Raw genomic sequence first — 106779 nt, forward strand, 5'->3', positions numbered from 1 at the left:
TGGCCGCCGCCACGCCGGCCTGGGCCGACACCACCTGGGCGCGGGCGGCGGCCAGGCCGGCTTCGGCACTGTGCAGCCGGGCCTGGTCGTCGTCCAGCTCCTGCTGCGAGGCGGCGCCGCGCTTGACCAGCGAGCTGGAGCGGTTCAGGCGCTGCCGGGCGGCGAACAGGTCGCTCTCGCGCTGCCTGACGACGGCCTGCGCGGTGGCGACGTCGCTTTCCCGCAGGGCGACCTGGGCCTGGGCCGCGACCACGGCATGGCCGGCCTGCCGCTGGCGCGCCTGGGCTTCCTCGAACTGGGCCTGCAGGGAATCCGGGTTCATGAGGGCCAGGGTCTGGCCGGCCTGGACGAAGTCGCCCTCGTCGACCAGGATCCGCTCGACCCGGCCGGGCAGCTTGGTGGCGATGTCGATCTCGGTGGCCTCGATGCGGCCGTTGCCCTGCATGAAGCCGGGGCCGGGGCCGCGGTCCTGGGACCAGAGCCAGGCGCCGTAGGCGCCGGCGGCCACGGCGGCGAGCAGGACCAGCGGCAGGGATTTCTTGATTGTGTCGGTGAGGTTCATGTGGCTCAGGGATCGGGATGGGGGATGGAGGCGGGGCGGCCCGCGGCCGGCGCGGCGGCGTCCGGCGCCTGGCCGGCGCCGCCGCCCAGGGCGGCGTACAGGGCCACCTGGCTCGACAGCCAGGCGCGGCGGACCTGCACCAGCTGCTGCTGGGCCGTCAGCAGGTCGCGCTTGGCGTCCAGGACTTCCAGGTAGGGCGCGGCGCCGCTGTCGTAGCGCAGCTGGGCTAGGTCGGCGCGTTCGGCCTGGGTGCGCGCCATGCGGGCCTGGATCTCCATCTGCCCGGCCAGGCCCTGGCGGGCCGACAGGGCGTCGGCCACCTCGCGGAAGGCGGTCTGGATGCTTTTCTCGTAGGTGGCCACCGCCATGTCGCGGCGCACCTCGGCCACGTCCAGGTTGGCCCGCAGGCGGCCGGCCGTGAAGATCGGGACTTCGATGACCGGCGCGAAGGTCCAGGCCTTGCTGCCGCCGCCGAACAGCCCGTCGAGCTCGGCGCTGGCCGTGCCGAAGCCCGAGGTCAGCGCGATGCGCGGCAGGAAGGCGGCGCGCGCGGCGCCGATGCGGGCGTGCGCGGATCGCAGCTGATGCTCGGCGGCGCGGATGTCCGGCCGGGCCAGCAGGACCTCGGAGGGCAGGCCGGGTTCCAGCCGGGCCAGCCGGGTGGCTGCCAGGTCGATGCCGCGGGTCGGCGCGATGCCGGGGTCGGTGCCCGCCAGCAGCGTCAGTGCGTGCGCGGCGGCGGCCCGCTCCTGCTTGAGCTGGGCCTGCAGGGATTCGGCCTGGATCAGCAGGGTGCGCACCTGGGTCAGTTCCAGCTCCGAGGACGAGCCGACCGCCTTGCGCTGCTGGAAGATGTCCAGGGACTGGCGCCGGTTGCGCACGGCCTCGTCGGCCAGGAAGGCGCGCTGGTCCAGTTCCCGTAGGGCCAGCACCGAATCGGCCACCTGGCGCACCAGCGCCACCTGCACGGCCTGCCGGGCCGCGTCGGTCGCCAGCCAGTCGTCCAGCGCGGCGTCCTTCAGGTTGCGGATCCGGCCCCAGAGGTCGATTTCCCAGCCGGTCAGGCCGATGCTCGCCTGGTGCTGCGACTGGATCTGCGGCTGGCCGGTGAGGGTGAGGTCGCCGGGCACGCGGCTGCGTTCGATGCTGCCCTGGGCGCCGACCGACGGCGCCAGGTCGGCGCGCTGGATGCGGTAGGCGGCCTCGGCCTCGCGCACGCGCAGCACGGCCAGCCGCAGGTCGCGGTTGTGCTCCAGCGCCAGGCCGATCAGCCGGCGCATGTCGGGATCCTGGAAGTAGTGCGCCCAGTCCAGGTCGTGCAGCGCGCGGACGGTGGCCGTGTCCGTGTCGGCGGGCCAGGCGTCGGCGACCGGCGGGGGCGGCAGGCGGGTCTCGGGCGCCAGGCTGACGCAGGCCGACAGGGCCAGCAGGCCGGCGGCGCCCAGGGCGCGCAGCAGGAGCCGGCCGCCGGCGATGCCGGCCCCGGAGGTGCGCGCGCCGCGCGGGGAGGGGCGGTGCGGAGTCTGCCGGGACATGGCTCAGGTCTCCCGCACGTAGCGCCCGGGGGCGTCTTCCAGGGCCGGCCGGCCGGGGATGCCCAGGGGCGGCGGGGCCTCGGGCTCGCCCGAGCGCTCCGCCAGCCACTGCGACCAGGCGGTCCACCAGGACCCGTCGTTGACCGGGGTGGAGGCCATCCATTCGTCGGGCGGCAGGAAGGGGTCGCCGGGCTGGCGGACGCGGATGCGGTACTGGCGGCGGGGATGGCCGGGCTCGTTGACGATGCCGGCGTTGTGGCCGCCGCTGGTGAGCACGAAGCTCAGCTCGCCCGGGAAGAACTGGTGCAGCTTGTAGACCGAGCGCCAGGGGGCGACGTGGTCGGTGACGGTACCCACGGCGAACATCGGCAGCCGGATGTCGCCCACGGACACGGGCCGCCCGCCCACCGGGTAGCGGCCGGCGCTCAGGTCGTTGTTCAGGTACAGCCGCCGCAGGTACTGCGAATGCATGCGGGCGGGCATGCGGGTGGCGTCGGCGTTCCAGGCCATCAGGTCGTTCATGGGCCGGCGCTCGCCCAGCAGGTATTCGTGGATGGCGCGCGACCAGAGCAGGTCGTAGGACCGCAGCATCTGGAAGGCGCCCGCCATCTGCTCGGCGCTGAAGTAGCCGCGCCGCCCCATCTGGGCTTCCAGCATGTGGACCTGGGCTTCGTCGATGAACAGGCCGATTTCCCCCGGTTCGCTGAAATCGACCTGGGCCGTGAACAGGCTGATGCTGGCGAGCCGCTTGTCGCCGTCGCGCGCCATGGCGGCGGCCGCGACCGCCAGCAGCGTGCCGCCCAGGCAATAGCCGGTGGCGTGGACGCGGTGCTTCGGCTGGATGCGCCCGATGGCGTCCAGGGCGGCGAAGAAACCGTCGCGCAGATAGTCGTCCATGCCCAGGTTGGCGTCCTCGTCGGTGGGATTCTTCCAGGAGATGCAGTAGACGGTGTAGCCCTGGTCGCGCAGGAAGCGGACCAGCGAATTGTGCGGCGACAGGTCCAGGATGTAGTACTTCATGATCCAGGCGGGCACCAGCAGGACCGGTTCCGGGCGCACGGTTTCCGTCGTGGGGGCGTACTGGATCAGCTCGATCAGCCGGTTGCGCAGGACCACCTTGCCCGGGGTGACGGCCACGTCGCGCCCGACGCGGAACTTGTCCGCCCCGGCGACCGGCATCTCGGCCTGGTGGCGGACGATGTCCTCCAGCAGATAGCCGCCGCCGCGCAGCAGGTTCATCCCGCCTTCCCGGACCGTGCGGTCGAGGGCGACCGGATTGGTCCAGAGCTGGTTGCCGGGCGACATCATGTCCAGCCACTGCCGCGCCCAGAACGAGACCTGCTGCAGGTGATGCGGATCGGTGCCGTGCAGGTCGGACGTGGCTTCCTCCCACCAGGCCTGGGTCAGCAGGAAGCCCTGGTGCAGCAGGTTGTACGGCCAGCGGCACCAGGCCGGATCGCTGAAGCGGCGGTCGGTCTCGGGCGGCGTGACGCAGACCCGCGACGGATCGCCGGACGCCCGCAGGCAGTCGTACAGATAGTGCGCCAGTTCGCCCTGGTGGCTGGCGGCCAGGCGCAGCAGTTCGGTCTGCTTGCCGGGCGAGGCCGCCAGGTGCAGGGCCCAGTCCAGCCACGCCAGGCTGAGCGAGGCGGGCGAGAGCGACGCGAAGGCGCGCGCCTGGCTGGCGTGGAAATATTGATCGGTGGCCCGGGCGGCGGCCCGGGAATCGATGGTGCGGCCGTTGGAAGATGGTGGCATGGCGGTCCCCCTTAACGACTTTTTAGTCGATAATTCACCAGCCAGTCCTGATGCAGATCAATGGCGCCGCCGAACTTTTCTTCCAGAATCAATCGCCATGCCGAACACGCCGCCCTCGAATCCGCCCGCCGCCGGCCAGCCGCCGGGCGCCGCGCCGCCTCCCGCCGGCCGCCAGCCTCGGAACCGGCGCCTGCCCGCCCACGAGCGCCGCGACCAGATCCTGGACGCGGCCCTGCACGAATTCTCGGAGCGCGGCTTCGGCGCGGCGCGGATGGACGACATCGCCGCCCGGGCCGGCCTGTCCAAGGGCGGCCTGTATGCGCATTTCGAAAGCAAGAACGCCGTGTTCCAGGCGCTGATGCAGCGCATGCTGATGCCCGACCTGCTGTTCGGGGAACGTCCGCCCCTGGCGGGGGCGCCGGCCCCCGAAGACGCGCTGGCGGCCCGGGTGGATGGTTTCCTGGATCGCGCCTATGAAAGGCTGGAAGACGATCGCTTCATCCGCACGCTGCATCTGCTGGTCGCCGAAGGGCCGCGCCTGCCCGATGCCATCGCGGGCTGGCGCGAAAGCCATCTGCGCCTGCTTCGCAGGCAGCAGGCCATGATGCGGCGCGGGGTCGAGGATGGCGCCCTGCGCGACAGCGCACTGACCGACGCGGTGCAACTGGTCCATGCCCCCATCCTGCTGGCGGCCATCCTGAAGCTGCTGCAGGACGAAGCGCATGCGCGCAGCGTTCTGCCGCGGCTGAGAGCGGCCCACCGCCGCCTGCTGCTGGACCAGCTGCGGGAGCCTGGCCCGGACTGATCCTGTGCGCGGGCTATGCGGTGCGGCTCAGCGCTGGCCGCGCAGCTTGGCGAACGCTTCGGCCATCGCCCCCTGGGGAGCGTGGGCCGGCTTGTCGAGTCGTCCGCCGTGCCGGCCCGGGCGCCCGCCCGGTCGTGCCGCGCCGGCCCCTGCACCCTGGGAACGCGGTTCCGGATCGTCCTTGCGCATGCTCAGGGCGATGCGTTTGCGTGCCACGTCGACCTCGATCACGCGCACCTGCACCGTCTGGCCCACGCGCACCACGTCGCGCGGGTCCTTGACGAACCTGTCGGCCAGGGCCGAAACGTGCACCAGGCCATCCTGGTGCACACCGATGTCCACGAAGGCGCCGAAATTGGCGACATTGCTGACCACGCCTTCCAGGATCATGCCGGGCGCCAGGTCCTTGATGTCGTGGACGCCTTCCTTGAACCGGGCGGTCTTGAATTCGGGGCGGGGATCGCGGCCCGGCTTCTCCAGTTCCAGGAAGATGTCGCGCACCGTGGGCAGGCCGAATCGTTCGTCGGTGAAGTCCGCCGGCGACAGACCCTTGAGGGCCTGGGCGTTGCCCATCACCGCTGCGGCCGGCTGGCCGGCCTTTTGCAGGATGCGCTCGACCACGGGGTAGGCCTCGGGGTGCACGGCCGAGGCATCCAGGGGGTTGTCCGACCCCGGGATGCGCAGGAAGCCGGCTGCCTGCTCGAAGGCCTTGTCGCCGAAGCGGGGCACGTCGCGCAGCGCCTGGCGGTTGCGGAAAGCGCCGTGCGTCTCGCGCCACTGGACGATGTTGCGAGCCAGGGATTGGTTCAGGCCGGATACGCGGGTCAGCAGCGGCGCCGAAGCCGTGTTGACGTCCACGCCCACGGCGTTCACGCAGTCCTCGACCACGGCGTCCAGGGAACGGGCCAGCTCGCGCTGGTTGACGTCGTGCTGGTACTGGCCCACGCCGATGGCCTTGGGTTCGATCTTCACCAGTTCGGCCAGCGGATCCTGCAGGCGGCGGGCGATCGAGACCGCGCCGCGCAGGCTGACGTCCAGCTCGGGAAATTCCTGAGCCGCCAGTTCGGAAGCGGAATAGACCGAAGCGCCTGCTTCGGACACGACCACACGTTCGAAGGACAGCTCGGGGTGGCGTTCGCGCAGTTCGGCCACCAGGCGCTCGGTTTCGCGCGAGGCGGTGCCGTTGCCGATGGCGATCAGGTCGATGCGGTGGCGTGCGACCAGGGCGGCCAGGGTCCGCAGGCTGCCTTCCACGTCGCGGCGCGGCTCGAAGGGGTAGATCGTGGTGGTTTCCAGCAGCTTGCCGGTGGCATCGATGGCCGCGACCTTGACGCCCGTGCGGATGCCGGGGTCCAGGCCCAGCACCGTCTTCGGCCCGGCGGGTGCGGCCAGCAGCAGGTCTTTCAGGTTGGCGGCGAACACGCGGATGGCTTCGGCCTCGGCCGTTTCGCGCAACCGCCCGATCAGTTCGGTCTCGAACCCGGTCAGCAGCTTGACGCGCCAGGTCCAGCGGCAGACCTCGGCCAGCCAGTGCTGGCGTGGGGTGGCGCGGGCGTCGAAGCGTGCGTCCAGCCCGAGAATGCCGGCCACGCGTGCCACGAAGGGATGCGGGGTCTCGGCCTCGCGTTCGGGGTCCAGCCCCAGGCGCAGGTCCAGGATGCCCTGCTGGCGACCGCGCAGCAGCGCCAGCGTGCGGTGCGAGGGCAGGGTGCGCAGGGCTTCGCTGAAGTCGAACCAGTCGCGGAAGTTCGCGCCCTCCGTTTCCTTGCCCGGCACGACCTGGGCGTAGATCCGGCCGGTGTTCCAGAGCTCGGTGCGCAGCGTATCCAGCAGCGTGGCGTTTTCCGCAAAGCGTTCGGCCAGGATGTCGCGCGCGCCGTTCAGGACGGCGCGTGCATCCTCGAAACCGGCCTCGGCATTCAGGTAGGCGGCTGCCAGGGCCTCCGGTTCGGCGGCGGGATCGCCCAGCAGGGCGTCGGCCAGGGGTTCCAGGCCGGCCTCGCGGGCAATCTGGGCGCGCGTGCGCCGTTTCGGCTTGTAGGGGGCGTACAGATCTTCCAGCCGCTGCTTGCTGTCGGCCTCCAGGATCTGCGCACGCAGGGCATTGTCGAGCTTGCCCTGGCCCGCGATGGAGTCCAGGATCGCCACGCGGCGGCTTTCCAGTTCGCGGATGTAGAGCAGGCGCACTTCCAGCTGGCGCAGGACCGTGTCGTCCAGTCCGCCGGTGGCCTCCTTGCGGTAGCGGGCGATGAAAGGCACGGTGGCGCCGGAGTCCAGCAGATCCACGGCCGCCGCAACCTGGGCGGGGCGGGCGTCGAGTTCCGCCGTCAGCAGCCGCAGGACGCGGGCGGGATCGACGGCATGAGTCTGGGATTCGGAACTGGTCATGGTCATGTGTGTCGCGTAGAACCGGAACAAGCGGCGCATTTTGCCATACCCATGCCGTTGCGTCGGAATCCCTGGCGTATCATCCTGGGGTTGACCCGTATCCACGCCGCGCCCCGCATCATGTTTTCCGACGATCTCGCCGAACTCTTCGGCCCCGACGGCCCGCTGGCCCGCCAGCTGCCGGGCTACGTGCCGCGCGCGGCCCAGCTGGCGCTGTCCGAGGCCATCCGCGACACCCTGGAAGAAGGCGGCGTGCTGATTGCCGAAGCCGGCACCGGCACGGGCAAGACCTGGGCCTACCTGGCCCCGGCCTTCCTGTCGGGCGGCAAAGTGCTGGTATCCACAGGGACCCGGACCTTGCAGGACCAGCTGTTCCGCCGCGACATTCCGCGCCTGCGCGAAGCGCTGGCCCTGCCGGTCGACGTGGCGCTGCTCAAGGGGCGCGGCAACTACGTCTGCCACTACCACCTCGAACGCCTGGAACAGGACGAGCGCGCCCTGAAGTCGCGCGATGAAATGCCCCAGCTGCGCGCCATCCGCCGTTTCGTCCGGGAAAGCGACACGGGCGATCGCGCGGATCTGCCCGAGGTGCCGGAAACCGCCGACATCTGGAATCGCGTGACCTCCACCCGGGAAAACTGTCTGGGCCAGGATTGCCCGTATGTGCGCGACTGCTTTTTGCTGAAGGCGCGCCGGCATGCGCAGGAGGCCGATGTGGTGGTGGTCAACCACGCCCTGTTCATGGCGGATCTGGCGCTGCGGGAAGAAGGCGTCACCGACCTGCTGCCCGAGACGCAGCTCGTGGTCTTCGACGAGGCGCACCAGTTGCCCGACACCGCCACCCGTTTCCTGGGCCAGAGCCTGTCCCTGCACCAGGCGCTGGACTGCGCCCGCCAGGCCGAGGCGGCGGGCCTGGCGCATGCGCGCGAGGCCGTCCGCTGGAGCGACCTGTGCCAGGCCCTGGATGCGGCGGCCCGCGACCTGCGCCTCGTCAGCGCCCCTGTGGGCCGGCTGCCGGGCGGGCGGGCAACCTTCGAGCAGATTCCCGAACCCGAGGCTTTCGACCAGTCCCTGGAACGGCTGGCCCAGGCGCTGGACGGATTGACCGAGTCACTGGGCACCCAGGAGGAGCGCCATCCCGATCTGGCTGCCGCCGCCCGCACGGCCCGCACGCTGCGCGCCCGGTTGTGGCAATGGGCGCATCCTGCCCGGGGCGAACCGGAAGCCGGCGACCAGGCCGCCGTGCGCTGGATCGAGCACAGCACGCATTCCGTGCGGCTGCAGCGGGCACCCCTGTCGGTGGCGCGGATTTTTTCTGGCTTTCGGCGGCCGGGGCAGTCCTGGGTCCTGGCTTCTGCCACCCTGTCGGTCCGGGGGGATTTCCAGCATTTCCAGCGCCAGCTGGGGCTGGGGAATGCCGCGACGCGCAGCTGGGCCTCGCCCTTCGATTATCCGGCGCAGGGGCTGCTGTACGTGCCCAAGGCCTTGCCGTGGCCGAGCGACCCGGGATTCACGGATGCCTTTGCCCAGGCTTTGCTGCCGCTGGTGGATGCGTGCGCGGGCGGGGTGCTGGTGCTGTGCACCACGCTGCGGGCGGTGGATCGGGTGGCCGACGTGCTGCTGCGCGGCATGCTGTCCTCGGATCGGCCGGTGATGCGCCAGGGCGAGGCCACGCGCGGTGTGCTGCTGGAACGTTTCCGCGCGGCCGGCAATGCCGTGCTGGTGGGCAGCACCAGTTTCTGGGAAGGCATCGATGTGCCGGGCGATGCCCTGACCCTGGTGGCGATCGACAAGCTGCCGTTCGCCCCGCCCGACGATCCGGTGCTGGAGGCGCGTCTGAACGCCTGCCGGGCCGAGGGCGGCAATCCCTTCATGGAATACCAGTTGCCGCAGGCGGCGCTGCTGCTCAAGCAGGGCGCGGGGCGCCTGATCCGCTCGGAGACCGATTGGGGGGTTCTGGTGGTGGGCGACGGGCGCCTGGTGGACAAGCCCTACGGGCGGCTGCTGTGGCAGGGACTGCCGCCTTTTGCCCGTACCCGGGATGTCGATGTGGCCCTGGATTTCCTGGGCCACCCGCCCGGCCGGGCCGAGCCGGCCGCGCAGGATGCCGCGAGGGCCTGACCGGAGATCGGGCCGGCCTCAGAACCAGTTGACGGGGTTCCAGTAGTTGACCGGTTCGTCCAGGCCCTGCTCGTAGTACTTGCTGTTGGGGAAGTTCTTGTCGAGCACCCGCTTGGCGTCGTCGCGCAGTTCGGGCAGGTTCAGCTTGTCGTAGCTGAGCATCATCAGGTAGAGCGCCTTTTCCGCGCTGGGCACGCCTGCAAAATCGGTGACCACGGTCTGGGCGCGGTTGGCCGCCGCCACGTAGGCGCCACGCTCGTAGTAATACTGGGCGATGTGGACTTCGTTGTCGGCGATGGTGTTGACCAGCCAGGCGGCGCGCTTGCGGGCGTCGGGGGTGTAGCGGCTGTCGGGATAGCGCCGGATCAGCTCATTGAAGGCTTCGTAGGATTCGCGCAGACCCTTGGGATCGCGTTCGCTGGGATCCTGGCGCGTGAAGTTCGACAGGATGGCGCTGGGGGGCGTGAAGGTGATCATGCCCTTCAGGTACAGCATGTAGTCCGTGCCGGGATGGTTCGGATACTGCTGCATGAAGCGGTCGATCGCGGCCTTGGCCTGCTCGGGTTCTTCGTCCTTCCAGTTCACATAGGCCTGGTCGATCAGGGATTGCTGCGCGTAGATGCCGAAGGGATAGCGGGCTTCCAGGGCTTCCAGGTTCTTGCGGGCGTCGGACCAGTTGCCCGAGCTGATGTCGGAACGCGCCTGGCTGTAGAGGCGCTCCGCGCTCCAGCCGGCGGTCGGGTCGACGTTGCCCTTGGTCGAGCTGCAGCCTGCCGCCAGGGCCATGCACAGGCATGCCAGGACCAGCCGGATGCGGGTTGACAGGACTTTCGGGGAAACAGGGGCATGCGCGGCCACGGGGCATCCTTGGTCAAGGTGTTAGCATTGTCGGCAGATTATATGATTTGTCGCCATGCCGTACACGGATATCGCCACCGAAGACACCGGCCCCGATGCGCCCGAGGTTTTCCATCTGCCCCTGGACATCCTGCCGGACCGGCTGGACAAGACCCTGGCCCGCCTGATGCCGCGGCATTCGCGCAGCCGCCTGCAGTCCTGGATCGAGGATGGGCACGTCGAAGTCGACGGCGCCATCGCCAAGGTGCGCACCCGGGTGGGACCGGGGGCGCTCATCCGGGTGTGGCCCCAGCAGGCGCCTGAAGACCTGGCCTTCGTGCCCGAGGACGTCGACTTTCGCGTCGTGGCCGATGCGCCGGAATGGATCGTGGTGGACAAGCCCGCCGGCCTGGTGACGCATCCGGGGGCGGGCAACTGGCACGGCACGCTGCTCAACGGCCTGTTGTTCCGCTACCCCGAACTGGCCCGCGTGGCCCGCGCCGGCATCGTCCACAGGCTGGACAAGGATACTTCCGGCCTGCTGGTCGTGGCCCGCACGGAGACCGCCCAGACCCAGCTCGTGCGCCAGCTGCAGGCCCGCACGGTCAAGCGCGAATACTGCGCGCTGGTGCATGGCGCATTGTCGGGGCGGGGCACGGTGGACGCGCCCATCGGCCGCGACGCCCGGGTGCCGGTGCGCATGAGCGCCGACCGTCCGGTGGCGTCCAAGCCGGCCGTCACGCACTATGAGTCCCTGGGAGTGGGGCATTGCGGCGGAATCACCGTGTCCCGCGTGCTGTGCCGCCTGGAAACGGGCCGCACGCATCAGATCCGTGTCCACATGGCCCGCCTGAGGCACCCCCTGCTGGGCGACACCCTGTATGGCGGACGGCTCGAGGCCGGCGCAGGCCGCCAGATGCTGCATGCGCGCGCCCTGGGCTTCGATGATCCCGTCAGCGGCCGGCCTTGTGCCTTCACGGCAGAGCCGCCGGACGATTTCCGCCGTGTGCTCGACGGCATTCTCTGGGAAGACGATGGCGGCGATCGAGCTTGAACCGGCCCCGGGGCTGCATGGCGTGACAGGCGAGCCCTGGCCCGGCGTGCGTTATTTCTCGACCTGGCGTCAGGGGGGCGTCAGCCAGGCGCCCATGGACAGCCTGAACCTGGGGACGCACGTCGGTGACGATCCGGCGGCCGTGCGGGAAAACCGCATGCGCCTGAGGCGCGCCTTGCCGGACGAGCCGGTCTGGCTCGAGCAGGTGCATGGCACGGCCGTCTTCGATGCCGATACCATCATCGGCGGCGCTGTGCCGCCGGCCCGCGACGCGGCGCAGACCGCGTTCCCGCCGGCGCCCCGTGCCGACGCCGCCGTCACGACCCGGCGCGGCCGGCCGCTGGCGATCATGACCGCCGACTGCCTGCCTGTCGTGCTGTCCGACGAATCCGGCACCGTGCTGGGCGTGGCCCACGCGGGCTGGCGCGGCCTGGCGGCCGGCGTGCTGGAAAATACACTGGACGAATTGCGCCGCCGGGCGCCGGATGCGCACGGCTGGCGTGCCTGGATCGGTCCCGGCATCGGGCCGCGGGCCTTCCAGGTCGGCGCCGAAGTGCGCGAGGCCTTCCTGGATCGGGATGCGGCGTTGGCGGAATGCTTCCTTTTCCAGCCCGGCAGCGGCCGCTGGCTGGCCGACCTGGCGGGCCTGGCGCGTGCCCGGCTGAGCCGGGCCGGGATCGGCCGGGTGGAAGAGAGCGGGGAATGCACCTGGACTCGGGCGGACCGGTATTTTTCCCATCGGCGAGATCCCGGGTCGGGGCGCCAGGCGACTCTGGCATGGCTGGAATGACCGCGCCCGCGTGTCGCACCGGTCCCCGTCCCGGCCCGCTTGGGCTGCATGCGGGCTTTGGTATGTTTCGCCGGCATGCGCTTTATTCAAGCTAGCGACTTACCCGAATTGACGCAATTTGCCACTATGACAGAATAGTCGAGCAAAAGATGCCGGGTCGTTTCGGGGTCTTGGCGGCACAAGGGATGGTGGAATGACTGATCGGAATTCTTCGCAAAGATGGGCGCCGCCCGGAGTCGCGCCCGCCCGTCTGGCGACCATTCAGTCCGATTTCATCCAGGCCTGGCAGTCGCTTCTGCAGCAGTCCCGGCAGGGCACGCTCACGCCGCCAGCCGATCGCCGCTTCTCGTCCGAAGCCTGGGCCGGCAACCCCCAGGCGCTTTTCGCGGCGCATGCCTACCTCATCGTGGCCGATGCCATGCAGCGCCTGGCGCAGGCCGCCGATCTGGAAAACGCGGCCCGGGAACGTCTGTGCTTCTCGGTCATGCAGTGGGTGGAAGCCGCTGCGCCGTCCAATTTCCTCGCCTCCAATCCCGACGCCCTGAAGGCCCTGGTCGACAGCGGCGGCGAATCCCTGCACAAGGGGCTGGCGAACCTGCTGCGCGACCTGATGCGGGGGCGCATCACGCAGACCGACGAGTCGGCCTTCGTTCCTGGAGAAAACCTGGCCATCACCCCCGGGTCGGTGATCTACGAAAACGCCCTGATGCAGCTCATCCAGTACCGGCCCCAGACGGCAAAGGTCCGGCGGCTGCCGCTGCTGATGGTGCCGCCCTGCATCAACAAGTACTACATCCTCGATCTGCAGCCGGCCAATTCCCTCGTGCGGCATGCCGTGCAGGCCGGCTTCGAGGTCTTCATGGTGTCGTGGCGCAATCCGCTGCCGCAGGACCAGGACGGCGTCGAAGGCAAGACCTGGGACGACTACGTCGAGGACGGCGTGCTGCGGGCCATCGGGGTCGTCCGCGAAGTGACGCGCCAGCCCCGGATCAACGCCCTGGGTTTCTGCGTCGGCGGCACGCTGCTCGCCAGCGCCCTGGCCGTGGCGCGCGCCCGGCACGAAGACCCGGTGGCGGCGCTGACCCTGCTGACGACCTTCCTGGATTTCAGCGAAACCGGCATGCTCGACGTCTTCGTCGACGAACAGCATGCCCGTGCGCGCGAGCAGTTGCTGGGCGCCGGCGGCCTGATGACGGCGCGCGAGCTGTCCACCACCTTCTCGTTCCTGCGGCCCTCGGAACTGGTGTGGAACTACGTCGGCTCGAACTACCTGATGGGCGAATCGCCCCGGCCCTTCGACCTGCTGGCCTGGAACGCCGACGGCACCAACCTGCCGGGGCCGTTCTTCACCTGGTATTTCCGCAATACCTACCTGGAGAACCGCCTGCAGACCGGCCAGCTGCGCATCTGCGGCGTGCCGGCGGACTTGCGCGCCCTGGACATGCCGGCCTATCTTTACGCCTCGCGCGAGGACCACATCGTGCCCTGGGCGTCGGCCTATGCATCGACGCGGTTGTTGCGCGGTCCGTTGCGCTTCGTGCTGGGCGAATCGGGCCACATTGCAGGCGTCGTCAACCCGCCCGAACGCGGTCGCCGGGGCTACTGGTCCTGGAACCGTGGCGGCGAGCTGCCGGGCGATCCGGACACCTGGCTGGACCAGGCGGAGCACGCCCGCGGCAGTTGGTGGCCCGATTGGCTCGACTGGCTGGCCGGCCATTCCGGTGAATGGCGGCCCGCGCGCCGCAGCCCCGGCAATCGGAAATATCCCTCCATAGAACCCGCACCCGGGCGCTATGTCAAAGTCAAGGCAGTCTGAAAAGGAGAACACCATGAGCGGCAAACTGGCTTACGTGACGGGGGGCATGGGCGGCATCGGAACGTCGATCTGCCAGCGCCTCGCCAAGGAAGGCTTCACGGTGGTGGCCGGCTGCGGCCCCAGTCGGGACTACGGCAAATGGTTGGAGGAACAGGCTGCGCTGGGCTACAAGTTCCACGCTTCGGTCGGCAACGTGTCCGACTGGGATTCCACGGTCGAGGCGTTCGTCAAGGTCAAGGAACAGTTCGGCCCGGTCGACGTGCTGGTGAACAATGCGGGCATCACCCGCGACGGTGTCTTCCGCAAGATGAGCCGCGACGACTGGCGCGCCGTCATCGACACCAACCTGAACAGCCTGTTCAATGTGACCAAGCAGGTCATCGACGACATGGTGGACCGCCAGTGGGGGCGGATCATCAACATCAGTTCGGTCAATGGCCAGAAGGGGCAGTTCGGCCAGACCAACTATTCCACCGCCAAGGCGGGCATCCATGGCTTCACCATGGCACTGGCCCAGGAAGTCGCCAGCAAGGGCGTCACGGTCAACACCGTGTCGCCGGGGTACATCGGTACCGAGATGGTGCGCGCCATCCGTCCCGACGTGCTGGAAAAAATCGTCGCCACCATTCCGGTCAAGCGTCTGGGTACGCCGGAAGAAATCGGCTCCATCGTCGCCTGGCTGGCGTCCGACGATTCAGGTTTTGCCACCGGAGCGGATTTTTCGCTGAACGGCGGCTTGCACATGGGTTGATCATGGCTCGGCATACCACTTCACCGCAGGCAGAACGGCTGATCAAGAAATATCCCAACCGCCGCCTCTACGACACGCAATCCAGCGCCTACATCACGCTGGCCGACATCAAGCAGCTCGTCCTGGACAACGCGGTCTTCAAGGTCGTCGACGCCAAGACCGGCGACGACCTGACCCGCAGCATCCTGCTCCAGATCATCCTCGAAGAGGAGTCCGGCGGCGTGCCCATGTTCTCGGCCGAGGCGCTGGCGCAGATCATCCGCTTCTACGGCCATGCCATGCAGGGTGTGATGGGCACGTTCCTGGAAAAGAACATCCAGGTGCTGATGGACATCCAGGATCGCATGGCCGAGCAGTCGCAGGGCCTGTACCAGCAGCATTTCGGCCCCGAAGCCTGGGCCCAGCTGATGAGCATGCAGACCCCGGCCCTGCAGAACATGATGAACAACTACATCGAGCAAAGCCGCGGGCTGTTCGTCCAGATGCAGGATCAGATGCAGGACCAGGCGCGCAACATGTTCTCGGCCTTTCCTTTCCCCGGGCAGCCGCCCGAAGGCAAGAAAAAGAAGAAATGACGGCTCGGGCCCGGATGCGGGCCTGGGTTCGCGGCGTGCCGGGCCCGGCGTCCGGCACGCGCTGCATTTTCTTGATCCATCTCCATGCCGTTGCGATTTCCTGGTGTTATAGTAACGAGAATCATTCTTCTTACTAGCACGGAGATCGTTCATGGTGAAAAAACTGCTCGTTGCGCTGGCCGGTGCAGGCCTGGCTTCTTCCGCCCTGGCGGCTGAATATCCCATCGGGGAGCCCAGCGAGATCAACGGGCTGGAAGTCGCTGCGGTCTACCTGCAGCCGGTCGAGATGGAACCGGAAGGCATGATGCGCGCCGCGAAGGATTCCGATATCCACCTCGAGGCAGACATCCACGCCACGGCCGACAACAAGAACGGCCTGCCCGAAGGCGCCTGGGCGCCGTACCTGAACATCCAGTACGTGCTGCAGAAACAAGGCAGCGACAAGGTCCTCAAGGGCGATCTGATGCCCATGGTGGCCAACGACGGTCCGCACTACGGGGACAACGTCAAGCTCGAAGGCCCGGGAAAGTACAGCCTGACCTTCGTCATCGGCTCGCCCGAGACCGCGCACAACAACCACTTCGGCCGCCATGTCGACAAGGAAACCGGCGTCGCGCCGTGGTTCCAGACCTTCGAGGTCAAGTATGAATTCGTCTATGCCGGCACCGGTAAGAAGGGCGGCTACTGAGATGCGCGCCTGGATCGCGCTGGCTGCCCTGATGTGGGCGGGGTGGCTGGCGCCCATGCCGGCGGCGGCCGCCGACATGCCGGTCTACACGCTCACCTTCAAGGCGGACGGCACGTTCGAGCCGGCCCGCCTCGAAGTGCCGGCGGGCCGCTTCAAGATCATCCTGGTCAATGAGAGCAGCGAGGCGGTCGAATTCGAAAGCCTGCCGCTGCGCAAGGAAAAAGTGCTGGGGCCGGGAGTCACCTCGTTCGTGGTGCTGTCCCTGTCCAGGCCCGGCGAATATCCCTTCTTCGACGATTTCCATCCCCAGGTGAAGGGCACCCTGGTGGTGCTGCCCAAGAACTGACGGGCGCGAACGAACGGATCCTGACCATCATGGAACAAGTCGGCTTCATCGTCTGGCGTGAAAGTGTCGAGGCCCTGCTGGTCGTCGGCATTCTGTATTCCTGGCTGCGCGCCTCTCCCGAAGGCCGGCGCGGACTGCCCTGGCTTTGGGGCGGCGTCGGCGCCGGCCTGGTGCTGGCCGGCGCGCTGGCGCTGGTGCTGCTGGGCATTTCTTCCTGGTTGTCCGACGAGGGCCAGGAATGGTTCCAGGCCCTGATGGCGCTGGCGGCCTGCGCACTGGTGGTCCAGATGGTGGTCTGGATGCGTGCCCACGGTCGCGGCCTGAAGCGCGAGCTGGAGTCCGGCGCGTCGCAGCAGGTCGGCAGGGATCACTGGTGGGGCCTGCTCGCGCTGGTGATGATCGCCGTTGCGCGCGAAGGCAGCGAAACCGTGGTCTTTCTGTATGGCACCGTCCTGTCGTCCCGGGAATCGGGCGGCGCCGGCGCCATGGCACTGGCGGGCCTGGGCGGTTTCGCCGCGGCGCTGCTCACCTTCTGGTTGCTGCAGCTGGGCGGGCGGATCATCACGTGGCGGCGCTTCTTCAGGCTGACGGAAATCCTGCTCCTGCTGCTGGCCGGCGCGTTGCTGGTATCGGCCACGGACCGGCTGATCTCCCTGGGCGTGATGCCGACCTGGGTCGATCCGGTGTGGGATACCTCCTGGCTGCTGGGTACCGAAGGCGGGTTGGGCAAGGTGCTGGCCGATTTTGCCGGCTATCGTGCCTATCCGGCGCTGTCGCAGTTGCTGGTCTGGCTGGCGTACTGGTGCGCCGTGGCATGGTTGTTGCGCCGCGCCTCGCGTGCTGCGGCGCCGGAGGCCGGCCGCGCCAAGGCAGGCGCGGCGGCCTAGCGCCGGATGTGCGCCTGTGCGGCGCGTGCCTGCAGCCCTCAGTCCCGGAAACCTTCCAGCACGATCTTGCCCCGGGCACGACCGCTTTCCAGCAGGGCATGGGCCTTCTTCAGGTTGGCGGCGTTGATCGGGCGCAGGGTCTCGGTCAGGGTGGTGCGCAAGCGGCCCGCATCCAGCAGCCGGGCGACTTCGTCCAGCAATCGGCCTTGTTCTCCAATGTCCTGGGTTCCGAACATCGAGCGGGTGTACATGAACTCCCAGTGGATGGATACCGATTTGCGCTTGAACAGCTTGACGTCGATGGCCTCGGGATCGTCGATCAGCCCCAGGCGGCCCTGCGGTGCGATCATCTCGGCGATCTGCGCTTCGTGCCTGTCCGTCGCCGTGGTCGAGAAAACGAAGGCGGGCTGGCCGATGCCCAGCGCCGCGACCTGTGCCGCCAGGGGGCGGCTGTGGTCCACCACGTGATCCGAACCCAGCGATTCGACCCAGGCCCGGGTTTCCGGCCGGGATGCGGTGGCAATGACGGTCAGGTCCGTGAGCGCCTTGACGAGCTGGATGGCGATCGAACCGACGCCGCCGGCACCGCCGATGATCAGGACGGCGTTCGCCGCGCCGGGGACGGGACGGCGGATGTCGATCCGGTCGAACAGCATTTCCCAGGCCGTGATGGCCGTCAGGGGCAGGGCGGCGGCCTGGGCGTCGGTGAGCGAGGCGGGCTTGTGGCCGACGATGCGTTCGTCGACCAGGTGGAATTCGCTGTTGGCGCCGGGCCGATCCAGCGCTCCCGCGTAGAACACCGTGTCGCCGGGCTTGAATCGCGTGACGTCGGGGCCTGCCGCAGCGACACGTCCGACGGCGTCCCAGCCCAGGACTTTCCAATGGCCGGAATCCGCGGACACGTTCCTGCGGATCTTGGTATCGACGGGATTGACCGATATCGCCGCGACTTCGACCAGCAGGTCGCGGCCCTCGGGCACGGGCTGTTCGATTTCGATGTCGACCAGCGCGTCGTCGCGGTCGAGGGGGCCGGCTTGCCGGTAACCGATGGCTTTCATGGGGCAACTCCTGTTTGCTTGGAAGAGAGGATGCGGGCAGAATACCGCCAGCCTTCTTCCGTGACTACGCACAAAATCGGCCAGTAGTGACAAAAAGGATACTGCCATGTCCAAAGTCCGTCATTCGCGTTTCGACTGCAGCCCGGGGTGTGCCGTCGAGGCCGCCATCGGCCTGATCGACGGCAAGTGGAAGTCGGTCATCCTGTTCCATCTGTGCGCCGGCACCCTGCGATTCAGCGAACTGCACCGCTTGATCGAGCGGGTGACACCGCGCGTGCTCACGCGCCAGCTGCGCGAACTGGAAGAAGACGGGCTGATCGAGCGCATCGTCCACGCCCAGGTTCCGCCCCGGGTGGATTACCGGCTGTCGGACCTGGGGCGCAGCATGGAGCCGGTGCTGCTCGCCCTGAAGGCCTGGGGCGACGCCCATATCGGCCTGTACGGCAAGCCGAAGGGGCTGGATCCGCGCGACGCGGTGCCGGCCGCGGTATACACTGGCGGCCTGCCGTCCCCGGCCGGGGACGCGTCCTGAGGTAGCAGCATGGCTTGGTCGCATTCGTTCCGTTCCGGTGTCGCGCGCGCGGGGGATTTCCTGCGCGACCACCAGCGCGCGATCCGGCGGATGCAATGGGCCATCGTCCTCGTCTATATCGTCCTGCTGGCGATTCCGGCGGCCATGCCCCTGCCGGATCGCACGGCTTCCGTCTTCAACAATCTCACCGTCTTCGCTCAGTTCGCCTTCTGGGGCATCTGGTGGCCGTTCGTGCTGGTGTCCATCCCTCTGTTCGGGCGGGCCTGGTGCGGCCTGTTCTGCCCCGAAGGCGCGCTGACCGAATGGGCCAGCCGGCACGGGCGCGGCCGGGCCATTCCGCGCTGGATGCGCTGGGGCGGGTGGCCCTTCGTGGCCTTCAGCCTGACCACGATCTATGGCCAGCTGGTCAGCGTCTACCAATATCCCTGGGCGGTCGCCGCCGTGCTGGGCGGGTCCACCGTGGCCGCCATGATCGTCGGCTGGCTGTACGGGCGCGACAAGCGCGTCTGGTGCAAGTACCTGTGCCCGGTCAACGGGGTGTTCAACTTGCTGGCCAAGCTCGCTCCCTGGCACTACCGGGTGGACGCGGCCGCCTGGCGCGCTCCCGTCCGGCGGATCGAATCCATCAATTGCGCGCCGCTGCTGCCCCTGCGCAACATGCAGGGCGCAGCCGAATGCCATATGTGCGGACGCTGCAGCGATTATCGGGGCGCCATCGCCCTGACGCCGCGCTCGCCCGAAGCCGAGATCGTCCACGTGGCCGAAGGCAGCGGGTGGCAGACCGCGCTGATCGTCTTCGGCCTGATGGGCCTGGCCGTGGGCGCCTTCCTCTGGAGCGCCAGCCCCTGGTTTGTGTCGATCAAGCAGTCCGCCGCAACCTGGCTGGTGGGGCACGATATCTACTGGCCGCTGGCGGACAATGCCCCCTGGTTCGTCCTGACCCATTATCCCGACGTCAACGACAGTTTCAGCTGGCTGGATGGCACCGTCATCCTCCTGTTCATCGGCGGAGCGGCGGTCATCGTGGGCGGGGCCGTATTCTGCGGCCTGTGGCTGGCCGATCGCATCCTGCCGCCCGCCGGACGGCCCGGCGTGCGGGATGCGGACGGCCGGCTGCTGCGCAGCCGCCTGGCGGGGGTGCACAAGCTGGCACAGGGCCTGATCCCGGCTGCGGGGGTCGGGGTATTCCTGGGCCTGTCGGCCACGACGCTGACCTTGCTGCAGCATGAGGGCGTTCCCACCGGCTGGGCCAACCCGGTCCGCTTCACGCTGCTGGTGCTGGCGCTGGCCTGGAGCCTGCGCTTCGAGTGGCGCCTGGCGGGGTTGCGCACTCCGCAGCCGTTGCGCAGGCTGGGCGCGGTGATGCTGGTGGCGGCCGGCTTGCTGCCCTTCTGCTGGGCCTGGGTGCTGTTCTTCGTGCGCTGGTAAGCCTGCACGGGCGGCGCGCATTCCCGGATTCCAGGATCACCGGCCGCAGGCGTTTTGCAACAACAGTCGGGGGAAAACCGCTATTCTTAGCGCGAGAGCACCGCCGTCCGGCGGGGTGCGCATGAATTCCCCTGCGTCTTTGCCTGCCTTTTCGATCAAGGAGCCCCATGGCGGCATTTTCCGCAAGACGAATGCTCAGCCTTTGGTTTCCCGGCCTCGCAGCGGTCGTGTTCGGGCTCGGCCTTACCTATGTGCTGGTCCTGCAGCAACGGGAAACCGGCCGGTCGATCGCCCAGCTCAGGTTTTTCGAAGAGGTCCGCTCTTCCAGCGATGCGATCGCCCAGCGGGTCGTGGCTTATTCCGAAGTCGTGTCGGGGCTGAGGGACCTGTTCATGGTCAATCCGGACCTGGACGATGCGCTGTTCGAGCGGGTCGTGGCGCAGCACGATGTGCGCAAGAGCTATCCCGAACTCGTGAACCTGTCCTTCGTGCGCTGGGTGCCCCATGCCGAGCTGCCCGCCTACGAATCGCGGCTGCGCGCCCGCTTTCCCGGCGTGGATCCTGCGGCGCCGATCGTGCACCCGCGCAGCGGCGGTACGGATCATTACGTTGTCGAATATCTCTGGCCCCGGGAAGGCAATCCGGATGTCTGGGGGCTGGACATCGCTTCGCAGCCCGCAAACCTGGCGGCCCTGCTGAAGACCCGGACGACGGGCCTTCCGGCGGCTTCGGCGCCTTTCCCCCTGGTCCAGGACAAGGACGGCGGCATGGCGTTCGTCCTGCGTTTCCCGGTCTTCCATCATGGCGAGAGCGAACGTTTCATCGGTGCAGTCGCCGCCGTGGTGCGGGTCGGCGACATGCTGGACGCCATCCGGGCGTCAGGGTTTCTGCGCGGCCTTTCGCTGCAGCTGCAAGATGTCGGTGCCCGCGGCATTCCGGAGACGCCGGCCGTGCTGGGTTCCTCCGTGCTGCCGCCGGACGGCGCAGAGCCGGCGCCTTCGGGGTTGCAGGACTCCAGACGCCTGGATGTGATGGGCCGGACCTGGCGCCTGGATTTTTCTCCCGGGCGCGCGCTGCTGTCTTCCACCGAGCGGATGATGCCCTGGTGGGTCGGCGGGGCGGGGCTGGTCCTGACGCTGCTCCTGGCGGCGCTTGCCGGCCTGTTCGCGCGCCAGCGCGCACGTGCCTTCACCGAGGTCGCTTCCACGCACGAGGCCCTGCGGCGCAGTCAGGTGCGGTTTCGAGCCATTTTCAACCAGGCGGCGGTCGGTGTCTGCCTCACCGACGCGAAGACCGGCCGCCTGGTGCGTGTCAACCAGAAGTATTGCGATATCCTGGGCTATGCGCGGGATGACCTGCTGCAGCTCGATTTCCGGCAACTGACTCACCCCGACGACCTGCCGGAGAGCCTGGAGCAGGTGCAACGGCTGCAGACCGGCGAGATCCGCGAGTTCCGGCTCGAAAAGCGCGTCCTGCGCAAGGGCGGCGAACCGATCTGGGTGGACCTGACCGTGTCGCCCATCTGGCAGCCGGGCGAGGAGCCCGATTACTACGTCGCCATCATCCAGGACATCGGCGAGCGGCGCCGGATGCAGGATGCGTTGCAGGAGCGGGAGCGGCACCTGCGCAGCATCCTCGATCACCTGCCGGTGGGCGTATGCCTGGTGCAGCACGATGAGCGCATCACTTTCCGCAACCGGCAGTTCGTGCAGATTTTCGGCTACACCGAGCAGGACGTTCCGGACGTGCATGCCTGGTGGGCGCGCATCTGTCCCGATCCCGAGACCCGCGAGCGTGCACGCGCGCGCTGGTCGCACCTGTGCGAAGCATCCCGGAAGTCGGGCGAAGGCGTGATCGCAGCGGGCGAATACAGGATCCTGTGCAGCGACGGCAGCCGGCGGACGGTCGAGGTCGCAGGGGTCCTGCTGGGCGAGGACTATCTGCTGACCCTGGAAGACCTGACCCAGCGCCGGGCGGCCGAAGAAGAAATCAACTACCTGGCCTTCTATGATTCCCTGACCGGTCTGCCCAATCGCCGCCTGCTGCTGGACAGGCTGCAGCAGACGCTGGCGTCGGCAGCGCGCCACCAGCGCTGGGGGGCGCTGTTGATGCTGGACCTGGACCATTTCAAGACCTTGAACGAAACCCGGGGCCACGACAGCGGCGACCTGGTGCTGCGCCAGGTCGCCGAGCGCCTGCGCACCAGCCTGACGGATGCCCATACCGCGGCCAGGCACGGAGACGACGAATTCGTGATCGTCCTCGATGACCTGAGCGCCACGCCCGAAGAAGCCGCCGCCCGGGCCGAGGAAATCGGCCAGCGCCTCCTGGCCCTGCTGAGCGCGCCCTATCAACTGGGGGCGGGGCATTACCATGCGACCGTCAGCATGGGGGCCGCGGTGTTCCAGGGGCTGGAGCAGGGGGTGGACGAGCATCTCAGGCGGGCCGACCTGGCCATGTACCAGGCCAAGGCGGCGGGCCGCAACACCCTGTGCTTCTACGATCCCCTGATGCAGGCCGCGGTGCACCGGCGGGCCGCGCTGGAACTGGACATGCGCATCGGCCTGGAGCAGGGTCAGTTCGAGCTGTTCTACCAGCCCCAGGTGGACCGGGGCCGCATCGTCGGCTGCGAGGCGCTGCTGCGCTGGCATCACCCCCAGGATGGCTTCATCTCGCCCGCCGCCTTCATCCCCCTGGCCGAGGAAACGGGCCAGATCCTGCCGCTGGGCGACTGGGTGCTGCGGACCGCCTGCGAGCAGCTGGCCCGCTGGGCGCAGGATCCCGTGTTCGCGCACCTGAGCCTGGCCGTCAACGTCAGCCCGCACCAGTTCCACCAGCCCGGCTTCGCCGATCAGACCCTGGCTACCCTGGCGGGAACCGGCGCGGATGCCAGCCGGCTCGAACTCGAGCTGACCGAGGGGCTGCTGCTGCGGGATATCGAGGACACCATCCGCAAGATGATGCTGCTCAAGGGGCATGGCGTGGGATTTTCGCTGGACGACTTCGGCACCGGCTATTCGTCGCTGGCCTACCTGAAACGGTTGCCGCTCGACCAGCTGAAGATCGACCAGAGCTTTGTGCGCGATGTGCTGACCGATCCCAACGATGCGGCGATCGCGCGCACCATCGTCGCGCTGGGGATCAGCCTGGGCCTGCGGGTGATTGCCGAGGGCGTGGAAACCGAGGCCCAGCGCGCCTTCCTGGAACGCCATCACTGCCATGCCTGGCAGGGCTACCTGCTGAGCAGGCCGCTGCCGGTGGCCGAATTCGAAGCCCTGGTGCGGGGGTGGGCCACGCCCACCCGCGGCGCCAAGGCCTAGGTGAAAGAGGCCGCCAAAATGAATACAGGCCGGATCCCAGGGGAATCCGGCCTGTACTTGAATCTGGTTGCGGGGACAGGATTTGAACCTGTGACCTTCGGGTTATGAGCCCGACGAGCTGCCAGACTGCTCCACCCCGCGTCTGGAAAACAAGACTATAGCAAGTCTGCGAAAATAATGCAAGCAATCGATCGGAGTTCAAGTTAAAATGACGGAAACGGAAATCCTGCGCGTATTGGAAACGGCCTTGTTGTGCGCCGATGCGCCTCTCACGGTCACTGATCTGCGCAGCCTCTTCGAAGACACGATTTCCGGGGACGACATCCGCCGCCATCTGGCTGCACTGCAGCTCGACTGGCAGGAACGGGGGCTCGAACTGGTGCAGATCGCCAGCGGCTGGCGCTTCCAGAGCCGTCCCGACATGCAGCGTTACCTGGGGCGCCTGAACCCGGAAAAACCGCCTCGCTATTCTCGTGCCGTGCTCGAAACGCTCGCCATCATCGCGTGGCGGCAGCCCGTGACGCGTGGGGACATCGAGGACATCCGCGGCGTCACGGTCTCGGCCCAGATCATCCGTACCCTCGAAGATCGGGGCTGGATCGAAACGCTGGGCTATCGCGATGCGCCGGGGCGACCGGCCTTGTTGGGAACGACGCGCCGCTTTCTCGATGATCTCGGTCTGCGAGCGCTCGACGAACTGCCGGCCCTCGATGCGGAAGACGCCGCAGAGGCCCTGGGCGTGCTGGCGCTCGATGCGGTGGAAGAGCCGGACACCGGGCATGCCGCCGACGATCCGCCAGGGCCGGCGCCGCACGGCCCGGAAGAATGAAGAACGGAATTTTGTGTAGGAGTCACCGAACCCCATGACAGCAGAAATCGAAACGATGCCGAGCGCCGAAGCAGGCGCGCCCGAAACGCCGTCCGCGGCCGACAGCCGGCCGGAAAACGGCAAGCCACGGGGCCGCAAGCTGCGCACGCCGTTTCGCCGCCGCCGTGGGGATGCCCAGCAGGGCGGTGCGCACGGCGCCGGCAGCCAGGGGGACGAGCCGACCGAGGCCATCGACACGGGTTCCGCGGAAGAAGCCGACCGCGCCCTGGGGTATCTGAAGGATGCCCATCCGACCGCCCGGCGCCTGGACCGCTTCCTGAACAGCGACGTCCTGATGCCGAAATTGCACAAGGTCCTGGCCGACGCGGGGATCGGTTCCCGGCGCGACATGGAAGAACTGATCATCGCCGGGCGCGTTTCGGTCAATGGCGAGCCGGCGCATGTGGGCCAGCGCATCGGCCCCGACGACAAGGTCCGGGTCAATGGCCGCCTGGTGACGCGGCCCAAGGCGGGCAAGCTGCCCCGCGTGATCCTCTATCACAAGCCGGCCGGCGAGATCGTCAGCCACGACGACCCCGAAGGCCGGGCTTCCGTCTTCGCGCGCCTGCCGCGCATCCGCACGGGGAAATGGCTTTCGGTGGGGCGCCTCGACCTGAATACCGAGGGACTGCTGATCCTGACGACCTCGGGCGACCTGGCCAACCGGCTCTCGCATCCGCGCTTCGGCGCCGAGCGGGAATATGCCGTTCGCGTCCTGGGCGAACTGGGCGAGCAGGAACGTGCCCGCCTGACCGCCGGCATCCAGCTCGAAGACGGAGAGGCGCGGTTCAATTCCCTGGACTACATCGGCGGCGAAGGCAGCAACCGCTGGTACCGCGTCACGCTCAGCGAAGGTCGCAACCGCGAGGTGCGGCGCATGTTCGAAGCAGCGGGGGTGACTGTCAGCCGCCTGATCCGCACGCGTTTCGGCGATGTGATGCTGCCGCCCAACCTGCGGCGCGGGCGCTGGGACGAGCTGGATTCCGAACTGGTCGGGGCCCTGATGGTCCAGCTGGGCCTGCTGCGCGGCGCCGACGAAGACGACGGCCAGGCCGAACGCCAGCCGCTGTCGCACGCCAGTGCCCTGCCGCCGGGTTTCGGCACGCCGGGCCAGAACGGCCAGAACGGTGCGCGCCTGAATCGGCGGGGCAAAGTGTCGGGTGGCCGCAAGAACGCCATCGACCCGTTCACCACCGGGCTGCTGATCAGCGGCGGGCTGGCCAACGGCCATCCGGACGGCGACAAGTCGCACCGGCCCGCGAAGCCCGGCCGCAAGCCGGCCAAGTCCCGCGCCCATGGCGGCGATGCCCAGGGGTCTCGGCCCGAAAACCGGCCGGCTCGGCCCGGCAAGCCCGGCAAGGCCGCCGGCAAACCGGCTGGAAAGCCAGCTGGAAAGCCGTCCCGGTCCGGCAAGCCTGCCCAGGGCGGGGCCGGGGCTGTGCCGGCTGACAAGGCAGCCGCGCGTCCGCCGAAGGCAGCCCAGAAGCCCGCCCGCAAGCAGGGCGGCAAGGCTTCCCGCAAGCCGGCAGGCGGCGGGGGCGAACGTCAGCCCCGGGGTGCGCATGCGCACGAGTCGCGGCTGGGGTTCCTGGGCCGCGGCCGCTGATCATTGCGGGGAAATCCCGCCATGCGGCGGATTCCATAAAAATGGTCTTCGGGCAAAGAAATGCTGTTATAATGTAAGGCTTTACAGCACCTTTGTGCTGTGTCCACCGGGGGCTTGCCGTGCATTGCCCCGGCTTTGCGGGCGCTCTTGTGCGCAAGCAGGCCGGTGCGGGCGGGTCGCCGGCGGTTCCTGAACGGGCTTCGGGTTCCACCCGGGGCGAACAAAGGGCTGCGGGACAGCCCCTTTTTTTTGGGAATTTATGGCGGATATCTTGACGGTCGCCCAGCAGGCCCTGCTGGGTTTCGATGTTGAATTGGTCGATGTGGAACGCGCGCCCCTGGGGCTTTTGCGTGTGGTCATCGATCGCCCCGAAGGGGTTCGCATCGAGGACTGCGAGCAGGTTTCCCGCCAGTTGTCGCATGTGTTCGAAGTCGAAAACATCGACTACAAGCGCCTGGAGGTCAGCTCCCCCGGCGTGGACCGGCCCCTGCGCCGCCTGGCGGACTACGTCCGCTTCGCCGGCCAGCGCATCGAATTGCGCCTGCACGAGCCGGTCGAATCCCGCAAGACCTTCACCGGGATCCTGCGGGCCAGCGCTGATGAACCGCCCGTGCTCAGCCTGGACTGGGAAGACCAGTCGGGCCAGCAGCGGACGCTGACGTTTTCTTTTGACGATGTGGACCGGGCCCGTCTGGACCCCGTTCTCGATTTCAAGGGTAAGAAGCGATGAGTCGCGAAATTCTGCTGTTGGTCGACGCCCTGGCGCGTGAAAAAAACGTCGAACGCGATGTCGTGTTCGGCGCTCTCGAAAGCGCGCTGGCCTCGGCCATGAAAAAGCGGTTCAAGGAAGACGTGGACATCCGCGTGGCCATCGACCGCCAGACCGGCGAGCACGAAGGCTTCCGCCGCTGGCTGGTCGTGCCCGACGAGGCAGGCCTGCAGGAGCCCGATGCCCAGGAACTCTATACCGACGCCCAGGACATCGTGCCGGGCATCGAAGTGGGGGAATACATCGAGGAACCCCTCGAGCCGATCGAGTTCGGCCGCATCGGTGCGCAGGCCGCCAAGCAGGCGATCCTGCAGAAGATTCGCGATGCCGAGCGCGAGCAGGTGCTGAACGACTTCCTGGACCGCGGCGAGACCATCGTGTCCGGCACGGTCAAGCGCCTGGACAAGGGCGATGCCATCGTCGAGATCGGCAAGGTCGAGGCGCGCCTGCCGCGCACCGAGATGATCCCCAAGGAAAACATCCGTGCCGGCGACCGGGTGCGCGCCTACGTCCTCAAGGTCGATCACGCGGCGCGTGGCCAGCAGGTGATCCTGTCGCGCACCTCGCCCGACTTCATCCGCGAGCTGTTCGAAAATGAAGTTCCCGAGATCGAGCAGGGCCTGCTCGAGATCAAGGCAGCGGCGCGCGACCCGGGCGTGCGTGCGAAAATCGCCGTCGTGGCGTACGATAAGCGCATCGATCCGATCGGTACCTGCGTGGGCATGCGCGGTTCGCGCGTCACGGCCGTGCGCAACGAACTCGGCGGCGAGCAGGTGGACATCGTCCTGTGGGCTGACGACCCGGCGGAATTCGTGATCGGCGCGCTGGCGCCGGCGCATGTCGAGTCCATTCTGGTGGACGAGGACAAGCACGCGATGGACGTGGTGGTCGACGAGGAAAACCTGCCCAAGGCCATTGGTGCACGCGGTCAGAACGTCCGCCTGGCATCCGAGCTGACCGGCTGGCAGATCAACATCATGACGCCCGAGGAAAGCCAGAGCCGCCAGGATGCCGAACGCGCCGCGCTGCGTCATACCTTCATCACGAAGCTCGACGTGGATGAGGAAGTCGCCGACATCCTCATCGACGAAGGCTTCACCGGCCTCGAGGAAATCGCCTATGTGCCCCTGCAGGAACTGCTGGACATCGAGGCATTCGACGAGGAAACCGTCAATGAGCTGCGCACGCGTGCGCGCAATGCCCTGCTGACCGAGGCCATCGCCCAGGAAGAGCGCGTGCAGACCGCCCGCGATCTGCTGGAAATCAAGGGCATGGACCCGGCCCTGGTGGCGAAGCTGGCCGAGAACGGCATCACCACGCTGGACGACCTGGCCGAACTGGCCGCGGACGAGCTGGCCGAACTGACCGGGCTGCCCGAGGACGCTGCCAGCGACATGATCATGCAGGCGCGGGCCCACTGGTTCGAGGACGACGAAGCCTGATTCCTTCGTCGCATCGAGCCACGCAGCCCATCAACGTAGTCAAAGAGAGAGTCGAATGCCGAGTAACACCGTCGCCCAATTCGCCGAAGAACTGAACATGCCCGCCAACGTCCTGCTGGATCATTTCCGCTCGGCCGGCGTCGAGCTGGATTCGGTGAACGCCGACGTGACCGAAGCAGACAAGAGCGCCCTGCTCGAATCCCTGCGGCGTTCGCACGGCTCCGACACGGGCAAGAAGGTCGTGCTGACGCGCCGCAAGACGTCGGAAATCCACCAGGCGGACAGCTCCGGCCGGTCGCGCACGATCCAGGTCGAGGTCCGCAAGAAGCGCGTGCTGGTCAAGCGCGACCGCTCCGAGCTGGTCGAGGCCGCCCGCGCCGAAGCCGCCGCCCAGGCTGCGGCTGCTGCAGCGGCGGCCCCGGCGCCCGCGCCCCAGCCCGAGCCGGCACCGGCCCAGCAGGCCGTGGCTGCGGCTGACCAGACCGTCTCCGAACCGGCGGCCACCCGTCTCGCGGAACCCGTCGCGCCCCAGGCTCCGGCCGAAGCGCCGGCTGCTCCCGTGGCGGACGAGACTCCCGCACAGCAAGAACCCGCCGAGGCCGAGGCCCCGACCGAAACAAAACAGGACATCGTGAGCGAAACCCCTGTCGTCGAGCCCCAGACCGAAGCGCCCGCTGCCGCGGCCGAGCCGGCTCCTGCCATTTCCGAACCGGCGCCGGCCCCCGAGCCCGCGCCGCGAGCCGAACCTGCGTCTTCCGCGCCGGTGTCCGCGCCCCAGGCCACGCCGGGCAAGGCACGCAGGGCGCCTGCCGATGCCGACCGCGAACGCGCCCGCCGCGCCGCCGAAGCCGAGGCCGCGGCCCTGCGCGAAATGATGCGCCAGCCGCGCAAGGTCCTGCGCGCGCCCGAGCCCGAGGAAACGCCCACCACCGGCACGCTGCACAAGCCCGCCGGCACCAAGGCCTCCGTCAAGAAGGAATCCGAAGGCAAGAAGGTCATCAAGGCGGCCGACGTGTCCTCGAGCTGGTCCAACGACGGCCGCAAGAAGCCTTCCAAGGCCGATACGCTGTCGGCCGGCTCCGGGCGGGATGCCTGGCGCGCGGGTGGCAAGGCCGGCAGCCGCGGAAGCAAGGGCGCGCGCGGCAAGGGACGCCGTCAGGCCGAGCACCAGGAACCGATGCAGGCCGAATTCATCGCGCGTGAAATCCACGTGCCCGAAACGATTTCCGTCGCCGATCTGGCCCACAAGATGTCCGTGAAGGCGGCCGAGGTCATCAAGCATCTGATGAAGCTGGGCCAGATGGTCACCATCAACCAGATCCTGGACCAGGAAACCGCCATGATCGTGGTCGAGGAACTGGGCCATACCGCCATCGCCGCAAAGCTGGACGATCCGGAAGCCTTCCTGGCCGACACGGAAACCTCCGACGAGGCCGAGGCCCTGCCGCGCGCGCCGGTCGTCACCGTCATGGGCCACGTCGACCACGGCAAGACCTCGCTGCTGGACTATATCCGCCGCACCAAGGTCGCCACGGGTGAGGCCGGCGGCATCACCCAGCATATCGGCGCCTACAGCGTCAAGACCGATCGCGGTGTGGTGGCCTTCCTCGACACCCCGGGCCACGAGGCCTTCACGGCCATGCGTGCCCGCGGCGCCCAGGCCACCGACATCGTCATCCTGGTGGTGGCGGCCGACGACGGGGTCATGCCCCAGACCAAGGAAGCCATCCACCACGCCCGTGCGGCCAATGTCCCCCTGGTGGTGGCGATCAACAAGATCGACAAGCCGGAAGCCAACCCCGAGCGCGTCAAGCAGGAACTGGTGGCCGAGGAAGTCGTGCCGGAAGAATACGGCGGCGACGTGCCCTTCATCCCCGTGTCGGCCAAGACCGGCCAGGGTATCGACGAACTGCTGGAAAATGTCCTGCTGCAGGCCGAGATCCTGGAACTCAAGGCGCCCGTCGACGCGCCCGCCAAGGGCATCGTCATCGAGGCCCGGCTGGACAAGGGCCGCGGTCCCGTGGCCACCATCCTGGTCCAGAGCGGCACCCTGCATCGCGGCGATGCCGTGCTGGCGGGCGTGGCCTACGGCCGGGTGCGTGCCATGCTGAACGACACCGGCAAGCCTACCTCCGAAGCCGGCCCCTCGACCCCGGTCGAGATCCAGGGCCTGGCCGAGGTTCCGGCCGCCGGCGACGAGGTCCTGGTCCTGAACGACGAACGCAAGGCACGCGAGATCGCGCTGTTCCGCCAGGGCAAGTTCCGCGACGTCAAGCTCGCCCGCCAGCAGGCTGCCAAGCTGGAATCCATGTTCGACAACCTGGGCGAAGGCGTGCGCACGCTGCCGCTGATCGTCAAGACCGATGTCCAGGGGTCCCAGGAAGCCCTGGTGCAGTCGCTGCTCAAGCTGTCCACCGACGAGGTCCGGGTGCAGGTCGTGCATGCGGCCGTGGGTGGCATTTCCGAAAGCGACGTCAACCTGGCGATCGCCTCGGGCGCCGTGGTGATCGGCTTCAATGTCCGGGCCGACGCTCCGGCCAAGAAGCTGGCCGAAACCAACGACATCGACCTGCGCTACTACAACATCATCTACGACGCGATCGACGACGTGCGCAACGCCATGTCGGGCATGCTGGCGCCTGAAAAGCGCGAGGAAGTCATCGGCCTGGTCGAGATCCGCGAGATCTTCACCGTATCCAAGGTCGGCAACATTGCCGGCTGCATGGTGCTCGAAGGCGTGGTACGCCGCGATTCTCAGGTCCGCCTGCTGCGCAACCACGTGGTCCACTGGACCGGCTCGCTGGATTCCCTGCGCCGCTTCAAGGACGACGTCAAGGAAGTCAAGTCCGGCTTCGATTGCGGGATCACGCTCAAGGGCAACAACGACATCCAGATCGGCGATCAGCTCGAAGTCTTCGAAATCAAGGAAGTCGCCCGCACGCTCTGATCGTGCGGCATGAATCATGGGCCGTCATAAATCCAAGCCGAATCCCGGACGCAACATGCGCCTGGCCGACCAGATCCAGAAGGATCTGGCGGCCCTGGTGCAGCGCGAGCTCGACGTCGCGCGCGCCGGCCTGATCACGCTCACCGGCGTCGATCTGTCGGCCGACTACGCCCATGCCAAGGTCTACTTCACCGTGCTGGGCGCCGAGCCCGAAACAGCCGCCCAGGCGTTGAACGACAAGGCGGGCTGGCTGCATTCGCAGCTGTTCCGGATGTTGCACATCCATACGGTGCCGACCCTGCGTTTCGTGCACGACGCGCAGCTGGCACGCGGCATCGAGCTCACGCAACTGATTGATCGGGCCAACCGTCCCCAGGCGGGCGTTTCGGACATTCCCGAACTCGAAGACCCGGACGGCCAGCCCTGAAGGGCGGTCGTCACTCATCTGGACGGATTGAACGATGGCTTCCCGACGCGGGCAGATGCTCGATGGAGTCCTGTTGCTGGACAAACCGGAGGGCCTGTCGAGCAACCATGCGCTGCAGCGCGCCAAGCGTACCGTGGACGCCCGCAAGGCGGGCCATACCGGTACGCTGGACCCGTTCGCCACGGGCCTGCTGATCTGCTGCTTCGGCCGTGCGACCAAGATTTCCGCCGCCATGCTGGAGGCCGACAAGGTCTACGAAGCGACCCTGGCCTTCGGCGAGGAAACCGACAGCGGCGACCTGACCGGCCACATCACGGCGCGCGCGCCGGATGATTTCGCCGGCGTGGACGCCGACACGCTGGAATCCGTGCTGCCCGCATTCCGGGGCGAGATCGAGCAGGTGCCGCCCATGGTGTCGGCACTCAAGCGCGACGGCAAGCCGCTGTACGAATATGCCCGCCAGGGCATCGAGCTGGACCGTCCGCCGCGCAGGATCGTGATCCACGCGCTCGACCTGCTGGCCTGCGACGGCCGCAGTGCCCGGCTGCGGGTGCATTGCAGCAAGGGCACGTACGTGCGCACCCTGGCGCAGGACATCGGCCGCAGCCTGGGCTGCCTGGCGCACCTGTCGGCCTTGCGGCGCACCGCCGTCGGGCCGTTCTCGATCGAGCAGGCCGTGAGGCTCGAAGCCCTGCAGGCCATGGAAGCGCCGGCGACGGCGCTGATCCCTTTACACGCCTTGCCTGACGGACTGCGTCCGGCAAGCGCTTCCACCGAGGAAAAAACCTTATGAAACGAGCTTTGCGCAACGTGGCCATCATTGCCCACGTGGACCATGGCAAAACCACTCTCGTCGACCAGCTGCTGCGGCAGTCCGGCACCTTCCGCGACAACCAGCAGGTGTCCGAGCGGGTCATGGATTCGGGCGACATCGAGCGCGAGCGCGGCATCACCATCCTGGCCAAGAACTGCGCCGTCGAATACGAAGGCACGCACATCAACATCATCGACACCCCGGGCCACGCCGACTTCGGCGGCGAGGTCGAGCGCGTGCTGTCCATGGTGGACGGCGTGTTGCTGCTGGTCGATGCCGTCGAAGGCCCGATGCCCCAGACCCGCTTCGTCACGCGCAAGGCGCTGGCCCTGGGCCTGAAGCCCATCGTGGTGGTCAACAAGGTCGATCGCCCGGGCGCGCGCCCGGATTTCGTGGTCAACGCCACCTTCGATCTGTTCGACAAGCTGGGTGCCACGGAAGAGCAGCTGGATTTCCCCGTGATCTATGCCTCGGGGCTGTCGGGCTACGCCGGGCTGACCGACGACGTGCGTTCTGGCGACATGCGCCCGCTGTTCGAGGCCATCCTGAAATATGTGCCGCAGCGCGACGACGATTCCGACGGGCCGCTGCAGATGCAGATCATTTCCCTGGACTACAGCAGCTACGTCGGCAAGATCGGCGTGGGCCGCATCAACCGGGGCCGCCTGCGCGCGGGTCAGGACGTGGCCGTGAAGTTCGGTCCCGACGACGGCGAGGCCTTCAAGGGCCGCGTCAACCAGGTGCTGAAGTTCAAGGGCCTGGAACGCGAGCTGGTGAACGAGGCCGAAGCCGGCGACATCGTGCTGATCAACGGCATCGAGGATATCGGCATCGGTTGCACCCTGATGGACCCGGCCGTGCAGGAAGCCCTGCCGATGCTGCGTATCGACGAGCCCACGCTGACCATGAATTTCATGGTCAATACCTCGCCGCTGGCCGGGCGCGAAGGCAAGTTCGTCACCAGCCGCCAGTTGCGCGACCGCCTGGACCGCGAGCTGAAGTCCAACGTTGCCCTGCGCGTGAACGATACCGACGACGACACCGTGTTCGAGGTCTGCGGCCGGGGCGAACTGCACCTGACCATCCTGCTGGAAAACATGCGCCGCGAGGGCTACGAGCTGGCCGTGTCGCGTCCGCGCGTGATGTTCAAGGAAATCGACGGCGTGAAGTGCGAGCCGTATGAATTGCTGACGGTGGACGTGGAAGACGCGCACCAGGGCGGCGTGATGGAAGAACTGGGTCGGCGCAAGGGCGATCTGCAGGACATGCAGCCCGATGGGCGTGGCCGTACCCGCCTGGAATACCGGATTCCCGCGCGCGGCCTGATCGGCTTCCAGAGCGAATTCCTGACGCTCACGCGCGGAACGGGCCTGATGAGCCATATCTTCGACGACTACGCGCCGGTGCGCGAGGGCGGTGTCGGCGAGCGCCGCAACGGCGTGCTGATCAGCCAGGACGATGGTACCGCCGTGGCCTACGCCCTGTGGAAGCTGCAGGAGCGCGGCCGCATGTTCGTGTCGCCTCAGGATCCGGTCTATGAAGGCATGATCATCGGCATCCATTCGCGCGACAACGACCTGGTGGTCAACCCCATCAAGGAAAAGAAGCTGACCAACGTGCGCGCCTCCGGCAAGGACGAACACATCGATCTGGTGCCGCCCATCGCCCTGAGCCTGGAATACGCGGTGGAATTCATCGCCGACGATGAACTGGTCGAAGTCACGCCCAAGTCGATCCGGCTTCGCAAGCGCTACCTGCAGGAGCACGAGCGCCGCCGCAGCCTGCGCGAATCGGCCTGATCGGCCGGGCGCGCGGCCGGGATCAGACCGGTCCGCAGGCAGCAGAATGCAAAGACCCCGCTTTTCTGGCGGGGTCTTTGCATGTGGGCCGTGCAGTCTCGCGCATGCGCCTTACCGGGTTTCGGCCCGGATCACCAGGGCCAGCCCGGCCAGCAGCGCCGCCAGGCCGGCGTAGGCCAGCGTGCCGGGCCGTTCGCCCACGACCGCCAGTGCCAGCAGGAAGGCGGTGAGGGGTTCCATCAGGGCCAGCGACACCCCGCTGGCGGCGCTGATGCTGCGCAGGCCGGTGGTGAACAGCAGATAGGCAACCCCCGTCGAGGCGATGCCCAGGAAGCCGACCATCAGCCAGCCCGAGACCGTGATCTGCAGCGGCCCGGCCCAGATCCCCGCGATCGGCAGCGCCAGCAGGGCACCCACCAGGAACACGCCCAGCGTGGCGACGGCCGGGGATGCGTGCTGGACCAGGTTCTTGTTCAGCAAGGTGTAGAGCGCGTAGGTCAGGCCCGAAGCCAGGCACAGGACGATGCCCAGCGGATCGGCCTGGATGTCGCCGCTGCGCCCGAACACCAGCAATACGCCGCCACCGACCGCCACCAGCGTGCCCGCCCACCAGCCGGGTGCGGGGCGCGCGCCGGCGGCCAGTTGCAATATTCCGGCCCAGATCGGGCCGCTGCCGATGGCCAGCGCCGTGCCCACCGCCACGCCGGTGGCCTTCACCCCTGCGAAGAACGTCAGGTTGTAGCCCGCCATGCACGCGCCGGCCCAGAGGGCGCGGCGCCAGTCCAGGCCGGCCAGTTGCCTGCCCAGGTGGGGCAGCCCGTTGATCGAGCCGGCATAGGCCAGGAAGAAGAGGGCGGCGATCAGCAGGCGCAGGGCGCCCACCCAGTAGGGCGACAGGGTGGCGTCGGAGAAACTCTGGGCCGTGCCCGTGGTGCCCCACAGGATGCCGGCGCCCAGCACCAGCAGGATGCCTTTCAGGGGGCTGTCGGGAAGGGATGATCGAGATGAATCCGGTAGCGTGCTCATGTCGCCATGATGGCAGCGTTGCCGCCGGGCTTCTGTCGAGAAACGCTCGTGGTTTCGCTGTGCATGGGCAGCGGACGGCTCGGCCGGCCGCGCCGTGGTGTTTCAGGAAGCGGTCTGCCGGAGCGAGCGGACGCCTGTTCCGCGGTCGCGGCGCAGTGCATAGGCCAGGGCGCTGCCTGAGCGGTAGCCGACTTGCGCGGCGACGACTTCCAGGGTGGCCCCCCGTGCCAGCGCCTGGCTCGCGCGTTCCAGCCGCAAGGCGCGCAGATGGTCGCCCGGCGTGCGGCCGGTCAGTTCCAGCAGGCGGGCATGGAACCGCTGCGGGCTGAGGTTGAACAGCCGGGCCATGCGGGCTGTCGGCCAGGATTCGTGCAGCGCTTGGGCCAGTGCGGCGTCCAGGCGCGCCAGATCCAGGCCCCGTCGCGAAGCCAGTACCGTGGGCAGGTCAAGCAGCAGGGCCAGCTGCCGCGCGGCGTCGCCCTGGCTGCCCAGGGCACGGCATGCGGGCGTCAGGGCGAATCGCCGCAGCTTTTCCAGCCCACGGGATTCGGGGGCGTCGATCACCAGGATGCGGGTGCCGGGCTGTGCGCAATAGGCGTGGCGGGCACCGGCCGGGATCAGCATCCCGCAGGACGGATCGGTGAACAGGGCATGCCCGTCGATTTCCAGCTCCATGCGGCCGGCCAGCGGCATCATCACCTGGGCGTGATCGTGGATGTGGACATGGGCCTGTCCGTCGTAATCGCGCAGCGTGCTGACCGGTTCGAGAAGCGGCATGGCGGGGTGAATGAAGGCGTGGACGTGAATGCGATGCATCGATCTTACCGCTTCCCGCGGTGCGGCGGATGGTATGCCGGGCCCGCCTCGGGAAGCCGGGCGTGGGCATCGCCGTGGCCGCACGGGGCCGCTTACAATGGATGCGCGGCTCCGTCGCGCGCCGCCGGGCGCCCGGAATGCCGCGCCCCGGCTGGACACCATGATTCTCTACCTGCACGGATTCCGATCATCTCCCGATTCCGCCAAGGCCCGACTGATGGCCGGGGCGATGGCCGAGCGCGGCCTGGCGGCCGACTGGTGCTGCCCCCAACTGCCGGCCAGCCCGGCTGCCGCGTTGGATCTGGCGCTGGGACTGTTGCGCGATCGGCTGGGCGCCCCGGCGGCGGTCGGTGGCGGCGATGACAGCCCGGCGGACCGCCTGACCGTCATCGGCTCGTCCCTGGGCGGTTTCTACGCCACCTGGCTGGCCGAGCGCCTGGGCTGTCGCGCCGTGCTGCTCAATCCCGTCGTCCATGCAGCGCGCGATCTGTCCACCCAGGTTGGCTCGCACCGCACTTTTCACGGCGACGAGCCTTTCGAATTCCTGCCGGGGCATGTGGACGAGCTGGCACGAGCCGAGGCCGACATCCCGGTACTGACCCGTCCGGAACGCTATTTCCTGCTGGCCGCCACCGGCGACGAGGTCCTGGACTGGCGGGAAATGCGGGACCGTTTCGCCGGCAGCCGGCAGCGCATCATCGAAGGCAGCGACCACGGCATTTCGGATTTCGCCGACTGGCTGCCCGAGGTGCTTGAATTCGCCCTGGGCGGCGCCATGCCGGCTGCAATGCAGTCCGCTTCGGGGCGCCGGGTCGTCACCGGCGCCTGGGAAGACCTGGGCGCCGAAGCCGGCCGCATCCGCCTGGAGGTCTTCGTGCAGGAGCAGCAGGTGCCGCTGGAAGAGGAACTGGATGCCCGCGACGCGCAGTGCCTGCACGCCGTTGCCTACGATGCCGACGGTCAGGCCATGGGCACCGGCCGTTTGCTGCCCGACGGCCACATCGGCCGCATGGCCGTGCGCAAGGCCTGGCGCGGCCAGGGCGTCGGCTCGTTGCTGCTGAATGCGCTGATGGATGCCGCACGCCGCCGTGGCGACGCAGAGGTCGTGCTGGATGCGCAGCTGCACGCACGCCCCTTCTACGCCCGCCATGGCTTCGTGGAGGAAGGCGGAACCTTCATGGATGCGGGCATTCCGCATCGCGTGATGCGGCGGCGGTTCTGAGCATCGCCGGGCTTCATTGCCCGCAGGCGGCGGGCATCTCTGGGCCGGGCCAGGGCGCCGGTTGGCCTACTTCAGATTTCCCGACAGGAACTGCCGCAGCCGGGGGCTTTGCGGGTTGTCGAAGATGTCGGCCGGGGTGCCGGTTTCTTCGGCCACGCCCTGGTGCAGGAACATGACCTGGGACGCCAGGTTGCGCGCAAAGCCCATTTCGTGGGTGACGACCAGCATGGTCCGGCCTTCTTCGGCGAGCTTCTGCATGACCTTCAGCACTTCGCCCACCAGCTCGGGGTCCAGGGCGGAGGTCGGTTCGTCGAACAGCATGACCTCGGGTTCCATGGCCAGGGCGCGGGCGATCGCCACGCGCTGCTGCTGCCCGCCCGACAGGGACGAGGGATACTGGGTTTCGACCTTGGGGTCCAGGCCGACCTTGGCCAGGTAGTGCCGCGCGCGTTCGACGGCTTCGGCCCGGCTGAGCTTCAGCACCTGGATCGGGGCTTCGATCACATTGCCCAGCACGTTCATGTGCGCCCACAGGTTGAAGTGCTGGAACACCATCGCCAGCTTCGAGCGCAGGCGGCGCAGCTGGTCCAGGTCGGCGGCATGGGGTTCGCCATGCTTGTCATGGACGATCTTCAGCAGTTCGCCGTTCAGCGACACCGATCCCTGGTTGGGTTTTTCCAGGAAGTTGATGCAGCGCAGGAAGGTCGATTTGCCCGAGCCGCTGGAGCCCAGGATGCAGATCACGTCGCCGGCGTTGGCCGTCAGGGAGACGCCCTTGAGGACCTCGTTGTCGCCGTAGCGCTTGTGGATGTTGATGACGTCGAGTTTTGACATGGGAAATCAGCGGTGGGTGCCCAGGTAGGCCAGCGTACGGCGTTCGAACCGGCGGAACAGCCAGATCAGTGTAAACGACAGGCACAGGTAGAGCAGGGCGGCAAGCCCGTAGGATGCGAAGGTCTGGTAGGTGGCCGAGTTGGCATCGCGGGCGATCTTGAGGATGTCGGGCACGGTGGCGGTGAAGGCCAGTGACGTGGCGTGCAGCATCAGGATCACTTCGTTGCTGTAGGCCGGCAGTGCGCGGCGCAGGGCCGATGGCAGGATCACGCGGCGGTACATCGCGAAACGCGTCATGCCGTAGGCGCGCGCGGCCTCGATCTCGCCCGCGCTGGTGGCGCGGATGGCGCCGGCGAAGATTTCGGTCGTGTAGGCGACGGTGTTCAGCGTCAGGGCCAGGACCAGGCAATTGAAGCCACTCTGGAAGAATGCGGCCAGGGGCGGGGTGTCCTTGACGAAGTCCAGGCTGTAGATGCCGGCGTAGATGAACAGGATCTGCACGTACAGCGGCGTGCCGCGGAATACGTAGCCGAAGATCCACAGCGGGACTGACAGCCAGCGGCGCGAGGATACCCGGGCCACTGCCAGGAAGATCGAGATGAAGAAGCCCATCGACACCGAGAGCACCAGCAGCCACAGGGTGATGGCCATGCCCGAGAGGCTGCCGTTGCTGGAATACAGGTAGGCGCGCCAGAATTGCTCGAGGACGTCGATCATAGCTGCGCCTCGCGCACGCCCACGCTGTAGCGCCGGTCCAGCCAGTACAGGATGCCGTTGGACAGGGTGGTCAGGGCCAGATAGATCAGGCCGGTCAGGCTGATGAAGAGGAATACCCGGAAGGTGACGTTGCCGGCATCCTGGGCGACCTTGACCAGGTCGGTCAGGCCGATCAGGGACACCAGGGCGGTGGATTTCAGAAGGACCTGCCAGTTGTTGCCGATGCCGGGCAGGGCGTGGCGCATCATCTGGGGAAACAGGATGCGGCGGAAGACCTGGAATTCACGCATGCCGTAGGCCGTGGCGGCTTCCATCTGGCCGTACGGCACGGCCATGAACGCTCCCCGGAAGGTTTCGGCGAAGTAGGCGCCGTAGATGAAGCCCAGCGTCAGCACGCCGGCGCCGAAGGGATCGATGTCGATCGGGTCGAGGCCGAGCAGGTCGGTCAGGTCGTTCAGGTAGATCTGCATGCTGAAGAAGATCAGCAGCATCAGGACCAGGTCGGGGACGCCGCGAACGAGGGTGGTGTAGGCCGTGGCGACCAGGCGGGCGCTCCAGGAGGCCGACAGCTTGGCCCAGGCGCCCAGAAGCCCCAGCCCCACGGCCACGGCCAGGGACAGCAACGCCAGCTTGATGGTGACCCAGGTCCCCGCCAGCAGCAGGGGGCCGTAGCCGTCTAGAAACATGGAAATCGGGAATGAACGATCAGGAGAGCCGCCCCGGCTTGTGGGCCGGGGCGGCGGCGCCCTGGTTGGAAAAGGCCGGCCGCGCGGTCAGGCGGCATGGCTCGGGATTACTGGGCGGGGAATCGGATCAGGCCTTCGGCGAAGTATTTCTTCGCGTAGCCCTGGATCGTGCCGTCGGCCAGCATGGCCTTGAGGACCTTGTCCACGTCGGCCTTGAGCGTGTTGCCCTTGCGGATGCCCATGGCGATGGGTTCGTTCAGGATCGGGTCGTCGAGCATCATCGGGGCGAGCTCGTAGTCGGCGCCTTCGGGCTTGTTCAGGAAGCCTTCGACCGCGCTTTGCGCCTCTTGGAAGGTGGCGTCCAGGCGGCCGGCCGTGACGTCCACGTAGGCGTTCGTGTAGCTGGGATAGGCGACGACCTTGACGCCCTTGGGCGCCCAGTGCTTGCGGGCGTAGGTTTCCATCGTGGTGCCCTGCTGGACGCCGACGCGCTTGCCCTTCAGGGATTCGGCGGTGGGCTCCAGGCCGCTGCCCTTCTTGACCATCAGCTTGACGGGCACGATGTACATGGGGGTGGAGAAGTCGATGACCTTCTTGCGCGCCTCGGTGGCCGTCATGGTGGAATTGGCCAGGTCGAACTTGCGCGCCTGCAGGCCCGGGATCAGGCTGTCGAATGACTGGTCGATCCACACGCAGGTCCGGTTCAGGCGCTTGCAGACTTCGTTGCCGATGTCGATGTCGAAGCCTTCGAGCTGGCCGTTGGGATTGCGATATTCGAACGGCGGGTAGCCGGCTTCGGTGGCGATCTTGAGTTCCTTGGTGTCGGCGGCGGAGCCGACTGCGGGGATCAGGCCGGCCGCGATCAGCAGCGCGGCGCCAAGCAGGGTGGTTTTCATCGAATGTTCTCCTGGGGTGCCGGGCGGCGGGTGGCGCCGGCCGGCAGTAACAAGGTGTGATGTTAACCCAGGTCCTTGCCGGGGCGCATCAAGCATTACCCCTAGAAGAATCCCGGGACGCGCCTGCCTCCGGCGCGCACCCGCAGGCTCAGGTCGGCAGCGCCGGCTCGCGCTGCTGCTCGATCTGGGCGGCTTCCTGGATGAGGCGGACGACTTCGTCGAGGTCGTCGGTGACCAGCAGCATGTCGAGGTCGAAGGGCCCGATCATGCCGTGGGTCAGGAGCTGGTCGCGGACCCATTCCATCAGGCCGGACCAGAAGGCCTTGCCCACCAGGATGATGGGGGCGGGCGGCTGCTTCATCGTCTGCACCAGCGTGATGGCCTCGAACAGTTCGTCCAGCGTGCCGAAGCCGCCGGGCAGCACCACGTAGGCCAGGCTGTGCATGAAGAACGAGGCCTTGCGCGAGTTGAAGTATTCGAACTGCAGGCTGTCGGTCTGGTAGGGGTTGTCGGTCTTTTCGCGCGGCAGGCGGATGTTCAGCCCGACGCTGCGCCCGCCGGCCTCGAAGGCGCCACGGTTGGCGGCTTCCATCAGGCCGGGGCCGCCGCCGGCGATGACCGGCAGGCCCAGCTGGGCGATGCGCGCGCCCAGTTCCATGCCCTGGGCATAGAAGGGGTGGTCGCGGGGAATCCGGGCGCTGCCGAAGATGCTCACGCCCAGGCCGATTTTCTGAAAGGCCGCGGCTGCCGCGCGCATCTCTGCAATAATCGTGGGAATCTGTTGTTCGGCCGAAACGCGTTTCGTCTTATTGTCCGTCATGAAAAAAACCTTGTTGCTCGTGGATGGGTCCAGCTACCTGTACCGCGCCTATCATGCGATGCCCGATCTGCGCAATGCGCGCGGCGAACCCACCGGAGCCCTGTATGGCGTCGTCTCCATGTTACGGAGGCTGCTGCTGGATTACAAGGACGTGGCGACCCATGGGGCCTGCGTGTTCGACGCCCCCGGAGGCTCTTTCAGGGAAACGATCTACCCCGACTACAAGGCCAATCGTCCGTCGATGCCGGACGACCTGCGTGCCCAGATCGGACCGATACATGAAGCTGCCGCAGCGCTGGGCTGGACCGTGATCTCGGCGCCGGGCGTGGAAGCCGACGACATCATCGGCACCCTGGCGCACCAGGCGGGCGAAAACGGCTTTTATACCATCATTTCGACGGGCGACAAGGATCTGGCCCAGCTGGTCAATGACAAGGTCGAACTGATCAACACCATGTCGGGAGAGCGCCAGGACCGCGAAGGCGTGATCCGCAAGTTCGGCGTGCCCCCGGAGCGCATCGTCGATTACCTGATGCTGACCGGCGACGCGGTGGACAATGTGCCCGGCGTGCAGAAGGTCGGCCCCAAGACCGCCGCCAAATGGCTGGGCGAGTACGGCGATATCGACACGCTGGTCGCCCATGCCGCCGACATCCGCGGCGTGGCCGGGGAAAACCTGCGCGCGGCGGTGCCGAATTTCCCCATGACGCGGGAACTGCTGACGGTGCGCCTGGATTGCGAGCTGGAAGAAGGCTGGGTGCCGTCCGCGCTGGGCCTGAAGGAGCCCGACCACGAGGTGCTGGTCCGGCTGTATGAAACCTATGGCTTCCGGACCTGGTTGCGCGAGGAAACCGGCGATCCCGACCGCATCCCGGCCCAGGACGCCCGCGTCGCGCGCGAGGTGCCGCCCGGGCCCGATGCCGTGGATTACGAAACCATTCTCGATGAAGCATCATTGGACCGCTGGCTGGAACGCCTGCGTGCCGCGCCCCTGGCTGCCCTGGATACGGAAACCACCAGCCTGGACCCCATGGCGGCCCGGCTGGTGGGGCTGTCTTTCGCCATCGAGCCCGGCCGGGCGGCCTACGTGCCGGTGGGGCACCGCGCCCCGGGCACGCCCGATCAACTGGACCGCGCCCTGGTGCTGGAACGCCTGCGTCCCTGGCTCGAGGATCCTGACGCGCCCAAGCTGCTGCATCATGCCAAGTACGACGTCCATGTGTTCGCCAACGAGGGAGTCGCCCTGCGCGGGGTGCGGCACGACACCATGCTGCAGGCCTATGTGCTGCAGTCGCATCGGCGCGTGAACCTGCAGGAACTCTGCATCCAGTGGCTGGGCCTGACGGGGACAACCTACGAAGATCTGTGCGGCAAGGGTGCGCGCCAGATCGGCTTCGACGAGGTGGCCCTGGACCAGGCGGCACACTATGCCGCCGAGGACGCCGATTTCACCCTGCGTCTGCACCAGGTGCTTCTGCCGAAGGTGGAAGCCGAATCGGGCCTGTCGCGTATCTATGATCTGGAGATCCGCACGTCCGACGTGCTCGCGCGCATCGAACGCAACGGCGTGGCCATCGATGCCGGCGTGCTGGCGGCGCAAAGCCACGAGCTGGGCCGGCAGATGATCGACCTCGAGGCCCGGGCCCATGCATTGGCGGGCCAGCCCTTCAACCTGAATTCGCCCAAGCAGCTGGGCGAGATCCTTTTCCAGCGCATGCAGTTGCCGGTGTTGCGCAAGACGGCCAGCGGTGCGCCTTCCACCGACGAAGACGTCCTGAGCCGCCTGGCGGCCGATTACCCCCTGCCGCGCCTGCTGCTCGACTACCGCGGCATCGCCAAGCTGAAATCCACCTATACCGACAAGCTGCCCCGCATGATCGATCCGCGCACGGGCCGGGTGCACACGCGCTACGCCCAGGCGGCCGTGGTGACGGGGCGGCTGGCCTCGTCCGATCCGAACCTGCAGAACATCCCCGTGCGCACGGCCGAGGGCCGCCGCGTGCGGTCGGCATTTGTTTCCAGCCTGGGCAAGATCGTCTCGGCCGACTACTCGCAGATCGAACTGCGCGTCATGGCCCATGTGTCGGGCGACGAGAACCTGCGCCGGGCCTTTGCCCAGGGGCTGGACATCCACCGCGCCACGGCGGCCGAGGTCTTCGGCCTGCCCCTGGACCAGGTCGATGCCGAACACCGCCGGGCTGCCAAGGCCATCAATTTCGGCCTGATCTACGGCATGGGCGAATTCGGCCTGGCGAGCAACCTGGGCATCACCCGGGCCGCGGCCAAATCCTACATCGACCGCTATTTCATGCGCTATCCCGGCGTGGCCGACTACATGGACCGCATCCGCCGCCAGGCCCGCGAGCAGGGCTACGTGGAAACTGTCTTCGGGCGCCGCCTGTATTTCCCCGATTTGTCCGGCGCCAAGGGGCCGCGCGCGGCCGCAGCCGAGCGGGCCGCGATCAATGCGCCCATGCAGGGCACGGCGGCCGATCTCATCAAGATGGCCATGGTGGCCGTCCAGGACTGGCTGGACGCCGAAGGCCTGCGCAGCCTGATGGTGATGCAGGTCCACGACGAACTGGTGTTCGACGCGGCCGAGGACGAGATCGATGCCTTGCGCGAGCGGGTGCCGGCGCTGATGGCAGGCGTGGCGCAGCTTGCAGTGCCGCTGGTGGCGGAAGTGGGCGTCGGCCACGATTGGGGCGCCGCCCACTGACGGGCACCGTGCCGCGCGCGGCACGGCGGACTCATTCCACTTCGCGCAGGCGGTTGGGTCGCAGTTCGCCGTAGCGGTCCAGGATGGGGTACGCGGCGGCGTTGACCAGACAGGCGTTCACACCGCCGGCATCGCGCAGGATTTCCAGGTAGAAGGCGCCGACATCGGCGACATCGATACGCCCGGTCTTGATGCGGTCCAGGTGGCGTTCGGCCGCGCGGGCTTCCAGGGCGCGGAAATGTTCTTTTTCGAAGGCCAGGTTGCGGGCCGTGGCGCGGTCGTTCGAGACGAACAGGGCGGCGGCCTGGCCCAGGTTGCGCTGCAGCCGTTCGAGGACTTCGGCCAGCTCGGCTTTCTGTTCGGCATCCAGCGCCCAGTGCTTCTTGTGCAGCTGGCCGGCATGGCCCAGCAGCCCTGCGCCAGTCACATCGGCGGCGTGGGCGATGTTCATGGAAAAGGTCAGGATGGCTTTCAGGTACTGGGCGTCGTCGGCGCTCAGGTTTTCCTGGTCCTGGGTTGCCAGGAACGCGGTCACGGACCGGTCGAGCTGGCTGATGGCCTGGTTCAGGTAGCGGGCCTGGCCGATCACCCTGGCATCCTCGTTCAGCAGGGCGCGTGCGGTGAGACGCAGCGATTCGCGCAACAGGTCCGTCAGCCGCAGCGCCTCGCGGGCCGCCTGGCCCAGGGCCACGGCCGGCACTTCGCGTGAGGACGCGTCCAGGTACTGGGGACGGGACGGATCGTGGGGGTCGTCGCGCGTCGGCAGCAACCGCTTCAGCAGGCGTGCGTAGGGCTGCAGCGCCGGCATGAAGCAGGCGGCTACCGTCAGGTTGAACAGCAGGTGGAAGTTCGCCACCGAGTGCGCTGCGTCGCCCAGCGAGGTCATGATCGGGGCGGCCCAGGGCATCAGGGCCAGGCCCAGCAGGCAGCCGGCCACGCGCGTGCCGAGGTTGCCCATGGGCACGCGGCGGGACGCGGGGTTGCTGTCGCCACCGCCTTCCAGGACGGGATTGATGGCGGTGCCCAGGTTGGCGCCCAGCACCAGCGCGTAGGCCAGTTCCGGCCGGATCAGGTCGTGATGGGCCAGGGACATGATCAGCACGACGACGGCCACGCTGGAATGCGATGCCCAGGTCAGCGCCGCACTGGCCGCCAGGGCGATCACCGGCGCGTCCGCCAGGGCCTGCAGGGCACTGCCCAGCACCGGCGCGTTCTGCAGCGGTTCGAACAGGGTCACCAGCTCGTGCAGGGCCAGCAGCAGCAGGCCCAGGCCGATCAGGGCGCGGCCCAGGTCGCGCGCGCGGCCCGGCTCGTAGCGGCGGAACATCCAGACGCCGACGAGCACCAGGCCGGGCGCCAGGGCGGTCAGGTCGAAGGACAGCGCCTGGACGATCAGGGTGGTGCCGACGTTCGCGCCCAGCATGGCGGCCAGGCCCGGCACCAGGGGCACCAGGCCATCCAGGGCGAAGCCGGTGATCATCAGGCCGGTGGCCGTGCTGCTCTGGATGGCGGCGGTGATCAGCAGCCCCGTGCCGAAGGCGCGCGGGGTCGATCCCATGGCCCGGCTCATCCACAGCCCCAGAGCCTTGCCGAAGGCCCGCTGCACGCCGGTCTGCACCATGTGCACGCCCCACAGCAGCAGGGCGACGAAACCGCCGAAGGTGATCAGTACCTGGAGTTCGCGCACGGCCGGCCTTTCATTGAGGGGTGGGCCCTAGGCCGTTTGCCGGCGCAGCGCCTCGATGCGTTGCTCGATGGGGGGGTGCGAGGCGAACAGGGCCCCGATGCCTCCGCCCGCGATGCCCGAGGCGGCCAGGGACTTGGGCAGTTCGCCGGCCTCGACCCCGCCCAGGCGGGCAAGCGCGCGGATCATGGGTTCGCGCGCGCCCAGCAAGTGGGCCGAACCCGCGTCGGCGCGGAATTCGCGCTGGCGGGAAAACCAGGCGACGATGATCGAGGCGAGCACGCCGAAGAGGATTTCGCACACGAAGACGCTCGCGTAGTAGCCCATGCCGATGTCGCGGTCGTTCTTGAGCACGGCGCGGTCGATGACGTAGCCGACCATGCGCGACAGGAAGATGACGAAGGTGTTGACCACGCCCTGGATCAGGGTGAGGGTGACCATGTCGCCGTTGGCGATGTGGGCGACCTCGTGGCCCAGCACGGCGGCGACCTCTTCCTCGGTCATGGACGAAAGCAGGCCCGTGGAGACTGCCACCAGGGAGTCGTTGCGGAAGGCGCCCGTGGCGAATGCATTGGGCGCGCCTTCGTAGATGGCGACTTCGGGGCGGCCGATGCCGGCCTTGTCGGCCAGCTGGTGCACGGTGGCCACCAGCCAGGCCTCGCGCCGGTCGCGCGGCGCCTGGGGGTCGATGACCCGGGCGCCGGTGCTGGCCTTGGCCATCCATTTGCTCATCAGCAGCGAGATGAATGAACCCGTGAATCCCAGCACCGCTGCAAACACCAGGAGCGCGGCCGGATCGATGCCGTTGGCGGTCAGGTAGCGGCCGACCCCCAGGAGGTTCATGGTGATGTTGAGCACCAGCAGGACCGCCAGGTTGGTCCCGAGAAACAGGATGATTCGTTTCATGTGGGGCAGAGCTCCGCAGGAAGGGTATGACAATGCCCAAAGTGTATAGTATCGGCTTCCGGTTCGTGCTGTGGTGACGCATGCAGTCTTTGTGGATGTTGCTGGCCTGCGCCATGTTCGCCGCGATGGGGGCCTTCGTGAAGGTTGCCGCCGGCCTGGGCGCGACGCTGCCGGAAATCGTCCTGTCGCGCGGCATCCCTTCCGTCCTGTTGCTGTATGTCTGGGCGCGCTCCACGCGGCGCACCATCCGCCCGTCCAGCTGGCGCCTGCACGTCTGGCGCAATTGCAGCGGCATCGCCTCCATGTGGCTGGGCTTTTTCGCCCTGTCCCACCTCTCCCTGCCGACGGCCATCAGCCTGAACTACACGGCGCCGCTGTTCATCGCGGGCTGGATGCTGTTCTTTGGCGGCGCCCAGCGCGATCCGGCGCGCGTGCTGGCGGTGCTGGCCGGTTTTCTCGGGGTGCTGGGCGTCTTGCGCCCCAGCATCCAGCACGACGAATGGTTGGCAGCCCTGATGGGGCTGGGAGCAGGCGGACTGGCGGCGATCGCCATGATGCAGATCCGCCAGCTGGGCCGGATCGGCGAGCCCGAGTGGCGGACGGTGCTGCTGTTTTCCCTGGGAGTGTGCCTGAGCGGCCTGGCCGGCATTTCGTTGCAGGGCTGGCGTGCCAGCGATCCCCTGGCCTTGCTGGCGCTGGCCGGACTTGGCCTGGCGGGCCTGGTGGGCCAGCTGGCCATGACCCGGGCCTTCGGCTTGGGGTCTACCCTGTTGACGGCGGCGCTGCAGTACATGACCATCATCTTTGCCGCCCTGATCGGCGTCCTGTTCTGGGGCGACCGGCCGGCGCCGCTGGCCTGGGCCGGCATGGCGCTGATCATCGGCTCCGGCCTGCTGTCGGTCTGGCGCACGTACACCGAGGCCCGCGCGCTGCGGGGCAGCGGCGATACGGCCCGGCCCGCGGACACAGGCATTCCCACGAAGGAGGTAAACCCGTCATGACCGCATTGCTGATTCAGCCAGAGACACTGCGCGACCGCCTGGCCCGGCCGGGCTGCCTGGTGTTCGATGTGCGCCACGATCTCGCGGACCACGGCGCGGGGCGGCGGGCCTACGAAGCAGGCCATGTGCCCGGGGCCCTGTATCTCGATCACGAAACCCAGCTATGCGCCCTCAAGACGGGGCGCAATGGCCGCCATCCTCTGCCTGACCGCGCCGATTTCGCCGCCCTGATGCGGGCCCAGGGGCTGACGGCCCGCACCGACGTGGTGGTCTACGACGCCGGCAATTCGATGTTCGCGGCGCACCTGTGGTGGATGCTGCGCTGGCTGGGCCACGAATCCGTCGCAGTCCTGGACGGAGGATGGGCTGCCTGGCAGGTGATCGGCGGTGCGGTCGAGACGGGGCCGCGCGCACCGTCCCTCAGCGAAGCCCAGGCGATCCAGGGGCTCGTGCTCTCGGGCAAGCCATCGATGCCCGTGGTCGATGCCCGTGCCGTCCTGGCCAACCTCGACGAGCCGCGCTTCACGGTGCTGGATGCGCGTGCGCCCGAACGCTTCAGCGGCGCGGTCGAACCGATCGATCCGGTCGGCGGACACATCCCGGGCGCACTCAACCGTCCGTTCGCCAGCAACCTGGATGCCGACGGGCGGTTCAAGCCGGCTGCCGTGTTGCGGACCGAATTCGAGGCCTTGCTCGGAGACAGGCTGGATCGCGGCATCGTCCACCAGTGCGGCTCGGGCATCACCGCCTGCCACAACCTGTTCGCCATGGAACTGGCCGGCCTGCGCGGCTCGGCCCTGTACCCGGGTTCCTGGAGCGAATGGTGCTCCGACCCCGCCCGCCCCGTGGCACGTGGATGAGTCTGGGCACAGGTCAGTCCCTGCGGACTGACCTGTGCCTGACGAATCGGAGCGGCCTGCAGGCCGCGACGTGGAGAGCTGCCCCGATCCAAGGCTGACCTGTGCCTGACGAATCGGTTTTCAGAGACCCCTAGGCCATCATCCTGCGGTACCAGGCATGGAAGTGCGCCATGCCGTCTTCCAGGGGGCTCTGGTAGGGGCCGCATTCGCTTTCTCCGCGCTCCATCAGGGCGCGGCGGCCGGCGTCCATGCGTTCGCCGATCTCGTCGTCCTCGATCGCCGTCTCCAGGTAGGCCGCACGCTGGGCCTCGATGAATTCGCGTTCGAAGGCGACGATTTCCTCCGGGTAGTAGAACTCGATCACGTTGACGGTTTCCTGGGGGCTGACGGGATGCAGCGTGGACAGCACCAGGACGTGGGGATAGAGCTCGATCATGTGGGTGGGGAAATACGTGACCCAGATCGCGCCGAAATCGGGCTCGGCGCCCGAGCGGTACTGGAGCAGGCGGTCGTGCCACTGGCGGTAGACCTCGGTGCCCGGCTGGCCCAGGGCCTGGTTGACGCCGACCCGCTGCATGCTGTGGAATTCCCCGAATTCCCATTCCAGGTCGTCGCAGGTCACGAAGCGCCCCAGCCCGGGATGGAAGGGGCCGACATGGTAGTCCTCCAGGTAGACCTCGATGAACGTCTTCCAGTTGTAGTGGCAGGGATGGACTTCGACGTGGTCGAGCACGTAGTCGGAGAAATCGAATTCCGGCCGCTCGAACAGGGCGCCGAGGTCGTCCCGGGGATCGCGTTCGCCCTCGAACAGCAGCCCGTGGCAATTGCGCAGGGGGAATTCCCGCAGCTTCAGGTCCGGCTTTTCGGGGAAGAGCGGCGCGTTCAGCAGCTGACCGCGGGCGTCGTAGCTCCATTGGTGGATCGGGCACAGGATGCGCCCGCCCGTGCTGCACAGGTTGCCCGCCGCGCAGCTGGCGTCGCGCCCGGTCTGGCTGCCCAGCATCAGGGCCTGGCGGTGGCGGCAGACATTCGACAGCAGGCGCACGTCGGTGCGGTCGCGCAGCAGGACCCTTCCTCCGCCTTCGTGGGCCAGGGTGCGCCAGTCTCCTGCGTTCGGCACCATTTTCTCGTGCCCCACATAGCGGGCGCTGCGATCGAAGATCAGGCGGCGCTCCTGCGCCAGGATGTCCGGGTCGAAATAGTGGCGGACCGGAAGCTGGCTGGCCAGATCCGCGCCGGAAGGGATGTAAGGGTTGGTCATTGGTTCCCCCCGCAAGAATGGAACCGCCCGTGCGCCGCCGGGATGCCCTGGCGCCGGCGATCCGGGCAGGGTGGAAAAGGAACGGCGGCCGGGGCGGCGCGAAGAAAAACGCCCGAGCCGGTCGATCGCGTTTGCGACCGGACCGCATGGCCCCGGCATGGCGCAAGGCCCGGTCCGGGGCAGGGGACGAAATTGTACCCTACCCCGTAAGTCACCGGGGCCGGCACGGTTTCATGGTCCGGCGGGGTTCCCGTACAATCCAGTCTGGAATGCACAGATGAAACCCATGGTCGACGATCAAACCCCGCAGCCGGACCGCACCCCCCGGCCTGCCGATCCATTGCCCCAGGACTTCGAGACGGCGCTGGCCGAGCTCGAGGATCTGGCTGGCCGCATGAACGACGGCAACCTTGGCCTGGACGAATCCATCGCCCTGTATCAGCGCGGTGTGGCGCTGGCCCAGATCTGCCAGCGCCGGCTCGAGGCCGTCGAGCAGCAGGTCCAGGTGCTCCAGGGCCAGTTGCTCCAGCCGTTCGACGACGCTGCGGCGCGGGACGCGACATGACCGCAGCCACCGGTCATTTCGATGCCTGGCTGCGCGACCGGGTGGAACACGTCGCGACGGTGCTCGACGATCTGCTGCCGCCCGTGCAGGACGACGCCGCGCGCCTGCACGAGGCCATGCGCTACGCCGTCCTGGGCCCGGGCAAGCGGGTGCGCGCCGCGCTGGTGTATGCTGCCGGCGAGGCCAGCCGTTCGGGAAGCGGGGCGGCCGCTGCGCAGGATCTGGCGCTGGACGCGGCCGCCGCCGCCGTGGAACTGATCCACGCCTATTCGCTGATCCACGACGACCTGCCCTGCATGGACGATGACGACCTGCGCAGGGGCCGGCCCACCGTGCATCGCCAGTTCAACGACGAGGCGCTGGCCATGCTGGCCGGCGACGCGCTGCAGCCGCTGGCTTTCGATTGCCTGGCCCAGATGCCCATTGCGCCGGCCCTGATCGTCCAGGCCGTCCAGCTGCTGGCCCGCGCCGCGGGCAGCGAGGGGATGGTCGGCGGCCAGGCCATCGACTGCGCCAGCGTCGGCCGGCAACTGCCGATCGAGGCGCTGCAGCACATGCACCGCATGAAGACCGGGGCATTGCTCGAAGCCAGCGTGCTGCTGGGCGGGGTGGTGGCCGGGGCCAGCAGCACGGTGCGCGCCGGGCTGGAGTCCTACGCCTCGGCCATGGGCCTGGCCTTCCAGGTGGTGGATGACATCCTGGACGTGACCGCGGATTCGGCCACCCTGGGCAAGACCGCCGGCAAGGATGCCGTCCAGGGCAAGCCGACCTACGTTTCCATCATGGGGCTCGAAGGTTCTCGCGAACTCCTGGCCGGCTTGCGCGAACAGGCCTGCACCGCACTGCTGCCGCTGGGGCCGTCGGCGTGCCGGCTGCGCGAACTGGCCGACTACATCATCGGCCGTTCCCATTAGATCCAAGGCATCATGACTAGATTACTGGAAGGCATCCAATCGCCGCAGGACCTGCGCCGGCTGGACCGTCGGGACCTCAAGGATCTGGCGGTCGAGTTGCGTGCGTTCGTGCTGGATTCCGTGTCGCGCACCGGGGGGCACCTGTCCTCGAACCTGGGTACCGTCGAGCTCACCCTGGCGCTGCACTATGCGTTCGATACGCCCAACGACCGGCTGATCTGGGACGTGGGCCATCAGTCCTACCCGCACAAGATCCTGACCGGGCGGCGCGAGGCCATGGCCGGCCTGCGCCAGCAGGGCGGGATCTCGGGCTTTCCGAAGCGCGCGGAATCGCCCTACGACGCTTTTGGCACGGCGCATTCGTCGACCTCGATCTCCGCCGCGCTGGGCATGGCGGTCGCTTCGCGCAATGCCGGCATCGACCGCCAGCACATTGCCGTGATCGGCGACGGCGCCATGACGGCCGGCATGGCCTTCGAGGCCCTGAACAACGCCGGCGTCACCCCCGATGTCAATCTGCTGGTCGTGCTGAACGACAACGACATGTCGATCTCGCCACCGGTGGGGGCCCTGAACTACTACTTCGCCCGTCTGATGTCGGGGCAGTTCTACGCCCATGCCAAGAACATGGGCCGGGCCGTGCTGCAGCACGTGCCGCCCGTGCTGGCGCTGGCACGCAAGCTGGAAGGCCACGCCAAGGGCATGCTGTCCCCGGCCACGCTGTTCGAGGAGCTGGGCTTCAATTACATGGGGCCGATCGACGGACACGACCTGGACGTGCTGATCCCCACCCTGGAAAACCTGCGGCGGCTCGGCGGCCTGCAGTTCCTGCACGTCGTGACGCGCAAGGGCCGGGGCTACAAGCTGGCCGAGGCCGATCCGGTCCTCTACCACGGCCCGGGCAAATTCGATCCTTCGGTCGGCATCCAGAAGCCTGCCAAGCCAGCGCGCCAGACCTTCACCCAGGTCTTCGGCACCTGGCTGTGCGACATGGCCGCCGCCGACGCACGCCTGGTGGGCATCACGCCCGCCATGCGCGAGGGCAGCGGCCTGGTCGAATTCGAGCGCCGTTTTCCGCAGCGCTATTTCGATGTCGGCATCGCCGAGCAGCATGCCGTCACCTTTGCCGCCGGCCTGGCCTGCGAGGGCTGCAAGCCCGTGGTGGCCATCTATTCCACTTTCCTGCAGCGCGGCTATGATCAGCTGATCCACGACGTGGCACTGCAGAATCTGGATGTGACCTTTGCCCTGGACCGGGCCGGCATCGTCGGTGCCGATGGGGCGACGCACGCCGGCAACTACGACATTGCCTATCTGCGTTGCATCCCCAACCTGGTCGTCGCCACGCCGTCGGACGAATCCGAGGCGCGCCTGCTGCTCAGCACCTGCTTCCTTCACCCCGGGCCGGCGTCGGTGCGCTACCCGCGAGGCGCCGGTTGCGGCGTCGATCCGGGCGATGGCCTGGAACCGGTCGAGATCGGCCGCGCCGTGGTGCGCCGCGAGGGCCGGGATGTGGCGCTGCTGGTGTTCGGCACGCTGCTGCCCGAAGCCGCGCGGGCGGCAGAATCGCTGGACGCCACGCTGGTGGACATGCGCTTCGTCAAGCCGCTCGACGAGGCGCTGCTGCGGCGCCTGGCCGAAACCCACGACCTTTTCGTCACGGTCGAGGAAGGCGCCGTCATGGGAGGCGCGGGCAGCGCGGTCGCCGAATGGCTGAACCGGGAGGCGATCGTCCGCCCGATCCTGCAACTGGGTTTGCCGGATGAATTCATCGATCACGGGGACCAGAAGGTCATCCTTGCCGATCTCGGCCTGGATGCCGACGGAATCGAGGCGTCGATACGCCAGCGTTTGAAAAGGAATGCTTCATGAACACCCTGCTGGATCCGGTGACGATGGCGATGCCGGATGTGCAAAGCGGGCCGGACACGCGCCGGATTGCCATCCAGAGGGTGGGTGTGCGCGGCGTTCGCCACCCCCTGCTGGTGGCGGCGGGCGACGGCCAGCCCCAGGCGACCATCGCCGACTGGGAAATGACCGTGGCCCTGCCGGCCGATGAAAAGGGCACGCACATGTCCCGCTTCATCGCGCTGCTGGAATCGCATCGCGCCCGGCCCATGACGCCCGCCGCCCTGTGCGGCCTGGCGCAGTCCATGCTGGACCTGCTGCATGCCGACGCGGGCGACGTCGCCGCCCGCTTTCCCTACTTCATCGAAAAGCAGGCGCCGGTATCCGGCGTGGGCAGCCTGATGGACTATCAGGTGTGCTGGTCGGTCCGCGCCCGCCGGGGCGAGGCGCCGCGCTTTTCCCTGTCCGTCCTGGTGCCGGTGACCAGCCTGTGCCCGTGCTCGAAGGCGATCTCGGAATACGGCGCCCACAACCAGCGCTCACACGTTTCGGTGGAACTGGAATACAGTCAGGTCCAGGCTGTCGACCTGGACGCGCTGATCCGCGGCGTGGAATCGCAGGCCTCTTCCGAGCTGTGGGGGCTGCTCAAGCGCGCCGACGAAAAATTCGTCACCGAGCGGGCGTATGAAAACCCGAAGTTCGTCGAGGACCTGGTGCGCGACGTCGCCGTGATGCTTCAGCGCCTGCCGGGCGTGGCTTCCTACCAGGTCACGGCGGAAAACTTCGAATCCATCCACAACCATTCCGCCTACGCCGTGGTGCACAGCGGCTGAGCCGCGCCCGTCGCCTGGCAACTGCGGCGGTGGCCCGATGGGCCTGGGCATCTTTCGGCAAGCATGCTGAATGTGCTAGAATGCCAGGTTACTTGCTCGACCGTGCCTTTGGCATGCCGTTTTGCGGCGTGCCCGCGATGCCAGAAAACGGGGTATCGCATCGTGCCGGCGGGCTGTCTGTCAACATCACAGATATCCACAAGGAGTCTTACATGCGCCACTACGAAGTAGTGTTCATCGTGCATCCCGATCAGAGCGAGCAGGTGCCCGCCATGATCGAGCGCTACCAGGCCATGGTCACCAGCAATGGCGGCCAGATCCACCGCGTCGAGGACTGGGGCCGCCGCCAGCTGGCCTATCCCATCCAGAAGCTCGTGAAGGCCCACTACGTGTGCTTCAACATCGAATGCGGCCAGGCCGCGCTGGATGAGCTCGAGCACTCGTTCCGCTACAACGACGCGATCCTGCGCCACCTGTTCGTCAAGACCAAGCACGCCCACACCGAGCCTTCCATCATGATGAAGTCGGTCGAGCGCGAGGAAGCCCGCAAGGCGACCGCCACCGAGTCCACGAATTCCTGATCCGGAGCACGCGCATTCCGTGAACCGGGTCGAAATCGCAGCGCGCGTGGCCGAGGCCGAGCCGCTGCGCCACACGCCGGCGGGCACGCCGGTGCTGCGGCTCCGGATGGAACACGAATCCGAGGTCATCGAGGCCGGCGCCCCCCGCACCGTACGCATGGAATTGCAGGCGGTGGCCCTGGGGGACGTGGCCAGCGAACTGGCCGCAACGCCGATCGGTACACCGATCCAGGCCATCGGATTCCTGGCTCCCCTCCGGCAGGGTTCGGACCGACTGGTGTTTCACATCCAGCGGATCGCGCAGGCACACTGAATGAACATGCCGGGCATGGCCCGGCCACAGAGAAAGGCAACCATCATGGCTTACTTCAAGAAATCCAAGGAAAAGCGCAAGTTCGGGCAGCAGAATCCGCTGTTCAAGCGCCGCAAGTTCTGCCGCTTCACCGTCGCCAAGGTCGAAGAGATCGACTACAAGGATCTGGACACCCTGCGCGATTTCATCCAGGAAAACGGCAAGATCATCCCCGCTCGCCTGACCGGTACCAAGGCGCACTACCAGCGCCAGCTGGACACCGCCATCAAGCGCGCGCGCTTCCTGGCCCTGTTGCCGTACACCGACAACCACAACTGATCCGAGGTTCCCAGTCATGCAAGTCATCCTGCTTGAAAAAGTCGTCAATCTCGGCAACCTGGGCGACGTGGTTCGTGTGCGTGACGGCTACGCCCGCAACTACCTGATCCCCCAGAAGATCGCCCGCCGCGCCACCGACGCCGCCCTGAAGGAATTCGAGGCCCGTCGCGCCGAGCTCGAAAAGCAACAGGCCGAAAAGCTGGCCGCGGCCCAGGCCGTGGCCGAGAAGCTGTCGGGCTATGCGCTGAACATCAGCCAGAAGGCCGGTGTCGACGGCCGCCTGTTCGGTTCGGTCACCAACATGGACGTGGCTGCCGCGCTGCAGGCCGCCGGCTTCACCGACGTGCACAAGGCACAGGTCCGCATGCCGGACGGCGCCATCAAGGCCGTGGGTGAATTCCCGCTGCAGGTTGCGCTGCACGCCGACGTGGTGGCCGACATCACGCTCACCGTGCAAGGCGAAATGGCCTGACGCACCACCCGTTGCGCGCCGTGCTACATTCCTCTCGGTAGGGTGGCGCGGCGCCGCTGAAAAGGCCGGCGCCATGCCGGCCTTTTTCTTTGCTGCCGGGCCGCCCGGCAGACAACGAGCGGCATGCAGCCACCCGCCCGCCCGGCATGGGGCGTTTTTATTTCGAGGAAGGGAAAGGTTTGGAAATCGAAGCCGACGCGCAACTGGATTATCTGCGTGTGCCGCCGCACTCCATCGAGGCCGAGCAATCGGTGCTGGGCGGTCTGCTGCTGGACAACGCCGCCTTCGACCGGGTCGCGGACGTCCTCACCGAGGACGATTTCTACCGCTTCGACCACCGCCTGATCTGGCAGCACATCGCCCGGCTTGTGGCGCTGGCGCGGCCGGCAGACGTCGTCACGGTTCATGAATCCCTGGCCACCGCGGGCAAGGCCGACGAATGCGGCGGCCTGCCGTACCTGAACGCGCTCGCGCACAACACGCCTTCGGCGGCGAATATCCGCCGCTATGCGGAAATCGTGCGCGAGCGTTCCATGCTGCGCAAGCTGGTCTCGATCGCCGACGAGATTTCCTCGGCCGCCTTCAACCCCCAGGGCAAGGAAGCCCGGCAGATTCTCGACGAAGCCGAGTCCCGCGTCTTCCAGATCGCCCAGGAAGGCTCGCGCGGCATGGCAGGATTCCAGGAAATCCGCCCGCTGCTGGCCCAGGTGGTCGAACGCATCGACGAGCTCTACCACCGCGAGGGCGATTCCGACGTGACCGGGGTGCCGACCGGCTTCAACGACCTGGACCGCATGACTTCGGGCCTGCAGCCGGGCGACCTGGTGATCGTGGCCGGGCGCCCGTCCATGGGCAAGACCTCTTTTTCCATGAATATCGGCGAGCACGTCGCCATCGAGCAGGGGCTGCCGGTGGCCGTGTTCTCCATGGAAATGGGCGCCGTGCAGCTGGCCATGCGCATGATCGGCTCGGTCGGCATGCTGGACCAGCACCGCATGCGCACCGGCAAGCTGAACCAGGACGACTGGCCACGCCTGACGCATGCCGTGCAGAAGGTCGAGGAGGCCCAGATCTACATCGACGAGACCCCCGCGCTGACCTCGATGGAGGTGCGCGCCCGGGCGCGGCGTCTGGCGCGCCAGTGCGGGCAGCTGGGGCTGATCATCATCGACTACCTGCAGCTGATGTCCGCCAGCGGCTCCGGCGAGAACCGCGCCACGGAAATCTCGGAGATCAGCCGATCGCTGAAGGGATTGGCCAAGGAACTGAACTGCCCGGTGATCGCACTGTCGCAGCTCAATCGCAGCCTGGAACAGCGCCCCAACAAGCGGCCCGTCATGAGCGATCTGCGCGAATCCGGGGCCATCGAGCAGGATGCCGACGTGATCATCTTCATCTATCGCGACGAGGTCTACAATCCCGATTCGCCGGACAAGGGCACGGCCGAGATCATCATCGGCAAGCAGCGTAACGGCCCGATCGGCACGGTGCGCCTGACCTTCCAGGGCTCCAGCACCCGTTTCCTGAATTTCTCGACGGCCCCGGAATTCTGACGGCGCACGGCCTGACCGCGGCTCGTTCCGCGGGGACTATTCCGTATCCCGGGTCATCCGCAGCGCCATGCGCACGGCCGCACGCAGCGAGGCCGGGTCGGCCAGGCCGTGTCCCGCGATGTCGAAGGCCGTGCCGTGGTCCACGCTGGTGCGCACGAACGGCAGGCCCACGGTCACGTTCACGCCTTCGTCCAGACCCAGGTATTTCACCGGGATCAGCCCCTGGTCGTGGTACTGGGCGACCACGATGTCGAATTCACCCTTGCGGGCCCGCATGAACACGGTATCGCCCGGCCAGGGGCCGCTGGCATCCAGGCCCGCGGCCCGGGCGGCCGCGATGGCCGGTGCGATATGGCGGGTTTCCTCGTCGCCAAAGGCTCCGCCTTCGCCCGCGTGCGGGTTCAGTCCCGCCACGGCGATGCGCGGCCGGGCGATGCCGGCCTGGCGGCAGGCCCGGTGGGCCAGGCGGATGGCGCGCAGTTCGGCTTCGGGGCTGAGCGCCACGGGGACTTCGGCCAGGGCGATGTGGATGGTCACCAGCAGCACGCGCAGTTCGTCGTTGGCCAGCATCATGGCGTATTCCGCCGTGCCGGTGCGCTGCGCCAGGATTTCCGTATGACCGGGGAAGTCGATGCCGGCTGCGTGCAGCGCCCCCTTGTGCAGTGGCGCCGTCACCAGCGCCCGGACCCGGCCGGCCAGGGCGTCGTCGATCGCATGGCACAGGTATTCGTAGGCGCCGCGCCCGGCGCGGGCGTCCTCGCGGCCCCAGGGCAGGTCCGCCGGCAGTTCGTCCCAGCGGTTCAGCACGCCGATCACGCCCCGCGTGGTGCCCGCGCCGGGCGTTTCCAGCGGGCGGACTTCCAGGCTGCCATCCAGCCCCAGCGCCCGGCAGGCGCGCCGCAGGGCGCCGGCATCGCCGTAGACGACGGCGGGGTGGGGCAGGCCCTCGGCGAACAGGCGCACGATCAGTTCCGGGCCGACGCCCGCGGCGTCTCCCAGCGTGATGGCCAGAGGGGCGCCGGCGGGTGCGGCCGGGATGCCCGGGTCAGAGGGCGTCGCTGGCATAGTCGGCCAGGCGGGAGCGCTCGCCGCGCTGCAGGGTGATGTGGCCTGCGTGCGGCCAGCCCTTGAAACGATCCACCACGTAAGTCAGTCCCGAACTGCCTTCAGTCAGGTAGGGGGTATCGATCTGGGCGATGTTGCCCAGGCAGACGATCTTGGTACCCGGGCCTGCGCGGGTGACCAGGGTCTTCATCTGCTTGGGCGTCAGGTTCTGGGCCTCGTCGATGATCAGGAATTTGTTGAGGAAGGTGCGGCCGCGCATGAAATTCATGGACTTGACCTTGATGCGCGAACGGATCAGGTCCATGGCGGGCGTCTTGTTCCAGTCCTGTCCGTTGCTGCCGCCCGGGACGCCGAGCGCGCCCGCTGCCCCCTGGTGCAGGACTTCCAGGTTGTCTTCCAGCGCTCCCATCCAGGGCAGCATCTTTTCTTCTTCGGTGCCGGGCAGGAAGCCGATATCGTCGCCCACCGGCACGGTTGCGCGGGTGATGATGATTTCCGTATAGCGCTTGGTTTCGAACGTCTGAGCCAGGCCGCTGGCCAGCGCCAGCAGGGTCTTGCCGGTGCCCGCCTGGCCCAGCAGCGACACGAAGTCGATGTCGGGGTTCATCAGCAGGTTCAGGGCGAAGTTCTGTTCGCGGTTGCGCGTGGTGACGCCCCAGACGCTGTTCTTGGCATGGCTGAAATCGCGCAGGGTGGAGAGCACGGCGCTTTTCCCCGTGACCTCGCGCACCTGGGCATACAGCGGCATCTCGCCTTCGTAGTAGACGAATTCGTTGACGATGAACTGGCTGCACAGCGGCCCGCGCACGCGGTACCAGGTCAGGCCGTTCTGCTGCCAGGATTCGATATCCTTGCCGTGCTTGTTCCAGAAGTTCTCCGGCAGCGGCATGACGCCGTCGTAGAGCAGGTCGGAGTCGTCCAGGACGTGGTCGTTCAGGTAGTCCTCGGCCGGCAGGTCCAGCGCCCGGGCCTTCAGGCGCATGTTGATGTCCTTGGACACCAGCACGATCTCGCGCTTCGGGTTTTCCTGGCGCAATCCATGGACGATGCCCAGGATCACGTTGTCGGCCTTGCCCATCGGCAGTTCCAGGGGCAGGCGGGTATCGGTGGGGCGGGTCTGGAAATACAGCGCGCCCAGGGCTTCGCTGTTGCCCAGCGAATCCAGCGGAACACCCTGCGAAAGGTCGGCGGTGCCGATCAACTGGTCCAGGTAGCGGCTGACCTGGCGGGCGTTGCGTGCGACCTCGGACATGCCTTTCTTCTGGTGGTCGAGCTCTTCGAGCACGATCATGGGCAGAAAGACGTCGTGTTCGGCGAAGCGGAACAGGGACGAAGGATCGTGCAGCAGCACGTTGGTGTCCAGCACGAACAGTTTGCGCTGCGCAGTCGGCAGGCGCCTGGGCCGTGCGCGGGTAGCGGAAGGCCGGGGTGTCGGAGCGGGTGCGGTGGCCGGGGCCGGGCTTGCGGGGGGCGGAACGGGCTTGTCCGCCGCGGGCGCCTTGGCGGTGCGTGCAGGCGCGGCCGGAGCAGCCGCAGGAACCGGGGCCGGTGCGGCGACAGGCGCGGTCTTGGGCGCGGGTGTCGCGGGTTTGGACAGGATGGCGGCAACCGGGCGGGACTTCGTGCTGCGCCCGCGCGAGGCGGAGCGGGACGTGTCGAGCGCCGGGCCGGGCACGGCGGCCGGGGACGCCTGGCGCGGTGTGGCGCGGGCCGTGGTTTCGACGAGATCGCCCGGACGGGCCGGCGGTTTCGGAAGGGGCATGAAGGCTCCTGGGAAGGCGGCGCTCAGGCGCCCAGGTTTTGCGCGGCTTGCAGAACTTCGTCCACGTGCCCCGGAACGCGCACGCCGCGCCATTCCTGAACCAGGACACCCTGCCGGTCGACCAGGAACGTGCTGCGTTCGATGCCGCGCACCTGCTTGCCGTACATGTTCTTCTGCTTCATGACGCCAAACAGCGAACACAGCGTTTCGTCGGGGTCGGCGATCAGCGGGAAGGGCAGGGATTGCTTGTCGATGAAGCCCTGGTGGGACTTCAGCGTGTCGCGCGAAATGCCATAGATTTCGCAACCCAGGGCCTGGAACTGCGCGTGGCGGTCGCGGAAATCCTGGGCTTCGGTGGTGCAGCCCGGCGTGTTGTCCTTGGGGTAGAAATACAGGACGAAGGGCTTGCCCTGCAGCGCGGCCGAATCGAAGGTGCCCTGGGTGGATTCGGCGGTGAGCGGCGGCAGCGGGCGGCCGATGGCGATGGTGGTCATGAGGGGTCTCCGGGTAGCAGCAGGGCGAGCACGCGCCGTTCTTCTGACATGAGGATGTTGTAGGTGCGGGCGGCCGCCTGGGTGGTCATGGTTTCTATGCCGATCCCCAGCGCCAGCAAAGGCCGCAGCACATCGGGGCGCAGGAAGACCTGGCGCGGACCGGTGCCGATCAGCAGCACTTCGGGGGCGTTGTCGGGCAGTTCGACGGCAGGCGCCTCGTCGTCGAGGAAGGCGAGCGGATCGCGCGGGGCCTGCTTCAGGCCGATCAGGTCCTGGAGGAAAGCGGCGTCGATCTGCGCGGCCGAACGCACGGCGACGTTGCGGACCGGGCCTTCGGGGGCGAAACAGATCGCGCCTTCGTAGCGGACGCGGTTGATTTCCAGGAAGCCGTCGCCGTAGGCGGTGACAGTGTTGAGCGCGGGGTTCAGATCTTTTTGCAGTAGCACGGGCAGGCTCCGGTGTTCCTGTGATGATAGCGCAATCGATCGCGCGGCCGCGCCGCCACATTTTTGCTTCGGAGCGGCGCTCGGGGCCCGACCATTTGCGAGTCGCGGACGCATGCGATAGATTATCGAGTTTGCTGCACCGCATCCATCCGCACGATTCCAGCTGACCTTCCGAGGACCATCATGACGAGCTTTCCGCGCATCGAGCGCCTGCCCCCCTACGTGTTCAACATCACCGGGGAACTCAAGATGGCCGCACGGCGGCGCGGCGAGGACATCATCGACATGTCGATGGGCAATCCGGACGGCCCCACGCCGCAGCATATCGTCGACAAGCTGGTGGAAGTCGCCCGGCGTCCCGATACCCACGGGTATTCGGTCTCCAAGGGCATCCCGCGCCTGCGCCGGGCCATCTCCACCTGGTACCAGCGGCGCTACGGGGTGGACATCGATCCGGATTCGGAAGCCATCGTGTCCATCGGCTCCAAGGAAGGCCTGGCGCACCTGATGCTGGCCACGCTCGACCGGGGAGACACGGTGCTGGTGCCCAACCCCAGCTACCCGATCCACATCTACGGTGCGGTGATCGCCGGGGCGAACATCCGCTCGGTGCCGATGACGCCCGGCCTGGATTTCTTCGACGAGATCGAGCGCGCGGTGCGCGAAACCATTCCCAGGCCCAAGATGATGATCCTGGGCTTTCCCAGCAATCCCACGGCCCAGTGCGTGGATCTGTCCTTCTTCGAGCGCATCGTGGCGCTGGCGCGCGAGCACGGCATCCTGGTCGTGCACGACCTGGCCTATGCCGACATCACGTTCGACGGGTACGTGGCGCCTTCCATCATGCAGGTGCCCGGCGCGCGCGACGTGGCGGTGGAATTCTTCACCATGAGCAAGAGCTACAACATGGCCGGCTGGCGCATCGGCTTCATGGTGGGCAACCGCGAACTGGTCAATGCGCTGGCGCGCATCAAGAGCTACCACGACTACGGTACTTTCACGCCCATCCAGGTGGCCGCCATCGCCGCCCTGGAAGGACCTCAGGACTGCGTGTCGGAAGTCGTCGAGCAATACCGCAGCCGTCGCGACGTGCTGGCGCGCGGACTGCACGAAGCCGACTGGCCCGTGGACATTCCCAAGGCGTCCATGTACATCTGGGCGCACATCCCCGAGCCCTACCGTGCCCTGGGATCGCTGGAATTCTCCAAGCGCCTGCTGGCCGACGCCAAGGTCGCCGTGTCTCCCGGCATCGGCTTCGGCGAATACGGCGACGAATACGTGCGCTTCGCCCTGATCGAGAACGAGCAGCGCACCCGCCAGGCGGTGCGCGGCATCAAGGACATGTTCCGCAAGGACGGGCTGCTCAAATGAAACCGATCCGTGTTGGTTTGCTCGGGCTGGGTGTCGTCGGCGGCGGGGTCTGGACGGTCCTGGCCCAGAACGGCGGCGAGATCGCCCGCCGCGCCGGGCGGCGCATCGAAGTCGCCGCCGTGGCGGTGCGCGACGTGGCCAAGGCGCGTGCGCTGGTCGGCGCCGATGTCGCCGTCACCACCGACTGCATGGCGCTGGCGCAGGATCCGGACATCGACATCATCGTCGAGCTGATGGGGGGCGATACGGTCGCCCGCGACTGCATCCTGCAGGCCATTGCCCAGGGCAAGCACGTGGTCACGGCCAACAAGGCCCTGCTGGCCGTGCACGGCAACGAGATCTTCGCTGCCGCCCAGGAGCGTGGGGTGATGGTCGCCTTCGAGGCCGCCGTGGCGGGCGGCATCCCGATCATCAAGGCCATCCGCGAGGGCCTGACGGCCAACCGGATCCAGTGGCTGGCCGGCATCATCAACGGCACGACCAATTTCATTCTTTCCGAAATGCGCCAGCGCGGCCTGCCTTTCGACGCCGTGCTCGCCGAGGCACAGCGCCTGGGCTACGCCGAAGCCGATCCCACTTTCGACATCGAGGGCGTGGACGCGGCCCACAAGCTCACGCTGCTGGCCTCGCTGGCCTTCGGCATCCCGGTGCAGTTCGACAAGGCCTACATCGAAGGCATTTCCCGCCTGGCTTCCGAAGACATCGTCCACGCGGAACGCCTGGGCTATCGCATCAAGCTGCTGGGCATCACCCGCCGCCGCCCGGAAGGCATCGAACTGCGGGTCCATCCCGCGCTGGTGCCCGACCACTGCCTGCTGGCCAATGTGGAAGGCGCCATGAATGCCGTGCTGGTGCGCGGCGATGCGGTCGGTCCCTCGCTGTACTACGGCCAGGGCGCGGGCGCCTTGCCCACTGCCTCGGCCGTGGTGGCCGACCTGGTCGACGTGGCGCGGCTGCAGATGGCCGACCCCGAGCACCGGGTGCCGCACCTGGCCTTCCAGCCAGACGCCATGGCCGACATTCCGGTGCTGCCCATGGCCGATGTGCGGACCAGTTTCTACCTGCGCCTGCGGGTCGACGACCGGCCCGGCGTGCTGGCCGACCTGGCACGCGTGCTGTCGGCTGCCGGGATCTCCGTGGGGTCGATGTTCCAGCAGCCCCACGGCGAGCATCAGGCCGACATCATCTTCCTCACCCACGAAGCGCGCGAGGGCGACGTGGACCAGGCGCTGGACGCGATTCAGCGCCTGCCTTTCGTGCGTTCGGACGTGACCCGCCTGCGCGTGGAGAACATCAATTGAAGTATATGTCCACCCGGGGCGGCATGGCCCCGCAGCCCTTCTGCGACATCCTGCTTGAAGGCCTGGCGCCCGACGGCGGGCTGACCCTGCCCGAAACCCCGCCCAGGCTCGACGCGGCCACCCTGGAGTCCTGGCGGGGCCTGGACTATGCCGATCTGGCCGCACGCGTGCTGGGCCTGTTCATCGACGACATCCCGTCCGACGACCTGTCCCGCATGACGCGCGCCGCCTACGCGCCCAGCGTGTTTCCCCGCATTGCGCCGCTCAAGCCGCTGCGCCCGGGGCTGTCCCTGCTGGGGCTGTCCGAAGGGCCGACGCTGGCCTTCAAGGACATGGCCATGCAGTTCCTGGGCCAGGTCTTCGAATACGTGCTGGCACAGCGCGGCCAGACGCTCAACATCCTGGGCGCAACGTCGGGCGATACCGGCTCGGCAGCGGAGTACGCGCTGCGCGGCAAGCGCGGCGTGGCCGTGTTCATGCTGTCCCCGCACGGGCGCATGAGCGCCTTCCAGCGCGCCCAGATGTACTCGCTGCAGGATGCCAATATCCACAACATCGCCGTGCGCGGCGTGTTCGACGAATGCCAGGACATCGTCAAGGCCCTGGCCGGCGACCTGGAATTCAAGAGCGCCCATCGTCTGGGTGCCGTCAACTCCATCAACTGGGCGCGCATCGCAGCCCAGGTGGTGTACTACGTCTGGGGCTGGCTGCGGGCCACCCAGGGGCCCGGCGAGCCCGTGTCCTATGCCGTGCCTTCGGGCAATTTCGGCAACATCCTGGCCGGCCACATTGCGCGCGAGATGGGCGTGCCCATCCGCCGCCTCGTGCTGGCCACCAATGAAAACAACGTGCTCGAGGAATTCTTCCGCACGGGCATCTACCGGCCGCGTTCCGCCAGCCAGACGCATGCCACGTCCAGCCCGTCGATGGACATCTCGCGCGCTTCGAACTTCGAGCGCTTCGTCTACGACCTGGTGGGCCGCGATCCGGCCCGCGTGCGGGCGTTGATGGCGGAACTGCAGGCCACTGGCCAGTTTGATCTGTCCGATCTGCGGTCCTCGTTCACCGACCGCTACGGTTTCGTGGCGGGTGCCAGCACCCACGCTGACCGCCTGCGGACCATCCGCGACATCCGCGACGAGACCGGCGTGCTGATCGATCCGCATACGGCCGACGGGGTGAAGGTCGCTCTGGAGCACCTGGAGGACGGCGTGCCCATGCTGGTGCTGGAAACGGCACTGCCGGCCAAGTTCGCCGAGACCATTATCGAGGCCATCGGCGAGGCGCCGGAAGTGCCGGATGCGCTGCGTGACCTGGACCGCCTGCCTCAGCGTGTCGAAGTGATGGACTGCGACGCCCGCCTGGTGGCCGACTACATGCGGCGCCACGCGCTGTAGAACACTTCAGGCCGTCCGGTAGGTCTGCAGGTGGATGCTGGTCTCGGACTGGCTGATGCCGCGGATCAGGCGGATGCGTTCCAGCACCTGCGACAGTTCCTGCAGGTCGGCCGCCCGCAATTCGGCCAGCAGATCCCAGCGGCCGTTGGTGTCGTGCAGGGTGGCGACACCCGGCTCGCCCAGCAGGCTGGCGATCACGGCGCGGGCCTCGTTGCCCTCGACGGCAATGCCCATCCAGGCGCGGATCGTATGCGGCTCGACATCGGGCCGAAGGCGCACGGTATAGCCCACGATCAGCCCTGCGTCCTCCAGCCGGTGCATGCGCTGGGTGACCGTGCCGCGCGCCACGCCCAGCTTGCGCGCCAGCGTGGCCACGCTGGCGCGGGCGTCCTTGCGCAGCAGGGCGATCAGGGCCAGGTCGGTCGAATCCATGGCGGCATGCTCCTTTGGACGGCCGGACGGTGCCCGCGAGGCATTCGGGCATTCCCCGCACGGCCTGGCCGGTTACACCGGAATGCGCGCCCGGGGGCGAGCAGCTACCGGCGTGTGTTGTACATTCTGCTCAATTTCTTATGCCATTTTGCCAGTTTTCTGGCGAAATGGCGGCAGAATTGACGATATACATTGTCATCCCCTTGGGCCACACTGGGCGCATCACATCGGATACCAAGGAGACACGCCATGCACGCCCATGCTCCGGTGCGGCCACGCACCCTGTTTCTGGATACCCACGATGTGGCCCGGCTGATCGGCATCCTGGGCCTGACCGATTGCCTGCGTGGGCTTGCCGGCACGCTGCGTGCCGATTACCTGCGCTGGCCGGAATTCGACAAGGAAGCCCGCATCGCAGCCTATTCGGAGCAGGGCACCATCGAACTGATGCCCATCACCGACGGCACGCACTACAGCTTCAAGTGCGTCAATGGTCATCCGGGCAACGGGCGCCATGGACTGCCCACCGTGATGGCGATGGGCGCGCTGCTGGATTGCGACACCGGCATGATCCGTCTGATGGCGGAACTGACCCTGACCACGGCGCTGCGCACGGCGGCGATGTCGGCGCTGGCCGCCCAGGTGCTGGCGCGGCGCGACAGCCATTCGATGGCGCTGATCGGCAATGGGGCCCAGAGCGATTTCCAGGCCCTGGCCTTCGCTGCCTTGCTGGGGGTGCGCGATCTGCGCCTCTATGACGTGGACCGCGGCGCTTCGGAACGCCTGGCACGCAATCTCGAATCGGCGGAATTGCCGGGGCGCCCGCTGTCGGTGCGGCTCTGCGATTCAGCGGCCCAGGCCGTGCGGGGCGCGGACATCGTCACGACCGTCACGGCATTCCAGGGCCGCGCGCGGGTGCTGGACGGCAGCCTGATCGAACCGGGCATGCATCTGAACGCCGTGGGCGGCGACTGCCCTGGCAAGACCGAGCTGGATCCGGCGATCCTGCGGCGCGCGGACGTTTTCGTCGAGTTCCCGCCCCAGACTCGCAAGGAAGGCGAAATCCAGCAGATGCCGGTTGATTTTCCCGTGACCGAATTGTGGCGCGTCCTTGCGGGCGATGCACCGGGGCGGACCCACTCCGACCAGGTGACGCTGTTCGACTCGGTCGGGTTCGCGCTGGAAGACTATTCTTCGCTGCGTTTCCTCCGCGCACAGGCCGAGGCCCACGGAGTGGGGCGCTGGGTGGACGTCACGCCCGGCCAGCCGGATCCACGCGACCTGTATGGCTGGCTGCAGGGCGAACTCCGGGGCGTGCCGGCACTGGCTTCATGATGGCGCGCGCTGGCACGGACGCACTGCAAGAGCGCGGGACGGAGGAGGCCGTCTTTTCTTCGGACGATGGCGGAAGGACCGAACCATGAGCATGGAAATTGCCTTGGTGGGCGCCCCCACCGACATTGGCGCCGGCGCACGTGGCGCATCGATGGGGCCCCAGGCCCTGCGTGTGGCGGGCCTGGCGGCTGCCCTGGAGCGCCAGGGGTACCGCGTGCTGGACACCGGTGATCTGGCCGGTCCCGGCAACCCCTGGCAGCCACCGGTCCATGGCTATCGCCACCTGGAGCAGGTCCAGTCCTGGAACGCCCTGGTGTTCCAGGCCGTGACGGCCCAGTTGCGCGAGGGACGCCTGCCGTTGGTACTGGGCGGCGATCATAGCCTGGGTGTCGGATCGGTGGGTGCCGTGGCGCGGCATTGCCGACGCGCAGGCCGACCCCTGCGGGTGTTCTGGCTGGACGCCCATACCGACTTCAACACGGCGTGGCTGACGCCCAGCGGCAATCTGCATGGCATGCCGGTCGCCTGCCTGTGCGGCTTCGGTCCGGCCGGGCTGGTGGACCTGGGCGGCTCCGAGCCGGCCCTGAGGCCCGAGGAGCTCCGGATGATCGGCATCCGCAGCGTCGACGCGGGCGAGCGCGAATTCGTCCACGAGCAGCGGCTGGACGTGTACGACATGCGCACGATCGACGAGCGCGGCATGCGCGCCGTCATGGAAGCCGCCCTGGGCGGCCTGCCTGCGGATGCCCATGTCCACGTCAGTTTCGATGTCGATTTCCTGGATCCGGACTATGCCCCGGGAGTCGGCACCACGGTGCGGGGCGGCCCGACATGGCGCGAAGCCCAGTTGTGCATGGAGATGCTGGCCGATACGGGCCGGGTCGGTTCGGTGGATATCGTGGAACTGAATCCGGCCCTGGACGTGCGCAACGGCACGGCGCTGGTTGCCGTCGAACTGGTCGAAAGCCTGTTCGGCAAGAGCACCCTGGTTCGCCGTCCGCGAGGATGATGTGTTTCCTGCCGGCGCGATCCGGCGGGATTCAGGCGGCCAGGATGCGGTCCGCCGCGTTCAGTCCGCTGCGCACCGCGCCTTCCAGCACGGCCGGATAGCCGGTGTCGGTCCAGTCGCCGGCCAGGAGCAGGCCGGGCCAGGGGGTTGCAGCGCCCGGGCGCTGCAGATCCGGGATGGCGTCGAACGTGGCCCTGCGTTCCGTCACCAGGGCATGGGCCTCGATTTCCGGCAGCGGCGGGCGTGATCCCTTTGCCGCCTGGGCGCGGATCTGGGCCTCGATGCCAGCCGCGATGCGTGCCGGCTCCCGGCCGGCGTAGCGGTCGGCCGCACCGATCACCACGTGGACCAGCCGGCGGTCGGCGTCCGCGCCGGCACTGGCGCTGCGGTCGAACAGCCATTGTCCCCAGGCGTCGTGGGCCGGATCGTCGCGCAGCAGCAGCATGGGATGGCCCGAATTCCAGGGTCGCCCGAGCCGCAGCGTCAGTGTGCCGATGGCAGAGTGCGGCGGCAGCGACCAGTTGCGCATGAAGTCCGCGGCGCCCGGCAGCGGCGCCAGCAGCCGCCGGGCTTCGGGGCAGGGTACGGCCAGGATGACGGCCTCGTGCAGGTTGCCGTCCACCTGCCAACCTCCTTCGGGGGCCGGCGTGACCTCGCGCACCCTGCGGCGCTCGAGTCCGTCGCCGAGCAGTGCGCAGACGCGCGCGGGCCAGAGATCATGCAGGCTGCCCCGGGGAATCAGGATGCGGCTGGCGGCCGGCCCGGCTCCCAGGCTGTCGGCCAGCACGCGAACGAACAGGCGTGCCTGGGCCGCGTGCGCCGGCGTATTCAGGGCGGCCAGGCACAGGGGTTCCCAGAGGCGTGCCAGCAGGCCGGGAGGGCAGTCCAGGCTCGCCAGCCAGTCCACGACAGTCGCGACAGAGGGGATGCATTCCGGCTTCAGTGAGCCGAATGCCCTGGCCAGGTGGCGGCGGCCCCGCCATCCGTCCAGTCCGCGGCTGCCCAGCAGAACGCCCAGCCGGTGCAGTGGCGCGGGCAGCGGCCAGAATTTCAGCCTGAGACCGCCATCGGCCGATCGCAGATCCAGGTCGCTGGTCAGCAGGGCGTGCGCCGGATCCACGCCCAGGGATTGCATCAGGGCCAGGGTGCTGGTGTAGGCGCCCAGCAGGATGTGCTGGCCGTTGTCGATTCGCAGGCCCAGCCCGGGGTGTTCGATCCGACGCGCCCTGCCTCCCGGCGCGGCGGCGGCTTCGTAGACCCGCACCGCGCGGCCGGCACGCTGCAGTCGCGCCGCGGCAGCCAGGCCTGCCCAACCGGCGCCGATGACGGCAATGCCATTCAGCGGATTGTCCCGATGCTGCGCGTCCCGCGCTTGGCCGCCCGCATGCCGTACGGATCCGTCAATCGCGCTCATCGCGCCAGTCGGTGCACCAGCCCCCGTCCGCCGCCGACCCAGGTCTTCCAGGCAAGCCAGAACTTGCGGATCGGCGTCAGGGCGATGCGCTGGTCCAGCACGTGCCAGCCGTCGCGTTCGATCTCGTCGAGCAGGGCGGCGTAGATGGCGGCCATCATCAGGCCCGGCCGCTGTGCGCGGCGATCGGCTTCCGGCAGGGCGCGCATCGCATCGCGGTACAGCCCGCGCGCGCGTTCGGTCTGCTGGCGCATCAGGGCCTGGAAGCCTTCGGTGTAATGGCCGTCGAGGATGTCGTCCACCGTCACGCCGTGGCGGGCCATATCGTCGGCGGGCAGGTAGATGCGGCCGCGCCGTGCATCGTCGCCCACGTCGCGGATGATGTTCGTCATCTGGAAGGCCAGGCCCAGCGTTTCCGCATATTCCAGCGTGCGTGGATCGGTGTGGCCGAAGATGGCGGCCGACAGGTCGCCGACCACGCCGGCGGCACGCCAGCAGTACTCCCGCAGGGTGGCCCAGTCCGCGTAGCGGAACTGGTCCAGGTCCATCTCCATGCCTTCGATCACGGCATAGAAGGGCTCGGGGCTCAGGCCGAAGGCGCGGACGTGCCGGGCGAGGGCGATGGCCACCGGATGGTCGGGCGTGCCGTCGAACATCAGGCCGACCTGGTCGCGCCACCAGGCAAGCTTCATCCGCGCGACGGAAGCTTCGCTCACCTCGTCCACGATGTCGTCCACCTCGCGGCAGAAGGCGTACAGCGCGGTGATGGCGCGGCGCTGTTCCGGCGGCAGGAACAGAAAGGCGTAGTAGAAGCTCGAGCCGCTGCGTGCGGCTTTCTGCTGGCAGTATTCGTCAGGAGTCATGGTGTTCGGGCAAGGCTGCGTCGGGACGCGGCTTATGGAATGCGCGCCAGCATAGCAGGAAGGCATCGGTCCGGCTCAGGATGGGCCGGTCCGCCCAAGGGTTGTAGCCGCCTGCCGCCAGTTTATCCAGGATCCGCAGGCCGCCGTGCACCACCATGCGCAGTTCCAGGCCGATGCGCCCGGGCAGGCGCCAGGCGAGCGGGCAGCCGGCCAGCAGGGCGCGGCGGGCCAGGCCAGCCTGTTCGCGCACCACGTTCCGCCAGGCATCGGGTGGCGGCCTGGACGGATCCGCGCACAGCGCGTCCAGGTCGTCCGGATCGAGGCCGTGGCGCTCCAGGCAGTCCAGGGGGATGTAGCAGCGGCCCTTGGCGTGATCCAGCGCCACGTCTTGGCAGAAGTTCACCCGCTGCAGTCCCGTGCAGATGGCGTCGGACTGGGCCAGGTCGGCGGGATCCGTCCGGCCGTACAGGTGCAGCATCAGCCGGCCGACCGGATTGGCCGAACGCCGGCAGTAATCGAGCAGGGCGGGTTCGTCGGCGTAGCGGGTGACGCTCAGGTCCTGGACGAAGGCGGACAGCAGGTCCAGCAGTGGCTGGACGGGCAACCGGTGGCGCACGAGCGTGTCGCCCAGACGGGCGAAGATCGCCCGGTCTGCGTCGGACAGGGGCGCCTGGATGGGCCGGCCGGCCCCCAGGTCGCGGACCGCGGCGCGCCAGGCCTCCAGCCGCTCCAGGCGCGCATGCGCCGGCGCATCGCCCTCGTCGGCGATGTCGTCCGCGCCGCGCGCGAAGGCATACAGGTTGCGCACCGCCGGACGCAGCCGGGCGGGCAGCAGCAGAGACGCCACGGGGAAGTTTTCATAGTGATCGACTGCCATGATGAGGCAGTATACTTAGGGCCTTTCTGAACCGGCTGCCCGATTCTGAACGACTTGTGTCCGGACCCGGTTTCAGGGCCGCCGCTTCCTTTGTCCGTCTTTCCGGGGGAATCCATGCCGCGCCCGATTCTGGCGACGATCGACACCGAAGCCTTGTCCCACAATCTGCATACGGTGGCCGATCGCCTGCGGCAGGACGCTCCTGGTGCCACGCCATTCATCTGGGCCGTGATCAAGGCGCGCGGCTACGGGCACGGCCTGGAAGCCGCGCTGGCGGGCTTCGACCAGGCCGACGGCCTGGCGATGCTGGACCTGGAAGAAGCCGTGCGCTGCCGCGAGCTGGGCTGGACCGGCCCCCTGCTGCTGCTCGAAGGCTTCTTCGAGCCGGCCGATCTCGATGTCCTGGTGCATTACCACATAGGTGCCGCGCTGCATTGCACCGAGCAGTTCGACATGCTGGAATCCAGCCCCGTCGCCCGGCAGATCGACGCTTTCGTCAAGTTGAACACCGGCATGCACCGGCTCGGTTTCCAGCCGGACGAGTTCCGTGCGGCCCATGTGCGCGCGCTGGCCCTGCAGGCCGACGGCGTGCTGGGGCAGGTCGGCACGATGACCCACTTCGCCCGCGCGGACGACGATCCGGCCGTCACGCGGGACCAGATCGATTGTTTCCTGCGGGCGACCGATGGTCTGTCCGGCCCCGTCAGCCTGTGCAACTCGGCCGCCACCCTGACACCGGGGCTGGCGGCGGGGATCGCCGGCGACCCTCAATGGGTGCGCCCGGGCATCTGCCTGTACGGGGCTTCGCCCTTCGCCGACCGGCCTGCCGATACCTTCGGCCTGCGCCCGGCCATGACCCTGTCCGCCCGCCTGATCGGCGTGCATCGGGTCCCGGCCGGCGAATCGGTGGGCTATGGCCACACTTTCCGTGCGCCCCGCGACATGCGGGTCGGCATCGTCGCCTGCGGCTATGCCGACGGCTACCCCCGCCACGCGCCCAGCGGGACGCCGGTCGTCGTGGACGGGGTGCGCTCGCGCCTGGTCGGCCGGGTGTCCATGGACATGCTGGCCGTGGACCTGGACCCCGTGCCCGGTGCGGCAGTGGGGGCCCCGGTCGTGCTGTGGGGGCAGGGCGGGCCCTCGGTGGACGAAGTGGCCACCGCCTGCGGCACCATCGGCTATGAACTGCTTACCGCCGTGACGCCCCGGGTGCCGCGCCGCGTCCTGTGAATCCCCGCCTGCGGAGGAATACCCCATGAAGAACAGTTGTGTGCTCGTCACCGGCGCGACCAAAGGCATCGGCTGGGCCGTCAGCCAGCGCCTGGCCGACCAGGGCTGCCATGTCGTCGGCCTGGCGCGGCACGTGGCCGACATCGATTTTCCCGGCTACCTGTATGCCTGTGACCTGGCCAATGCCGGCGAGACCGAGGAATTGCTGCGCGTCATCCGCGAGAAATACCCGGTCGACGCCGTGGTGAACTGCGTGGGGCCGGCAATGCCCGAACCCCTGGGCGAGGTCGACCTGGCCTCGCTGTACCAGGCCTTCGATCTGAACGTGCGCGTCGCCGTCCAGGCGGTGCAGGCCTTCGTGCCGGGCATGAAGGCGCGCAAATCCGGGCGCATCGTCAATCTGTGTGGCCGCGTGGTGCATGGCCAGGCCGGGCATACCAGCTATGCGGCGGCCAAGAGCGCGCTGCTGGGCTGCACCCGTACCTGGGCGCTGGAATTGGCGCCCCATGGCATCACGGTCAACGCGGTCTCGCCCGGTCCCGTGGAGACGGGCCTGTTCCGCGCCGAATGCCCGGTCGGCAGCGATGCCGAAAAAGCCGTGCTGGCAACCATTCCCATGGGGCGCCTGGCCCAGGCCGACGAAGTCGCCGCCGCCGTGGTGTTCCTGCTGGGCGATGGGGCGGCCTTCATCACCGGTCAGGAAATCGGCGTCGACGGCGGCGGCAGCCTGGCGGGCCGCTGATGGCCAAGGCACGAACCCTGTTCCTTTGCTCCGATTGCGGCGGCACTTCTCCCAAATGGGAAGGCCGCTGCCCGCATTGCGGCGCCTGGAACACACTGCAGGAAACCCGCGAATCCCCGGCCGCGGCCGCCGGCCATCGTTATGCGCCGCTGGCTGCCTCCACCCCGGTGCGCCGCCTGTCCGAGATCGAGGCGCGCGAACAGGCGCGCAATCCCACTGGCATCGAGGAGTTCGACCGCGTCCTGGGCGGAGGCCTGGTGGCCGGCGCCGTGGTGCTGATCGGTGGCGATCCGGGAATCGGCAAATCGACGCTGCTGCTGCAGGCGCTTGCCAGCCTGTCCGAACGCGGTCCGGTGCTCTACGTCACCGGCGAAGAGTCCGCCGAGCAGGTCGCCCTGCGTGCCCAGCGCCTGGGCGTATCGGGCGATGGTGTTGACCTGCTGGCCGAAATCCGCCTGGAGCAGATCACCCAGGCCCTGGTCGAGCGCCAGCCTGGCGTGGCGGTCATCGATTCCATCCAGACCCTGTATTCCGGCGAACTGACGGCAGCCCCCGGCTCGGTGTCCCAGGTGCGCGAATGCGCCGCCCAGCTGACCCGCATCGCCAAGCAGACCGGGATCACCCTGATCCTGATCGGCCATGTCACCAAGGACGGCGCTCTGGCCGGCCCTCGCGTGCTGGAGCATATCGTCGACACCGTCCTGTATTTCGAGGGCGACACTCATTCTTCGTTCCGCCTGGTGCGGGCCATCAAGAACCGTTTCGGCGCCGTCAACGAGCTGGGTGTATTCGCCATGACCGACCGGGGCCTGCGCGGGGTGAGCAATCCGTCCGCGCTGTTCCTGGCGGGCCATTCGCGCGAGGTTGCCGGCTCCTGCGTCATGGCCACCCAGGAAGGCACCCGCCCGCTGCTGGTCGAAGTGCAGGCTCTGGTGGACACGGCCCATGTCCCCAATCCGCGCAGGCTGTCCGTGGGCCTTGAAAGCAGCCGCCTGGCCATGCTGCTGGCCGTGCTGCATCGCCATGCGGGGATCGCCACCTACGACCAGGATGTCTTCGTCAATGCCGTCGGCGGCGTGCGCATCATGGAACCTGCCGCCGACCTGGCCGTGGCCCTGGCGATCCTGTCGTCCATGCGCGACCGGCCTCTGCCGGCCGGTTTGCTGGCCTTCGGCGAGATCGGGCTGGCGGGCGAGATCCGGCCGGCGCCGCGCGGCCAGGAACGCCTGCGGGAGGCCGCCAAGCTGGGCTTCGGGCTGGCCGTCGTCCCGCGCGCCAACCTGCCGCGCCAGCCCATCGAGGGGTTGCGCATCCAGGCCGTCGACCGCGTCGAAGACGTGCTCGGCGTGCTGGCCTGAGAGGTTCGCGATGGACGGACTCTGGCTGATCCCCGCCTGCCTGGCCGCGGGCGGGCTGATCGGATTTTCGGGGGGGGTGCTGGGCATCGGCGGCGGGCTGTTCGCCATTCCCCTGCTGGGGCTGATCCTGGGCTACGAGCAGCAGGCGGCCCAGGGGACGGCGCTCATCATGGTGCTGCCGGCCATCTTGCTCACGTTGCGCAAATATCACCAGCACGCGCCCATCGACTGGCGCTCGGCGGCGGCCGGGGCCTGCAGTTCCATCGTCTGCACCTGGATCGGAGCGCGGATCGCCCTGGGGCTCGATCCCTGGCTGCTGCGCCGCATCTATGCGGGTTTCGTGTTTCTGATCGCCATGTTCTATTTCCGTGAGAGCCTGGGGCGCCGCGCCCGGCCCAGGCCGGCCGCGTTCTACCGCGAGGTCGGCCAGGTGCGCAAGCTCTGGTATTTCTGCGTCGGCGTCTGCGCCGGGCTGGCCGGAGGAATCTTCGGCGTGGGTGGCGCCGTGCTGGCGGTACCCTTCCTGACCTCGTTCTTTCACTTGCGCCAGACTTCGGCCCAGGCGGTGGCGCTGGCGATGATCGTGCCGGGCACCTGCGTGGCGCTGGCGACCTACGCCTGGCACGGGCAGGCGCACGGCCTGGTGGGCATTCCCCTGGCCGTCGGCAGCCTGCTGTGCGTACCCTACGGGGTGCGCCTGGCCTACGCGCTGCCCGAAGCACGCCTGAAACTGATCTTTGCCTGCATGCTGTTGGTCATCATGGGCCTGCTGCTGATGCGGGGATGAGGCAGGACACAGGACAGTCCCCTGCGGACTGTCCTGTGCCTGCCGAATCCGAGCCGCATGCAGGCGGCGAGGTGGAGAGATGGTGCAATTGGGACTGTCCTGTGCCTGCCGAATCCGAGCCGCATGCAGGCGGCGAGGTGGAGAGATGGTGCAATTGGGACTGTCCTGTGCCTGCCGAATCCGAGCCGCATGCAGGCGGCGAAGTGAGGGGCGGATGTCGCCCGGGAGACATGAGTGATGAATTGCATGCCACCAGACTGGGCTGTGCACCGCTTTCCTGGCGGTGCATTCTGCGTGCCGGCACGCTTTGCCGGACAGGCCGGCCCGGATTGGTTCGATGCGGCACGCTCCGGCGCCGTGCCGGTGGGAGAGGGCGGCCGCCAGGCTGCCTGGTTCGTCGATGGGGTCCACGGCCCCGCCGTCCTGCGCCATTACCGGCGCGGCGGCCTGCGCGCGCGGCTGGGTGGCCGCGAATCCTACCTGTGGTTGGGAGAATCCCGTGTGCGGGCCTATGCCGAAGTGAAGGTGCTGGACCACCTGCGCCGGGCCGGACTGCGGGTGCCCGAGCCGTTGGGTGCGGCATACTGGCGGGCAGGAATTGCCGCCACCGGGCCGCACCCGGGCGGAATTCTTTACCGCAACGCCATTCTGGTGGCGCGCATCCAGGGCGCGCAGGCCCTGGCGGGACGTCTGGACAGGGCCGATCCCGCCGCCGTTGCGCGGGCCATCGACGCGATGCATGCAGCGGGCGTCTGGCACGCGGACCTGAACGCCTACAACATCCTTTTCGATGCCGACGAACGGGTCTGGATCATCGACTTCGATCGCGCGCGCCTGGGTGTGGTATCCCCGGAACAGGCGAAAAAAAACCGGTTGCGCCTGCGCCGGTCTTTGGTTAAGGTAGCCGGCGCGCGCGGAGCGCAGTGGTGGGATGCGTTATCCCGTTGTTTTCCTCCATGATAGGGACCCATGCCATGAAAATCGGCACCGTTCACACCCTGTTGGCCGCCGCCGCGCTGATCGCCGCGGTTCCGGCGTCCGCCCAGGATCGCGTCGTCAACGTCTACAACTGGGCTGAATACACTGCCCCCGACACCCTGTCCGGTTTCGAGAAGACCACCGGCATCAAGATCCGCTACGACGTCTACGACACCAACGATACCCTCCAGGCCAAGCTGCTGACGGGCAAGTCGGGGTACGACGTGGTCGTGCCTTCCACTCACTACGCAGCCCGCCAGATCCAGGGCGGCCTGTTCCAGAAGCTGGACCGTTCCAAGATCCCCAACTGGCAATATCTGGATCCCGACCTGATGGCCCTGGTCGCCACCGTCGATCCGGGCAACCAGTATCTGGTCCCCTGGGGCTATGGCACCAACGGCCTGGGCTACAACGTCACCAAGGTGCGCGAGATCATGGGCCAGGACGCGCCCCTGAACTCCTGGGACATGCTGTTCAAGCCCGAAAACGCAGCCAAGCTGCAGTCCTGCGGCATTTCCATCCTGGACGAGGCCGCGCAGGTTTTTCCCGCGGTGCTGCACTACCTGGGCAAGGATCCCAACAGCAGCGATCCCAAGGACTACGAGGCCGCGCTCGCCCTGCTCAAGACCATCCGGCCCTATGTGCGCCAGTTCAGCTCCTCGGGCTACATCGACGAACTGGCCTCGGGCGGCCTGTGCATGGTCTACGGCTTTTCGGGCGACGTGATGATCGCCGCGTCGCGTGCGAAAGAAGCCAAGAAATCCTACGCCATCGACTACTACATTCCCGACGGCGGGGCGCCGGTCTGGTTCGACACCATGGCCATCCCCAAGAGCGCGGAGCACGTCGACGAGGCGCACGCCTTCATCAACTACATCGAGACACCGCAGGTGCATGCGGCGATCACCAATACCATGTACTACCCCAATGCCAACAAAGAGGCGCGCAAGTACGTGGTCGAGGAAGTCGCCAGCAATCCCATGATCTATCCCTCGCCCGAGGTCTCTCGCACGCTGTTCGTCATCAAGCCCCAGCCCCTGAACATCCTGCGCCTGCAGACGCAGATGTGGGCGCAGCTCAAGACCGGGCGCTGATGGCGATGCAGGATCCGCGCGGCATGCCTCGCCAGGGCGAGGCCGACGACTTCGTGCGCATGGAGGACGTCGTCAAGATCTTCGGCGACACCGTGGCCGTGAAGTCCGTCTCCCTGTCGGTGAGGCGGCACGAGATCTTCGCGCTGCTGGGCAGTTCGGGCTGCGGCAAGTCGACCCTGCTGCGCATGCTGGCGGGGTTCGAGGAGCCCACCTCCGGGCGCATCATCCTGGATGACGAGGACATCACTTCCCTGCCGCCGCACCGGCGGCCGGTCAACATGATGTTCCAGTCGTATGCGCTCTTCCCGCACATGTCGGTCGAGGCCAACGTGGCCTTCGGCCTGAAGCAGGAAGGCGTGCCGCGCCACGAGATCCACGAGCGCGTGTTCGAGGCCCTGGACCTGGTGCAGATGGCCGGCTACGCACGCCGCCGCCCGCACCAGCTTTCCGGCGGGCAGCAGCAGCGCGTGGCCCTGGCGCGCAGCCTGGTCAAGCGGCCCAAGCTGCTGCTGCTCGACGAGCCCATGTCGGCCCTGGACAAGCAGATCCGCCAGGCCACCCAGATCGAGCTGGTCAAGATCCTGGGGCAGGTCGGCGTCACCTGCATCATGGTCACCCACGACCAGGAAGAGGCCATGACCATGGCCAGCCGCCTGGCCGTCATGACCGAAGGCCAGATCGTCCAGTGCGGCACGCCGCACGACGTCTACACCTTTCCCAGTTCCCGTTTCGTCGCCGGCTTCATCGGGTCGACGAACCTGTTCACCGGCACCATCGTGGTGGACGAGCCCGACCACGTGCTGATCGAGACCGACGCCCTGTCGCGTCCGCTGTACGTCAGTCACGGCATCAGCGAGCCCCTGGGCATGGAGGTCCACGTTTCCATCCGGCCCGAGCAGATCCGCGTCGGCCGCCAGGCGCCGGAGACCGAATCCAACTGGGGCCACGGCATGGTGTCGCACGTGGCCTGGATGGGCAGCTATGCCCGCTATCAGGTCCGCCTGGATGCCGGCCAGACCATCGAGGCCAGCGTACCCAGCCTGGACTGGAGCCAGTCGGACGCGCCCGGCGTGGACGAGGAAGTCTACGTCACATGGTCCCACGACGCCGGTACCGTGCTGGCGTCCTGACGGCGCGTTCTTCCGCATTCATCGATTCAGCATCCGGAGCCTCCGATGCACCTGAAAATCCCCGGTCATCGTCCCAGTGCGCGGCAGTTCGCCATCGGCGTGCCCTACGTCTGGCTGGCGCTGTTCCTGCTGGTCCCGTTCCTGCTGGTGCTGAAGATCAGTTTCTCGGACCTGCAGTTCGGCATCCCGCCCTATACGCCGATCGCTACGCTGCAGGACCAGACTCTGTCGCTGGCCCTGCACCTGCGCGGCTATGTGCTGCTGTTCACCGACAGCCTGTACGCCGCCGTGTACCTGAATTCGGTGAAGATGGCCCTGATCACCACCCTCTGCTGCGCGCTGATCGGCTATCCCATGGCCTATCACATCGCCCGCGCACGGCCGGAGATCCGCAACCTGCTGCTGCTGGGCGTGATCCTGCCGTTCTGGACCTCGCTGCTGCTGCGCGTGTACGCCTGGGTCGGCATCCTGCGCAACGACGGCCTGCTGAACCATCTGCTGATGGGCCTGGGGCTGATCGATGCGCCGCTGGAAATCTACCGCACCGACCTGGCCGTCTACATCGGACTGGTCTACGCCTATCTGCCGTTCTTCATCCTGCCGCTGTACGCCAATCTGGTGAAGCTGGACCATCGCCTGCTCGAAGCCGCCTACGACCTGGGGGCGCGGCCCTGGAGCGCCTTCCTGCGGATCACGCTGCCCTTGTCGATGCCTGGCGTGGTGGCCGGCGCCATGCTGGTGTTCATCCCTTCGGTGGGGGAATACGTCATCCCCGAGATGCTGGGCGGGGCCAATACCCTGATGATGGGCCGCGTGATGTGGAATGAATTCTTCAACAATGCCGACTGGCCGATGGCGGCCGCCGTCACCTGCGTGATGGTCCTGTTGCTGCTGGTGCCCCTGTCCATTTTCCAGTACAACCAGGCCCGCCAGCTGGGAGGGCGGCGATGATGCGCGGCGGCTGGTTCCGTTTCCTGACGCTGGTGATCGGCTACGGCTTCCTGTACGTGCCCATCGCCTGCCTGATGGTGTTCTCGTTCAACGACTCCACCCTGATGACCTCCTGGTCCGGCTTTTCGTTGCGTTGGTATGCCGAGCTGTTCCAGGACGACGCGCTGTTGTCCGCGGCGAAGCTCTCGCTGCTGATCGCCACCCTGACCGCCACCGCGGCGGTGGCCATCGGCACCTGGGCCGGCTATGTCCTGGCACGCATGGGGCGGTTCCGGGGCTTCGGCCTGTACATCGGCATGCTGAGCGCCCCGCTGGTCATGCCCGAGGTCGTGCTGGGCATTTCGCTGCTGCTGATGTTCGTGGAAATGTCCAAGCTTTTCGGCTGGCCGGATGGCAACGGCATGTTCACCATCTGGGTGGGCCATGTCACCCTGTGCACCGCCTATGTCGCCGTCATCATCCAGTCGCGCGTGCGCGACCTGGACCGCTCGCTGGAAGAAGCCGCCCTGGATCTGGGCGCCTCGCCCCTGCGGGTGTTCTTCCAGATCACGCTGCCGCTGATTGCGCCTGCCCTGCTGGCCGCATGGCTGCTTTCCTTCACCCTGTCGCTGGATGACGTGGTGGTGGCGTCCTTCCTGTCCGGCCCGGGATACACGACCCTGCCGCTGGAAGTCTTCTCCCGCGTGCGCCTGGGTCTGAAGCCCGAAATCAATGCCCTGGCGACTTTGTTCATGGTGGCCGTGGGCGTGGTCGTCGTCGCGGTCAACCGCATGCAGATCCAGGCGACCAGGCGGCAGGGCTAGGAGCCCGGCCCATCCGCCTGCAGGTGGGTCCCGCCGCGAGCCTGGCGCGCTTGTCCGCGTCCGGGCCGCGCGCCTACATGCCCAGCACCAGCACCGCCAGGGAAAACAGCCCCGCCGACAGCAGCATGCTGGCCGGGAAGGTCAGCAGCCAGGCCAGCAGAATGATGCGCACGGTGCCGTTGTGCAGGCCGCTGCGGTTGGCCACCATGGTGCCGGCCACGCCCGAGGACAGCACCTGGGTGGTCGAAACGGGCAGGCTGAAGACATTGGCCACGCCGATGGCGGCGACGGCGGTGATCTGGGCGGCCATGCCTTGGGCGTACGTCATGCCCTGCCGGCCGATTTTCTCGCCCACGGTCAGCACCACGCGGCGCCAGCCCAGCATGGTGCCGGCGCCCAGGGCCAGCGCGACGGCGACGATCACCCATAGCGGCGCGTATTCCGTGGTGGCGGTCAGGTCGCCGCGCAGGCGCCGCAAATCGGTTTTCTCGCCGAGGGACAGCGAGTCCATGCCGGCCACCTTGCGCGCGGTGTCGTCCAGGCAGAGCAGGTAGCGCCGCACCCGCACGCGCGTTTCAGGCGGCAGGTCGTCATAGGTGTGCACGCCGCTCAGCGTGCCTCGCACTGCCTGGATGGTGCCCAGCGTATCCTGCGGGTTGCAGTGGGACGTCTGGAGCGGATCGAGACTGGGCGGGCGCTGGAGCGCCAGGAAGTCGCCCAGCGTATCTGCCTTGCGCTGGTAGAAATCGCTCAGGTGAGCGACGGCGTCGACGGTGCGCTGGACCTGGTAGGGCGTGCTGGCCGGGTCCAGGACATACTTGGCCGGCACGATGCTGATGAGCACCAGCATGATCAGGCCGATGCCTTTCTGACCGTCGTTGGATCCGTGCACGAAGCTCACGCACATTGCCGACAGTACCAGCACCAGCCGGTTCCAGAAGGGGGGGTGTTTCTTGTTGTCGATGGCGCGGCGCTGCTCGGGCGTCTTGTGCATCTTCGAGCCGGCGAACGCTTTCTTGAACCCCAGCAGCAATGCGGCGGCAACGATGAATCCGGCCAGGGGCGAGATGACGAGCGACAGGCCGATGTCGATGGCCTTGCCCCAGTTGACGCCGGCACCCACGGGCACGTCCGTCAGCAGGGCATTGGCCAGTCCCACGCCCAGGATCGCGCCGATCAGCGTATGCGAACTGGAGGCGGGGATGCCGAAATACCAGGTGCCCAGGTTCCAGACGATCGCCGCGACCAGCATGGAAAACGCCATGGCCAGACTGCGTCCGCTGTCCAGGTCGAGCAGCAGTTCCACGGGGAGCAGGTGGACGATGGCGTAGGCCACCCCCACGCCGCCGAGCAGCACGCCCAGGAAGTTGCAGATGCCCGAGAAGAGCACCGCCAGGTGCGGCGGCATGGCCTTGGTGTAGATGACCGTGGCAACGGCATTGGCCGTGTCGTGGAAGCCGTTGATGAATTCGAAGACCAGGACGAGGGCCAGGGCCAGTACGAGGCTGAGCCCGACCGCGAGGGGCAAGCCGGAGAATAGGTCGAACATGATGGGGGTGCGTTCGGAAGACTCGGCATTATTGCAAATTTGAGAAGGAAAGTTTGAATATCCCTTCCGTGAGGATGCCGCCTTCGGGCCGGCCCCGGTCGGCCGAATGGCCGGTTTCCTGCGGAAATCAGTCTTCGCGCCGCTGGCCCAGTCCTTCGTATGCCAGCCGCACGGCGTCTTCTCCGTAGCGCCGTTCCAGCCGGCGGATGATGAAATGACCCCGGGCCATGTCCTGGAAGTGGTCGATGAACAGGGTGTTGATCAGGGCGCCGCCGGCTGCGCCGATGGCCGGGACCGCCTGGGCGGCGGCCTTTTCCGTGATCTGGAGGCCGAAGCGTTCCGCCACCATCGTGATCAGGCGCATCAGCGCGGGTGGCGCTGCCTTTTCGACGGCTACCTGGCCGGCGGCGTATTCGGCGGCCTGGCTGACGGCGCGCGCAAGCGCGGCGCGCACGACGTAATAGCCGCTTTCCGCACCATCGTCGGCCCTGCTGCGGCCTCCCAGGGCGAAGACCTCCAGGCAGGCAAGTCGGGTATGCGGATCTGCCAGGGATTCGCCTTCGCTGCGGGCGATGTCGGCAATCGAGCGCATCATGATCGTGGTGGAGATCGGCAGTTCCACCGCCAGTCCGGCCAGGCCGAAAAAACCGCCCACGCCGCCGGTGGCGGCCGCGCCGATCTTGTGCCAGCGGTCCGAGCTGCGTCCGCCGGGCTTGTCGCCCAGGGTGAACAGGGCGGCGTCGGCGGCCTTGCTCAAGGCCAGGCGGGTGACCTGGCCGATCTGGGCGCTCCAGCCTTCGGGCAGCCGGTCCAGGAATTTTTCGACGGGGGCGCCGATCAGATTCGTCATGCGCGCAGCCAGGCCCGGGTTTTCCAGCAGGTCGCGGGCCTGGCGCAAGGCCTGGAGGTCGGCAGGGGACAATGGAATCGGGTTCAAGCGGAGGCTCCTGGGTCGGATGCGGGCCGGGATCGAAGCGCGGCCGGCCGCGGGCGCTGGCGGGCGCATGCCGCTGCGGCATCATCATGGCGCAATTCCGGATTGCCTGCATCCGGGATGCCCGTGCAGGCCGCCGTGCAGGGCAGGGCCCATTACAATACGGCCTTCCAGACCCCGACGGATATCCTCATGCTCACCCAGGACGAACTCAAGCAACAGGCGGCCCAGGCCGCGCTCGACCATGTGCTGCCCCAGCTGCAGCCCGACAGCATCTTGGGGGTGGGGACGGGTTCCACGGTGGACCGCTTCATCGATCTGCTGGCGGCCCATCGGCAGGCTTTCCGCGCGGCTGTGTCCAGTTCGGAACGCAGCACGCGCCGCCTGGAAGCGGCGGGCATCCAGGTCCTGGACCTGAACGAGGTGGCTGCGCTGGCGCTGTACGTCGATGGCGCCGACGAGATCGACCACCAGATGAACATGATCAAGGGCGGCGGCGGCGCCCTCACGCGCGAGAAGATCGTGGCTTCCGTGGCTGACCGCTTCGTCTGCATCGTCGACGAATCCAAGCTGGTCGAGCGCCTGGGCGCCTTTCCGCTGCCGATCGAGGTGATCCCCCTGGCGCGCGAGGCCGTTGCCCGCCAGGTTCGCCAATTGGGCGGGCAGCCGCGGCTGCGCGAAGGCTTCGTCACGGACAACGGCAATCAGATCCTGGACGTGTCCGGCCTGCGCTACGACGATCCCGCCGAATTCGAGGCCATGCTGAACAACATCCCGGGCGTGGTCTGCTGCGGGCTGTTCGCCATCTCCGGGGCCCAGGTGGCGCTCGTCGCGGGGCAGCAAGGCGTGTCCCGGCTGGAACTGCTCGACTGATCCACGCGGCATGGCTGCCCCGCGGCGGTCATGTTTTCGTCACATGGCGCTGCTATGCTGGGGGTTCATTCCCAAGCCCCTGGCGCAATGGTACGCTTTTCGATCGTTGAACGCGTCTGGGTGGCACACCAGGCACAGGCAGACAGAGGTCCCGGATTGGAACACACCAACAAGCAATTTCACAGCGAGCTCGAAACGACGCGGTCGATGTTTCTGCAGATGGGCGGGCTGGTCGAATCCATGGTGCTGGACGGCATGCAGGCCCTCTCCCGGGGTGAGCTGCACCTGGTGGACCGAGTTCGCGAGCACGAGCGGCAGGTCAATCAGTTCGAGGTCGACATCGACGAGCGCATCAGCCAGCTGATCGCCCGCAACCAGCCCACGGCCGGCGATTTGCGTCTGCTGCTGTCGATCTCGAAGATGCTGACCGACATGGAACGCTGCGGCGACGAAGCCGAAAAGATCGCCAAGGTCGCCCGGCGCCTGCACGAGTCCGATTCATCCTACGAGCCGGTGGTGGAACTGCGCCACATGGCCGATTCGGTGGCCAGCATGATCCGGGCGGCGCTGGATGCCTTTGCGCGGGAAGATCCCGTCGCCGCGGCCCAGGTGGTGCGCAACGACAAGGACGTGGACAAGGTATGGAAAGCCTCCCTGCGCCACATCATCACCTACATGATCGAGGATCCGCGTACGATTTCGCGCTCCATCGACCTGATCTTCATCGCCCGCGCACTGGAGCGCATTGGCGATCATGCGAAGAACATGGCCGAACGGGTGATCTACATGGTGCGCGGCGATGACGTGCGGCACACGGGTGTCACCAACACCGAGCGCCTGGCACGCGGCGAACCGCCCGAGCCGCGCGGCGAGCAGCCGGCCGGGACAACGCGCGACCGGTGACCCCGGGCGAACTCAGGCCTCGGGCGGCACGTAGCCCTGGGCCTCGACGTCCTGGTCGTCGAACAGGAATGCCTGCATCCGGCCCGCCAGGAATTTGCGCGCTTCCGGGTCGGCCAGGCTCAGGTGGTTTTCATTGACCAGGCGCGTCTGGATATCCAGCCATTTGGCCCAGGCGTCCTTGGAAATCTCGCGCCAGATGCGCACGCCCAGTTCTCCCGGATACGGGGGATAGTCCAGGCCCTGGGCCTCGCGCTTGAGTTTGCGGCATTGGATCATGCGTGCCATCTCGGTCGCCTCGTGCGTTGCTGTGGGAAAGCCGGCATTGTAGCCCCGAGCCGGTGGCCGCCGCTTCAGGCGCCTGCCGTTTTCCAGGCCTTCAGGACCTGGTCCAGTCCGATGCGCCAATCGCGTGCCAGCGGCCCGAGCAAGGTTTCCAGCCGGGTGCAATCCAGCCGGCCGTTGGCAGGGCGCGGTTCGGGCGAGGGCCATTCGGCCGATGCGATCGCCTCCACGCTGGGCAGCCGCGCGATCAGGCCCAGGGCATGGGCCCGTGCAAGGATTTCCCGGGCGAAGCCGTGCCAGCTGATCCAGGGGTGACCGCCAAAGTGATACACGCCGCCCGGCGTGTCGCCGGCAGGCCTCAGGGCCAGGGCATGCAGGACCTGGGCCAGGTGGCCGGCCCAGGTGGGGCCGCCGATCTGGTCGTCGATCACGCGCAGGGTTTCGTGCTGCCCGCCCAGGCGCACCATGGTGCGCACGAAGTTGTGCCCCCAGGCGCTGAAGACCCAGCCCGTGCGCACGACGAGGGCCTGGGGGGCGGCGGCCAGGACTGCCTGTTCACCCTCGAGCTTGTCGCGCCCGTAGGCGTTGAGGGGGGCGGTGGCGTCTTCTTCCCGGTAGGGGCGGCCCAGCCGCCCATCGAAGACGTAGTCGGTGGATACATGCAGCAGCCGGATGCCGCGCGCCGCGCAGGCACGTGCCAGCACCCCCGGGGCGGCCGCGTTGATGGCGTGGGCCGGATCCCGTTCGGCGGCAGCCCGGTCCACTGCCGTGTAGGCTGCCGCATTGATCAGGCGATCGGCCGGATGCGCATCCAGCCAGGCGGCCACGGCATCGGGCTGCGTGATGTCCAGTTGCGGCCGGCTCAGGAATTCGTAGCGCGCCTCGCCGGGGCGCTGCCGGGCCAGGGCGCGCAGCGAACGTCCCAACTGGCCGTCGGCGCCGGTGACCAGGATGCGCAACGGCGCATCGGTCCGGCAGCCCGGCGCGTTCATGCGGCCGGGCCCTCTGCGGGGGTGGTGACCGGGTCTCCGAGGCCCAGGCGCTGGCGCTGGTAGCTGCCGTCCTGCACGCGGCGGCACCAGTCGCGGTGCTCCAGATACCATTGCACGGTCTTGCGCAAGCCGGAGGCGAAGGTTTCCCGGGGTGCCCAGCCCAGTTCGCGTTCGATCTTGCCGGCGTCGATGGCGTAGCGCATGTCGTGTCCCGGACGGTCCGCCACGTAGGTGATCAGGTCGGCATAGCGCGCCACGCCGGCGGGGTGCTCGGGAGCCAGCTCCTCGAGCAGTTCGCAAAGGGCGCGCACCACATCGATATTGCGCTGTTCGTTGTGGCCGCCGATGTTGTAGGTTTCCCCGGGTACGCCCGACTCGACCACGCGCAGCAGGGCGCGGGCGTGATCCTCGACATAGAGCCAGTCGCGGACCTGCAGGCCTTGACCGTAGACTGGCAGGGGCTTGCCTTCCAGGGCGTTCAGGATGATCAGCGGGATCAGCTTTTCCGGGAAGTGGTAGGGGCCGTAGTTGTTGGAGCAGTTGGTCACCAGCACCGGCAGGCCATAGGTGCGGTGCCAGGCCCGCACCAGGTGATCCGATCCCGCCTTGGTGGCGGAATAGGGCGAACTGGGGGCGTAGGGCGTGGTCTCGGTAAACAGGTTTCCGGTGCCGGCCAGGTCGCCGTAGACTTCGTCGGTGGAGATATGGTGGAAGCGGAAGGCGGCGCGTGCGGTGCCGTCCAATCCGTTCCAGTAGGCCCGGGCGGTTTCGAGCAGCGCATAGGTGCCGACCAGGTTGGTCTGGACGAAGGCGGCAGGGCCGTCGATGGACCTGTCCACGTGGGATTCCGCAGCCAGGTGCATCACGGCATCCGGCCGGTGGCGCGCGAATGCATCCGCCAGGCCCCGCGCGTCGCAGATATCCAGGTGTTCGAAGGCGTAGCGCGGGTCGTGCGCGACGGACTCCAGGGATTCCAGGTTTCCCGCATAGGTCAGCTTGTCGACATTGGCGACCGAGTGATCCGTATGGCCGATGATATGCCGGATCAGGGCCGACCCGATGAAGCCGGCACCGCCGGTGACGAGGATTTTCATAGCCTCTTGATGAATACCATGCTGTTGCGGGAATGATTGTAGTGGGCGCGTTTCTCGTGGGGCAGATCGGAAACGCCGCCCTGCACGAAGCCGCGCTTCAGGAACCAGTGCGAAGTGCGCGTGGTCAGCACGAACAGGCGCCGGGCGCCCAGTGCCCGAGCGCTGGTCTCGGCGTGGCGCAGCAGCTTTTCGCCATCGCCCGTGCCCTGCCATTCGGGGTGAACGATCAGGCAGGCCATCTCGGCCATGCCGTCTTCCAGGTAGGGAATCAGGGCCACGCAGCCATAGATCACGCCGTCGTGTTCCAGCACCGTGAATTTCTCCACGTCGCGTTCGATCACGGCGCGGCCGCGTGGCACCAGGGTGCCGTCGGCTTCCAGGGGTTCGATCAGCTGGACAATGGCGCCCACGTCGTCGGCCACGGCCGGCCGCAGGTCTTCCAGCGTGTCTTCGACCACCATGGTGCCCACCCCGTCGTGGGTGAAGATTTCCAGCAGGATGCTGCCGTCCATGGTGTAGGGCACCAGGTGGGCACGTGCCACGCCGCGCTTCACCGCCAGCGATGCGTGGCGCAGGAATGCGGACGTGTCTTCGTCGAGGATGCCCTGGGCGAGCAGCTCGTCGGCATCCTTGCGGGCCAGTTCCGTGTCGACCGAGCCGTCGGTCTCGGTGACGGTGCGGTTCTGCGTCAGGAAGATCAGCTTTTCGGCGCGCAGTGCCACGGCAGCATTGGTCGCCAGGTCTTCCATGGCCAGGTTGAAGGCTTCGCCGGTGGGCGAAAAACCCAGCGGCGAGAGCAGCACGATGGCTCCCTGGCTGATCACGTTGCGCATCGCCTCGATGTCGAGCTTGCGCACCGTGCCGGCGCGCCGGTAGTCCACGCCGTCGATGACGCCGACCGGCCGCGCGGTGACGAAATTGCCGGAGATCACCCGGATCTTGGCATGCGACATGGGGGTGTTGGGCAGTCCCTGGCTGAAGGCGGCCTCGATGTCCAGGCGGATCTCGCCGGCGGCTTCCTTGGCGCATTCGAGGGCCTCGGGGCTGGTGGGCTCGGTGCCCCGGCCGAATTGGGTGGCATGGCCTTTCAGGCGCAGCTGCTCGTTGACCTGGGGACGGGATCCATGCACCAGCACCAGCTTGATGCCCAGTGCGGACAGCAGCGACAGATCGGCCACCAGGTCTTCCAGGCCACCGTCCTCGATCAGCTCGCCGCCGAAGGCCACCACGAAGGTCTTGCCGCGGAAATCGTGCACGTAGGGCGCGACTTCGCGGAACCACCGCACGAACTGCGCGGGAGCGAATTCAGGAGCATCCTGGGCGGAATAGGTGTCGGTTTCGGCGGAACTCATGGCGGATGGCGGACTCGGAGGCAGTATCGAGGTGGAAGAACGTCGGATTCTGGCGATAGCGAAATTATAATGAGCGATTGCTCTTTTCCCGACAGCATTCTGTGGCGGGGGAAGAACAGCACGCTTCATCCCCCCGTGGAATCCGACGTCTTGCCAGAAAATCCATCGCAGCCGACCCGCCGGGCCCCCGCCCGGACCGCGCAGCCACGCCCGCCCGCCGGCGCCGGCGACCGTCCCCTGCCGCCCATCCACTATCCGGAAAACCTGCCCGTCAGCGCCTGCCGCCAGGAGATCGCGCGAGCCATCGCCGAGCATCCCGTGGTCATCGTCTGTGGCGAGACCGGCTCGGGCAAGACCACCCAGCTGCCCAAGATCTGCCTGGAACTGGGGCGCGGGCGCGAGGGCATGATCGGCCATACCCAGCCGCGCCGCCTGGCCGCGACGTCCGTCGCACAGCGCGTGGCCGAGGAACTGCGCACGGAAATCGGCGATTGGGTGGGCTACCAGATCCGCTTCTCCGAGCGCGCCGGTCCGGCCACCGCCATCAAGCTGATGACCGACGGCATCCTGCTGGCCGAAACCCAGCGCGATCCGCTGCTGCGCCGCTACGACACCCTGATCATCGACGAGGCGCACGAGCGCAGCCTGAACATCGATTTCCTGCTCGGCTTCCTGAAGCGCCTGCTTGCGCGCCGCAAGGACCTGAAGCTGATCATCACCTCGGCCACCATCGACGCGGACCGCTTCGCCCGGCACTTCGGCACCCAGGATCGGCCGGCCCCGGTGATCCAGGTCTCGGGCCGCCTGTTTCCGGTGGAACTGCGCTACCGCCCCGTGCGGCAGGATGGGGATGAGGATGCGGCGGGGCGCAGGCCGGGGCAGGGCGACGAGGAGCGCGACCTGGTGGATGCCGTGGTGGACGGCGTGGATGAGTGCGCCCGCCATGGCTCCGGCGACGTGCTGGTCTTTCTGCCCGGCGAGCGGGAAATCCGCGAATGCGCCGAGGCCCTGCGCAAGCGGCACCCGGCAGGCGCCCTGGTGCTGCCGCTGTATGCACGGCTGTCGCGCGCCGAACAGGAGCAGATATTCCATCCGCGCGGCAACGCACGGCGCATCGTGCTGGCCACCAATGTGGCCGAGACCTCGCTCACGGTGCCGGGCATCCGCTATGTCGTGGACAGCGGCCTGGCACGCATCAAGCGTTATTCCTGGCGCAGCAAGGTCGAGCAGCTGCGCATCGAGCCCATCAGCCAGGCTTCGGCCAACCAGCGCGCGGGCCGTTGCGGCCGCCTGGGGCCGGGCGTGTGCATCCGTCTTTATTCCGAAGACGACTTCAGGCAGAGGCCGGCCTTCACGGATCCGGAAATCCTGCGCTCTTCCCTCGCGTCCGTCATCCTGCGGATGAAGTCGCTGCGGCTGGACGACATCGAGGCCTTTCCCTTCGTCGAGCCGCCCACGGGCCGCGCCATCGCCGACGGCTACCAGTTGCTGCAGGAACTGGGTGCGCTCGATGAGCACAACCGCCTCACCCCGGTGGGCCGCGCCCTGGCGCGCCTGCCCGTCGATCCGCGCATCGCGCGCATGGTCTTCGCCGCGCACGAACAGCAATGCCTGGCAGAAATCCTCGTCATCGCCGCCGCGCTGTCCGTACAGGATCCGCGCGACCGCCCGATGCAGGCGCGCGAGGCCGCCGACAACGCCCACGCCCAGTTCAACGACAAGCAGTCGGAATTCCTCGCCTGGCTGAAACTCTGGCAATGGTACGGCGAGCAGGTCGAGCACAAGGCCTCCCAGCGGAAACTGGTGGAGCAGATCCGTGCGAAATTCCTGTCGCCCATCCGGCTGCGCGAATGGCACGACACGCATACGCAGTTGCTGACCCTGGCACGCGAACAGGGCTGGCGGCTGAACCAGACGCCCGCCACGCGCGAACAGATCCACATGGCCCTGCTGGCCGGGCTGCTGGGCAACATCGGCATGAAATCCGAGGACGGCGGCCTGTACCAGGGCGCGCATGGCATCCGCTTCGCCATCCATCCGGGCTCGCCCCTGCAGAAGAAGGCCGGCCGCTGGATCCTGGCGGCCGAGCTGGTGGAGACTACCCGCCTGTATGCCCGCTGCGTGGCCCAGATCGAGCCGACCTGGGTCGAGCGGGCCGGGGCGCACCTGCTCAAGCGCGCCTGGTCCGATCCACGCTGGGAAAAGAAGGCCGGCCAGGTCGTCGCCAACGAGCGCGGCACGGTGCATGGCCTGCCGGTGTACACCGGGCGCCGCGTGCACTATGGCCGCATCGACCCCGCGGCCGCTCGCGAGATCTTCATCCGCGACGCCCTGGTGCCGGGGGACATCGACAGCAAGCTGCCCTTCATCGCCCACAACCGGCGGCTGATCGCTTCCATCGAGCGGCTGGAGCACCAGAGCCGCCGCCCGGACATCCTGGTCGACGACGCGTTGATCCATGCTTTCTACGACCGCCAGATTCCGGCCGACGTATGCCAGACGGCCACGCTGGAAGCCTGGTACAAAGGTCTGGGCCGGGAAGAAGCGAACCGGTTGAACCTGAGCCGCGACGAGCTCATGCGCCATGACGCCGCCGGCGTCACGACCGAAGTCTTCCCGCGCCGCCTGGCCTGGGCCGGAACCGAGCTGGCGGTGGACTACCATTTCGAGCCCGGCTCGCCGCGCGACGGCATGACGCTGACCGTACCGCTGTTCGCGCTCAACCAGCTCGACGCAGCGCGCTGCGAATGGCTGGTGCCCGGCATGCTCAAGGAAAAAGTCCACCTGCTGCTGAAATCCCTGCCGCAAAAACTGCGCCGCCACTGCGTGCCCTTGCCCGACTACGCGGCCGGCTTCCATGAGCGCTGGTTCGAGCGTGCCGCCGATCCCGGCATGGGCCTGCTGGATGCCCTGTCCCAGGACATCTGGGAGCAATGCCGGGTACGCGTGCAAGCCGTGGATTTCAAGCTGGAGACCCTGCCTCCCCATCTGTTCATGAATTTCAAGGTGGTGGACGAGCACGGCCGCATGCTGTCCGGCGGCCGCAGCCTGGACCAGCTGCGTGCCGAGCACGGCCGCCAGGCCCAGGCGTCCTTCCAGCAGCTGGCGTCGCGCGACCAGCAGGCGTCCCAGGTGCTGAACCACGAAGGCCTCACTGCCTGGACCTTCGGCGACCTGCCGGAACTGCTGGAAATCCAGCGCGGCGGCCGGTCCCTGATCGGTTATCCGGCGTTGCGCGATCGCGGCGAATCCTGCGACCTGGACGTCTTCGACGATCCCCACGAAGCCCGGCGCGTGCATGCGGTCGGCCTGCGGCGGCTGTTCCGGCTGGCCCTGAGAGAGCAGGTCCGCTACCTGGAGAAAAACCTGCCGGATCTGACCCGCATGGGCATGCTTTACATGGACCTGGGCACGCAGCAGGAATTGCGCGACCAGCTGATCGATGCGGCGCTGGACCAGTCCTGCCTGATGGAGCCCTGGCCCGACAGCGCGCAGGCGTTCGAGCGCCGCTGCGAGGAAGGCCGCGCGCGCCTGGGCCTGCTGGCCCAGGAACTGGCGCGCCTGGCCGGTGCCATCCTGGCCGAACGCGCCGCCCTGATCAAGAAGCTGCCTCAGGCCCGGCCCTGGCCGCAGGCACAGCAGGATATCCGCCAGCAGCTCGACGCCCTGGTCGGACCGTCCTTCGTGCGCGATACGCCGCCCGAGCAGCTCGGGCATCTGCCGCGCTACCTGAAGGCGGCACAGCTGCGCATCGACAAACTGCGCGCGGATCCCGCGCGCGACGCCGCCGCGATGGCCGACATCGCCCGGCTGACTGCACCGTGGCAGCGCGCGCGGGCCGCCCTCAAGGGCGCCCCGGATGCCCGGCTCGACGCTTTCCGCTGGCAACTGGAGGAACTGCGCGTGGCGCTCTATGCGCAGACCTTGCGCACCCCCTTTCCCGTCTCGGTCAAGCGCCTGGAAAAGGCCTGGGCCGCCATGCCGCGGTAGCGCCCGGACACTCGATACAATCCCTTTATGACTACGTCCCCCGACACGCCCCTGTTCGTCCACTTGCGCAGCCACTCGGAGTTCTCCGTGGTGGACGGCATCGCGCGCATTCCCGACCTGATCGATCGGGCGCGGGAATTCGGCCAGCCGGCCATGGCGATCAGCGATCTGGCGAATCTGTTCGGCTGGATCAAGTTCTACAAGGCGGCCCGCAAGGCCGGCATCAAGCCCATCGCCGGCTGCGATGTCTGGCTCCATAATCCGGCCGACGAGGACAAACCCTTCCGCATTCTGCTGCTGGCTTCCTGCCATGCCGCCTATCTGGACCTGTGCGAACTGTTGGCGCGCGCATGGACGGAAAACAGCCAGCGGGGCAGGGCGGAAATGCGCCGTGAGTGGCTTTCGGGCAAGAACGGCCTGATCGTCCTGTCGGGCGCGCGCGGGGGCGACGTCGGCCAAGCCCTCGAGGCGGGTCGCGAAGAAGAGGCGCGCCGCCTCGCGCGCCAGTGGGCCGCCGATTTCCCGGATAGCTACTTCATCGAATTGCAGCGTGCCGGTTTCGACGGGGACGAAGCCTATGTCCAGTCGGCGCTGCGCCTGGCGGGGGATTGCGGCCTGCCCGTGGTGGCCACTCACCCGATCCAGTTCATCGCGCCGTCCGACTTCCGTGCCCACGAGGCCCGCGTCTGCATCGCCGAAGGCGAACTGCTGGGCAATCCGCGCCGCGTCAGGCGCTTCACCCCAGAGCAGTACATGCCCGACAGCGCCGACATGGCGCGCCGTTTCGCGGACGTGCCTTCGGCCCTGGAGAACGCGGTGCAGATCGCCCGCCGCTGCAACCTGACCCTGACCCTGGGCCAGCCGCAGCTGCCGCTGTTTCCCACGCCCGACGGCGTATCCCTGGACGACTACCTGGTGCAGCTGGCCAACGAGGGCCTGGTCCGCCGCATGGCCCAGCTGTACCCCGATGCCGACGAGCGCGCCCGCCGCATGCCCGCCTATCAGGAACGCCTGGACCTGGAATGCCGGACCATCATCAGCATGGGCTTCCCGGGCTATTTCCTGATCGTGCAGGACTTCATCAACTGGGGCAAGAGCCACGGTGTGCCGGTCGGGCCGGGGCGGGGGTCGGGCGCGGGCTCGCTGGTGGCCTTCAGCCTGGGCATCACCGACCTGGATCCCCTGCGCTACGACCTGCTGTTCGAACGGTTCCTGAATCCCGAACGCGTGTCGATGCCCGACTTCGACGTGGATTTCTGCCAGGACAACCGCGAGCGGGTCATCGAGTACGTCAAGGAAAAGTACGGCCGCGACGCCGTCAGCCAGATCGCCACTTTCGGCACCCTGGGCGCCAAGGCCGTGGTGCGCGACGTCGGCCGCGTCCTGGAGATGCCCTACAGCGTCTGCGACCGGCTCTCGAAGATGATCCCCTTCAATCCGGCCGATCCCTGGTCGCTGGACCGCACGCTGGAACACGAGCCTGCCTTCCGCGAACTGTACGACACGGATGAAGAAATCCGCGCCCTGATCGATCTGGCCCGGCCCCTGGAAGGCCTGACGCGCAATATCGGCATGCATGCCGGCGGGGTGCTGATCGCGCCGGGCAAGCTGACGGATTTCTGTCCCCTGTACTGCCAGCCGGGCAGCGAATCCAGCGTCGTGTCCCAGTTCGACAAGGACGACGTCGAGGCCGCCGGCCTGGTCAAGTTCGACTTCCTGGGCCTGCGCAACCTGACCATCCTGGATTGGGCGGTGCGCTACGTGCGCGAGTTCAATCCGGACAAGCGCGACTTCGACCTGATGAGCCTGCCGCTGGACGACCAGGCCACCTACGACCTGCTGTCGGCGGCCAACACCACGGCGGTGTTCCAGCTCGAATCGCGCGGCATGAAAGAGCTGCTGAAAAGCATGCGGCCCAACACCTTCGAAGACGTGGTCGCCCTGCTGGCGCTGTTCCGCCCCGGGCCGCTGGAATCCGGCATGGTGGTCGATTTCGTCAACCGCAAGCACGGCCGCGCCGAGGTCGACTATTTCCATCCCGACCTGGAACCCGTGCTCAAGAGCACCTATGGCGTCATCGTCTACCAGGAACAGGTGATGCTGATCTCGCAGATCATCGGCGGCTATTCCCTGGGCGGCGCCGACCTGCTGCGCCGCGCGATGGGCAAGAAAAAGCCCGAGGAAATGGCCAAGCACCGGGTCATCTTCCAGGAAGGCGCCGCCAAGAAGGGCTACGACCCGGAACTTGCCGCCCATCTGTTCGACCTGATGGAAAAGTTCGCGGGCTATGGTTTCAACAAGAGCCACTCGGCCGCCTATGCCCTGATTTCCTACCAGACCGCCTGGCTCAAGGTCTACCATCCGGCGGAATTCCTGGCCGCGACCATGCTGTCGGACATGGACGACACGGACAAGATCCAGGTCTTCTGGCGCGACGCGCTGGAAAATGGCGTGGCCGTGCTGCCGCCCGACGTCAACGCATCCGGCTATCGCTTCGCGCCCGTGGCCGACGAGCACACGGCCCAGGGCCGTCCTCCGCGCACGATCCGCTATGGGCTGGGCGGGGTCAAGGGCACCGGCCAGTCGGCCGTCGAAGCCATTGTTGCAGCCCGCGAGGCTGGCGGTCCTTTCACTGGACTGTTCGACTTCTGCGCGCGGGTGGACCGCCACGCCGTCAACCGGCGCACCATAGAAGCCCTGATCCGGGCCGGGGCCTTCGATTCGCTGGAACCCAACCGCGCGGCCTTGCTCGAAGCCCTGGGCAGCGCCATCGAAGCCGCCGAGCAGGCCGAGCGCAATGTCAACCAGGTCTCGCTGTTCGATGACGATACCGACGCGCTGGTGGCCGACGAGGTGGCGCGCGTCCCACCCTGGGACCTGGAAACCCATCTGACGGAAGAAAAGACCGCTCTGGGCTTTTATTTCAGCGGCCATCTGTTCGATGCATGGCGCGACGAGATCCGCCGCGTCGCGCCCACGCCGCTGGCACGATTGGCGCCATCGCGCGGCCAGCAGTGGCTGGCGGGCGTCCTCGCCGAAGTGCGCGTGCGCATGACCCGGCGCGGCAAGATGCTGTATGCCCTGCTGGACGACGGCAGCGCCCAGATCGAGGTCGCGATCTTCAACGAGCTGTACGAGCAGCACCGCCAGAGCCTGAAGGAAGACCGCCCCCTGGTGATTCTGGGGCGCGTCAGCCATGATGATTATTCGGGCGGCCTGCGCGTCTCGGCCGACGATCTGTACGATCTGCAGCGCATTCGCGAAAGTCGCGCCCGCAGCCTGCGCTTGTCCGTGACGGATGAACTGGATCCCGGCCGCCTGGAAGACCTGCTGGCGCCCTGGCGTTCGGCCGAATCGGGCGTGCCGGTGGAATTGCGCCTGCGCGGCCCGCGCTTTTCCTGCCTGCTGCGACTGGGCGAGGACTGGCGCGTTCGCATGGACGAGGCCCTGATCGCGGATGCGCGGCAGTGGCTGTCCCATGACAATGTGGAGATCAACTACGGATGAAGCCGCTGCGCATCCTGCATTCCGAAGCGGCGACCGGCTTTGGTGGCCAGGAAAACCGCATCTTCAAGGAAATGTGCGCCATGCGCGAGCATGGCCATCACCTGGAGGCCGTTTGCCAGCCGCATGCGCGGCTCGCGCAGCGCCTGGCCGACGAAGGCTTCACCGTGCACACGATGCTGATGGACGGCCCGCGCAACTACGCGCGCGGCGTGGTCCGGCTGCGCCGCATCCTGAAAGAGGGCCGCTTCGACGTGCTGAACACGCACAGCCGGCGCGATACGATGCTGGCGGGGGTGGCCGCGCGTCTGGCGGGCACGCCGCTGATCGTGCGCACGAGACACCTGGCCGTCAGGCCCGGCTCGCTGGTGTCCTACACGGGGGTGCCGCATTGCGTGACGACGGTCAGCGAACACGTCCGCCGCCTGCTGCTGGAACGCGGCGCCGCACCGGAACGCGTGGCCACGGTCTATTCCCCGATTCCGTTGCCCGACCCTGTAGCACACTCCACCCTGCGCGCCGAACTCGGCCTGCCTGCGGACGCCATCGTGGTCGGCTGCGTGTCCGTGATGCGGGAAAAGAAAGGGCACCGGGCCTTGATCGATGCCATGGCCGGCCTGCTGAAGCGCCCGGACGTTTTCCTGGTCCTGGTGGGCGACGGCTCTCCCACATTGGAAAACCTGCAGGCCTACGTGCGCACGCTCGGGTTGAGCGACAAAATCCTGTTCACGGGGCGCCGGTCCGACATTCCCAATGTGCTGGCGGGTTTCGACCTGTTTGCCTTGGCAACCGAACAGGAAGCCTCCGGCACGGTTTTTGTCGAGGCCGCAGCCGCCGGCCTGCCGGTGATCGGCACCGACGTGGGCGGCGTATCGGAAATGCTGCAGGACGGAGAGACCGGCCTGCTCGTGCCCCTGCACGATGCGGCTGCACTGACGGCGGCGCTCACGGCGCTGATCGAAGATCCGGAACGGCGCCGAGCGATGGGCCGGGCGGGAATGAGGGCGGTGCGCGAAGGCGATCGCTTCACCCTGGACGGGCTGGTGCGGCGTACGGAACAATGCTACGGGCAATGGTTGAAGGAGCGCGCCACATGAACCGCAGCCGCACGGTCCCCGTGCTGATGTACCATCACGTCACGCCCGCGGGCGGGGACATCAATGTCACGCCGGAGCATTTCCGCGACCAGTTGGCCTGGTTGCGGGACCACGGCTATCGCAGCCTGACGTGCGATGAGTTCGCCGCGCATCTGGCGGGGGCCCCCGTGCCCTCGCGCTCCGTGCTGATCACCTTTGACGACGGCTATCTGGACAACTACGTGCACGCCTGGCCGCTGCTGCGCGAATATGGTTTCCATGCGGTGATTTTCCTGGTCACGTCCTGGATCGGGGACGGCCCTGCGCGGGCCTGCGCGGGCGAGGCCGAGGCATCGTTGCCGGAAACGCCCGACCATGCCGAATGCATGCGCCGTGTCGCGGCCGGGAATGCCGCCAGCATTGCCCTGCGCTGGTCGGAAGTCGAGCGGATGCGGGCCGGCGGAGTGTGCGAATTCCATAGCCATACGCATACCCATACTCGCTGGGACAAGCAGGACGGCGACAAGAACGCCCGCATGGCCGACGAGCTGGCCCAGTCGCGCGCCTGCCTGGCACGGCACCTGGGCGAGGTCTCCGACCACCTGTGCTGGCCGCAGGGGTATTTCGATGACGATTATGTCCGCATCGCCCTGGCGGCCGGTTTCCGTCATCTGTATACGACGCGTGCCTTCGGCCGCAACCGGCCCGGATCGGACCCGGCCTCGATCTTCCGTTTCGCCGTGCGCAATACCTCGGGCGCCTCCGTCGGCCGGCGCATCCGCGTGGCGGCTCATCCGCTGTTCGGGCCGGTCTTCAACGCCTGGAAACGATGGAAGCGCGGCCAGCGCTACGCAGGATGAAGCTTTCGGTCATCATCATCACCAAAAACGAGGCCGCGCACATCGGCGAATGCCTCGATTCCGTGGCCTTCGCGGACGAGATCGTGGTGCTGGATTCCGGCAGCACGGACGAGACCTGCTCGATCGCCCGGGCGCGGGGAGCGCGGGTGGAAGTCTCGCCGGACTGGCCTGGCTTCGGCCGGCAGAAGAACCGTGTCCTGGACCTGGCGACCGGCGACTGGGTGCTGTCCATCGATGCCGATGAGCGGGTGACCCCCGAGCTGGCGCGGGCGATCCGGCAGGCCGTCGAATCTCCTGGCGCGGATGCCTACCGCATTGCCCGGCTGTCGAATTTCTGCGGTCGCTGGATCCGCCACAGCGGCTGGTGGCCGGATTACGTGGTGCGCCTGTTCCGCCGCGGGGCGGGGCGCTTCACCGATGCGGCCGTGCATGAACGGGTCCAGGTCCAGGGGCGCACGGCCACACTGTCCGGGCATTTCCTGCACTACCCTTATGCCAGCCTGGAAGTGTTCGTCGACAAGATCAACCGCTATTCCACCGAGGCCGCGTACGGCGCCTTCGAGCGGGGGCGCCGGACTACGGCGCTGGGGCCGTTCGGCCATGGCGCCTGGACCTTCATCCGCCACTACGTCCTGCGGCGCGGTTTCCTGGATGGCTGGCAAGGCCTGGTGCTGGCCGGGATGGCGGCCACGGGCAGCTTTTATCGTTACGTGAAACTGTATTGGCTGGGGCGTCAATCCCGGCATTCCTGAGGGCATGAGGATTCTCTACACCAATTTCCATCCGCGAAATGGCGGTGGTCATGCGACGTACGTCGCCAATCTGGCCCGTTCCTTCCAGGGCGAACACCAAGTCACTGTGACGACTCCGAGCACCAGCCGCCTGTTCGCCCAAGCGAGCCGGATCCCCGGCGTGCGCTGCGTGGATGCTTCATTCAGCACGCGTCCGGGGCCGATGCTGGCCGAAGTCATCCGCTTGCGTCGCCTGCTGCGCGAAGGCGCCTACGACCTGGTCCACGTGAACGGATCGGCCGACCATCGCCAGGCCATGCTGGCTCGCCTGGGGTTGCGCCGCCCGCCGCGCATCGTCTGGACCAAGCACAACACCATGCCGGTGCGGGGCTTCGGCCACTGGCTGCGGGCCTGTCTCGGCACGGATGGGGCGATCGGGGTATGCGATCACGTGAGCGGCCTGCTGCGTGACTCCCATTATCGGGGGCTCCCGGTCCATACCGTCCGCCTGGGGGTGGACACGGATCACTTCCGGCCGGCCGTGCCCGATGAATCCAGGCAGGCGCGGATGGAGCTGCTGGGTGAAATCCCGGTGGGAACGCTGGTGCTGGGCAGCGTGGGCGGAACGGACCGGGCCAAGGGCTGGATGACGCTCGTGCAGGCGCTGGCGCGCTTGCCTCAGTCGGACCGCGACAGGTTCCGCCTGCTGGTGGCGGGCGACCCACCCAGGGGCACCCTGCGTCAGGAAGTCGAAGCGCTGGGCATGGCGCCCTGGACCGTATTTCCCGGCCTGGTGGCCGACCCCCGCCGCGTCCTGGCGGCCAGCGACGTCGGTTTCGTGGTGTCGTTCCAGGAGGCCGGTTCTTACGCGGCCTGCGAATCCCTGGCAATGGGCTTGCCGACGCTGGTGTCGGATGCCGGCGGCCTTCCCGAGCTGGTGCGCCACGGCATCGACGGCTGGATCCTTCCCGCCGGCAATGTGGATGCAGCCGAATCGTGGCTGCGGGACCGGTTGATGAATCCCCTGTCGGCCGACATGCCGGCAGCGGCCCGGGCCCGCGCGCTGGATTGCTTTTCCATGCCGGTCTTCGCGGAGAAGACACTGGCGTTCTACCGGCGGGTCTGCGCGCGGGGCCAGCCGATATAATCCGTCCATGATCCCTATCCTCATGTACCATCAGATCGGGGAACCCGGGCCGCGCGGTACGCCCTACCGGGGGCTTACCGTGCATCCGCGGGATTTCCGCCGCCAGATGCTGTGGCTCCGGCGCCTGGGCTACCGGGGGCTGTCGATGGCCAGGCTCGGGCCTTACCTGCGTGGGGAAAAGCACGGCAAGGTCGTCGGCATCACCTTCGACGACGGCTATGCCAATGTGCTGGAAAATGCGGTGCCGGTGCTCGAGGAATGCGGATTCGAGGCCACCAATTATTTTGTCGCCCGCCAGTTGGGGGGCAGCAATGTCTGGGATGCCGACGAGGGCGTGCCGCCATCGCCGCTGATGGATGCCGCCGGGGTGCGGGCCTGGGCGGCCGCCGGCCACGAGGTCGGCTCGCATACCCTGAACCATCCTGTCCTGCCGCGGATCTCGCCGGAACTGGCCGTCAACGAAATCCGCGATTCGCGCGATGCGCTGGAACAGATCGCCGGCGTGCCGGTAAAAGCCTTCTGCTACCCCTACGGCAAGTTCACGCCCGCGCTGGCGGATATCGTCCGCGAAGCCGGCTATGACAGCGCCACCACCACGGCGCGCGGCCTGGCGCGCCGGGACGACGATCCCTATGCGTTGCCGCGCGTGGCGGTCGTGCGGTCGACCCATCTTGTCCGTTTCCTGCAGAAATGCATGACGCAACTCGAAGACAGGCGCCGCCGCAAGGCCGAGGCCTCCGCGCATGGCTGAATCTCCGCTCTCCATCGCTTTCGTCGTCGATCGTTTCGGCAACCGTTATGGCGGGGCAGAAGCCTATGGTGTCGCGCTGATGCGGGAGCTGGCTGCCGCAGGCCATCGGATCACGGTCTTCGCCCGCGAATACGATCCCGCCTGCGACCTGCAGCTGCCGTTCCGGCCGATTGTGGTCGGCAGACGCTGGCCCAGCTGGATCCGGGTCTGGCTGTTCGCTCGGCGTGCGGCGAGCGCCACGCGCAAGGGCTATGACATCGTGCATTCCCACATGAATGGCTGGTGCGGCGATGTAGAGGTCGTGCACGTCACGCCGGTGCGCTACCGCTGGCGGGTGCAGCCCATGCCGGGCCTCAAGCGCTGGCTGTCGCGCCTCAGTCCCCGGGTCCGGACGTACCTGGGCCTGGAGGCCCGGCGCATGGCGCCGCGCCCGGGCCACAGGATCGTGGCGGTCTCGCAACTGATCGCTCACCAGCTGGCGCAGGCCTACGGCCCCGAGCTGGCCGCCCCCGTGATTGCGCCTGGCGTGGCGCAGGCCGAGCCGGTCACGCCAGAGCAGCGCCGCCTGATAAGGGCCGAGCTGGGTTTGCCGGCCGACGGCACGCTGTGTCTGCTGGTGGCCCGCAATCCGATGCGCAAGGGGTTGCCCACCGTTCTCCAGGCGCTGGCCAGCCTGCCCGAGGATGTACGGCTGCTGGTGGTGGGGGCCAACGCGGCCTCGCGCGAGAGCGTGGCCCGCGCTCCGGAATCGGTGCGTGCCCGGGTGCATCTGGTGGCGGAAACATCCCAGGTCGTGCCGTATTACCAGGCCGCCGATCTATACGTGCATCCCACCCTGAACGACAGCTTCGGCATGGCGCCCCTGGAAGCCATGTCCTTCGGGTTGCCGGTCATCCTGAGTCCCGCCCCCTGGTGCGGTTTCGCCCAGTACGTCCAGCCGGATGCCGAGGCCCTGGTCCTCAGCCACCCCGAGCAGGCGGATGAATTGGCGCAGGCGATCGAAAGGGTGCGCACGGACGCGGATCTGCGCGAGCGGCTGCGATCCGGGGCGATGGACGTGTCGGCCCGCCATGCCTGGCCCGAAGTGGCCCGCCGCTATTTGCAGTTGTACGCCGACATCCTGCTGGAACGCGGCGCTGCATCCTGAAAAGCCCGGACCCCGTCCGGTGCGCGGTGCCCCGCGGCCGGCGGAAGGTGGATTCAGGCCCAGCCGCGGGCCCAGTAGACCAGCAGGCCCAGATATTCCTTGATGATCGACCGGCTGGCATTGAGCGTGTGCAGATCGGGCAGCCAGAATGAGAAATCGGGGTCTTCCGGGACCACGATCTGGGGCGGGGAAGGCGCTGCGATCGGATCCAGGCCCTGGTTCTGGAAGCTGGCCATGGAACGAGGCATGTGCAAGGCGGACGTCACCAGCAGGAACCGGTCGATGCCCCGGTCACGCAGCAGCCGGGCCGTGAAGACCGCGTTCTCGCGTGTGGTGTCGCTCTGGTTTTCCTTCACGATGGCCTGGGCGGGCACCCCGTCGCGCTCCAGGGCCGCCGCCATCATCGATGCCTCGCTCAGCCCGCCATCGAGCGCTGCGCCTGAAACGACCACCAGGGGTGCGCGGCCGGCCGCGTACAGCTGCGCCGCCGTATCGGTGCGCAGGATCGCGGTGTCGCGGTCATAGGGTTCGAACCAGTTGCGCCGGCCGCTGGCGGTATTGCCTCCCAGGACGACGATCGCCTGGGCCGTCGGCATCATGTCCGCCGGTGCGTAGGGGTAGCGCTGCTCCAGCAGGCCGCCCGCCCACAGCGAGGACGTCGGCAGGGACCAGAACAGCACCCACGACAGGGCGCCGACCGCCAGGGCGCCGGCTGTTTTGCGCCAGCGCAGGATGAACAGGATCAGGGCCAGCACCAGCAGGGTGACCGACAGGTTCAGGGGAATCAACAGGTTGCCGAGAAAAGCTGTGATCGTCATGCGTCGGGCGGCGTGTCGAGAAGGTTCAGCGCGGTGGACAGGACTTCGGGGGCGGGGGGCCAGGCGTCCATGCGGCCCATGCGCACAGCCCGGTTGGACCAGGGACCGGTGCGGGCGGGGTCGGTGACGCCGAACAGCGTGATCTGCCGGGCCTGGGCGGCGGCGCCCAGGTGGGAAACCCCGGAGTCGTTGCAGATCACCAATGCCGCCCGCCGTGCGAGGGCGGCGAAAGCGCCCAGGCCCAGTGGAGGCAGCAGCAGCGCGGTGGGCGCGGCTTCACGTGCCGCCTGGCGCTCGGCTTCGGGAGGCGCCATGACGACCGTCAGTCCATGTGCCTGCAGAGAACGGGTCAGGCTGTCGAATCCCGGCCAGACCTTGACGCGGCCCTTGTGCAGGCCCGTGGCCGTGGGGGCTATCAGCACGTAACCGCCGCTGGCCAATCCCGCCTGCGCCAGGACCCGGGTTGCCTCGTCTTCGTGGGCGACGGCCGATCGCCAGCGCAGTTCTTCCGCGGGTTGGGCGGGAGGCAGTGGCAGGCGCCATTGCGTCAGCGCATGGCGGGTCAAGAGGTACCAGGACTGCACCGCGTGCAAGGGGCCGGCCGGCTTGGCGCAGGGCCAGCGCAGGATCAGGCTGCGGCCGTCGTCGCGGTAGCCGCAGCAGGGAATGCCCGCGAAGCGGAACACCAGCGCACTGGAAAGGGAATCGGGCAGCAGCAGGCCCAGGGGCCGTCCGATCTGCGCCTGCCGGCGGGCATTGCGCACGGCGGCGCGGTCGGCGCGCCACGAGCCCCGCATGGGGATGAATCCCGCCAGCGGATAGGCGGCCAGCAGGTCCTGCGCCCAGGGTCGGGCGCAGACCACGACGGGCAGGCCGGTATCCAGCAGGGCTTCCAGGCTGGGCAGGCTCATGCAGACGTCGCCGACCCAGTTGGGCAGGCGGACGTACAGGGCGGTGCTGGGGGAGGGTGTCAACGCGGCGGCTCCTGCATCGATCGCGGTCCGAAGGCGCGAACGGGCTAAAATGCGTGGTTCCCAAAGTATATAAGAGAGCGTGCCGGGTGAAGACCACGACCGACCATCCCTCGGACAGCCGCCCCGTGCGGCTGGAACTGTGGCGGCAGATCTACGTTCGCCTGGGTCGCGACTGGAAGGTCGGCCTGCTTGCCCTGGTGCTGCTCAGCATCGCCTCGGCCACCCAGCCGCTGCTGGCAGTCATCATGAAGCCCCTGCTCGACGAAGGCTTCACCGGTGCGCAGCCCGACTATATCTGGTCCATCCCCCTGGCCGTCGTCGGCCTGATGCTGCTGCGCGGCCTGTGCACCTTCGGGGGCACCTACCTGATGTCCTGGGTGGCCAACAACATGCTGCTGGCCTTGCGCCGCGACATGTTCGAGCGCCTGCTGGGCATGTCCGACGAAACCTTCCGTGCGCGGGACCATGGCCGCCTGCTGAATCGCTTCACCATCGATGCGGGCAATGTCAGCGGCCTGTCGACCGAGGTCATCCGAGTCATCGTGCGCGAATCCCTGACGGTCGTGGCCCTGCTGGCGGTACTGCTGTACATGTCCTGGCAACTGACCCTGATCGTGCTGGTGATGTTGCCGCTGTCCGTCCTGACGGGGCGCTATTTCATCCGCCGCCTGCGGCGCATCAACCGCGACACGATCAACATGAACGCGGAACTGACCCGCGTGGTATCCGAAGGCATCGCCGGCCAGCGGGTCATCAAGCTGTTCGACGGCTATGCGCGCGAGCGCGAGCGCTTTGCCTACGTCAACGCCCGCCTGCGCCGCTTCGCCATGCGCGCCGCCAGCGCGGATTCGGCCATGTCGCCGATATCCCAGTTCTTCGTTGCATTGTCCGTGGCCAGCGTCGTCGCCGTGGCCCTGTACCAGGCCAATCACCATGGCCTGACGGTGGGCAGCTTTGCGGCCTTCATGGCAGCGCTGGGGCAGATCTTCGATCCCCTGAAGCGGCTCACCAACATCGCCGGGGCGGCCCAGCGCATGCTGATCTCCGCCGAAAGCGTCTTTGCCCTGATCGACGAGCAGGTCGAGTCCGACACCGGCACCCGGGACATCCAGGGCCGCCTGCGCGGCGAGGTCGCCTTCCGGACCGTCACGCACCGTTTCCCCGACGCGGCCAGGGACACCCTGGACCAGGTGACGCTCACGGTCCGCGCCGGCCAGACGGTTGCACTGGTGGGCCGCTCGGGCAGTGGCAAGACCACGCTGGTGAACATGCTGCCGCGTTTCGTCGAACCTACCAGCGGCCAGGTGCTGATCGACGGCATCGACGTGCGCGAATTGCGGCTTGGCGCCCTGCGTTCCCAGCTGTCGCTGGTCAGCCAGGATGTCGTCATGTTCGACGGCACGATTGCGGAAAACGTTGCCTACGGCGCCCTGGGCGAAGTGCCCGAGGACCGCATCCTCGCTGCCCTTCAGGCCGCCAGCCTGCAGGAATTCGTCGACGGGCTGCCCGAAGGCATTCATACCCAGGTCGGCAGCAATGCCAGCGCGCTTTCGGGCGGCCAGCGCCAGCGCCTGGCCATCGCCCGGGCCCTGATCAAGAATGCGCCGATCCTGATTCTCGACGAAGCGACCTCGGCCCTCGACAATGAATCCGAGCGCCAGGTGCAGGCCTCGCTGGAACACCTGATGGCGGGCCGCACGACGCTGGTGATCGCTCACCGGCTCAGCACGGTGCAGAAGGCCGATTGCATCGTCGTCCTCGACCGCGGCCGCATCGTCGAGCAGGGCAGCCACGCCGAGCTGCTGGCTGCCGACGGCCTGTACGCCAGCCTGTATCGCCTGCAGTTCCGCGAAGAGACCGAGCCGGCATCCGACACCCCCGCTGCGCAGGCCGGTCCAGAATTCCCTCAACCCCCGGCGCCCCCGGCCCCCGGTTCCGCCGGCGACGGCGAGGCCTCACGGAGATCGTCATGAAAACCGCATTCGCCCTGGCCTCGCTGGCCGTGCTGGCAGCCTGCGCCGCACCCACCGGCCTGACCATCGAGCAGCTGGAAAACGACCGCTATCAGGTCACCGAGCGCCGCCGCCTGCCCATCGATTTCGCAGGGGTCCAGCGCAATCTGTTCCGGCATGCGGCGGTCTGCCACGAGACCTATACCTTCGAAATGGTGCCCGGCGAGTCCGCCTTCGGACGCGTCGTCTATCGCCCGACGCCCGATGCCGGCTGGGACAGCAGCGTCGTGCTCGACCTGACGCTGCTGCACAACCGCAGCATCAATGTCCGGGCCTACAGCTACCGGGCGGGCCAGATGGACCGGGTCCACAAGATGATGACCGCCATGCTGCAGCCGGATTCCTGCGAAGCCAGCAGCAAGTGGGAAAACAAGATGGATGACGGCGGCGAGTAGCCGCCCTGCAGCCATGGCCCGACGGCCATGGCTGCGCGGCTAGAGCAGCACGATGTCGTACTGCTCCTGGCTGTAGCCGGCCTCGACCTCCAGCGAGATCGGCTTGCCGATGAAGTCGCCCAGCAGCGCCAGGTGCTGGCTTTCTTCTTCCAGAAACAGGTCGATCACGGGCTGCGCGGCCACGATGCGGAATTCCTTGGGGTCGAACTGGCGCGCCTCGCGCAGGATTTCCCGCAGGATTTCATAGCACAGCGTGCGCGGCGTGCGTACCGTGCCACGCGATTCGCAGGTGGGGCAGGGCTCGCAGAGCTGGTGCGCCAGTGAATCGCGGGTGCGCTTGCGGGTCATTTCCACCAGCCCGAGCTGGCTGAAGCCACTGACCGTCGTGCGGGTCCGGTCGCGTGCCAGGGCCTTGTTCAGTTCGGCCAGCACGGAAGCCTGGTGCCCTGGATCGTCCATGTCGATGAAGTCCAGCACGATGATGCCGCCCAGGTTGCGCAGCCGCAGCTGCCGGGCGATGGCCACCGCCGCCTCCAGGTTGGTCTTGAAGATCGTGTCGTCGAAATTGCGCCCGCCGACGAAGCCTCCCGTATTCACGTCCACGGTGGTCAGGGCCTCCGTCTGGTCGATGATCAGGTAACCACCCGACTTCAGGTCCACGCGGCGTGAAAGCGCCCGGGCGATCTCTTCATCCACGTTCGCCGTGTCGAACAGCGGACGATTGCCGCTGTAGTGATGGATGCGGTCCACCACCGACGGGGTATAGCGCTGCGCCCATTCGATCAGTTCCTGGGTCACCGTGCGCGAGTCGACCGTGATGGAGGCTGTCTCGGGCGTCACCATGTCCCGCAGCACGCGCTGCGCCAGGGTCGGCTCCACATAGACGGGCGAAGGTGCCGGCGCCTGGCGGATGCGGGCCTGGATATTGGCCCACAGCGTGCGCAGATAGGCGATGTCGGCCGCCAGCTCTTCGTCGCTGGCATCCTCTGCCTGGGTGCGCACGATGAAGCCGCCGGGCTCGTCGTCCGGCCTGAGCGCCAGCAGCCGTTCACGCAGCGCATTGCGCTCGGCCTCGTCGCCGATGCGCTGGGAAATGCCGATGTGCGGTTCATGCGGCAGGTAGACCAGCATTCGCCCGGCTATGCTGATGTGGGTCGACAGCCGTGCACCCTTGGTGCCGAGCGGATCCTTGATCACCTGCACCAGCAGCGGCTGGCCTTCGAACAGCAGTTTCTCTATGGGAGTCTGTTGCGCATGGTCGCTGCCGGTGCGGACGTGGCGGTTCTGGCGCAGGTCGGCGACGTGGATGAACGCTGCGCGTTCCTGCCCGATGTCCACGAAGGCGCTCTGCATGCCGGGCAGCACGCGGGCGACGCGCCCCAGGTACAGGTTGCCGACATGGCCGCGCTGGATGCTGCGCTCGATGTGCAGTTCCTGCACGACGCCCTGGGCCGTCAGGGCGACACGGGTTTCGAATGGGGTGACGTTGATGAGGATGTCTTCGCTGCCGGACATGGTGGATTGTTCTTTTATTCGTTGATGAGCATTGCACGTCAATTTATCACCTCGGACGCAAGGCGGGATGGCGGTGGCCCTGGTGGGGGCAGGCCGAGCGCGGGTTTGTGAGCCCGGGGCGATTGCAGCCGGCGGGGTTGGCAGAGAGGCAGCCCGGATGTCCCGGACATCGTTTCATAGGAGAGTGCAAAGAATTTTTCAGGAAGGTTTGCACCCGCTTTAAAAAGCGTGCTATAGTCTCGTTTCTTCGCCGCCAGGCACTCGGGTTAACCCCTA

General features: G+C 67.7%; 91 protein-coding genes, 1 tRNA gene and 3 pseudogenes. 61 read left to right on the forward strand and 34 right to left on the reverse strand.

What is annotated here, in order from left to right; translation table 11 throughout:
• The 3 genes and pseudogenes from ABD022_RS05355 to ABD022_RS05365 all read right to left on the reverse strand — a co-directional run.
• Positions 1-562, reverse strand: a pseudogene (locus ABD022_RS05355) (HlyD family secretion protein); the annotation flags it as partial.
• Positions 563-567: 5 nt separating this feature from the next.
• Complete coding sequence (locus ABD022_RS05360) at positions 568-2097, reverse strand: efflux transporter outer membrane subunit (protein WP_343820369.1); 1530 nt, start codon at positions 2095-2097, stop codon at positions 568-570.
• A 3-nt stretch (positions 2098-2100) separates the two neighbouring features.
• Positions 2101-3855, reverse strand: coding sequence for a PHA/PHB synthase family protein (locus tag ABD022_RS05365; RefSeq protein ID WP_343820371.1), 1755 nt, complete (start codon positions 3853-3855; stop codon positions 2101-2103).
• A gap of 97 nt (positions 3856-3952) precedes the next feature.
• Here ABD022_RS05365 and ABD022_RS05370 point away from each other — a divergent pair, with 97 nt between their 5' ends.
• Positions 3953-4660: a TetR/AcrR family transcriptional regulator gene (locus ABD022_RS05370; RefSeq protein WP_343820373.1), complete on the forward strand. Its 708-nt coding sequence runs from the start codon at positions 3953-3955 to the stop codon at positions 4658-4660.
• 27 nt (positions 4661-4687) lie between these two features.
• Here the strand turns inward: ABD022_RS05370 and ABD022_RS05375 are convergent, their stop codons facing one another.
• Positions 4688-7048, reverse strand: coding sequence for a Tex family protein (locus tag ABD022_RS05375; RefSeq protein ID WP_343820427.1), 2361 nt, complete (start codon positions 7046-7048; stop codon positions 4688-4690).
• 120 nt (positions 7049-7168) lie between these two features.
• Between ABD022_RS05375 and yoaA the strand changes: the two genes are divergently transcribed.
• A complete protein-coding gene (gene yoaA / locus ABD022_RS05380) occupies positions 7169-9169 on the forward strand; it encodes a DNA repair helicase YoaA (protein ID WP_343820428.1) in 2001 nt (666 codons plus the stop codon).
• Between the two features lie 18 nt (positions 9170-9187).
• On the opposite strand, the gene ABD022_RS05385 is transcribed toward yoaA, so the two are convergent.
• Complete coding sequence (locus ABD022_RS05385) at positions 9188-9955, reverse strand: outer membrane protein assembly factor BamD (RefSeq protein WP_325126454.1); 768 nt, start codon at positions 9953-9955, stop codon at positions 9188-9190.
• A gap of 238 nt (positions 9956-10193) precedes the next feature.
• Here ABD022_RS05385 and ABD022_RS05390 point away from each other — a divergent pair, with 238 nt between their 5' ends.
• The 8 genes from ABD022_RS05390 to ABD022_RS05425 all read left to right on the forward strand — a co-directional run bounded on the left by ABD022_RS05390 (position 10194) and on the right by ABD022_RS05425 (position 16913).
• A complete protein-coding gene (locus ABD022_RS05390) occupies positions 10194-11060 on the forward strand; it encodes an RluA family pseudouridine synthase (RefSeq protein WP_425545201.1) in 867 nt (288 codons plus the stop codon).
• Positions 11041-11850, forward strand: coding sequence for a peptidoglycan editing factor PgeF (gene pgeF, locus ABD022_RS05395; protein WP_343820376.1), 810 nt, complete (start codon positions 11041-11043; stop codon positions 11848-11850). Before ABD022_RS05390 ends, pgeF begins: the two co-directional genes overlap by 20 nt.
• 193 nt (positions 11851-12043) lie before the next feature.
• Positions 12044-13666 (forward strand): PHA/PHB synthase family protein, encoded by a 1623-nt coding sequence (locus ABD022_RS05400; protein ID WP_343820378.1) that lies wholly within the window; start codon positions 12044-12046, stop codon positions 13664-13666.
• Positions 13667-13679: 13 nt separating this feature from the next.
• On the forward strand, positions 13680-14417 hold the full coding sequence (locus ABD022_RS05405) for a 3-ketoacyl-ACP reductase (RefSeq protein WP_325126440.1): 738 nt from the start codon (positions 13680-13682) through the stop codon (positions 14415-14417).
• Between the two features lie 2 nt (positions 14418-14419).
• Positions 14420-14992 (forward strand): polyhydroxyalkanoate synthesis repressor PhaR, encoded by a 573-nt coding sequence (phaR, locus tag ABD022_RS05410; RefSeq protein WP_325126438.1) that lies wholly within the window; start codon positions 14420-14422, stop codon positions 14990-14992.
• Between the two features lie 151 nt (positions 14993-15143).
• On the forward strand, positions 15144-15680 hold the full coding sequence (locus tag ABD022_RS05415; RefSeq protein ID WP_325126436.1) for an iron transporter: 537 nt from the start codon (positions 15144-15146) through the stop codon (positions 15678-15680).
• A 1-nt stretch (position 15681) separates the two neighbouring features.
• Positions 15682-16026 carry a cupredoxin domain-containing protein gene (locus tag ABD022_RS05420; protein ID WP_325126434.1) on the forward strand — a complete coding sequence of 115 codons (345 nt, stop codon included), beginning with the start codon at positions 15682-15684 and terminating at the stop codon, positions 16024-16026.
• A gap of 29 nt (positions 16027-16055) precedes the next feature.
• Positions 16056-16913: an FTR1 family iron permease gene (locus ABD022_RS05425; RefSeq protein ID WP_325126432.1), complete on the forward strand. Its 858-nt coding sequence runs from the start codon at positions 16056-16058 to the stop codon at positions 16911-16913.
• Positions 16914-16951: 38 nt separating this feature from the next.
• Here the strand turns inward: ABD022_RS05425 and ABD022_RS05430 are convergent, their stop codons facing one another.
• Positions 16952-17971, reverse strand: coding sequence for a zinc-binding alcohol dehydrogenase family protein (locus ABD022_RS05430; RefSeq protein ID WP_343820382.1), 1020 nt, complete (start codon positions 17969-17971; stop codon positions 16952-16954).
• Positions 17972-18077: 106 nt separating this feature from the next.
• Here ABD022_RS05430 and ABD022_RS05435 point away from each other — a divergent pair, with 106 nt between their 5' ends.
• From ABD022_RS05435 to ABD022_RS05445, 3 genes are all read left to right on the forward strand, one after another.
• Positions 18078-18503, forward strand: coding sequence for a winged helix-turn-helix transcriptional regulator (locus tag ABD022_RS05435; RefSeq protein ID WP_325126428.1), 426 nt, complete (start codon positions 18078-18080; stop codon positions 18501-18503).
• 9 nt (positions 18504-18512) lie between these two features.
• Complete coding sequence (locus ABD022_RS05440; protein WP_325126426.1) at positions 18513-19931, forward strand: 4Fe-4S binding protein; 1419 nt, start codon at positions 18513-18515, stop codon at positions 19929-19931.
• A gap of 191 nt (positions 19932-20122) precedes the next feature.
• The gene (locus ABD022_RS05445; RefSeq protein WP_343820384.1) at positions 20123-23251 is read left to right on the forward strand and encodes a bifunctional diguanylate cyclase/phosphodiesterase; all 3129 of its coding nucleotides are present in this window, start codon (positions 20123-20125) and stop codon (positions 23249-23251) included.
• Between the two features lie 64 nt (positions 23252-23315).
• Here ABD022_RS05445 and ABD022_RS05450 read toward each other — a convergent pair.
• Positions 23316-23392: transfer RNA gene (locus tag ABD022_RS05450), tRNA-Met, on the reverse strand.
• Between the two features lie 67 nt (positions 23393-23459).
• On the opposite strand from ABD022_RS05450, the pseudogene scpB reads away from it, so the two are divergent.
• The 8 genes and pseudogenes from scpB to typA all read left to right on the forward strand — a co-directional run.
• A pseudogene (gene scpB / locus ABD022_RS05455) lies at positions 23460-24068 on the forward strand (SMC-Scp complex subunit ScpB); the annotation flags it as partial.
• Positions 24069-24114: 46 nt separating this feature from the next.
• Entirely contained in the window at positions 24115-25725 is a 1611-nt protein-coding gene (locus tag ABD022_RS05460) for a pseudouridine synthase (protein WP_325127397.1), read from the forward strand.
• A gap of 259 nt (positions 25726-25984) precedes the next feature.
• Complete coding sequence (rimP, locus tag ABD022_RS05465) at positions 25985-26455, forward strand: ribosome maturation factor RimP (RefSeq protein WP_325127395.1); 471 nt, start codon at positions 25985-25987, stop codon at positions 26453-26455.
• Positions 26452-27936 carry a transcription termination factor NusA gene (nusA, locus tag ABD022_RS05470; RefSeq protein ID WP_325127394.1) on the forward strand — a complete coding sequence of 495 codons (1485 nt, stop codon included), beginning with the start codon at positions 26452-26454 and terminating at the stop codon, positions 27934-27936. Before rimP ends, nusA begins: the two co-directional genes overlap by 4 nt.
• A gap of 55 nt (positions 27937-27991) precedes the next feature.
• Entirely contained in the window at positions 27992-30883 is a 2892-nt protein-coding gene (infB, locus tag ABD022_RS05475; RefSeq protein WP_325127392.1) for a translation initiation factor IF-2, read from the forward strand.
• Positions 30884-30899: 16 nt separating this feature from the next.
• Complete coding sequence (rbfA, locus tag ABD022_RS05480; protein ID WP_325127390.1) at positions 30900-31310, forward strand: 30S ribosome-binding factor RbfA; 411 nt, start codon at positions 30900-30902, stop codon at positions 31308-31310.
• A 34-nt stretch (positions 31311-31344) separates the two neighbouring features.
• The gene (truB, locus tag ABD022_RS05485; protein ID WP_343820387.1) at positions 31345-32103 is read left to right on the forward strand and encodes a tRNA pseudouridine(55) synthase TruB; all 759 of its coding nucleotides are present in this window, start codon (positions 31345-31347) and stop codon (positions 32101-32103) included.
• The gene (typA, locus tag ABD022_RS05490; protein WP_325127386.1) at positions 32100-33923 is read left to right on the forward strand and encodes a translational GTPase TypA; all 1824 of its coding nucleotides are present in this window, start codon (positions 32100-32102) and stop codon (positions 33921-33923) included. Before truB ends, typA begins: the two co-directional genes overlap by 4 nt.
• 111 nt (positions 33924-34034) lie before the next feature.
• Here the strand turns inward: typA and ABD022_RS05495 are convergent, their stop codons facing one another.
• Both ABD022_RS05495 and ABD022_RS05500 read right to left on the reverse strand, forming a co-directional pair.
• Entirely contained in the window at positions 34035-34949 is a 915-nt protein-coding gene (locus ABD022_RS05495; protein ID WP_325127384.1) for a DMT family transporter, read from the reverse strand.
• 102 nt (positions 34950-35051) lie between these two features.
• Positions 35052-35765, reverse strand: a complete 714-nt coding sequence (locus ABD022_RS05500; protein ID WP_325127382.1) for a helix-turn-helix domain-containing protein — start codon at positions 35763-35765, stop codon at positions 35052-35054.
• 160 nt (positions 35766-35925) lie between these two features.
• On the opposite strand from ABD022_RS05500, the pseudogene ABD022_RS05505 reads away from it, so the two are divergent.
• Together ABD022_RS05505 and ABD022_RS05510 are read left to right on the forward strand one after the other, a co-directional pair.
• Positions 35926-36534: pseudogene (locus tag ABD022_RS05505) on the forward strand (YqiA/YcfP family alpha/beta fold hydrolase); the annotation flags it as partial.
• Positions 36535-36552: 18 nt separating this feature from the next.
• Positions 36553-36987 carry a GNAT family N-acetyltransferase gene (locus ABD022_RS05510; RefSeq protein ID WP_343820429.1) on the forward strand — a complete coding sequence of 145 codons (435 nt, stop codon included), beginning with the start codon at positions 36553-36555 and terminating at the stop codon, positions 36985-36987.
• A 66-nt stretch (positions 36988-37053) separates the two neighbouring features.
• Here the strand turns inward: ABD022_RS05510 and ABD022_RS05515 are convergent, their stop codons facing one another.
• The 5 genes from ABD022_RS05515 to ABD022_RS05535 all read right to left on the reverse strand — a co-directional run bounded on the left by ABD022_RS05515 (position 37054) and on the right by ABD022_RS05535 (position 40940).
• Positions 37054-37821 carry an ABC transporter ATP-binding protein gene (locus ABD022_RS05515; RefSeq protein WP_325127380.1) on the reverse strand — a complete coding sequence of 256 codons (768 nt, stop codon included), beginning with the start codon at positions 37819-37821 and terminating at the stop codon, positions 37054-37056.
• 6 nt (positions 37822-37827) lie between these two features.
• Positions 37828-38538: an ABC transporter permease gene (locus tag ABD022_RS05520; RefSeq protein ID WP_325127377.1), complete on the reverse strand. Its 711-nt coding sequence runs from the start codon at positions 38536-38538 to the stop codon at positions 37828-37830.
• Positions 38535-39224, reverse strand: a complete 690-nt coding sequence (locus ABD022_RS05525) for an ABC transporter permease (protein WP_343820390.1) — start codon at positions 39222-39224, stop codon at positions 38535-38537. Before ABD022_RS05525 ends, ABD022_RS05520 begins: the two co-directional genes overlap by 4 nt.
• A gap of 107 nt (positions 39225-39331) precedes the next feature.
• Positions 39332-40120, reverse strand: coding sequence for a transporter substrate-binding domain-containing protein (locus ABD022_RS05530; protein ID WP_325127374.1), 789 nt, complete (start codon positions 40118-40120; stop codon positions 39332-39334).
• A gap of 148 nt (positions 40121-40268) precedes the next feature.
• A complete protein-coding gene (locus tag ABD022_RS05535; protein WP_325127372.1) occupies positions 40269-40940 on the reverse strand; it encodes an LOG family protein in 672 nt (223 codons plus the stop codon).
• Between ABD022_RS05535 and polA the strand changes: the two genes are divergently transcribed.
• Positions 40939-43659 carry a DNA polymerase I gene (polA, locus tag ABD022_RS05540; RefSeq protein ID WP_325127370.1) on the forward strand — a complete coding sequence of 907 codons (2721 nt, stop codon included), beginning with the start codon at positions 40939-40941 and terminating at the stop codon, positions 43657-43659. The two genes, ABD022_RS05535 and polA, sit on opposite strands and share 2 nt — an antisense overlap.
• A 31-nt stretch (positions 43660-43690) precedes the next feature.
• Here the strand turns inward: polA and ABD022_RS05545 are convergent, their stop codons facing one another.
• Positions 43691-45346 carry a Na/Pi cotransporter family protein gene (locus tag ABD022_RS05545; RefSeq protein WP_325127368.1) on the reverse strand — a complete coding sequence of 552 codons (1656 nt, stop codon included), beginning with the start codon at positions 45344-45346 and terminating at the stop codon, positions 43691-43693.
• 27 nt (positions 45347-45373) lie between these two features.
• Positions 45374-46249 carry a protease HtpX gene (gene htpX, locus ABD022_RS05550; protein ID WP_325127366.1) on the reverse strand — a complete coding sequence of 292 codons (876 nt, stop codon included), beginning with the start codon at positions 46247-46249 and terminating at the stop codon, positions 45374-45376.
• Positions 46250-46329: 80 nt separating this feature from the next.
• Between htpX and ABD022_RS05555 the strand changes: the two genes are divergently transcribed.
• Positions 46330-47250, forward strand: coding sequence for a DMT family transporter (locus ABD022_RS05555; RefSeq protein ID WP_343820394.1), 921 nt, complete (start codon positions 46330-46332; stop codon positions 47248-47250).
• The gene (locus ABD022_RS05560; protein WP_343820396.1) at positions 47247-48110 is read left to right on the forward strand and encodes a sulfurtransferase; all 864 of its coding nucleotides are present in this window, start codon (positions 47247-47249) and stop codon (positions 48108-48110) included. The genes ABD022_RS05555 and ABD022_RS05560 overlap by 4 nt, the downstream gene beginning before the upstream one ends.
• A gap of 130 nt (positions 48111-48240) precedes the next feature.
• Here ABD022_RS05560 and ABD022_RS05565 read toward each other — a convergent pair whose 3' ends face one another.
• Entirely contained in the window at positions 48241-49371 is a 1131-nt protein-coding gene (locus tag ABD022_RS05565; protein WP_343820398.1) for an aromatic ring-hydroxylating oxygenase subunit alpha, read from the reverse strand.
• A 286-nt stretch (positions 49372-49657) separates the two neighbouring features.
• On the opposite strand from ABD022_RS05565, the gene ABD022_RS05570 reads away from it, so the two are divergent.
• From ABD022_RS05570 to ABD022_RS05610, 9 genes are all read left to right on the forward strand, one after another.
• On the forward strand, positions 49658-49936 hold the full coding sequence (locus tag ABD022_RS05570; protein ID WP_325127356.1) for an exodeoxyribonuclease VII small subunit: 279 nt from the start codon (positions 49658-49660) through the stop codon (positions 49934-49936).
• Positions 49933-50850: a polyprenyl synthetase family protein gene (locus ABD022_RS05575; RefSeq protein ID WP_325127354.1), complete on the forward strand. Its 918-nt coding sequence runs from the start codon at positions 49933-49935 to the stop codon at positions 50848-50850. The genes ABD022_RS05570 and ABD022_RS05575 overlap by 4 nt, the downstream gene beginning before the upstream one ends.
• 9 nt (positions 50851-50859) lie before the next feature.
• The gene (gene dxs, locus ABD022_RS05580; protein WP_343820430.1) at positions 50860-52722 is read left to right on the forward strand and encodes a 1-deoxy-D-xylulose-5-phosphate synthase; all 1863 of its coding nucleotides are present in this window, start codon (positions 50860-50862) and stop codon (positions 52720-52722) included.
• Positions 52719-53531, forward strand: coding sequence for a GTP cyclohydrolase FolE2 (gene folE2, locus ABD022_RS05585; RefSeq protein WP_343820399.1), 813 nt, complete (start codon positions 52719-52721; stop codon positions 53529-53531). Before dxs ends, folE2 begins: the two co-directional genes overlap by 4 nt.
• A 212-nt stretch (positions 53532-53743) precedes the next feature.
• Positions 53744-54112 (forward strand): 30S ribosomal protein S6, encoded by a 369-nt coding sequence (rpsF, locus tag ABD022_RS05590; RefSeq protein WP_325123994.1) that lies wholly within the window; start codon positions 53744-53746, stop codon positions 54110-54112.
• A 19-nt stretch (positions 54113-54131) separates the two neighbouring features.
• A complete protein-coding gene (gene priB / locus ABD022_RS05595) occupies positions 54132-54425 on the forward strand; it encodes a primosomal replication protein N (RefSeq protein WP_325123995.1) in 294 nt (97 codons plus the stop codon).
• A gap of 45 nt (positions 54426-54470) precedes the next feature.
• Positions 54471-54743 (forward strand): 30S ribosomal protein S18, encoded by a 273-nt coding sequence (gene rpsR / locus ABD022_RS05600; RefSeq protein ID WP_066456389.1) that lies wholly within the window; start codon positions 54471-54473, stop codon positions 54741-54743.
• Positions 54744-54759: 16 nt separating this feature from the next.
• Positions 54760-55215 carry a 50S ribosomal protein L9 gene (gene rplI, locus ABD022_RS05605; RefSeq protein ID WP_325123996.1) on the forward strand — a complete coding sequence of 152 codons (456 nt, stop codon included), beginning with the start codon at positions 54760-54762 and terminating at the stop codon, positions 55213-55215.
• Positions 55216-55394: 179 nt separating this feature from the next.
• Complete coding sequence (locus ABD022_RS05610) at positions 55395-56768, forward strand: replicative DNA helicase (RefSeq protein ID WP_325123997.1); 1374 nt, start codon at positions 55395-55397, stop codon at positions 56766-56768.
• Positions 56769-56804: 36 nt separating this feature from the next.
• On the opposite strand, the gene pdxA is transcribed toward ABD022_RS05610, so the two are convergent.
• Genes pdxA through ABD022_RS05630 form a run of 4 tightly spaced genes read right to left on the reverse strand, consistent with a single transcriptional unit; the run spans position 56805 to position 60535 of the window.
• Complete coding sequence (gene pdxA / locus ABD022_RS05615; protein ID WP_325123998.1) at positions 56805-57833, reverse strand: 4-hydroxythreonine-4-phosphate dehydrogenase PdxA; 1029 nt, start codon at positions 57831-57833, stop codon at positions 56805-56807.
• Entirely contained in the window at positions 57814-59595 is a 1782-nt protein-coding gene (locus ABD022_RS05620) for a PhoH family protein (protein WP_325123999.1), read from the reverse strand. The genes pdxA and ABD022_RS05620 overlap by 20 nt, the downstream gene beginning before the upstream one ends.
• A gap of 23 nt (positions 59596-59618) precedes the next feature.
• The gene (locus tag ABD022_RS05625) at positions 59619-60089 is read right to left on the reverse strand and encodes a peroxiredoxin (protein ID WP_325124000.1); all 471 of its coding nucleotides are present in this window, start codon (positions 60087-60089) and stop codon (positions 59619-59621) included.
• Complete coding sequence (locus ABD022_RS05630) at positions 60086-60535, reverse strand: Mth938-like domain-containing protein (RefSeq protein ID WP_343820403.1); 450 nt, start codon at positions 60533-60535, stop codon at positions 60086-60088. Before ABD022_RS05630 ends, ABD022_RS05625 begins: the two co-directional genes overlap by 4 nt.
• 183 nt (positions 60536-60718) lie before the next feature.
• Here ABD022_RS05630 and alaC point away from each other — a divergent pair, with 183 nt between their 5' ends.
• The 3 genes from alaC to thrC are packed head-to-tail and all read left to right on the forward strand — an operon-like array spanning position 60719 to position 64604.
• The gene (gene alaC, locus ABD022_RS05635) at positions 60719-61906 is read left to right on the forward strand and encodes an alanine transaminase (protein ID WP_343820405.1); all 1188 of its coding nucleotides are present in this window, start codon (positions 60719-60721) and stop codon (positions 61904-61906) included.
• On the forward strand, positions 61903-63207 hold the full coding sequence (locus ABD022_RS05640; RefSeq protein ID WP_325124003.1) for a homoserine dehydrogenase: 1305 nt from the start codon (positions 61903-61905) through the stop codon (positions 63205-63207). Before alaC ends, ABD022_RS05640 begins: the two co-directional genes overlap by 4 nt.
• Positions 63204-64604 (forward strand): threonine synthase, encoded by a 1401-nt coding sequence (thrC, locus tag ABD022_RS05645; protein ID WP_343820406.1) that lies wholly within the window; start codon positions 63204-63206, stop codon positions 64602-64604. Before ABD022_RS05640 ends, thrC begins: the two co-directional genes overlap by 4 nt.
• Positions 64605-64610: 6 nt before the next feature.
• Here the strand turns inward: thrC and ABD022_RS05650 are convergent, their stop codons facing one another.
• On the reverse strand, positions 64611-65036 hold the full coding sequence (locus ABD022_RS05650) for an Lrp/AsnC family transcriptional regulator (RefSeq protein WP_325124005.1): 426 nt from the start codon (positions 65034-65036) through the stop codon (positions 64611-64613).
• Between the two features lie 249 nt (positions 65037-65285).
• On the opposite strand from ABD022_RS05650, the gene ABD022_RS05655 reads away from it, so the two are divergent.
• Together ABD022_RS05655 and rocF are read left to right on the forward strand one after the other, a co-directional pair.
• Positions 65286-66371 carry an ornithine cyclodeaminase gene (locus ABD022_RS05655; protein ID WP_325124006.1) on the forward strand — a complete coding sequence of 362 codons (1086 nt, stop codon included), beginning with the start codon at positions 65286-65288 and terminating at the stop codon, positions 66369-66371.
• Between the two features lie 85 nt (positions 66372-66456).
• Positions 66457-67380: an arginase gene (gene rocF / locus ABD022_RS05660; RefSeq protein WP_325124007.1), complete on the forward strand. Its 924-nt coding sequence runs from the start codon at positions 66457-66459 to the stop codon at positions 67378-67380.
• 31 nt (positions 67381-67411) lie between these two features.
• On the opposite strand, the gene hpnE is transcribed toward rocF, so the two are convergent.
• From hpnE to hpnC, 3 genes are read right to left on the reverse strand one after another with little or no spacing between them, the layout of a single operon-like run.
• Positions 67412-68794 (reverse strand): hydroxysqualene dehydroxylase HpnE, encoded by a 1383-nt coding sequence (gene hpnE, locus ABD022_RS05665; RefSeq protein ID WP_343820407.1) that lies wholly within the window; start codon positions 68792-68794, stop codon positions 67412-67414.
• Positions 68791-69654 carry a presqualene diphosphate synthase HpnD gene (hpnD, locus tag ABD022_RS05670; protein WP_325124009.1) on the reverse strand — a complete coding sequence of 288 codons (864 nt, stop codon included), beginning with the start codon at positions 69652-69654 and terminating at the stop codon, positions 68791-68793. The genes hpnE and hpnD overlap by 4 nt, the downstream gene beginning before the upstream one ends.
• Complete coding sequence (gene hpnC, locus ABD022_RS05675; protein WP_343820408.1) at positions 69644-70531, reverse strand: squalene synthase HpnC; 888 nt, start codon at positions 70529-70531, stop codon at positions 69644-69646. Before hpnC ends, hpnD begins: the two co-directional genes overlap by 11 nt.
• Before the next feature lie 114 nt (positions 70532-70645).
• Between hpnC and alr the strand changes: the two genes are divergently transcribed.
• From alr to ABD022_RS05720, 9 genes are all read left to right on the forward strand, one after another.
• Positions 70646-71761 carry an alanine racemase gene (gene alr / locus ABD022_RS05680; protein WP_325124011.1) on the forward strand — a complete coding sequence of 372 codons (1116 nt, stop codon included), beginning with the start codon at positions 70646-70648 and terminating at the stop codon, positions 71759-71761.
• A 25-nt stretch (positions 71762-71786) separates the two neighbouring features.
• Complete coding sequence (locus tag ABD022_RS05685) at positions 71787-72503, forward strand: SDR family oxidoreductase (protein WP_325124012.1); 717 nt, start codon at positions 71787-71789, stop codon at positions 72501-72503.
• Positions 72503-73861, forward strand: coding sequence for a DNA repair protein RadA (radA, locus tag ABD022_RS05690; RefSeq protein WP_325124013.1), 1359 nt, complete (start codon positions 72503-72505; stop codon positions 73859-73861). Before ABD022_RS05685 ends, radA begins: the two co-directional genes overlap by 1 nt.
• A gap of 10 nt (positions 73862-73871) precedes the next feature.
• Positions 73872-74648, forward strand: coding sequence for a sulfite exporter TauE/SafE family protein (locus ABD022_RS05695; protein WP_325124014.1), 777 nt, complete (start codon positions 73872-73874; stop codon positions 74646-74648).
• Positions 74649-74894: 246 nt separating this feature from the next.
• Positions 74895-75608: a 3-deoxy-D-manno-octulosonic acid kinase gene (locus tag ABD022_RS05700; protein WP_343820410.1), complete on the forward strand. Its 714-nt coding sequence runs from the start codon at positions 74895-74897 to the stop codon at positions 75606-75608.
• Between the two features lie 14 nt (positions 75609-75622).
• On the forward strand, positions 75623-76720 hold the full coding sequence (locus ABD022_RS05705) for a polyamine ABC transporter substrate-binding protein (RefSeq protein ID WP_325124016.1): 1098 nt from the start codon (positions 75623-75625) through the stop codon (positions 76718-76720).
• A 5-nt stretch (positions 76721-76725) separates the two neighbouring features.
• A complete protein-coding gene (locus ABD022_RS05710) occupies positions 76726-77850 on the forward strand; it encodes an ABC transporter ATP-binding protein (RefSeq protein WP_343820432.1) in 1125 nt (374 codons plus the stop codon).
• 45 nt (positions 77851-77895) lie between these two features.
• Positions 77896-78801, forward strand: a complete 906-nt coding sequence (locus ABD022_RS05715; RefSeq protein ID WP_325124017.1) for an ABC transporter permease subunit — start codon at positions 77896-77898, stop codon at positions 78799-78801.
• Entirely contained in the window at positions 78798-79604 is an 807-nt protein-coding gene (locus tag ABD022_RS05720; RefSeq protein WP_414647394.1) for an ABC transporter permease subunit, read from the forward strand. The genes ABD022_RS05715 and ABD022_RS05720 overlap by 4 nt, the downstream gene beginning before the upstream one ends.
• Positions 79605-79677: 73 nt before the next feature.
• On the opposite strand, the gene ABD022_RS05725 is transcribed toward ABD022_RS05720, so the two are convergent.
• Together ABD022_RS05725 and ABD022_RS05730 are read right to left on the reverse strand one after the other, a co-directional pair.
• Positions 79678-81153 (reverse strand): inorganic phosphate transporter, encoded by a 1476-nt coding sequence (locus ABD022_RS05725; RefSeq protein ID WP_325124018.1) that lies wholly within the window; start codon positions 81151-81153, stop codon positions 79678-79680.
• 127 nt (positions 81154-81280) lie between these two features.
• The gene (locus tag ABD022_RS05730) at positions 81281-82090 is read right to left on the reverse strand and encodes an EcsC family protein (RefSeq protein ID WP_325124019.1); all 810 of its coding nucleotides are present in this window, start codon (positions 82088-82090) and stop codon (positions 81281-81283) included.
• Between the two features lie 189 nt (positions 82091-82279).
• On the opposite strand from ABD022_RS05730, the gene rpiA reads away from it, so the two are divergent.
• Positions 82280-82960 carry a ribose-5-phosphate isomerase RpiA gene (gene rpiA / locus ABD022_RS05735; RefSeq protein WP_325124020.1) on the forward strand — a complete coding sequence of 227 codons (681 nt, stop codon included), beginning with the start codon at positions 82280-82282 and terminating at the stop codon, positions 82958-82960.
• 156 nt (positions 82961-83116) lie between these two features.
• On the forward strand, positions 83117-83863 hold the full coding sequence (gene phoU, locus ABD022_RS05740) for a phosphate signaling complex protein PhoU (protein ID WP_325124021.1): 747 nt from the start codon (positions 83117-83119) through the stop codon (positions 83861-83863).
• Positions 83864-83875: 12 nt separating this feature from the next.
• On the opposite strand, the gene ABD022_RS05745 is transcribed toward phoU, so the two are convergent.
• The 4 genes from ABD022_RS05745 to argA all read right to left on the reverse strand — a co-directional run bounded on the left by ABD022_RS05745 (position 83876) and on the right by argA (position 87583).
• Positions 83876-84148, reverse strand: coding sequence for an oxidative damage protection protein (locus ABD022_RS05745; RefSeq protein WP_325124022.1), 273 nt, complete (start codon positions 84146-84148; stop codon positions 83876-83878).
• 65 nt (positions 84149-84213) lie between these two features.
• Positions 84214-85137: a dTDP-4-dehydrorhamnose reductase gene (rfbD, locus tag ABD022_RS05750; RefSeq protein ID WP_325124023.1), complete on the reverse strand. Its 924-nt coding sequence runs from the start codon at positions 85135-85137 to the stop codon at positions 84214-84216.
• A complete protein-coding gene (rfbB, locus tag ABD022_RS05755; RefSeq protein WP_325124024.1) occupies positions 85134-86231 on the reverse strand; it encodes a dTDP-glucose 4,6-dehydratase in 1098 nt (365 codons plus the stop codon). The genes rfbD and rfbB overlap by 4 nt, the downstream gene beginning before the upstream one ends.
• The gene (gene argA, locus ABD022_RS05760; RefSeq protein WP_325124025.1) at positions 86228-87583 is read right to left on the reverse strand and encodes an amino-acid N-acetyltransferase; all 1356 of its coding nucleotides are present in this window, start codon (positions 87581-87583) and stop codon (positions 86228-86230) included. The genes rfbB and argA overlap by 4 nt, the downstream gene beginning before the upstream one ends.
• A gap of 150 nt (positions 87584-87733) precedes the next feature.
• On the opposite strand from argA, the gene hrpA reads away from it, so the two are divergent.
• From hrpA to ABD022_RS05800, 8 genes are read left to right on the forward strand one after another with little or no spacing between them, the layout of a single operon-like run.
• On the forward strand, positions 87734-91573 hold the full coding sequence (gene hrpA / locus ABD022_RS05765; RefSeq protein ID WP_343820412.1) for an ATP-dependent RNA helicase HrpA: 3840 nt from the start codon (positions 87734-87736) through the stop codon (positions 91571-91573).
• A gap of 27 nt (positions 91574-91600) precedes the next feature.
• Positions 91601-95080: a DNA polymerase III subunit alpha gene (gene dnaE, locus ABD022_RS05770; RefSeq protein ID WP_343820413.1), complete on the forward strand. Its 3480-nt coding sequence runs from the start codon at positions 91601-91603 to the stop codon at positions 95078-95080.
• On the forward strand, positions 95077-96174 hold the full coding sequence (locus ABD022_RS05775; protein WP_325124028.1) for a glycosyltransferase family 4 protein: 1098 nt from the start codon (positions 95077-95079) through the stop codon (positions 96172-96174). Before dnaE ends, ABD022_RS05775 begins: the two co-directional genes overlap by 4 nt.
• Complete coding sequence (locus tag ABD022_RS05780; RefSeq protein WP_325124029.1) at positions 96171-97013, forward strand: polysaccharide deacetylase family protein; 843 nt, start codon at positions 96171-96173, stop codon at positions 97011-97013. The genes ABD022_RS05775 and ABD022_RS05780 overlap by 4 nt, the downstream gene beginning before the upstream one ends.
• Positions 97010-97765 (forward strand): glycosyltransferase family 2 protein, encoded by a 756-nt coding sequence (locus ABD022_RS05785; protein WP_343820415.1) that lies wholly within the window; start codon positions 97010-97012, stop codon positions 97763-97765. Before ABD022_RS05780 ends, ABD022_RS05785 begins: the two co-directional genes overlap by 4 nt.
• A 4-nt stretch (positions 97766-97769) precedes the next feature.
• The gene (locus ABD022_RS05790) at positions 97770-98891 is read left to right on the forward strand and encodes a glycosyltransferase (RefSeq protein ID WP_343820416.1); all 1122 of its coding nucleotides are present in this window, start codon (positions 97770-97772) and stop codon (positions 98889-98891) included.
• A 7-nt stretch (positions 98892-98898) separates the two neighbouring features.
• Positions 98899-99642, forward strand: coding sequence for a polysaccharide deacetylase family protein (locus ABD022_RS05795; RefSeq protein ID WP_343820418.1), 744 nt, complete (start codon positions 98899-98901; stop codon positions 99640-99642).
• Positions 99635-100789, forward strand: coding sequence for a glycosyltransferase family 4 protein (locus ABD022_RS05800; RefSeq protein WP_343820420.1), 1155 nt, complete (start codon positions 99635-99637; stop codon positions 100787-100789). The genes ABD022_RS05795 and ABD022_RS05800 overlap by 8 nt, the downstream gene beginning before the upstream one ends.
• Before the next feature lie 53 nt (positions 100790-100842).
• On the opposite strand, the gene ABD022_RS05805 is transcribed toward ABD022_RS05800, so the two are convergent.
• Both ABD022_RS05805 and ABD022_RS05810 read right to left on the reverse strand, forming a co-directional pair.
• The gene (locus ABD022_RS05805) at positions 100843-101607 is read right to left on the reverse strand and encodes a YdcF family protein (protein WP_325124034.1); all 765 of its coding nucleotides are present in this window, start codon (positions 101605-101607) and stop codon (positions 100843-100845) included.
• The gene (locus tag ABD022_RS05810; protein ID WP_343820434.1) at positions 101604-102518 is read right to left on the reverse strand and encodes a glycosyltransferase family 9 protein; all 915 of its coding nucleotides are present in this window, start codon (positions 102516-102518) and stop codon (positions 101604-101606) included. Before ABD022_RS05810 ends, ABD022_RS05805 begins: the two co-directional genes overlap by 4 nt.
• Before the next feature lie 149 nt (positions 102519-102667).
• On the opposite strand from ABD022_RS05810, the gene msbA reads away from it, so the two are divergent.
• Together msbA and ABD022_RS05820 are read left to right on the forward strand one after the other, a co-directional pair.
• The gene (gene msbA / locus ABD022_RS05815; RefSeq protein WP_343820422.1) at positions 102668-104554 is read left to right on the forward strand and encodes a lipid A export permease/ATP-binding protein MsbA; all 1887 of its coding nucleotides are present in this window, start codon (positions 102668-102670) and stop codon (positions 104552-104554) included.
• Positions 104551-104988, forward strand: coding sequence for a hypothetical protein (locus ABD022_RS05820; RefSeq protein WP_325127465.1), 438 nt, complete (start codon positions 104551-104553; stop codon positions 104986-104988). Before msbA ends, ABD022_RS05820 begins: the two co-directional genes overlap by 4 nt.
• 39 nt (positions 104989-105027) lie before the next feature.
• Here ABD022_RS05820 and rng read toward each other — a convergent pair whose 3' ends face one another.
• On the reverse strand, positions 105028-106503 hold the full coding sequence (rng, locus tag ABD022_RS05825) for a ribonuclease G (protein WP_343820424.1): 1476 nt from the start codon (positions 106501-106503) through the stop codon (positions 105028-105030).
• Positions 106504-106779: the final 276 nt, after the last annotated feature.

Source organism: Castellaniella daejeonensis (assembly GCF_039523555.1).
GTDB lineage: Bacteria > Pseudomonadota > Gammaproteobacteria > Burkholderiales > Burkholderiaceae_B > Castellaniella > Castellaniella daejeonensis.

Excerpts from the sequence above, each read along its gene's own strand:
- ABD022_RS05360 (WP_343820369.1), bottom strand. The coding sequence starts at position 2,097 with ATGTCCCGGCAGACTCCGCACCGCCCCTCCCCGCGCGGCGCGCGCACC.
- ABD022_RS05365 (WP_343820371.1), bottom strand. The coding sequence starts at position 3,855 with ATGCCACCATCTTCCAACGGCCGCACCATCGATTCCCGGGCCGCCGCC.
- ABD022_RS05370 (WP_343820373.1), top strand. The coding sequence starts at position 3,953 with ATGCCGAACACGCCGCCCTCGAATCCGCCCGCCGCCGGCCAGCCGCCG.
- ABD022_RS05375 (WP_343820427.1), bottom strand. The coding sequence starts at position 7,048 with ATGACCAGTTCCGAATCCCAGACTCATGCCGTCGATCCCGCCCGCGTC.
- yoaA (WP_343820428.1), top strand. The coding sequence starts at position 7,169 with ATGTTTTCCGACGATCTCGCCGAACTCTTCGGCCCCGACGGCCCGCTG.
- ABD022_RS05385 (WP_325126454.1), bottom strand. The coding sequence starts at position 9,955 with ATGGCCCTGGCGGCAGGCTGCAGCTCGACCAAGGGCAACGTCGACCCG.
- ABD022_RS05390 (WP_425545201.1), top strand. The coding sequence starts at position 10,194 with ATGCCGCGGCATTCGCGCAGCCGCCTGCAGTCCTGGATCGAGGATGGG.
- pgeF (WP_343820376.1), top strand. The coding sequence starts at position 11,041 with ATGGCGGCGATCGAGCTTGAACCGGCCCCGGGGCTGCATGGCGTGACA.
- ABD022_RS05400 (WP_343820378.1), top strand. The coding sequence starts at position 12,044 with ATGACTGATCGGAATTCTTCGCAAAGATGGGCGCCGCCCGGAGTCGCG.
- ABD022_RS05405 (WP_325126440.1), top strand. The coding sequence starts at position 13,680 with ATGAGCGGCAAACTGGCTTACGTGACGGGGGGCATGGGCGGCATCGGA.
- phaR (WP_325126438.1), top strand. The coding sequence starts at position 14,420 with ATGGCTCGGCATACCACTTCACCGCAGGCAGAACGGCTGATCAAGAAA.
- ABD022_RS05415 (WP_325126436.1), top strand. The coding sequence starts at position 15,144 with ATGGTGAAAAAACTGCTCGTTGCGCTGGCCGGTGCAGGCCTGGCTTCT.
- ABD022_RS05420 (WP_325126434.1), top strand. The coding sequence starts at position 15,682 with ATGCGCGCCTGGATCGCGCTGGCTGCCCTGATGTGGGCGGGGTGGCTG.
- ABD022_RS05425 (WP_325126432.1), top strand. The coding sequence starts at position 16,056 with ATGGAACAAGTCGGCTTCATCGTCTGGCGTGAAAGTGTCGAGGCCCTG.
- ABD022_RS05430 (WP_343820382.1), bottom strand. The coding sequence starts at position 17,971 with ATGAAAGCCATCGGTTACCGGCAAGCCGGCCCCCTCGACCGCGACGAC.
- ABD022_RS05435 (WP_325126428.1), top strand. The coding sequence starts at position 18,078 with ATGTCCAAAGTCCGTCATTCGCGTTTCGACTGCAGCCCGGGGTGTGCC.
- ABD022_RS05440 (WP_325126426.1), top strand. The coding sequence starts at position 18,513 with ATGGCTTGGTCGCATTCGTTCCGTTCCGGTGTCGCGCGCGCGGGGGAT.
- ABD022_RS05445 (WP_343820384.1), top strand. The coding sequence starts at position 20,123 with ATGCTCAGCCTTTGGTTTCCCGGCCTCGCAGCGGTCGTGTTCGGGCTC.
- ABD022_RS05460 (WP_325127397.1), top strand. The coding sequence starts at position 24,115 with ATGACAGCAGAAATCGAAACGATGCCGAGCGCCGAAGCAGGCGCGCCC.
- rimP (WP_325127395.1), top strand. The coding sequence starts at position 25,985 with ATGGCGGATATCTTGACGGTCGCCCAGCAGGCCCTGCTGGGTTTCGAT.
- nusA (WP_325127394.1), top strand. The coding sequence starts at position 26,452 with ATGAGTCGCGAAATTCTGCTGTTGGTCGACGCCCTGGCGCGTGAAAAA.
- infB (WP_325127392.1), top strand. The coding sequence starts at position 27,992 with ATGCCGAGTAACACCGTCGCCCAATTCGCCGAAGAACTGAACATGCCC.
- rbfA (WP_325127390.1), top strand. The coding sequence starts at position 30,900 with ATGGGCCGTCATAAATCCAAGCCGAATCCCGGACGCAACATGCGCCTG.
- truB (WP_343820387.1), top strand. The coding sequence starts at position 31,345 with ATGGCTTCCCGACGCGGGCAGATGCTCGATGGAGTCCTGTTGCTGGAC.
- typA (WP_325127386.1), top strand. The coding sequence starts at position 32,100 with ATGAAACGAGCTTTGCGCAACGTGGCCATCATTGCCCACGTGGACCAT.
- ABD022_RS05495 (WP_325127384.1), bottom strand. The coding sequence starts at position 34,949 with ATGAGCACGCTACCGGATTCATCTCGATCATCCCTTCCCGACAGCCCC.
- ABD022_RS05500 (WP_325127382.1), bottom strand. The coding sequence starts at position 35,765 with ATGCATCGCATTCACGTCCACGCCTTCATTCACCCCGCCATGCCGCTT.
- ABD022_RS05510 (WP_343820429.1), top strand. The coding sequence starts at position 36,553 with ATGCAGTCCGCTTCGGGGCGCCGGGTCGTCACCGGCGCCTGGGAAGAC.
- ABD022_RS05515 (WP_325127380.1), bottom strand. The coding sequence starts at position 37,821 with ATGTCAAAACTCGACGTCATCAACATCCACAAGCGCTACGGCGACAAC.
- ABD022_RS05520 (WP_325127377.1), bottom strand. The coding sequence starts at position 38,538 with ATGATCGACGTCCTCGAGCAATTCTGGCGCGCCTACCTGTATTCCAGC.
- ABD022_RS05525 (WP_343820390.1), bottom strand. The coding sequence starts at position 39,224 with ATGTTTCTAGACGGCTACGGCCCCCTGCTGCTGGCGGGGACCTGGGTC.
- ABD022_RS05530 (WP_325127374.1), bottom strand. The coding sequence starts at position 40,120 with ATGAAAACCACCCTGCTTGGCGCCGCGCTGCTGATCGCGGCCGGCCTG.
- polA (WP_325127370.1), top strand. The coding sequence starts at position 40,939 with ATGAAAAAAACCTTGTTGCTCGTGGATGGGTCCAGCTACCTGTACCGC.
- ABD022_RS05535 (WP_325127372.1), bottom strand. The coding sequence starts at position 40,940 with ATGACGGACAATAAGACGAAACGCGTTTCGGCCGAACAACAGATTCCC.
- htpX (WP_325127366.1), bottom strand. The coding sequence starts at position 46,249 with ATGAAACGAATCATCCTGTTTCTCGGGACCAACCTGGCGGTCCTGCTG.
- ABD022_RS05555 (WP_343820394.1), top strand. The coding sequence starts at position 46,330 with ATGCAGTCTTTGTGGATGTTGCTGGCCTGCGCCATGTTCGCCGCGATG.
- ABD022_RS05560 (WP_343820396.1), top strand. The coding sequence starts at position 47,247 with ATGACCGCATTGCTGATTCAGCCAGAGACACTGCGCGACCGCCTGGCC.
- ABD022_RS05565 (WP_343820398.1), bottom strand. The coding sequence starts at position 49,371 with ATGACCAACCCTTACATCCCTTCCGGCGCGGATCTGGCCAGCCAGCTT.
- ABD022_RS05570 (WP_325127356.1), top strand. The coding sequence starts at position 49,658 with ATGGTCGACGATCAAACCCCGCAGCCGGACCGCACCCCCCGGCCTGCC.
- ABD022_RS05575 (WP_325127354.1), top strand. The coding sequence starts at position 49,933 with ATGACCGCAGCCACCGGTCATTTCGATGCCTGGCTGCGCGACCGGGTG.
- folE2 (WP_343820399.1), top strand. The coding sequence starts at position 52,719 with ATGAACACCCTGCTGGATCCGGTGACGATGGCGATGCCGGATGTGCAA.
- rpsF (WP_325123994.1), top strand. The coding sequence starts at position 53,744 with ATGCGCCACTACGAAGTAGTGTTCATCGTGCATCCCGATCAGAGCGAG.
- rpsR (WP_066456389.1), top strand. The coding sequence starts at position 54,471 with ATGGCTTACTTCAAGAAATCCAAGGAAAAGCGCAAGTTCGGGCAGCAG.
- rplI (WP_325123996.1), top strand. The coding sequence starts at position 54,760 with ATGCAAGTCATCCTGCTTGAAAAAGTCGTCAATCTCGGCAACCTGGGC.
- pdxA (WP_325123998.1), bottom strand. The coding sequence starts at position 57,833 with ATGCCAGCGACGCCCTCTGACCCGGGCATCCCGGCCGCACCCGCCGGC.
- ABD022_RS05620 (WP_325123999.1), bottom strand. The coding sequence starts at position 59,595 with ATGCCCCTTCCGAAACCGCCGGCCCGTCCGGGCGATCTCGTCGAAACC.
- ABD022_RS05625 (WP_325124000.1), bottom strand. The coding sequence starts at position 60,089 with ATGACCACCATCGCCATCGGCCGCCCGCTGCCGCCGCTCACCGCCGAA.
- alaC (WP_343820405.1), top strand. The coding sequence starts at position 60,719 with ATGACGAGCTTTCCGCGCATCGAGCGCCTGCCCCCCTACGTGTTCAAC.
- ABD022_RS05640 (WP_325124003.1), top strand. The coding sequence starts at position 61,903 with ATGAAACCGATCCGTGTTGGTTTGCTCGGGCTGGGTGTCGTCGGCGGC.
- ABD022_RS05650 (WP_325124005.1), bottom strand. The coding sequence starts at position 65,036 with ATGGATTCGACCGACCTGGCCCTGATCGCCCTGCTGCGCAAGGACGCC.
- ABD022_RS05655 (WP_325124006.1), top strand. The coding sequence starts at position 65,286 with ATGCACGCCCATGCTCCGGTGCGGCCACGCACCCTGTTTCTGGATACC.
- rocF (WP_325124007.1), top strand. The coding sequence starts at position 66,457 with ATGAGCATGGAAATTGCCTTGGTGGGCGCCCCCACCGACATTGGCGCC.
- hpnE (WP_343820407.1), bottom strand. The coding sequence starts at position 68,794 with ATGAGCGCGATTGACGGATCCGTACGGCATGCGGGCGGCCAAGCGCGG.
- hpnD (WP_325124009.1), bottom strand. The coding sequence starts at position 69,654 with ATGACTCCTGACGAATACTGCCAGCAGAAAGCCGCACGCAGCGGCTCG.
- hpnC (WP_343820408.1), bottom strand. The coding sequence starts at position 70,531 with ATGGCAGTCGATCACTATGAAAACTTCCCCGTGGCGTCTCTGCTGCTG.
- alr (WP_325124011.1), top strand. The coding sequence starts at position 70,646 with ATGCCGCGCCCGATTCTGGCGACGATCGACACCGAAGCCTTGTCCCAC.
- ABD022_RS05685 (WP_325124012.1), top strand. The coding sequence starts at position 71,787 with ATGAAGAACAGTTGTGTGCTCGTCACCGGCGCGACCAAAGGCATCGGC.
- radA (WP_325124013.1), top strand. The coding sequence starts at position 72,503 with ATGGCCAAGGCACGAACCCTGTTCCTTTGCTCCGATTGCGGCGGCACT.
- ABD022_RS05695 (WP_325124014.1), top strand. The coding sequence starts at position 73,872 with ATGGACGGACTCTGGCTGATCCCCGCCTGCCTGGCCGCGGGCGGGCTG.
- ABD022_RS05700 (WP_343820410.1), top strand. The coding sequence starts at position 74,895 with ATGCCACCAGACTGGGCTGTGCACCGCTTTCCTGGCGGTGCATTCTGC.
- ABD022_RS05705 (WP_325124016.1), top strand. The coding sequence starts at position 75,623 with ATGAAAATCGGCACCGTTCACACCCTGTTGGCCGCCGCCGCGCTGATC.
- ABD022_RS05710 (WP_343820432.1), top strand. The coding sequence starts at position 76,726 with ATGCAGGATCCGCGCGGCATGCCTCGCCAGGGCGAGGCCGACGACTTC.
- ABD022_RS05715 (WP_325124017.1), top strand. The coding sequence starts at position 77,896 with ATGCACCTGAAAATCCCCGGTCATCGTCCCAGTGCGCGGCAGTTCGCC.
- ABD022_RS05720 (WP_414647394.1), top strand. The coding sequence starts at position 78,798 with ATGATGCGCGGCGGCTGGTTCCGTTTCCTGACGCTGGTGATCGGCTAC.
- ABD022_RS05725 (WP_325124018.1), bottom strand. The coding sequence starts at position 81,153 with ATGTTCGACCTATTCTCCGGCTTGCCCCTCGCGGTCGGGCTCAGCCTC.
- rpiA (WP_325124020.1), top strand. The coding sequence starts at position 82,280 with ATGCTCACCCAGGACGAACTCAAGCAACAGGCGGCCCAGGCCGCGCTC.
- ABD022_RS05745 (WP_325124022.1), bottom strand. The coding sequence starts at position 84,148 with ATGGCACGCATGATCCAATGCCGCAAACTCAAGCGCGAGGCCCAGGGC.
- rfbD (WP_325124023.1), bottom strand. The coding sequence starts at position 85,137 with ATGAACGCGCCGGGCTGCCGGACCGATGCGCCGTTGCGCATCCTGGTC.
- rfbB (WP_325124024.1), bottom strand. The coding sequence starts at position 86,231 with ATGAAAATCCTCGTCACCGGCGGTGCCGGCTTCATCGGGTCGGCCCTG.
- argA (WP_325124025.1), bottom strand. The coding sequence starts at position 87,583 with ATGAGTTCCGCCGAAACCGACACCTATTCCGCCCAGGATGCTCCTGAA.
- dnaE (WP_343820413.1), top strand. The coding sequence starts at position 91,601 with ATGACTACGTCCCCCGACACGCCCCTGTTCGTCCACTTGCGCAGCCAC.
- ABD022_RS05775 (WP_325124028.1), top strand. The coding sequence starts at position 95,077 with ATGAAGCCGCTGCGCATCCTGCATTCCGAAGCGGCGACCGGCTTTGGT.
- ABD022_RS05780 (WP_325124029.1), top strand. The coding sequence starts at position 96,171 with ATGAACCGCAGCCGCACGGTCCCCGTGCTGATGTACCATCACGTCACG.
- ABD022_RS05785 (WP_343820415.1), top strand. The coding sequence starts at position 97,010 with ATGAAGCTTTCGGTCATCATCATCACCAAAAACGAGGCCGCGCACATC.
- ABD022_RS05790 (WP_343820416.1), top strand. The coding sequence starts at position 97,770 with ATGAGGATTCTCTACACCAATTTCCATCCGCGAAATGGCGGTGGTCAT.
- ABD022_RS05795 (WP_343820418.1), top strand. The coding sequence starts at position 98,899 with ATGATCCCTATCCTCATGTACCATCAGATCGGGGAACCCGGGCCGCGC.
- ABD022_RS05800 (WP_343820420.1), top strand. The coding sequence starts at position 99,635 with ATGGCTGAATCTCCGCTCTCCATCGCTTTCGTCGTCGATCGTTTCGGC.
- ABD022_RS05805 (WP_325124034.1), bottom strand. The coding sequence starts at position 101,607 with ATGACGATCACAGCTTTTCTCGGCAACCTGTTGATTCCCCTGAACCTG.
- ABD022_RS05810 (WP_343820434.1), bottom strand. The coding sequence starts at position 102,518 with ATGAGCCTGCCCAGCCTGGAAGCCCTGCTGGATACCGGCCTGCCCGTC.
- ABD022_RS05820 (WP_325127465.1), top strand. The coding sequence starts at position 104,551 with ATGAAAACCGCATTCGCCCTGGCCTCGCTGGCCGTGCTGGCAGCCTGC.
- rng (WP_343820424.1), bottom strand. The coding sequence starts at position 106,503 with ATGTCCGGCAGCGAAGACATCCTCATCAACGTCACCCCATTCGAAACC.